104 protein-coding genes and 1 pseudogene are annotated in these 115343 nt (G+C 73.4%); 64 read left to right on the forward strand and 41 right to left on the reverse strand.

Features of this window, described 5'->3' with window-relative positions:
- Positions 1-186: 186 nt before the first annotated feature.
- Entirely contained in the window at positions 187-1839 is a 1653-nt protein-coding gene (locus ACRYR2_RS03190) for a glycoside hydrolase family 13 protein (RefSeq protein ID WP_432561382.1), read from the reverse strand.
- A 314-nt stretch (positions 1840-2153) separates the two neighbouring features.
- On the opposite strand from ACRYR2_RS03190, the gene ACRYR2_RS03195 reads away from it, so the two are divergent.
- The 15 genes from ACRYR2_RS03195 (at position 2154) to ACRYR2_RS03265 (ending at position 22097) form a co-directional block, all read left to right on the forward strand.
- Entirely contained in the window at positions 2154-3881 is a 1728-nt protein-coding gene (locus ACRYR2_RS03195; protein WP_432561383.1) for an endo alpha-1,4 polygalactosaminidase, read from the forward strand.
- A 170-nt stretch (positions 3882-4051) separates the two neighbouring features.
- Positions 4052-6133 carry a cell wall-binding repeat-containing protein gene (locus tag ACRYR2_RS03200; RefSeq protein ID WP_432561384.1) on the forward strand — a complete coding sequence of 694 codons (2082 nt, stop codon included), beginning with the start codon at positions 4052-4054 and terminating at the stop codon, positions 6131-6133.
- 107 nt (positions 6134-6240) lie between these two features.
- A complete protein-coding gene (locus ACRYR2_RS03205; RefSeq protein WP_432561385.1) occupies positions 6241-7185 on the forward strand; it encodes an ornithine cyclodeaminase family protein in 945 nt (314 codons plus the stop codon).
- Entirely contained in the window at positions 7182-7847 is a 666-nt protein-coding gene (locus ACRYR2_RS03210) for a GntR family transcriptional regulator (protein ID WP_432561386.1), read from the forward strand. Before ACRYR2_RS03205 ends, ACRYR2_RS03210 begins: the two co-directional genes overlap by 4 nt.
- 124 nt (positions 7848-7971) lie before the next feature.
- Positions 7972-9609: an ABC transporter substrate-binding protein gene (locus ACRYR2_RS03215; protein ID WP_432561387.1), complete on the forward strand. Its 1638-nt coding sequence runs from the start codon at positions 7972-7974 to the stop codon at positions 9607-9609.
- A 23-nt stretch (positions 9610-9632) separates the two neighbouring features.
- A complete protein-coding gene (locus ACRYR2_RS03220; RefSeq protein ID WP_432561388.1) occupies positions 9633-10523 on the forward strand; it encodes an ABC transporter permease in 891 nt (296 codons plus the stop codon).
- Complete coding sequence (locus ACRYR2_RS03225) at positions 10520-11539, forward strand: ABC transporter permease (RefSeq protein WP_432561389.1); 1020 nt, start codon at positions 10520-10522, stop codon at positions 11537-11539. Before ACRYR2_RS03220 ends, ACRYR2_RS03225 begins: the two co-directional genes overlap by 4 nt.
- Positions 11536-12552, forward strand: a complete 1017-nt coding sequence (locus ACRYR2_RS03230) for an ABC transporter ATP-binding protein (protein ID WP_432561390.1) — start codon at positions 11536-11538, stop codon at positions 12550-12552. The genes ACRYR2_RS03225 and ACRYR2_RS03230 overlap by 4 nt, the downstream gene beginning before the upstream one ends.
- On the forward strand, positions 12545-13576 hold the full coding sequence (locus ACRYR2_RS03235) for an oligopeptide/dipeptide ABC transporter ATP-binding protein (RefSeq protein WP_432561391.1): 1032 nt from the start codon (positions 12545-12547) through the stop codon (positions 13574-13576). Before ACRYR2_RS03230 ends, ACRYR2_RS03235 begins: the two co-directional genes overlap by 8 nt.
- 2 nt (positions 13577-13578) lie before the next feature.
- Positions 13579-14562, forward strand: a complete 984-nt coding sequence (locus tag ACRYR2_RS03240) for a dipeptidase (protein WP_432561608.1) — start codon at positions 13579-13581, stop codon at positions 14560-14562.
- Between the two features lie 12 nt (positions 14563-14574).
- Entirely contained in the window at positions 14575-15876 is a 1302-nt protein-coding gene (locus ACRYR2_RS03245; protein ID WP_432561392.1) for an NtaA/DmoA family FMN-dependent monooxygenase, read from the forward strand.
- A gap of 176 nt (positions 15877-16052) precedes the next feature.
- Positions 16053-17096, forward strand: a complete 1044-nt coding sequence (locus ACRYR2_RS03250; protein ID WP_432561393.1) for a sugar ABC transporter substrate-binding protein — start codon at positions 16053-16055, stop codon at positions 17094-17096.
- 6 nt (positions 17097-17102) lie between these two features.
- The gene (locus ACRYR2_RS03255) at positions 17103-19163 is read left to right on the forward strand and encodes a hydantoinase/oxoprolinase family protein (protein ID WP_432561394.1); all 2061 of its coding nucleotides are present in this window, start codon (positions 17103-17105) and stop codon (positions 19161-19163) included.
- Entirely contained in the window at positions 19160-20887 is a 1728-nt protein-coding gene (locus tag ACRYR2_RS03260; protein WP_432561395.1) for a hydantoinase B/oxoprolinase family protein, read from the forward strand. The genes ACRYR2_RS03255 and ACRYR2_RS03260 overlap by 4 nt, the downstream gene beginning before the upstream one ends.
- The gene (locus tag ACRYR2_RS03265; protein WP_432561396.1) at positions 20877-22097 is read left to right on the forward strand and encodes a metal-dependent hydrolase family protein; all 1221 of its coding nucleotides are present in this window, start codon (positions 20877-20879) and stop codon (positions 22095-22097) included. The genes ACRYR2_RS03260 and ACRYR2_RS03265 overlap by 11 nt, the downstream gene beginning before the upstream one ends.
- 101 nt (positions 22098-22198) lie before the next feature.
- On the opposite strand, the gene ACRYR2_RS03270 is transcribed toward ACRYR2_RS03265, so the two are convergent.
- The 7 genes and pseudogenes from ACRYR2_RS03270 to ACRYR2_RS03300 form a co-directional block, all read right to left on the reverse strand.
- A complete protein-coding gene (locus ACRYR2_RS03270; protein ID WP_432561397.1) occupies positions 22199-23026 on the reverse strand; it encodes a type IV toxin-antitoxin system AbiEi family antitoxin in 828 nt (275 codons plus the stop codon).
- A gap of 124 nt (positions 23027-23150) precedes the next feature.
- Positions 23151-24680 (reverse strand): annotated as a pseudogene (locus ACRYR2_RS03275) (aldehyde dehydrogenase (NADP(+))); the annotation flags it as partial.
- 28 nt (positions 24681-24708) lie between these two features.
- Complete coding sequence (locus tag ACRYR2_RS03280) at positions 24709-25710, reverse strand: proline racemase family protein (protein ID WP_432561398.1); 1002 nt, start codon at positions 25708-25710, stop codon at positions 24709-24711.
- Positions 25711-25713: 3 nt separating this feature from the next.
- A complete protein-coding gene (locus ACRYR2_RS03285) occupies positions 25714-26640 on the reverse strand; it encodes a dihydrodipicolinate synthase family protein (RefSeq protein ID WP_432561399.1) in 927 nt (308 codons plus the stop codon).
- 23 nt (positions 26641-26663) lie between these two features.
- Positions 26664-28085 carry an FAD-dependent oxidoreductase gene (locus ACRYR2_RS03290; protein WP_432561400.1) on the reverse strand — a complete coding sequence of 474 codons (1422 nt, stop codon included), beginning with the start codon at positions 28083-28085 and terminating at the stop codon, positions 26664-26666.
- Positions 28078-28392, reverse strand: a complete 315-nt coding sequence (locus ACRYR2_RS03295; RefSeq protein ID WP_432561609.1) for a (2Fe-2S)-binding protein — start codon at positions 28390-28392, stop codon at positions 28078-28080. Before ACRYR2_RS03295 ends, ACRYR2_RS03290 begins: the two co-directional genes overlap by 8 nt.
- An 11-nt stretch (positions 28393-28403) precedes the next feature.
- Positions 28404-29597 (reverse strand): NAD(P)/FAD-dependent oxidoreductase, encoded by a 1194-nt coding sequence (locus ACRYR2_RS03300; protein WP_432561401.1) that lies wholly within the window; start codon positions 29595-29597, stop codon positions 28404-28406.
- 262 nt (positions 29598-29859) lie between these two features.
- Between ACRYR2_RS03300 and ACRYR2_RS03305 the strand changes: the two genes are divergently transcribed.
- Positions 29860-30477: a GntR family transcriptional regulator gene (locus tag ACRYR2_RS03305; protein WP_432561402.1), complete on the forward strand. Its 618-nt coding sequence runs from the start codon at positions 29860-29862 to the stop codon at positions 30475-30477.
- Between the two features lie 60 nt (positions 30478-30537).
- Here ACRYR2_RS03305 and ACRYR2_RS03310 read toward each other — a convergent pair whose 3' ends face one another.
- Both ACRYR2_RS03310 and ACRYR2_RS03315 read right to left on the reverse strand, forming a co-directional pair.
- Positions 30538-31029, reverse strand: coding sequence for a flavin reductase family protein (locus ACRYR2_RS03310; RefSeq protein ID WP_432561610.1), 492 nt, complete (start codon positions 31027-31029; stop codon positions 30538-30540).
- Between the two features lie 61 nt (positions 31030-31090).
- Positions 31091-32392 (reverse strand): NtaA/DmoA family FMN-dependent monooxygenase, encoded by a 1302-nt coding sequence (locus ACRYR2_RS03315; RefSeq protein ID WP_432561403.1) that lies wholly within the window; start codon positions 32390-32392, stop codon positions 31091-31093.
- 276 nt (positions 32393-32668) lie between these two features.
- On the opposite strand from ACRYR2_RS03315, the gene ACRYR2_RS03320 reads away from it, so the two are divergent.
- The 6 genes from ACRYR2_RS03320 to ACRYR2_RS03345 are packed head-to-tail and all read left to right on the forward strand — an operon-like array spanning position 32669 to position 38024.
- On the forward strand, positions 32669-34192 hold the full coding sequence (locus tag ACRYR2_RS03320) for a sugar ABC transporter ATP-binding protein (RefSeq protein ID WP_432561404.1): 1524 nt from the start codon (positions 32669-32671) through the stop codon (positions 34190-34192).
- Positions 34182-35165 (forward strand): ABC transporter permease, encoded by a 984-nt coding sequence (locus tag ACRYR2_RS03325; RefSeq protein ID WP_432561405.1) that lies wholly within the window; start codon positions 34182-34184, stop codon positions 35163-35165. The genes ACRYR2_RS03320 and ACRYR2_RS03325 overlap by 11 nt, the downstream gene beginning before the upstream one ends.
- 44 nt (positions 35166-35209) lie before the next feature.
- On the forward strand, positions 35210-35581 hold the full coding sequence (locus tag ACRYR2_RS03330) for a RidA family protein (protein ID WP_432561406.1): 372 nt from the start codon (positions 35210-35212) through the stop codon (positions 35579-35581).
- Complete coding sequence (locus ACRYR2_RS03335) at positions 35578-36960, forward strand: leucyl aminopeptidase family protein (RefSeq protein WP_432561407.1); 1383 nt, start codon at positions 35578-35580, stop codon at positions 36958-36960. Before ACRYR2_RS03330 ends, ACRYR2_RS03335 begins: the two co-directional genes overlap by 4 nt.
- 18 nt (positions 36961-36978) lie before the next feature.
- Positions 36979-37140, forward strand: a complete 162-nt coding sequence (locus ACRYR2_RS03340; RefSeq protein WP_432561408.1) for a hypothetical protein — start codon at positions 36979-36981, stop codon at positions 37138-37140.
- Positions 37137-38024, forward strand: coding sequence for an LLM class flavin-dependent oxidoreductase (locus ACRYR2_RS03345; RefSeq protein ID WP_432561409.1), 888 nt, complete (start codon positions 37137-37139; stop codon positions 38022-38024). Before ACRYR2_RS03340 ends, ACRYR2_RS03345 begins: the two co-directional genes overlap by 4 nt.
- 69 nt (positions 38025-38093) lie before the next feature.
- Here ACRYR2_RS03345 and ACRYR2_RS03350 read toward each other — a convergent pair whose 3' ends face one another.
- From ACRYR2_RS03350 to ACRYR2_RS03380, 7 genes are all read right to left on the reverse strand, one after another.
- Positions 38094-39098: an NADP-dependent oxidoreductase gene (locus ACRYR2_RS03350; RefSeq protein ID WP_432561410.1), complete on the reverse strand. Its 1005-nt coding sequence runs from the start codon at positions 39096-39098 to the stop codon at positions 38094-38096.
- A 45-nt stretch (positions 39099-39143) separates the two neighbouring features.
- Positions 39144-41402 carry an EAL domain-containing protein gene (locus ACRYR2_RS03355; RefSeq protein ID WP_432561411.1) on the reverse strand — a complete coding sequence of 753 codons (2259 nt, stop codon included), beginning with the start codon at positions 41400-41402 and terminating at the stop codon, positions 39144-39146.
- Between the two features lie 109 nt (positions 41403-41511).
- A complete protein-coding gene (locus tag ACRYR2_RS03360) occupies positions 41512-41979 on the reverse strand; it encodes an SRPBCC family protein (protein ID WP_432561412.1) in 468 nt (155 codons plus the stop codon).
- Positions 41980-41982: 3 nt separating this feature from the next.
- On the reverse strand, positions 41983-42321 hold the full coding sequence (locus tag ACRYR2_RS03365) for an ArsR/SmtB family transcription factor (protein ID WP_432561413.1): 339 nt from the start codon (positions 42319-42321) through the stop codon (positions 41983-41985).
- 52 nt (positions 42322-42373) lie between these two features.
- Positions 42374-44197: a SpoIIE family protein phosphatase gene (locus tag ACRYR2_RS03370; RefSeq protein ID WP_432561414.1), complete on the reverse strand. Its 1824-nt coding sequence runs from the start codon at positions 44195-44197 to the stop codon at positions 42374-42376.
- 112 nt (positions 44198-44309) lie between these two features.
- Positions 44310-45299, reverse strand: coding sequence for a Gfo/Idh/MocA family protein (locus ACRYR2_RS03375; RefSeq protein WP_432561415.1), 990 nt, complete (start codon positions 45297-45299; stop codon positions 44310-44312).
- Entirely contained in the window at positions 45296-46294 is a 999-nt protein-coding gene (locus tag ACRYR2_RS03380) for a Gfo/Idh/MocA family protein (RefSeq protein ID WP_432561416.1), read from the reverse strand. Before ACRYR2_RS03380 ends, ACRYR2_RS03375 begins: the two co-directional genes overlap by 4 nt.
- Positions 46295-46416: 122 nt before the next feature.
- Here ACRYR2_RS03380 and ACRYR2_RS03385 point away from each other — a divergent pair, with 122 nt between their 5' ends.
- Positions 46417-47367, forward strand: coding sequence for an ROK family protein (locus tag ACRYR2_RS03385; protein WP_432561417.1), 951 nt, complete (start codon positions 46417-46419; stop codon positions 47365-47367).
- A 15-nt stretch (positions 47368-47382) separates the two neighbouring features.
- Here the strand turns inward: ACRYR2_RS03385 and ACRYR2_RS03390 are convergent, their stop codons facing one another.
- A complete protein-coding gene (locus tag ACRYR2_RS03390) occupies positions 47383-48591 on the reverse strand; it encodes a PP2C family protein-serine/threonine phosphatase (protein WP_432561418.1) in 1209 nt (402 codons plus the stop codon).
- Between the two features lie 10 nt (positions 48592-48601).
- The gene (locus ACRYR2_RS03395) at positions 48602-50002 is read right to left on the reverse strand and encodes a glycosyltransferase family 39 protein (protein WP_432561419.1); all 1401 of its coding nucleotides are present in this window, start codon (positions 50000-50002) and stop codon (positions 48602-48604) included.
- Between the two features lie 119 nt (positions 50003-50121).
- Here ACRYR2_RS03395 and ACRYR2_RS03400 point away from each other — a divergent pair, with 119 nt between their 5' ends.
- Positions 50122-51534 carry a DUF2079 domain-containing protein gene (locus tag ACRYR2_RS03400; RefSeq protein ID WP_432561420.1) on the forward strand — a complete coding sequence of 471 codons (1413 nt, stop codon included), beginning with the start codon at positions 50122-50124 and terminating at the stop codon, positions 51532-51534.
- On the opposite strand, the gene ACRYR2_RS03405 is transcribed toward ACRYR2_RS03400, so the two are convergent.
- Positions 51521-52444, reverse strand: a complete 924-nt coding sequence (locus tag ACRYR2_RS03405; RefSeq protein ID WP_432561421.1) for a hypothetical protein — start codon at positions 52442-52444, stop codon at positions 51521-51523. The genes ACRYR2_RS03400 and ACRYR2_RS03405 overlap by 14 nt on opposite strands.
- Positions 52445-52482: 38 nt before the next feature.
- Here ACRYR2_RS03405 and ACRYR2_RS03410 point away from each other — a divergent pair, with 38 nt between their 5' ends.
- Entirely contained in the window at positions 52483-53637 is a 1155-nt protein-coding gene (locus tag ACRYR2_RS03410) for a heparan-alpha-glucosaminide N-acetyltransferase domain-containing protein (RefSeq protein WP_432561422.1), read from the forward strand.
- Here ACRYR2_RS03410 and ACRYR2_RS03415 read toward each other — a convergent pair.
- The 3 genes from ACRYR2_RS03415 to ACRYR2_RS03425 form a co-directional block, all read right to left on the reverse strand.
- Complete coding sequence (locus ACRYR2_RS03415; protein WP_432561423.1) at positions 53622-54419, reverse strand: PI-PLC domain-containing protein; 798 nt, start codon at positions 54417-54419, stop codon at positions 53622-53624. The genes ACRYR2_RS03410 and ACRYR2_RS03415 overlap by 16 nt on opposite strands.
- A 69-nt stretch (positions 54420-54488) precedes the next feature.
- Positions 54489-55325 carry a hypothetical protein gene (locus tag ACRYR2_RS03420; protein WP_432561424.1) on the reverse strand — a complete coding sequence of 279 codons (837 nt, stop codon included), beginning with the start codon at positions 55323-55325 and terminating at the stop codon, positions 54489-54491.
- Between the two features lie 203 nt (positions 55326-55528).
- Complete coding sequence (locus ACRYR2_RS03425) at positions 55529-56131, reverse strand: tRNA-specific adenosine deaminase (protein ID WP_432561425.1); 603 nt, start codon at positions 56129-56131, stop codon at positions 55529-55531.
- A gap of 121 nt (positions 56132-56252) precedes the next feature.
- Between ACRYR2_RS03425 and ACRYR2_RS03430 the strand changes: the two genes are divergently transcribed.
- Entirely contained in the window at positions 56253-56612 is a 360-nt protein-coding gene (locus tag ACRYR2_RS03430; RefSeq protein ID WP_432561426.1) for a hypothetical protein, read from the forward strand.
- A 68-nt stretch (positions 56613-56680) separates the two neighbouring features.
- Positions 56681-57802 (forward strand): cation diffusion facilitator family transporter, encoded by a 1122-nt coding sequence (locus tag ACRYR2_RS03435; RefSeq protein ID WP_432561427.1) that lies wholly within the window; start codon positions 56681-56683, stop codon positions 57800-57802.
- Here the strand turns inward: ACRYR2_RS03435 and ACRYR2_RS03440 are convergent.
- Positions 57730-58404 carry a haloacid dehalogenase type II gene (locus ACRYR2_RS03440; RefSeq protein WP_432561428.1) on the reverse strand — a complete coding sequence of 225 codons (675 nt, stop codon included), beginning with the start codon at positions 58402-58404 and terminating at the stop codon, positions 57730-57732. The two genes, ACRYR2_RS03435 and ACRYR2_RS03440, sit on opposite strands and share 73 nt — an antisense overlap.
- Positions 58405-58520: 116 nt before the next feature.
- Between ACRYR2_RS03440 and ACRYR2_RS03445 the strand changes: the two genes are divergently transcribed.
- Genes ACRYR2_RS03445 through ACRYR2_RS03460 form a run of 4 tightly spaced genes read left to right on the forward strand, consistent with a single transcriptional unit; the run spans position 58521 to position 62147 of the window.
- Positions 58521-59597 (forward strand): GGDEF domain-containing protein, encoded by a 1077-nt coding sequence (locus ACRYR2_RS03445; protein ID WP_432561429.1) that lies wholly within the window; start codon positions 58521-58523, stop codon positions 59595-59597.
- A gap of 14 nt (positions 59598-59611) precedes the next feature.
- On the forward strand, positions 59612-60526 hold the full coding sequence (locus tag ACRYR2_RS03450; RefSeq protein WP_432561430.1) for a D-isomer specific 2-hydroxyacid dehydrogenase family protein: 915 nt from the start codon (positions 59612-59614) through the stop codon (positions 60524-60526).
- Between the two features lie 48 nt (positions 60527-60574).
- Positions 60575-61468: an MSMEG_6728 family protein gene (locus ACRYR2_RS03455; RefSeq protein ID WP_432561431.1), complete on the forward strand. Its 894-nt coding sequence runs from the start codon at positions 60575-60577 to the stop codon at positions 61466-61468.
- A 16-nt stretch (positions 61469-61484) separates the two neighbouring features.
- Entirely contained in the window at positions 61485-62147 is a 663-nt protein-coding gene (locus tag ACRYR2_RS03460; RefSeq protein WP_432561432.1) for an HAD family hydrolase, read from the forward strand.
- A gap of 14 nt (positions 62148-62161) precedes the next feature.
- Here the strand turns inward: ACRYR2_RS03460 and ACRYR2_RS03465 are convergent, their stop codons facing one another.
- Positions 62162-63385 (reverse strand): S8 family serine peptidase, encoded by a 1224-nt coding sequence (locus tag ACRYR2_RS03465; protein ID WP_432561433.1) that lies wholly within the window; start codon positions 63383-63385, stop codon positions 62162-62164.
- A gap of 172 nt (positions 63386-63557) precedes the next feature.
- On the opposite strand from ACRYR2_RS03465, the gene ACRYR2_RS03470 reads away from it, so the two are divergent.
- From ACRYR2_RS03470 to ACRYR2_RS03530, 13 genes are all read left to right on the forward strand, one after another.
- A complete protein-coding gene (locus tag ACRYR2_RS03470; RefSeq protein ID WP_432561434.1) occupies positions 63558-64592 on the forward strand; it encodes a LacI family DNA-binding transcriptional regulator in 1035 nt (344 codons plus the stop codon).
- 64 nt (positions 64593-64656) lie between these two features.
- Entirely contained in the window at positions 64657-65901 is a 1245-nt protein-coding gene (locus tag ACRYR2_RS03475) for a sugar ABC transporter substrate-binding protein (protein ID WP_432561435.1), read from the forward strand.
- Positions 65894-66850 carry a carbohydrate ABC transporter permease gene (locus tag ACRYR2_RS03480; protein ID WP_432561436.1) on the forward strand — a complete coding sequence of 319 codons (957 nt, stop codon included), beginning with the start codon at positions 65894-65896 and terminating at the stop codon, positions 66848-66850. Before ACRYR2_RS03475 ends, ACRYR2_RS03480 begins: the two co-directional genes overlap by 8 nt.
- Entirely contained in the window at positions 66847-67719 is an 873-nt protein-coding gene (locus tag ACRYR2_RS03485; RefSeq protein ID WP_432561437.1) for a carbohydrate ABC transporter permease, read from the forward strand. The genes ACRYR2_RS03480 and ACRYR2_RS03485 overlap by 4 nt, the downstream gene beginning before the upstream one ends.
- A gap of 11 nt (positions 67720-67730) precedes the next feature.
- A complete protein-coding gene (locus ACRYR2_RS03490; RefSeq protein WP_432561438.1) occupies positions 67731-68510 on the forward strand; it encodes a ThuA domain-containing protein in 780 nt (259 codons plus the stop codon).
- Positions 68507-69577 carry a Gfo/Idh/MocA family protein gene (locus ACRYR2_RS03495; RefSeq protein ID WP_432561439.1) on the forward strand — a complete coding sequence of 357 codons (1071 nt, stop codon included), beginning with the start codon at positions 68507-68509 and terminating at the stop codon, positions 69575-69577. The genes ACRYR2_RS03490 and ACRYR2_RS03495 overlap by 4 nt, the downstream gene beginning before the upstream one ends.
- Before the next feature lie 106 nt (positions 69578-69683).
- A complete protein-coding gene (locus tag ACRYR2_RS03500; protein WP_432561440.1) occupies positions 69684-70133 on the forward strand; it encodes an ester cyclase in 450 nt (149 codons plus the stop codon).
- Positions 70134-70358: 225 nt separating this feature from the next.
- Positions 70359-71330: a LacI family DNA-binding transcriptional regulator gene (locus ACRYR2_RS03505; RefSeq protein WP_432561441.1), complete on the forward strand. Its 972-nt coding sequence runs from the start codon at positions 70359-70361 to the stop codon at positions 71328-71330.
- A gap of 71 nt (positions 71331-71401) precedes the next feature.
- Entirely contained in the window at positions 71402-72631 is a 1230-nt protein-coding gene (locus ACRYR2_RS03510) for a sugar ABC transporter substrate-binding protein (RefSeq protein WP_432561442.1), read from the forward strand.
- Positions 72628-73569 (forward strand): carbohydrate ABC transporter permease, encoded by a 942-nt coding sequence (locus ACRYR2_RS03515; protein WP_432561443.1) that lies wholly within the window; start codon positions 72628-72630, stop codon positions 73567-73569. The genes ACRYR2_RS03510 and ACRYR2_RS03515 overlap by 4 nt, the downstream gene beginning before the upstream one ends.
- Positions 73570-73578: 9 nt before the next feature.
- On the forward strand, positions 73579-74391 hold the full coding sequence (locus ACRYR2_RS03520) for a carbohydrate ABC transporter permease (protein WP_432561444.1): 813 nt from the start codon (positions 73579-73581) through the stop codon (positions 74389-74391).
- A gap of 18 nt (positions 74392-74409) precedes the next feature.
- Positions 74410-75183: a ThuA domain-containing protein gene (locus ACRYR2_RS03525; protein WP_432561445.1), complete on the forward strand. Its 774-nt coding sequence runs from the start codon at positions 74410-74412 to the stop codon at positions 75181-75183.
- Positions 75180-76277 carry a Gfo/Idh/MocA family protein gene (locus ACRYR2_RS03530; RefSeq protein WP_432561446.1) on the forward strand — a complete coding sequence of 366 codons (1098 nt, stop codon included), beginning with the start codon at positions 75180-75182 and terminating at the stop codon, positions 76275-76277. Before ACRYR2_RS03525 ends, ACRYR2_RS03530 begins: the two co-directional genes overlap by 4 nt.
- A 25-nt stretch (positions 76278-76302) precedes the next feature.
- On the opposite strand, the gene ACRYR2_RS03535 is transcribed toward ACRYR2_RS03530, so the two are convergent.
- From ACRYR2_RS03535 to ACRYR2_RS03545, 3 genes are all read right to left on the reverse strand, one after another.
- Positions 76303-77634, reverse strand: coding sequence for an MFS transporter (locus ACRYR2_RS03535; protein ID WP_432561447.1), 1332 nt, complete (start codon positions 77632-77634; stop codon positions 76303-76305).
- 83 nt (positions 77635-77717) lie between these two features.
- Positions 77718-78716, reverse strand: a complete 999-nt coding sequence (locus ACRYR2_RS03540) for a VOC family protein (RefSeq protein ID WP_432561448.1) — start codon at positions 78714-78716, stop codon at positions 77718-77720.
- Positions 78717-78931: 215 nt separating this feature from the next.
- A complete protein-coding gene (locus ACRYR2_RS03545; RefSeq protein ID WP_432561449.1) occupies positions 78932-79423 on the reverse strand; it encodes a MarR family winged helix-turn-helix transcriptional regulator in 492 nt (163 codons plus the stop codon).
- Positions 79424-79650: 227 nt separating this feature from the next.
- On the opposite strand from ACRYR2_RS03545, the gene ACRYR2_RS03550 reads away from it, so the two are divergent.
- The 5 genes from ACRYR2_RS03550 to ACRYR2_RS03570 all read left to right on the forward strand — a co-directional run bounded on the left by ACRYR2_RS03550 (position 79651) and on the right by ACRYR2_RS03570 (position 86127).
- A complete protein-coding gene (locus tag ACRYR2_RS03550) occupies positions 79651-80835 on the forward strand; it encodes a Gfo/Idh/MocA family protein (protein ID WP_432561450.1) in 1185 nt (394 codons plus the stop codon).
- An 11-nt stretch (positions 80836-80846) separates the two neighbouring features.
- Positions 80847-81872 carry a sugar phosphate isomerase/epimerase family protein gene (locus tag ACRYR2_RS03555; RefSeq protein ID WP_432561451.1) on the forward strand — a complete coding sequence of 342 codons (1026 nt, stop codon included), beginning with the start codon at positions 80847-80849 and terminating at the stop codon, positions 81870-81872.
- 90 nt (positions 81873-81962) lie between these two features.
- Positions 81963-84632: a diguanylate cyclase domain-containing protein gene (locus tag ACRYR2_RS03560; RefSeq protein ID WP_432561452.1), complete on the forward strand. Its 2670-nt coding sequence runs from the start codon at positions 81963-81965 to the stop codon at positions 84630-84632.
- A 93-nt stretch (positions 84633-84725) separates the two neighbouring features.
- Positions 84726-85235, forward strand: a complete 510-nt coding sequence (locus tag ACRYR2_RS03565; RefSeq protein ID WP_432561453.1) for a CAP domain-containing protein — start codon at positions 84726-84728, stop codon at positions 85233-85235.
- A gap of 142 nt (positions 85236-85377) precedes the next feature.
- The gene (locus ACRYR2_RS03570) at positions 85378-86127 is read left to right on the forward strand and encodes a hypothetical protein (protein WP_432561454.1); all 750 of its coding nucleotides are present in this window, start codon (positions 85378-85380) and stop codon (positions 86125-86127) included.
- A gap of 2 nt (positions 86128-86129) precedes the next feature.
- Here ACRYR2_RS03570 and ppk2 read toward each other — a convergent pair whose 3' ends face one another.
- Positions 86130-87110, reverse strand: coding sequence for a polyphosphate kinase 2 (ppk2, locus tag ACRYR2_RS03575; protein WP_432561455.1), 981 nt, complete (start codon positions 87108-87110; stop codon positions 86130-86132).
- A 113-nt stretch (positions 87111-87223) separates the two neighbouring features.
- Between ppk2 and glsA the strand changes: the two genes are divergently transcribed.
- A complete protein-coding gene (gene glsA / locus ACRYR2_RS03580) occupies positions 87224-88159 on the forward strand; it encodes a glutaminase A (protein ID WP_432561456.1) in 936 nt (311 codons plus the stop codon).
- Positions 88160-88230: 71 nt separating this feature from the next.
- Here the strand turns inward: glsA and ACRYR2_RS03585 are convergent, their stop codons facing one another.
- The 3 genes from ACRYR2_RS03585 to ACRYR2_RS03595 are packed head-to-tail and all read right to left on the reverse strand — an operon-like array spanning position 88231 to position 91735.
- Positions 88231-90408: a YhgE/Pip family protein gene (locus tag ACRYR2_RS03585; protein WP_432561457.1), complete on the reverse strand. Its 2178-nt coding sequence runs from the start codon at positions 90406-90408 to the stop codon at positions 88231-88233.
- Positions 90405-91109 (reverse strand): ABC transporter ATP-binding protein, encoded by a 705-nt coding sequence (locus ACRYR2_RS03590; protein ID WP_432561458.1) that lies wholly within the window; start codon positions 91107-91109, stop codon positions 90405-90407. The genes ACRYR2_RS03585 and ACRYR2_RS03590 overlap by 4 nt, the downstream gene beginning before the upstream one ends.
- Positions 91106-91735 carry a TetR/AcrR family transcriptional regulator gene (locus ACRYR2_RS03595; protein WP_432561459.1) on the reverse strand — a complete coding sequence of 210 codons (630 nt, stop codon included), beginning with the start codon at positions 91733-91735 and terminating at the stop codon, positions 91106-91108. The genes ACRYR2_RS03590 and ACRYR2_RS03595 overlap by 4 nt, the downstream gene beginning before the upstream one ends.
- Before the next feature lie 175 nt (positions 91736-91910).
- Here ACRYR2_RS03595 and ACRYR2_RS03600 point away from each other — a divergent pair, with 175 nt between their 5' ends.
- A complete protein-coding gene (locus ACRYR2_RS03600) occupies positions 91911-93737 on the forward strand; it encodes a VanW family protein (protein ID WP_432561460.1) in 1827 nt (608 codons plus the stop codon).
- Positions 93738-93740: 3 nt separating this feature from the next.
- On the opposite strand, the gene ACRYR2_RS03605 is transcribed toward ACRYR2_RS03600, so the two are convergent.
- Positions 93741-94517 carry an AfsR/SARP family transcriptional regulator gene (locus tag ACRYR2_RS03605; RefSeq protein ID WP_432561461.1) on the reverse strand — a complete coding sequence of 259 codons (777 nt, stop codon included), beginning with the start codon at positions 94515-94517 and terminating at the stop codon, positions 93741-93743.
- A gap of 159 nt (positions 94518-94676) precedes the next feature.
- Between ACRYR2_RS03605 and ACRYR2_RS03610 the strand changes: the two genes are divergently transcribed.
- Positions 94677-96080: an FAD-binding oxidoreductase gene (locus tag ACRYR2_RS03610; RefSeq protein ID WP_432561462.1), complete on the forward strand. Its 1404-nt coding sequence runs from the start codon at positions 94677-94679 to the stop codon at positions 96078-96080.
- Between the two features lie 150 nt (positions 96081-96230).
- Here the strand turns inward: ACRYR2_RS03610 and ACRYR2_RS03615 are convergent, their stop codons facing one another.
- Positions 96231-96542 (reverse strand): hypothetical protein, encoded by a 312-nt coding sequence (locus ACRYR2_RS03615; RefSeq protein ID WP_432561463.1) that lies wholly within the window; start codon positions 96540-96542, stop codon positions 96231-96233.
- Between the two features lie 341 nt (positions 96543-96883).
- Here ACRYR2_RS03615 and ACRYR2_RS03620 point away from each other — a divergent pair, with 341 nt between their 5' ends.
- From ACRYR2_RS03620 to ACRYR2_RS03660, 9 genes are all read left to right on the forward strand, one after another.
- Positions 96884-97630, forward strand: a complete 747-nt coding sequence (locus tag ACRYR2_RS03620) for a YceI family protein (RefSeq protein WP_432561464.1) — start codon at positions 96884-96886, stop codon at positions 97628-97630.
- A 48-nt stretch (positions 97631-97678) separates the two neighbouring features.
- Positions 97679-99313: a PP2C family protein-serine/threonine phosphatase gene (locus ACRYR2_RS03625; protein WP_432561465.1), complete on the forward strand. Its 1635-nt coding sequence runs from the start codon at positions 97679-97681 to the stop codon at positions 99311-99313.
- Positions 99314-99329: 16 nt separating this feature from the next.
- Entirely contained in the window at positions 99330-99899 is a 570-nt protein-coding gene (gene def, locus ACRYR2_RS03630) for a peptide deformylase (protein ID WP_432561466.1), read from the forward strand.
- Complete coding sequence (gene tsaD / locus ACRYR2_RS03635) at positions 99896-100939, forward strand: tRNA (adenosine(37)-N6)-threonylcarbamoyltransferase complex transferase subunit TsaD (RefSeq protein ID WP_432561467.1); 1044 nt, start codon at positions 99896-99898, stop codon at positions 100937-100939. Before def ends, tsaD begins: the two co-directional genes overlap by 4 nt.
- A gap of 67 nt (positions 100940-101006) precedes the next feature.
- Positions 101007-101708 carry a TerD family protein gene (locus tag ACRYR2_RS03640; protein ID WP_432561468.1) on the forward strand — a complete coding sequence of 234 codons (702 nt, stop codon included), beginning with the start codon at positions 101007-101009 and terminating at the stop codon, positions 101706-101708.
- Positions 101709-101843: 135 nt separating this feature from the next.
- Entirely contained in the window at positions 101844-103799 is a 1956-nt protein-coding gene (gene acs / locus ACRYR2_RS03645) for an acetate--CoA ligase (RefSeq protein WP_432561469.1), read from the forward strand.
- Between the two features lie 72 nt (positions 103800-103871).
- On the forward strand, positions 103872-104891 hold the full coding sequence (locus ACRYR2_RS03650; RefSeq protein ID WP_432561470.1) for an endonuclease/exonuclease/phosphatase family protein: 1020 nt from the start codon (positions 103872-103874) through the stop codon (positions 104889-104891).
- A 266-nt stretch (positions 104892-105157) separates the two neighbouring features.
- Positions 105158-105637: a phage holin family protein gene (locus tag ACRYR2_RS03655; RefSeq protein ID WP_432561471.1), complete on the forward strand. Its 480-nt coding sequence runs from the start codon at positions 105158-105160 to the stop codon at positions 105635-105637.
- 122 nt (positions 105638-105759) lie between these two features.
- Positions 105760-106554 (forward strand): alpha/beta fold hydrolase, encoded by a 795-nt coding sequence (locus ACRYR2_RS03660; protein ID WP_432561611.1) that lies wholly within the window; start codon positions 105760-105762, stop codon positions 106552-106554.
- A 22-nt stretch (positions 106555-106576) separates the two neighbouring features.
- On the opposite strand, the gene ACRYR2_RS03665 is transcribed toward ACRYR2_RS03660, so the two are convergent.
- Genes ACRYR2_RS03665 through nth form a run of 3 tightly spaced genes read right to left on the reverse strand, consistent with a single transcriptional unit; the run spans position 106577 to position 109174 of the window.
- Positions 106577-107788 (reverse strand): MarP family serine protease, encoded by a 1212-nt coding sequence (locus ACRYR2_RS03665; RefSeq protein ID WP_432561472.1) that lies wholly within the window; start codon positions 107786-107788, stop codon positions 106577-106579.
- Positions 107789-107804: 16 nt separating this feature from the next.
- Positions 107805-108473, reverse strand: coding sequence for an NUDIX hydrolase (locus ACRYR2_RS03670; protein WP_432561473.1), 669 nt, complete (start codon positions 108471-108473; stop codon positions 107805-107807).
- Positions 108470-109174: an endonuclease III gene (gene nth / locus ACRYR2_RS03675; RefSeq protein ID WP_432561474.1), complete on the reverse strand. Its 705-nt coding sequence runs from the start codon at positions 109172-109174 to the stop codon at positions 108470-108472. Before nth ends, ACRYR2_RS03670 begins: the two co-directional genes overlap by 4 nt.
- A gap of 115 nt (positions 109175-109289) precedes the next feature.
- Here nth and ACRYR2_RS03680 point away from each other — a divergent pair, with 115 nt between their 5' ends.
- Positions 109290-109874, forward strand: a complete 585-nt coding sequence (locus tag ACRYR2_RS03680; protein ID WP_432561475.1) for a hypothetical protein — start codon at positions 109290-109292, stop codon at positions 109872-109874.
- A 200-nt stretch (positions 109875-110074) separates the two neighbouring features.
- Positions 110075-110761: a Crp/Fnr family transcriptional regulator gene (locus ACRYR2_RS03685; protein WP_432561612.1), complete on the forward strand. Its 687-nt coding sequence runs from the start codon at positions 110075-110077 to the stop codon at positions 110759-110761.
- Positions 110762-110800: 39 nt separating this feature from the next.
- Here the strand turns inward: ACRYR2_RS03685 and ACRYR2_RS03690 are convergent, their stop codons facing one another.
- From ACRYR2_RS03690 to ACRYR2_RS03705, 4 genes are all read right to left on the reverse strand, one after another.
- Positions 110801-111541 carry an MBL fold metallo-hydrolase gene (locus ACRYR2_RS03690; RefSeq protein WP_432561476.1) on the reverse strand — a complete coding sequence of 247 codons (741 nt, stop codon included), beginning with the start codon at positions 111539-111541 and terminating at the stop codon, positions 110801-110803.
- Complete coding sequence (locus tag ACRYR2_RS03695; protein ID WP_432561477.1) at positions 111528-111989, reverse strand: RidA family protein; 462 nt, start codon at positions 111987-111989, stop codon at positions 111528-111530. Before ACRYR2_RS03695 ends, ACRYR2_RS03690 begins: the two co-directional genes overlap by 14 nt.
- Entirely contained in the window at positions 111986-112141 is a 156-nt protein-coding gene (locus tag ACRYR2_RS03700; protein WP_366169643.1) for a DUF4177 domain-containing protein, read from the reverse strand. Before ACRYR2_RS03700 ends, ACRYR2_RS03695 begins: the two co-directional genes overlap by 4 nt.
- Before the next feature lie 66 nt (positions 112142-112207).
- Positions 112208-112558 carry a WhiB family transcriptional regulator gene (locus ACRYR2_RS03705; protein WP_432561478.1) on the reverse strand — a complete coding sequence of 117 codons (351 nt, stop codon included), beginning with the start codon at positions 112556-112558 and terminating at the stop codon, positions 112208-112210.
- Between the two features lie 282 nt (positions 112559-112840).
- Here ACRYR2_RS03705 and ACRYR2_RS03710 point away from each other — a divergent pair, with 282 nt between their 5' ends.
- Complete coding sequence (locus ACRYR2_RS03710) at positions 112841-115339, forward strand: penicillin-binding protein (RefSeq protein ID WP_432561479.1); 2499 nt, start codon at positions 112841-112843, stop codon at positions 115337-115339.
- Positions 115340-115343: the final 4 nt, after the last annotated feature.

A 115343-nucleotide genomic window follows, 5' to 3' on the forward strand; every position in this document is an offset into this window, starting at 1 on the left:
CCCCGCGCCCCCCGGGGCCGCGCCCCCCCGCCGCCCCGCCGCGCCCGCCCCCCCCCCCCCCCCCCCCCCCCCCCCCCCCCCCCCCCCCCCCCCCCCCCCGCCCCCCCCCCCCCCCCCCGGCCCCCCCCCCCCCCCCCCCCCCCCCCCCCCCCCCGACGCGGCTCCCCGCGACGGCTCCGGGGACCGTCAGCCGGCCGGGACGTCCCGCCCGGGCCCGAACCAGACGGCGGTGTCGACCGCCAGCACCCCTTCCGCCCCCGCAGCGGACCGCAGCAGCACCTCCGCACCGGGCGGCAGGGCCACGTCGTGCGGCCCGAAGTTCACCCAGACCGAGGTGGTGCCGCGGTCGAAGGCCAGGACGCCGTCGGGCGCCTCGCGCCAGACCAGCGGCCCGGCGCCGGCCAGCAGTTCGCGCCGACCGGCCAGCGCGGCGCGGTACAGGTTCAGCGTGGAGTCGGGATCGTCGTCCTGCGCCGCGTACGTCAGCGCCGCCCACGCCGCCGGCTGCGGCAGCCACGGTTCCGGGGCACCGGGCGGGGAGAAACCGAACGGCGGCCGCTCACCGGACCAGGGCAGCGGCACGCGGGAACCGTCCCGGCCCGGATCGACGCCGCCGGAACGGTGGTGGATCGGATCCAGCCTGCGCTCGGCCGGGATGTCCTCGACCTCCTCCAGACCCAGTTCCTCGCCGTTGAAGACGTACACCAGGCCGGGCAGCGCGGCCGTGAGCAGGAACGCCGCGCGGGCGCGGCGGCGGCCCAGGGCGTAGTCGGGAACCTCACTGCCCCAGCGGGCCCGTTCGCTCACGTTGGAACCGTGCTCGGGCGGCTGGGACCGGGCGTAGCGGGTCACCTGCCGCACCACGTCGTGGTTGGTCAGCGCCCACGCGCTCGGCGCGCCGGTGAGTTCGGCGACGGCCAGGCCCCGTTCGACGACCCGTCGCCACGGACCCTCCCGCCAGGCCACGTGCAGCGGGTCGAACTCGAACGCCATGTGCAGTTCGTCGGGCCGCAGGTACATCGGCAGCCGTTCACGGCGGGCCACCCACGCCTCGGCGACGAACACGCGCGGCGGGTCGTAGGAATCGGCCACCTGCCGCCACTGCCGGTACACCTCGTGCACCTCGTCCTGGTCCCAGCCCGGGTGCTCCTCGGTGCGCCGGTCACGGCCCAGGGCGTCGGGCAGGCCGTCCTGCTTCACCAGCCCGTGCGCGACGTCGACGCGGAAACCGTCGACGCCGCGGTCGAACCAGAACCGCAGGACCTCCACGAACTCCTCGCGCACCTCGGGGTTGCGCCAGTCCAGGTCCGGCTGTCCCGGGGCGAAGGAGTGCAGGTACCACGGCCCGGGCGTCCCGTCGGGGTTCGTGGTGCGCGTCCACGAGGGCCCGCCGAAGCAGCTCTCCCAGTCGTTCGGCGGCAGTTCACCGTCCCGCCCGCGGCCGGGGCGGAACAGGTAGCGCGCCCGGGCCCGCTCGTCCCCGGCCAGCGCGGCGCGGAACCAGGCGTGGTCGTCGGCGGTGTGGTTCGGCACGATGTCCAGCAGGACCTTCAAGCCCAGCCCGCGCGCCTCCCGCAGGAACTCCTCGGCCGCGGGCAGGCCGCCCAGGGCGGCGTCGACGTCGCGGAAGTCGGTGACGTCGTAGCCGTTGTCCACCAGCGGCGAGGGGTACCAGGGGTTGATCCACACCGCGTCGACGCCGAGCGCGGCCAGCGACGGCAGCCGCGCCCGCAGCCCCGCGAGGTCGCCGACCCCGTCACCGTCGCCGTCGGCGAAGCTGCGGGGCAGGACCTGGTAGATGGCGGCGCTGCGCCACCAGGGAACCGGGGAAGCGGTCATCTCAGCCGGTCCGCCGGTTCCGGGACAGGGTCGTCACGGGGCCACTGTGCCTGCCCGACCGCACGGGCACCACCGCCCCCGCGGGTCCGCTCGGTGCGGCGCTCGCCCACCTGGTGCCGGCGCCGTCCCTGCGGCGGCTGCTGCGCCGCCGTGCGGCGCACGTGCGGCTCCTCGCCGCCTCCCGCGCCGCCTGGACCCACTACGATCCGACGACGATCCACGGGTCAGCGCGGGGCACGGAAGCGCCGCCGTCGAGCGCGACGACCCACGCCACGAGGGTTCCTCCTGCTCGACGACGAACGAACGGTCCTCCCATGCGTCCTCCCCGCCGGCTCGCCGCGGCCGCCGTGCTGACTCCCCTCCTGGCGGTTCTCGGGGTGCCGGACACCGTTCCGTCCGCGCAGGCGGCCACCGTCCAGCGGTTCGCCGGCGCCGACCGGTACGCGACCGCCGTCGCGGCGAGTTCGGCCACGTTCACCTCGGCCGGGACCGTGGTCCTGGCGGCGGGAACCTCGACCGTCGACGCGCTCGCCAGCTCCTACGTCGCCGCAGCGTTCGACGGTCCGGTGCTGCTGACGGGCCGCGACGAGGTTCCGGCCGCGACGATGGCCGAGATCGAACGGCTCGGTGCCGACACGGTCGTCCTGGCCGGCGGGCCGGCCGCGATCGGTCCGGCGGTGCAGGCCCAGCTCGGGGAGTTCACCGTCCGCCGCGCTGCGGGCGCCGACCGGTACGAGACGTCGGCACGGCTCGTCGGGCTCGTGGCCGGGGCCGACCCGGACACGATCTTCCTCGCGAGCGGTCCGGCCGACGCGGCCGCCGTCGGCCCGGTCGCCGCCGCGCTGGGTGCACCGGTGCTGCTGATCTCCCCGGACGCGCCGTCGCCCGCGTCCCTGGGGGTGGTGCAGCGGTTCCCGAACGCCGACGTCGTCGTCCTCGGTGGCCAGCGGGCGGTTCCGGAGGCGGTCGCGTCGGTGTTCGGCGCCGACGACAGGATCGCCGGCGCGGACCGGTACGAGACCGCCGTCCGGATCGCCGACCACGCGATCGACCAGCTCGGGATGCCCGCCAACGGTTTCGGGCTGGCGAACGGTTCCGGCGACCTCGCGGACGCCCTGGCCTCCGGACCGGTCCTGGGGCGGGTGGGCGCACCGCTGCTGCTCACGAGCACGCTGCTCGGACCGCACGTGGCGGGTTTCCTCGCCGACCGCGCCGCCACGATCCCGGACGCCGGGCTGGTGTTCGGGGGAGCCGCTGCAGTACCGCCGGCGGTCGTGGAGGCGGCCACGACGGGCGTGGGCGATCCGCCGACCGCCGCGCCGCCGCCGGCCGGCGCCGTCGTCGACTACCAGCTCGGCGGCGCCTACGTCCCCGACCCTGCCGTCCGGGTCGTCATCCGCGACCGGGAGACCGAACCCGCCGCGGGCCGGTACTCGATCTGCTACGTCAACGCCTTCCAGACCCAGCCGGGGGAGGCGGACTTCTGGCTCACCCAGCACCCGGACCTGCTGCTGCGGGCGGGCGGCCAACCCGTCGAGGACCCGGCCTGGCCGGGGGAGTACCTGCTGGACACCACCTCCACCGCGAACCGGGCTGCGCTCGCCGAGATCGTGGGTGGGTGGATCGACGGGTGCGCCGCGGCGGGTTTCCAGGCCGTCGAACCCGACAACCTCGACACCTGGACGCGTTCAGGCGGGCTGCTCACGCGTCAGGGGAACCTCGAGTTCGTGCGGTTGCTGGCCGCGCGCGCCCACCGCGACGGGTTGGCCATCGCGCAGAAGAACGCCGCGGAACTCACCGCCGCCGAGGTGGCCGCGGCGGGTTTCGACTTCGTGGTGACCGAGAGCTGCCAGGTCTACGACGAGTGCGCCGCCTACACCGACCTGTACGGCGACCACGTCGTCGAGATCGAGTACACCGACGACGGCGAGGAGTTCTTCACCGCCGCCTGCGCGGTCCGGGGCGGTCGGGTGTCGGTGCTGCTGCGGGACCGGGACGTGGTCCCGCGGGGGGAGGCGGGGTACCGCTACGAGTGGTGCTGAGGCAGGGCCTGCCTGGAGCGCCCCCGGTCTGAGGCCGGCAGGACCGGGTCCGGCCGTGCCGTCAGCCGCCGCCGGCTCCTGAGCGTCGAGCCGGCGAACTTCCCGAACAGCCACCGCGAGCCGCCCGTCTCCACTAGGTTCTCGGCGAAGCCTGGGGGAGGCACAGTTCCATGACGAGAACGCTCGACAACCGTCGCCCGCGCACCGCCGCTGCGGGGATCGCCGCCGTCGTCGCCGCCGGAGTCGCCGCGTGCGTGTGGGGTGCGCCGGCAGCCGTCGCGGCCGTCTCGGAGGAGGGGCCCGTCGCCTCGTCCATGACGTACGTGCGGGGCGCGGACCGCTACGACACCGCGGCGTTGCTCGCCACGACGGCCTACGCGACGAGCCCGACGGTGGTGCTCGCGTCCGGGACGTCGTACCCCGACGCCCTCGCCGCCTCGGCGCTGGCCGGTGACCTGGACGCCCCGATCCTGCTGGCCGACGGCGACACCGTGTCCGCCGCGACCGCCGAGGCGTACGCGAGGCTGCGGCCGTCGGCGGTCGTCGTCGTGGGCGGGACGAACCGGATCTCCGACACCGCCGTCGCCCGCCTCACGGGTGGGGGCGCCACGGTGTCGCGCGTCGCCGGCGCCGACCGCTACGGCACGGCGGCCGAGGTGGCGCGGGAGCTGAGCGCCGTCGGCGAGGTCGAGGGCCGCCGGACGGCGTTCCTGGCCACCGGCGCGGGTTTCGCCGACGCCGTCGCGGCGGGCCCGGCCGCCTACGCCGGGGGCCTGCCGGTCCTGCTGTCCGAACGCGACCGCTTGCCCGACGCCACCCGGGACGCGCTCGTCGCGCTGGGCATCACCCACGTCGTGGTGCTCGGCGGCGAGAACGCCGTGAACTCGGCGGTCTCCGAGGGCCTCGGTGCGCTCGGCATCACCACCGAGCGCCTGCTGGGACCGGACCGGTTCGCGACCGCCACGGCCGTCGCCGACTGGTCGATCGCGCGGGGTTTCCTCGACGACGAGGGGGTGGTGGTCGCCTCCGGTGCGGACGCCGGGGGCGGCGCGGACGCGCTGGCCGTGGCCCCCGTCGCGGCGCTGCAGCGTCAGGTCGTGCTGCTCACCGCGGCCCCCGACGACCCCTCGGTCCCCAGCGCGACGTGGATGCTGAACCACGCGCCGCGGACGGTGTCGATGCTCGTCGTGGGCGGCGAGCGGTCGGTCGGGACGGCCGCGTTCGTGCTGCAGGACAGGCGGTCCAGCAGTTCCGACCAGTGCGCCGAGGGCTGCGCGGTCGTGCAGTGGCCGAACCCCGAGGTGCCGACGCGCGAACCGCGACCGAAGGACGTCACCGACGTCGTGCAGGTCGAGGCCGGCGGCGGGAACGTGCTGGCCCGGCGCGCCGACGGCAGCGTCTGGGGGTGGGGGCGCGGGGTCGACGGGTCGCTCTGGAGCGAGCAGCCGGTGGCCGTCGCGGGGCTGAGCGGCATCGTCGACGTCGCGGTCTCGCCGACGACCGCCCTCGCCCTCGACGGCGCGGGGCGGGTGTGGCAGTTCGGGTGGGTGCCCGGGACGGCGCCCGGGACCGTCGTCGCCACCACGCCCCAGCAGGTCGTCCTGCCGGCCCCGGCGCTCGACGTGTCCGCCGAACTCGACCAGGGCGTCGCCGTCGTGCGCGGCGGGGCGGTGTTCACCTGGGGCGCCGACCTCGTGGCCACCCCGGTGCCCGGCCTCACCGACGCCCTCGAGGTGGCGTCCAGCGACCACCAGACCACCGTCCTGCGGGTGAACGGCAGCGTGTGGGCCTTCGGGTGGGACTTCACCACCGAACCCGACACGTCGCTGACCCCCGACCGGCCGGCGCGCGACCTCGGCTGGCGCGCCGTGCGGCAGGTCGAGGGGTCCGAGCACGCCACCTACGCCGTCGGCATCGACGGAACCCTGTCGGCCTGGGGGTGGAACGGCCTGGCCGAACTGGGCACCGGCACCGCCTCGCCCGTCGGGGCCGACGGCCGCACCGACCCGCTGTTCCTGCCGCGCGCCACGAGCGGGATCGCGCAGGTCTCGGCGGGCGGCTCCCACGTCGTCGCGACCCGCACCGACGGCCCCGTCCGGGTGGCGTGGGGGGCGAACTTCACCGGCGAGACCGACCCGGCCTCGCCGGCGACGGTCGTGCCGCACGCCGTTCCGGTGACCGTGGTGCCGGACAACGCGGTGGTCGTGGCGGGGAACGGGTTCAACGTGGGGCTGATCCGCCCCGCGGGCTGACGAAGCGGTCCCGGACGGCGGCCCCGTCGGCCGAGAATCTTCCACGCACTCCCGAACCAGTGGTCGAGCGGATAACGTGTAACGCTCTACCCCCGAGGAGGCTCCGCGTGGACCTGCCGCTGTTGACGGCCGACGAGGTGACCGCCGCACTGTCCCCTGCTGCCGCGGTCGCCGCCCTCCAGCAGGCGCTGCGGGCCGGGTTCGATCCCGCGACCGATGGGGAGCGACTGGTCCTGGGCTGGGGCGAGGGGGGCCAGTTGCTGGTGATGCCCGCGCACACCGGTGACCGGTCGGGCGTCAAGATCCTCACGGTCGCGCCGGAGACGGTCCCGGTGGGCACACCCCGCATCCAGGGGATCTACCTGGTCGTCGACCCGGTCACGTGCGCCCCGGCGGCGCTGCTGGACGGGCCGGCCGTCACGTCCCTGCGGACACCGGCGGTGTCCTGGACGGCCGTCCACTCCCGCCTCGCGGGCCGTGCGGGCCTGCGCGTGGTGGTGTTCGGCGCCGGTCCCCAGGCCGTCGCCCACGCCGCCTCACTGGAGGACGTGCTCGGACCGGAAGCGTTGCGGGACATGATCTTCGTCCACCGCAACAGCAAGCCCGACACAGCCGGCCTGCGCACCCCGAGCAGCCTCGTCGCGGCCGGGAGCCGGGACCAGGCGAGCGCGGTGCGGGAGGCGGACGTCGTCGTGTGCGCCACGACGGCGGCCACGCCGTTGTTCGCGGCAGGGGACGTGCGGCCCGACGCCGTCGTCGTGGCGGTCGGCTCCCACGAGCCGGACCGGCGGGAACTGCCCGCCGGTCTGCTCGCGCGGGCGCAGGTCGTGGTCGAGGACCGGGCGACGGCGTTGCGCGAGGCGGGGGACGTCGTCCTCGCTGTCGCGGAGGGAGCCGTGGCTCCCGCGGACCTCGTGCCGCTCGTGGACGTCGTGACCGGGCGCACGGCCCTGGCGACCGACCGCCCGGTCGTCTTCAAGAGCACGGGCATGTCCTGGGAGGATCTGGTCGTGGCAGACGCGGTCCTGCAGGCGCACCGGAGCGGTCGATGACGGCCGAGCCGCTGGTCGGCGGCCTGCGGGGAGTCGTGAGCCTGCGCGACCAGGCGCTGGAGGTCCTGCGGCAGCGCCTCGTCTCCGGCGAGCTGCGCCCGGGCGAGATCTACTCGGTGACGGCGCTCGCCGACGAGCTGGGCGTCTCCAACTCCCCGGTGCGCGAGGCGATGCTCGACCTGCAGCACGCCGGGCTGGTGGAAGCGGTGCGCAACAGGGGGTTCCGGGTCGTCCAGCTGAGCGAACGCGAGCGCCTGGACGTCCTGGAGGTGCGCCTCATGCTCGAGGTCCCGGCCATGGCCCGCCTCACCGGCGACCACCGGCTGCGGGCCGAGAAGGCCCGGTTCGAGGCCATCGCGGCGGAGATCACCGCCGCGGCCGAAGCGGGCTCGATGGTGGAGTTCCTGCAGGCCGACCGGCGCTTCCACCTGGGTCTGCTGGGGCTGCTCGGCAACGACGAGCTCGTCTCCGTCGTGGCGGGTCTGCGGGACCGCACGCGGTTGCTGGCCGACCCGGCGGCCGTCCTGCGTTCCGCCCAGGAGCACGTCGCCCTCCTCGAGGCGCTCGCTGCCGCCGACCCGCAGGTGTCCGCGCGGCTCATGCGCGAGCACCTGCAGCACGTGCGCGAGGACTGGAGCGAGAGCCCGCTCGACGCCGGCTGAGGCTCGGACCGGCGTTTCGGCTGTGTTACGAATCCGGAAACCTCTGGTCCTCTGCGGTGGTACGTAATACGTTACCCACCACCTGCTCGGGGTCTGCCGGGCACAGGCTGTTCGTGGAGGACACATGAGCGTTCCTCGTCGGTTCCGGCGGACCCTCGCCCGGCGACGCTGGGCGGCCGCGGCCGCGGTCACCGGAGCCCTGGTGGTGGCCGGCTGCACGGCGCAGGCCCCGCCCGAGGGACAGGCCTCCGGCGCCTCCTCGCAGACGCTGAACGTGGCCATGTCGGTGGCTCCCACGACCCTGGACCCGGCGAGCGGGTGCACCATCGACGACAGCCGGCTGACCCGTCAGCTCTACGTGCAGCTGCTGGACTACGGCACGACCACGGGCGAGGACGGCCGCGAGGAGGTCGACCCCACGGTCACCGAGCCCTACCTGGCCAAGAGCTTCGACGTGAGCGAGGACGGGCTCACCTACACCTTCCACCTCAACGAGGGGTGGACGTTCTCCAGCGGTACGGCCGTCGACGCCGAGGCCGTCAAGTACTCCATCGACCGCGTCCTGGCCGTCAACGGGTGCGGCGCCTCGATCGTCAACGACCTGTTCCAGGACCCGGACCTCATCTCCGAGATCACCGTCGTCGACCCGCTGACCGTCGAGTTCTCGCTCTCGCGCACCGACCCCGACTTCCCGCTGGCGCTGGCCACCGACGCGGCCTCGATCGTCGACCCCTCGCTCGTCGAGGCCAACGGCGGCGTCGTCGCGGACACCCCGAACGACTGGATGGCCTCGCACGACGCCGGTTCCGGCCCCTTCCGGCTGACCTCCTACGAACCCGGCACCAAGGCCGTGCTGACCCGCGACGAGAACTTCAAGGGCGAGGCCGCCGCCTCCCCGGAGATCGTCGTGACCTGGGTCAAGTCCGACGCGGCGCTGCTGCTGCAGGCCCAGAACGGCAGCACCGACGTCACCCTCGGGCTGAGCAAGAACTCCGCCGCGTCGGTCGACGGCCAGGACGGCCTCGAGGTCGTCGACGACGTCGCGACGCAGAACATGCAGATCCTGCTGCCCAACGACAAGGCGCCGTGGACGAACCCGACCCTGCGGGAGGCCGTCACGTACGCGATCCCCTACCAGGACCTGCTCGACAACGTCCTGAAGGGTTACGGCGAGCTGTACTACGGGCCGATCCCGCCGACCATGACCGGTTTCAGCGAGGCCGACTCCGCCGCGCGCACCTACGACGTCGCCAAGGCCAAGGAACTCGTCGCGCAGGCCGGTGTCACCACGCCGCTGGACGTGACCCTCGACGTCATCTCCGGTGACCCGACCCAGACGTCGATCGCGACGATCGTCCAGAGCTCGCTCAAGGAGATCGGCATCGAGGTGACCGTCAACCCGCTGAGCGAGAGCGCCTGGGGTGACGCGGTCTACAACGGCACGACGCAGATGGCGCTGCGCCTCGACGGTCCGGCCGTCTACAGCGCGGGGTACTACCTGCAGTACGACGAGGCCTGCTCCAGCGCCTACAACACCGGCAAGGTGTGCGTTCCGGGCAACGAGGAGCTCCTCGACCAGGCCCGCAGCGCGACCGACCCGGCCGTCCAGGGACAGGCGCTGGCGCAGCTGACGAAGAACTGGGTCGCCGCCTCGCCCAAGGTGGTCCTCTACCTCGACGGGAACGCCGCCGTGGTGCGCGAGGGCACCACCTACTACTGGGACCAGGCCACCGACATGCGCCGCTGGGCCAAGGCCAGCTGAGGCGCGGGTAGGAGCAGCACGTGGTGAGCATCGCGACCAGCGCGAGTGCCGCGCCCCGCAGGGCGCGACGGGCAGGGTGGTGGAACGACGGCCAGCTCGTCGTCGGTCTCGCGCTGGTGGCGGTGTTCGTCGTCCTGGCGGTGGTCGGTCTCGTCCTGCGGGACGAGGCCAACCGCGTCGACGTGGCGAACACCCTGCTGGCGCCCGGGAGCGGGCACTGGTTCGGCACCGACAACCAGGGCCGTGACGTCTTCGCCCGCGTCGCCGTCGGCACCGGGATCGCGGTCGCCTGCGGGACGATCGCCGTCGTCGTCGGCGGCGCGGTCGGCCTGGCCCTGGCGCTGGTGTGCGGACTCGGACCCCGTTGGGTCGACGGCGTCGTCGTCCGCGTCCTGGACGCCGTCATGGCGTTCCCGTCGTTCCTGCTCGCGCTGGCCATCACCATGGCCTTCGGGACGGGACTGGAGACCGCGGTGCTGGGCATCGTCGTCACGGTCGTCCCGGTGTTCGCGCGCACCCTGCGCGCCGAGGCGCGGCGCAGCACGGCCGAACCCTTCGTCGAGGCCGCCCGCACCATCGGGTTGTCGACGCCGCGCATCGCCGTGCGGCACGTCGTGCCCTACCTCTCGACGACGCTGACCGTCCAGGTCGCCGCCAACTTCGGCAACGTGATCCTCACGCTGTCCGGGCTGAGCTTCATCGGCATGGGCGCCCAGCCCCCGACCCCGGAGTGGGGAGCGATGATCACCGAGGGACTGCAGAACGCGCTCACCGGGCAGTGGTGGGTCGGGGTGTTCCCCGGGCTGGCGCTGCTGCTCATGGTGGTCGCGGTGAACCTGCTGGCCGACCGCCTGCCCGTCCACCTGGCCGCCCGCCGGAACGCGGGTCGCGGAGCGGGGAGGAGGTCGAAGTGACCGGTCGCATCGCCCGTCAGGTGCTGGGGGTGCTGCAGACGCTGCTGCTGGCCTCGATCGTCTCCTTCGTGATCCTGCGCGCCGTGCCCGGTGACGCCGCACGCCTCATCGCCGGCCCGCTCGCCGCACCGGAGGCGGTCGCCAGCATCCGGGCCCAGCTCGGCCTCGACGATCCGCTGCCCGTGCAGTACCTGAACTACGTCAGCGACTTCGTGCGCCTCGACTGGGGCTTCTCCTACTCCAACGGCGCCGACGTCTCCGCCGTCATCGGCGCGCGCCTGCCGGCGACGATCGAACTGTCGCTGTACGCGTTCGTGTTCGCGATCGTCGGGGCGCTGTTCCTCGCGACCGTCGCCAGCTACCGCGGGGGTCCGATCGGGATGGTCTCCAAGGTCCTGTCCCTCGTCGGCCTGGGCACCCCGCAGTTCTGGGTCGCGCTGGTGCTCGTCCTGGTGTTCGCCTCGGGCCTGGGGGTCCTGCCCGGCTCGGAGGGACGGTTGACCGGTTTCCTGCAGCCCCCGCCGCACGTGACCGGGTTGTACACCGTGGACGCGCTGCTGGCCGGGCAGGTCGTCGTGTTCTCCGACGCCCTGGCGCACCTGGTCCTGCCGGCCGTCAGCCTGGCCATCGTCCCCGGCGCGTTCCTGACCCGGCTGCTGACCGCCAACCAGGCCGACGTGTCCCGCGCCTCGTTCGTCACGGTCGTGCGCAGCAAGGGGATCTCGCGCTGGACGACCCACCGCCGTCACGTCCTGCACAACGCGCTGCTGCCGACCATCGGCTCCAGCGGGATGGTCCTGGCCTCGATGATCACCGGGAGCGTCCTCGTGGAATCCGTCTTCAACTGGCCGGGGATCGGGCAGGTGCTGGTGCAGGGGATCCAGCGGCAGGACTTCGCCGTCGTCCAGACGTTCATCCTGCTCAGCGCCGTCCTGTACGTCCTGGCGAACCTGCTGGCCGACGTCGTGATGGCGATCGCCGACCCGCGGTTGCGCACGGCGGGAGGCCGCGCGTGAACGCCCCGGTGCTCGCGGCCCGCGACCTGCACGTGGCCTACGGTGACGTCGACGTCGTGCGCGGCGTCGACCTGGTCGTGCGTCCGGGCGAGAAGGTCGGGATCGTCGGGGAGTCCGGTTCGGGCAAGTCCACGCTGGCCCTGGCCGTCATGGGGTTGCTCGCCGGTGGCGGCCGCATCGCCTCCGGCACGGTCGAGCTGCTCGGTTCCCCGGTGGACCACGGGAACGAGAAGGCGATGGACGGGCTGCGCGGGAAGAGCATCGCCCTCGTCCCGCAGGACCCGCTGACCTCGCTGGACCCGGTCAAGACCATCGGGTCGCAGATCGCCGAGGCGCTGCGCCGGCACCAGCCGAAGCGTTCCCGCGCGCAGCTCACGGCCCGGGCCGCGGAACTGCTCACCTCCGTCGGCGTCCCGGACGCCACGGCGAAGCTGCGGCAGTACCCGCACGAGTTCTCCGGCGGCATGCGCCAGCGCGTGCTCATCGCCATCGCCATCGCGAACGACCCCGCCGTCCTGATCGCCGACGAACCCACCACGGCGCTCGACGTCACGACGCAGGCGCAGGTCGTGGAACTGCTCGACTCCCTCGTCGAGCGGCTCGGGATCGCCGTCGTGCTGGTCAGCCACGACATCGGGGTGGTCTCGGAGTTCTGCGACCGGGTGTTCGTGATGTACGCCGGTCGGCTCGTCGAGCAGGTGCCCGCCGGGAACCTGTTCGGTCAGGTGGCGCACCCGTACTCGCGGGCGCTGCTGGACAGCCTGCCCCTGCCGGGCCGCAGCCGGCACGAGGAGCTCGTCTGGATCCCGGGTGCGCCGCCGGCGATGACCGCGCTGCCGCCGGGGTGCTCGTTCGCCCCGCGGTGCCGGTTCGCCGACGAGACCTGCCGGACGGTCGCGCCGCCGCAGGTCGTCGTCGACCCGGCCCGCACGCACCTGGCCGAGTGCCACCACCTCGACCGTGTCGGGGCCGGCCGCCAGGACGTCGATCTCGAAGGGAGCAGGGGTGTCTGAGGCGACCGCCACGGTGGCGGGCAACACCGTCGACCGCACCGCCCCACCGGTGCTGTCGGTCCGCGACGTGAGCCGCTCGTACGCCACGGGCCGCAAGCGCTACGACGTCGTGCAGGGCGTGAGCTTCGACGTCTGGGCCGGCGAGACCCTGGGCGTCGTCGGCGAGTCCGGTTGCGGCAAGTCGACGCTGGCCCGTGCGGTCATGCGGATCGGCGAGACCACCTCGGGGAGCATCGAACTCGGCGGGACCGACCTGACCACGCTGCGCGGTGCCGCCCTGCGGCGCGAACGCCGGCGGCTGCAGATGGTGTTCCAGGACCCCTTCGGCTCGCTGGACCCGCGGATGAGCGTGCTCGCCCTGGTCGAGCAACCGCTGGCCGTGCACGGGACCGCGGCCGGCGAACGCCGCCGCCGGGCCACCGAGCTGCTCGCCGACGTCGGCCTGGGCGAGCAGTTCCTCGACCGCCGGCCCGGGGAGCTGTCCGGTGGGCAGTGTCAGCGGGTGGCCATCGCCCGGGCCCTGGTGCTGCAGCCCGAGCTCACCGTCCTGGACGAACCCATCTCGGCCCTCGACGTCTCGGTGCAGGCGCAGGTGCTCACGCTGCTGCGGCGCGAACAACGCCGGCTGGGGTTGACGTACCTGTTCATCGTCCACGACCTGGCCGCCGCGGAGTACTTCTGCGACCGGGTCCTGGTGCTCTACCTGGGGAAGGTCGTCGAGACCGGGACGTCGGAGGACCTCTTCCGCCGGCCGCTGCACCCGTACACCACCTCGTTGCTGTCGGCGGCGCCCGACCCGCGGCGCAGCGGGGCGAAGCAGCGCGTGCTGCTGCGTGGTGAACCCCAGTCCCGCCGCCCGGAGACGGGGTGCCCCTTCGCGGCCCGTTGCCCCGTCGGGTTCGACCGGCCGGTCTGCCGCGAGCGGGCACCGGAACTGCGCGCGCTCGACGGTGCGGACACCGCGACGGGAACCGCCCAGCAGGTCGCCTGCCACTTCCCGGGGGAGCTGGAGGCCGTGCGGTGAGCATGCGCTTCGCCGACTGCCACAACGACCTGCTCATGTGGGTGCAGGCCCGCCGCGAGGCCGGCGTCGAGGACCCGTTCGGCGACTACTGGCTGGGGCAGCTGCAGGCCGGGAACGTGCGGCTGCAGGTCCTGCCGATCTACACCGACGACGTGTTCGTGCAGGAGGCGGCGCTGCGACGGTGCCTGCTGATGATCGACGAGGCCCACCGGTTCGCCGGGAGGCACTCCGAGCACGTGGCGCTGGCGTTCTCCGGTCAGGAGGTCCTGGACGTCCAGGCCTCCGGGCGCACCGCACTGGTGCTGGCCGTCGAGGGGGCCGAACCCGTCGGCCGCGACCTGGGGATCCTGCGCACCCTGCACCGCGCGGGCGTCCGCATGCTCTCGCTGACCTGGAACCGGCGGACCATGATGGCCGACGGTGTGGGGGAGGAGGACACCGGCGGGCGGCTCACCGCGCTCGGCCGGGCCACGGTGGCCGAGATGGAGCAGCTCGGCATGCTGCTGGACGTCTCGCACCTGTCGCAGAACGGGTTCTGGGACGTCGCGCGGATCGCGCAGAGGCCCTTCGTCGCCTCGCACTCCTCGGTCAAGGCCGTGCACGACCACCCGCGCAACCTGTCCGACGAGCAGTTGGCGGTGTTCCGCGACACGTCGTCGCTGGTGTGCGCCAACGCGTTCGGCGACTTCGTCGGCGCACCGAGCACCATCGGGCACTACCTCGACCACGTCGCGCACCTGCTCGAGGCGGTCGGCCCGGACGGCGTCGGGCTCGGCATCGACTTCATCCTCGACGTCTACGACGTCACCGACGCGGCCAGCGACGACGCCGGCCGTCCCGACCACGGGCAGAACCTGCTCGACGGCCTCAAGCGGCCGGCCGACCTGCCGGCCCTGGGCACCGCGCTGCTGTCGCGGTTCGACCCTGCGACGGCCGCCGCGGTCGCCCACGACAACCTCGCCTCGTTCCTCGTCAAACACCTCTGATCGGAGACCCGCGTGTTCCACCTGGGCTGGTTCTACAACTACGGCTTCGGCGCGTACGCGCTGGACGGCCGGTGGTCGGGCAACGTGCGGCGCGACGTCGCCCGCCCGGAGCTGTTCATCCAGACCGCCCAGGCGCTGGAGACGGCCGGTTTCGACTACATCATGCTCGAGGACGCCCCGGTCCTGCCCGACGACCACGGCGGCGACTTCGCCCACGCCGTGCGCACCGGGGCGATCCGGCAGGACCCGTTCCCGCTCATCCCGCTCATCGCACGCGCCACCAGGCACATCGGTGTCGTCGGGACGATGTCGGCGTCGTTCTACCCGCCGTACATCGCGGCGCGACTGGCGAACACCATCGACCACCTCGCGGAGGGCCGCGCCGGCATCAACGTCGTCACCTCCTCCCCGCACGCCGCGGCGCGCAACTTCGGGTACGACCAGCACTTCGAGCACGACCTGCGCTACCGCATGGCCGACGAGTGGGTCCGCGCGGTCAAGGCGCTGTGGGACACGTGGGAGCCGGACGCCTTCGACCGGTCCGCGACCGGCGGCGACTTCGCCGACCCGGGCAAGGTCCACTACGCCGACTTCGAGGGCGAGTTCTTCAGGACGCGCGGCCCGCTGAACACCGTGCCCAGCCCGCAGCACCACCCGGTCATCTGCCAGGCCGGTGGCTCGGGCGCCGGCCGGGCGTTCGCGGCCGGTCACGCCGACACCATCATCGCCGCGGTGCACGGCGTCGCGGCGATGAAGGAGTACCGCGAGGACCTCACGCGGCTCCTCGTCGCGGCGGGCCGCAAACCCGACGCGGCCAAGCTGCTGCACCTCGTCTCGCCGGTCCTGGGCGACACCGACGAGCAGGCGCGCGAGATCCACGCGGCCAACCAGAAGGCGATGGCCGAGAACATCGACGACGCGCTGTCGGGTCTGAGCTACATGGCGGGCATCGACATGACGCAGTTCGACCTCGACGCCCCGCTGCCCGACCTGACCGACCGGGTCAACGGGCACCAGTCCAGCTACGCCGCCTACCAGAAGATCGCGGCGACCGGCAAGACGCTGCGCGAGGTGCTGCTGGCCCGCAGCGACCAGTCGTCGGTCGAGCTCGTCGGCACGGCCGACTCGGTCGCGGCCCAGATGGGCGAGGTCATGGACGAGGTCGGCGGCGACGGCTTCCTCGTCGCGCTTCCCGTCACCCGCCGCAACGTGGCCGAGATCGCCGACTCACTGGCCCCTGCGCTGCGTCGGCGGGGGCTGATCCGCGACGGGTACACCGGGACGACGCTGCGGGACCACCTGCAGGAGTTCTGAGCCCCCGGGGCGGTCAGGCGCTCCCCGGGGTGGTCGCCGCAGGGCCACCCCGGGGAGTTCGTGCGCCCGCTGGCGTTGCCGGGCTGTTACCACCTCGTGCGCGTGAGGTAACACATGTGAAACATCGAGTGTGACATTGTACTGAGCGACGCCCGTCCCGCTCAGGAGGTAGCTCGATGCACCGTCGCTCCGTCCCGTCCCCCACCCGCCGCCGGGGGCTCACCCTCGCTGCGGCCGTGTGCGCGGCCTCCCTCTCCCTGGCCGCCTGCGGCAGCGGGTCCGACGCGGCCGGCTCCGAGGACGGCACCTACCGCATCGCCGTCATGATCGCCTCGGCCGGCAACGGCTTCAACGCGGCCGTCCTCGAGGGGGCCGAGGCCGCGGCCGCCGAGCTCGGCAACGTCGAGATCAGCAGCTACGACGGCCAGTTCGACTCCGACGAGCAGTTCGCGCAGATCCAGAACATCGCGACCTCCGGCGACTTCGACGGCATCGTCGTCGTCCCCAACGACGGGGTCTCCCTCACCGGTGCGTTCCCGCTGGCCAGCCCGCTGCCGGTGGTCACCCTGCTGAACCCGGTCGGCCCGGACATCAGCGACATGGAGCCGCAGGTCGAGGAGGTCGTGCAGACGATCGCGCAGCCGCCCGCGGACCCGGCGACCAAGCAGGCCGAGGAGGTCGTCGACCACTGCGCCGACATCGACCCGTGCAAGGTCGCCATCATGGTCGGCCAGCTGAACACCGCGCTCGACGTCGAGCGCGCCGACGCCTACAACGCGGTCCTGGAAGGGCACGACAACATCCAGGTCGTCGCGACGGTCGAGGGCAAGTACGACCGCGACGCCTCGCTGACCGCCATGACCAACGTCCTGCAGGCCAACCCGGACCTCGACGCGGTGCTGTCGAACGCCGACCAGCAGACCTTCGGCGCCGAGGTGGCCTTCGAGAACGCCGGGATCGACCCGTCCACCGTGCACCTGTCCGGTGGCGGAGGCACCCAGGAGGCCGTGACGGCCGTCCGCGAAGGCCGGTGGAAGTGGGACTACCTGAACTTCCCCGTGAGCATGGGATCGCAGGGCGTCAAGTCGCTCGTCGAGCACCTCGACGGCACCGAGGTTCCGACCTACATCGACATGAACACCGTGAGCGACGTGGAGGCCTTCGCGACGAAGGAGACGCTCGACGCCAGCCCGGACTTCACCGGCGAGTGGAACGGCTGAGCCCGCGTGGACCACGGAACCCGCATCGCGATCGACGTCGGCGGAACCTTCACCGACGTCGTCCGACTCGACCTGGCCACCGGCGCCCTGCGCTTCGAGAAGGTCCCGACGACGACCCAGGCGCCCACCGAGGGCGTGCTCGCGGCCTTCGCGGCCGCCGGCGTCGAACCCGGCGCCGTCAGCATGTTCAACCACGGCACCACGCTGGGGCTCAACGCCCTGCTCACCCGCACCGGCGCCCGCGTGGCGATCGTGACCACCCGCGGGTTCCGCGACGTCTACCTGCTCGGCCGGACCGACCGCAACGTCAGCTACGACATCACCTACCGCAAGCCGCCGGCGCTGCTGGAACGGCGTGACACCTTCGAGGTCACCGAGCGCAGCTGGTTCGACGGGACGGTGGGCACCCCGCTGGACGTCGAGGACGCCCGGGCCGTCGCCACCCGGATCGCCGAGGGCGGCTACGACGCGGTGGCCGTGGCGTTCCTGCACGCCTACGCTAACCCGGCCAACGAGCTCGCCATGCGCGACGTGCTGGCCGAGGTCGCGCCCGGCGTGGCGGTCTCGCTCTCGCACGAGCTGTCGCGCGAGTACCGCGAGTACGAACGCACCAGCACCGCCGTGTTGGACGCCTACATCAAGCCGATCGTCCGCACCTACCTCGAGGTCCTCGAGGGCCGGCTGGCGCAGGACGGTTTCGCCGGCCGGTTCCTCGTCTCCCGCTCCGGCGGCGGGGCGATGACCGTGACGTCGGCGAAGGCCCAGCCCGCCAACCTCATCCTGTCCGGCCCGGCCGGCGGGGTCGTCGGCGCGACCGCGTTCTCCCGGCTCATCGGGGTTCCCGACCTCATCACCATCGACATGGGCGGCACCAGCCTGGACGCCTCGCTCGTGCTGGACCACCAGCCGCTCATGCACCAGGGCGCCCAGTTCGAGGGCATGCCGCTGAACATCAGCTCGCTGAACATCCAGACCATCGGCGCAGGCGGTGGTTCGCTGGCCTGGCTGGACGACGCGGGTGCCCTGCAGGTCGGCCCGGCCAGCGCCGGCGCCGTGCCCGGGCCCGCCGCGTACGGTCGCGGCGGGACGCAGCCGACGTTCACGGACGCGGCCGTGGTCGTGGGGCACCTCGGCGGGGACTCACCGCTGGGCGGAACCCTGCGGCTGGACGAGGAGCTCTCCCGCGGGGCTCTCAAACCGATCGCCGACGAGCTGAACATGGGACTGGAGGAACTCGCGCGCGGGATCCTGCAGATCTCGGTCAGCAAGATCACCGGTGCGGTCCGCGCCATCACCGTCGAGAACGGGCTGGACCCCAGCGGCTTCGCCCTGCTGTCGTTCGGCGGCGGCGGAGGACTGGTCGCCGTCGACGTCGCCCACGAACTGGGGATCCCCCGCGTCATCGTCCCCCCGGGACAGGGTGCGTTCTCGGCCCTCGGCATGCTGATGGCCGACGTCCAGCACGACTACGCCCGCACCGTCGTCACCCCGCTGGCCGAGTTCGGCGAGGACCGGCTGCGGCACGTCGAGGCGATCTTCGCCGGGATGGAGACCGAGGCCGGGCAGGCGCTGGCCGACGAGGGGTTCACGCCCGGGTCCTCGGCCCTGACCCGCTCGCTGGACGTGCGCTACTCCGGCCAGGAGCACGCGGTGTCGGTGCCCGCCCCCGCGGTCGGGCCCGGTTTCGTCGACGACGTCGCGAGGGTGTTCGCCGACCTGCACCTGCGTCAGTACGGACACGTCCAGGACGCACCCGTGGAGATCACCACGTTCCGGGTGCGGGCCGTGGGTCTCATCGAGGACCCCGAACTGCCGGTCGTCGCACGCAGGGGGAGTGGTGCGCCGCAGCCGTTCGGCCACCGTCCGGTGCACACCGCGACCGGACCGGTGGAGTACGCCCTGCACCTGCGTGAGGACCTGCTCGCCGGCGACGAGGTGACCGGGCCCGCCGTCGTGGTGGAGCACACGGCCACGACCGTCCTGCACGCCGGTGACGTCCTGACCGTCGGCCGGCTGGGCGAACTCGTGATCGACATCGCCACCACGTCAGAGGGAGAGCGCGCGTGAGCGGCCAGAACTCCGCCATCACCAACGAGGTCATCCGGCACGCGCTCCTGTTCGCGGCCGACGAGGTCGCCAAGAGCCTGAGCCGCACGGCGTACAACACCGTCGTCTACGAGATCCGCGACTACGGCATCGGCATCCACGACGCCGCCGGCGACGTGGTGGCCGACGCCCCCGGCGTCGCCCTGTTCACCCGCGGCAACGACTACGGCATCAAGAAGGCCGTCGAGTTCCTCGGCGGCCCGCAGGCCATGGGCGCGGGTGACGTGTTCATGCTGAACTACCCGTACTGGTCGTCCGCGCACGCGCTCGACGTCCTGGTGTTCGCCCCGATCCACGCCGGTGATCGCCTCATCGGGTACGCCTCCTGCCGCATCCACGTCCTGGACCTGCAGCAGAAGGACCCCGGGTACGTCCTGGACTCGCGCTCGATGTACGAGGAGGGGATCTTCTTCCCCGCCGTGCGGCTCTACACCGGTGGGCAGCAGAACACCGACATCTACAACATCATCCAGTTCAACAGCCGCATCCCGGACCGCACGATCGGCGACATCCAGGCTCAGGTGGCCGCCGTGTTCGCCGGTGTGCGGCGCACCCAGGCGATCGTCGAGCGGCACGGCGTCGACGCCGTCGTGGAGGCGATGGCGGCGATCAACGAGCACGGCGAGAAGCTGGCGCGGCTCGCCCTGGCGAAACTGCCGAAGGGCACCTGGTCGGCCGAGGACCTCGTCGACTCCGACGGCATCTCGCTCGACGTCCCCGTGACGCTGCGGGTCACCGTCACCGTCACCGACGACGAGTTCATCGTCGACTGGCGCGGCACCGACCGGGACGTCGAAGGGCCGATCAACGTCCCCTACGGCGGCACCGAAGCCATCAGCAGCCTCATCTTCAAGGCGCTGACGACGCCGGACACCCCGGTCGTCGCGGGCAACTTCGCCCCGCTGCGCACGATCACCGAACCCGGTTCGGTCGTGCACGCCGTCCCGCCCATGCCGACGTTCACGCTGTGGACGAACATCCTGGCCGGCGAGGTGGTCCTCAAGGCCCTCGCCGTCGGGATGCCCGACCGGATCCCGGCGTCGTCGGGTGGGGACGTGAGCTCGATGATGGGCCTGGGCGTGAACCCGCGCACCGGCGAGTCCTGGCTGGAGGCGACCAACGAGGCCGTCGGTTTCGGTGGCCACGCCGGCGGCGACGGCGAGGACGGCATCATGCACCTGTCCGAGCCGGGCTGCCGGAACAACCCCGTCGAGGTCCTGGAGACGAAGGCGCCGATGGTCATCGACCACTACGGCTACCGCCCCGACTCCGGTGGCGCCGGGCGCCACCGCGGCGGTGTCGGCGTCAGCCGCGTCTACCGGTTCCTCGCCGACTCCAGCGCGATCTGCCTGGTGTACAAGACGAAGTCGGCGCCGTACCCGCTCCAGGGCGGCATGCCCGGCACGAACAACCACATGGTGAGCAACCCGGGCACGGACCGGGCGCAGAACACCTCCGGCCGCTACGTCCACCTCGCGGCGGGTGAGGTGCTGGCGAACAACACCGGCGGCGGAGGCGGGTACGGCGACCCGTTCGAGCGTGACCCGGCGGCCGTCGCCCGCGACGTCCGCAACGAACTGGTCTCGGTCGGCGCCGCGGCTTCGCAGTACGGCGTCGTGGTGTCGGCGGACGGCACGGTGGACGAGCACGCGACGACGGAACTGAGGAGCGCCCGTGTCGGCTGAACCCGGCGGGGACCTCGTCGTCCGCGACGCCCTCGTGTTCGACGGCTGGTCGCCGGAACTGCTCGAGGCCGACGTGCGGATCGCCGGCGGGGTCGTCGCGGAGATCGGTCCCCGGCTGCGCGTCCCCGGCGGGGTGCGGGAGGTGGCGGCGGCCGGCTGCGTCGTCACGCCTGGCCTCATCGACGCGCACTTCCACGCCTACGCCGTGCACCTGCACACCGACGCCATCGAGCGGACCCCGCTCAGCTACGTCGCGCTGGCCGGTCAGCACCGGTTGTCGGCCGCGCTGCGCCGCGGTGTCACGACCGTGCGCGACGTCGCCGGCGGGGACGCGGGGATCGCCAAGGCCATCGCCGAGGGCCACCTGGCCTCGCCGCGGTACCTGTACACCGGGGCGGCGCTGAGCCAGTCCGGCGGGCACGGGGACTGGCGCTCGGTGGAGGACCCGGGGTGCGCGGCGTGCGGCGGGCACACCTGCGAGGTCGTCGACGGGGTGGAACCGTTGCGCCGCACCGTGCGGGAACGGTTCCGGCAGGGCGCGCACGCCATCAAGATCATGACCTCGGGTGGGGTGGTCTCCTACACCGACCCGATCCGGATCCCGCAGTACTCCCCGGAGGAGATCGCCGTCGTGGTGGCCGAGGCCACCCGGCGCGGCAGCTACGTCGCGGCCCACGCCTACTCGCCCGAGGCGATCGTGCACTCGGTCGGGAACGGGGTGCGCTCGATCGAGCACGGGAACCTCCTCGACGGGCCCACGGCGGCGGTCATGGCCGCCGCGGACGCGTTCCTGGTGCCGACGCTCGCCGCGTACGACGCCATGGACCGGCGAGGGGTCGAGGTCGGGCTCGCGCCGGTGTCGCGGGCGAAGAACGCCGAGGTCCTGCGCTCGGGGCAGGAGGCGGTCGAGATCGCCCGCGCCGCGGGCGTGCGGACCGGCTGGGGTTCGGACCTCATGGGCGAACTCGCCGACGAGCAGCTGACCGGGCTGCGGTTGCAGGCCGAGGTCCTCGGCCCGCTCGGCGCCCTGCGTGCCGCCACCCGCACCAACGCCGCGCTCCTGCAGCGCGACGACCTGGGCCGGGTCGAACCCGGTGCCCGCGGCGACCTCGTCCTGTGGAACGGGAACCCGCTGGAGGACCTCGCCGTGGTCTGGGACGAGAAGCACCCCCGGACCGTCGTCCAGGGCGGCACCGTCCTCACCCTCTGACACCCGCACCACAACGGCCCCGGGGAGCCGACCCACCCCCCGGGGCCCCCCACCCCTCCGTGATCAAGGATTCAGATCCGGCGATCAAGGAACCGGCGCCTTCACCACGACCGCCGCCGACCGTTCCACGGCAGCCCGAGCAACCCGGCGAGAGCGTGTTCGAAGTGCTGCGCGGTGCCGAGCACCTCGCCCTTGCCGACCACCAGGACCTCCCAGCCCTCACCGCGGAGGTAGGCGCGGCGGGCCTCGTCGTGCGCCCGCGCGGCGGCACCGTCGTGGTCCTCGACACCGTCGTACTCCACGGCCTTGCGCCGCTCCGGCCAGGCCATGTCGAGCCGGTACGGCCTGCGGCCCCCGGGGCGGGGTACCCGGACCTGCGTCTGCGGCGGGGGGAACCCACCGTCGACGATGCGCAACCGGCACATCGATTCGTACGGCGACTCGGCACCGGCGTCGGCCAGCCTGATCAGCTGTCGGGCCTGGGCGACGAACCGCTGCCCCTTCATCGTGGTCAATGCCTCCAGGAGTTCCTCGCGCTCCAGGGTGCCCGCTGCCGCCGCGCGGTCCAGGACGGCGAGGGCGATCGGCCGCGGTGCGAACCGGGCGATGTCCAGCAACGTCCGGCGCAGGGTGGTGACCGGTACGCCGTCGAGCACGGTGACGTCGTCGCGCAGGTCGCAGACGTGCGCCACGATTCCGCTGCGCGACAACGGTTCGGTGCCGATCTGGACGGCCACCTCGAGGGGGAGGGGAACGCCCCGCTCGTGCGGCATCCGCAGGTCGATCCCGTGCAGCCGCGCGGCGGTGCGTCGGCACAGGGCCGCCCCGGCGGGCAGGAAGGGGACCACGGCCCTCCGCCGCACCGCCTCGTCGAGCTCGAGGTTGGCCAGGTCGGCTCGGAGCAGTGGGTCCCTGGGGCCGGCGCGCATGCCGAGGAGGATCGCCGACGACGCAGAACGACGGATCGCGTCGTCCACAGGGCTGTGGACGACGCGACCCGTCGAATCCTTGATCGTCGGGGTTGAATCCTTGATCGCGGGGGGGAGAGAAGGGTCAGTGCGGGAGCTGGCCCCAGGTGCGGGAGCGGCCGGCGGGTTCGACGTGGCGGGGCAGACCCCAGGGGTTGTCGTCACGCAGGGCCGCCGGGAGCAGGTGCGCCGGGGCGTCCTGGTAGGTGACCGCCCGCTGGAAACGCTCGACGGCAGCCGTTCCCACCGAGGTCGTCGCCGCGTTGGTGCTGGCCGGGTAGGGACCGCCGTGGGTCATCGCCGGAGTCACCGCGACACCGGTGGGCCAGGCGTCGAACAGCAGCCGCCCGACGCGCGTGGTCAGCAGCTGCACGAGAGCGTGCAGTTCGGGGGAGTCCTCTCCCGGGCCCGTGTGCACGGTCGCCGTCAGCGATCCCGGGAAACCCTCGTCGAGGACGCGCAGCAGTTCCCCGGGCCGGGCCGGGTCGTACTCCACGACGACGGACAGCGGGCCGAACGCCTCGTCCAGCAACGCCTCGCCCTGCTCGAGGAGGACCTGCGGCGTCGTGCGCGCGAAGGTCGGGGAGGCGGAGGTGACGCCGTCGGACTCGAGCAGCTCTCCGGCGACGAGGGTGTCGACCGCCGGGGTGCTCAGGACCGCCGTGCGCCGGGCCGCGTATCCCGCGCTGATCCCCGGGTGCAGCAGCGGTTGCGGCTGCACCTCCTCCGCCGCCGCCACGAGGGCGTCCTCGAGCCCGTGCCCGGTGGGCACGAAGAGGAATCCGGGTTTGGTGCACAACTGGCCCGCCGAGCCGGTGACGCTGGTGACGTACCCGGCGGCGATCTCGGCGCCCCGGGCCGCCAGCGCGGCGGGGGTGACGACCACCGGGTTCACGCTGCCGAGTTCACCGTAGAACGGGATCGGGCGCGGGCGGTCGGCCGCGACGCGGGCCAGCGCGGTGCCGCCGGCGGTGGAGCCGGTGAAACCGGCGGCGCAGATGCGCGGGTCGGCCAGGGCGTCCAGCCCCGCCTGCTGACCGTGCACGACCTGCAGCGTCGCGGCGGGCAACCCGGCCGACTCCAGGGCCTGTGCGACGACGGCGCCGGTGCGCTGGGACAACCGGGGGTGCCCCGGGTGCGCCTTGAGGACGACCGGGCAGCCCGCCGCCAGCGCCGACGCGGTGTCGCCGCCGGCGACGGAGAAGGCGAACGGGAAGTTGCTGGCCCCGAACACCAGCACGGGCCCGATCGGGGCGCGGTAGCGACGCAGGTCCGGCCGCGGGCCGAGGACGAAGTCCGGGTCGGGTTCGTCGATGCGCACGTCGAGGAAGTCGCCGTCCAGGCACAGCTGGGCGAACAACCGCAGCTGGGTGGCGGTCCGCAGGAGCTCGCCGGACAGGCGGGGCGCCGGCAGGTGCGTCTCGGCGACGGCCAGGTCGACGAGCTCGGCGGCGTGCTCCTGCAGCGCGTCGGCCGCCTGCAGCAGCGCTGCGGCGCGGGTGCTCGGCGGGATCTGCGCGATCAGCGGCGCGGCGCCGGCGGCGGCCCGGAGGACCTCCTCCAGCTGCGCCGGCGACGTGTCCGCCGGGACGGGCGTGGTCGTCACGGTCATCGGGGAGGTCCTCCTGGGATCGCTGCGGGACTCAGAACGAGAAGCCCCGCGGGTACGGGTCGGTCGGGTCGAGCATGTACTGGCCGATGCCGGTCACCCAAGCCCGGCCGGTGATGGTGGGGACGACGGCGGGCTTCCCGCCGATCGTGGTCTCGCCGATCAGCCGGCCGGTGAACCTGCTGCCGATGAAGGACTCGTTGACGAAGTCCTCGTGCAGGCCGAGTTCACCGCGGGCGTGCAGCTCGGCCATCCGGGCCGACGTGCCCGTGCCGCAGGGGGAGCGGTCGAACCAGCCGGGGTGGATGGCCATGGCGTGCCGGGAGTGCTGCGCGGTCGAGCCGGGGGCGATGAACTCGACGTGGTGGCAGTGGTCGACGCCCTCGATCTCCGGGTGGTGCGGCGGGTCGCTCTCGTTGATCGCGTCCATGATCGCCAGGCCCGCGCGGACGATGTCGTCCTTGCGCGCCCGGTCGAACGGCAGACCGACGTCGTCGAGGTCGACCATGGCGTAGAAGTTCCCGCCGAAGGCGAGGCTGTAGGGGACCTCGCCCAGCCCCGGAACCTGCACCGTCGTGTCCAGCCGGTCGCAGTACGACGGGACGTTCTCCAGCGTCACGGCGTCCGCGTGCCCGTCGGAGACGTGCACCGAGGCGATGACCAGCCCGGCGGGGGTGTCGAGCCGGATCGTCGTCACCGGCTCGGTGACCGCGACCATCCCCGTCTCCACGAGCACGGTCGCGACGCCGATCGTCCCGTGCCCGCACATCGGCAGGCAGCCGGAGACCTCGATGTACAGGACGCCGAAGTCGGCGTCCGGCCGCGTGGGCGGCTGCAGGACGGCGCCGCTCATCGCGGAGTGACCACGAGGCTCGTTGACCAGCAACTGACGCAGGTCGTCCAGGTGCTCGATGAAGTGCAGGCGCCGCTCGTTCATCGTGGCACCCGGGATCACCCCGACCCCACCGGTGACCACCCGGGTGGGCATGCCCTCGGTGTGGGAGTCGACGGCGGAGAAGAGCCTCGTGGTCCGCACGGGTCAGACCGTCGCGCGGTTCGCGAGAGCCTTCATCGCGCGCTCCATGTCGGCGCGCACCTGGGCCTCGTGCTCGGCCGTCAGCGGTCCCCGCGGCGGGCGGCACACGCCGCCGAAGCGGCCGACCATGTCCATGCCGAGCTTGATCGCCTGGACGAACTCGGTGCGCGAGTCCCAGCGGAACACCGCGACGAGTTCGCGGTACAGGTCGCGTGCCTCGGCGTACCGGCCGGCGACCATGTGGTCGTAGATCTCGACGGACTCGGCCGGGAACACGTTCGGGAAACCGGCGAACCAGCCGACGGCCCCGTCCACCATGAGCTCGAACAGGACGTCGTCGGCGCCGGCGATGACGTCGATGTCGCACAGTTCGCTGATCTCGAAGGCGCGGCGGACGTCACCGCTGAACTCCTTGACCGCCACGACGTTCTCGAACTGGTTGATCTCGGCCACCAGGCTGGGCACCAGGTCGACCTTGGTGTCGATCGGGTTGTTGTAGGCCATGATCGGCAGGCCGACCTCGTCCAGGTGGCGGTAGTGCTCGACGACCTGCTCGCGGCTGGCGCGGTACATGGTGGGCGGCAGGGACAGCACACCGTCGGCGCCGTCCTCGGCGGCGAGCTCGGCCCAGTGCTTGGCCTGGTGCCAGCCCGGGCCGTGGACGCCGGCGATGACGATGCCGCGGCCGGCGACCGCCTCGACGGCGACCTGGATCACCTTGCGGCGTTCGTCGTCGGTCAGCGAGGAGTACTCGCCCAGCGAGCCGTTGGGGCCCACGCCGTGGCAGCCGTTCGAGACCAGCCAGTCGCAGTGCTCGGCGAACTTGTCGTAGTCGACGGCCAGGCCCGCGGGGGCCGAGGCGTCCTCCTTGTACGGCAGCGCGGTCGCGACGACGACGCCGCCGAGGTCGAACTTCTTCTTCTCGGCCATGGTCTTCTCCTGTCGGGTACGGGTCATTCAGGGGTGTCCGCCGTCGGACGGGTCGCGATGTCGCCGAGGCGCACCGGGACGGCGATGGGACGTTTGGGGAAGTGCGGCACCTCGCGCAGCGCGGGGTTGCCGGTGGCGGCGGCGAAGAACTCCTCGACGCTGCGGCCGCAGATGCGGCCCTGGCAGATGCCGAGCCCGGCGCGGCTGGTCAGCTTCAGCGACTTCAGGCCCTGGGCGCCGGTGACCTGCGCGCACCGGCGCATCTCACCGGCGGTGACCTCCTCGCAGCGGCACACCAGGGTGTCCTCGCGCAGCCAGTCCGTCCAGCCCGTGCCGATGCCGTGCGCCGCTTCCAGCCGGTCGGCGAACCGCCGGCCCGCGGTCCGCCTCCGGCGGTCGGCCGGGGACGGTTCGACCCCCGCGGCGACGGCCCCGGCGATCCGGCCCTCGACCAGGGACAGGTCCACGCCGCCGATGCCGGTGAGCTCACCCGCCGCCAGGACCCCGGGCACGGACGTGCGCTGGTCGTCGTCGACGACGACCCGACCGGCCGCGTCCAGCCGGCAGCCGGCGGAGGTGGCCAGCTCGGTGCGGCCGACGAAACCGTGGCTGACGCACAGGGCGTCCACCTCCACGGTCCGCTCGGTGCCCGGCACGGACCGCCAGTCGGCGTCGACGGCCGCGACCGTCACCGCCTCCACCCGGTCCTGGCCGTGGGCGGCCACGACGGTCGTACCGGCGCGGTAGGGGATGCGGTGCCGGGCGAGTTCGCGGACGTACTCGACGAGTTCACCGGCCTTGCCGGCGGCGGAGGCCAGTTCCCACGGGCGGGCGGCCCAACGGGTCAGCAGCCTGGGCCAGCTGCTGGCCTCGACGACCTCCACGACGTGCGACCCGGTGCGCAGCAGGCTGGCGGCGACGGGCAGCAGGAACGGTCCCGCGCCGGCTACCAGCACCCTGCGGCCGACCGCGATCCGCTCGCCCTTGGCCAGCGTCTGGGCGGCACCGCCGGAGTACACCCCGGGCAGGTCCCAGCCCGGGAAGGGCAGCGTGCGCTCGTGGGCACCGGTGGCCAGGACGAGCCGAGCGGGGTCGAACGTGCGGCGGACCCGGTCGGCGCCGTCGACCGGGCCGACGAGGACGTGCACGCGCGGCGGGCCGTCGGGGCGGCCGTCGACGGTCCAGACCTGGGCCTCGGTCACGACCTCGCAGCGCGGGTGGGCGCGCAGGGCGGCGGCCGTGCGGCGGAAGGTGCCCAGGCCGTGGTGCAGCCGGTCCTCGTGGGCGGCCGGGCGCTCGGGCGGCAGGTGCCGCCAGTACTGGCCGCCGAGGTCGTCGGAGGACTCCAGCAGCACGACGGTGGCGCCGTGCTCGACGGCCGCGAGGGCAGCGCTCATCCCGGCCGGGCCGCCGCCGACCACCAGGACGTCGGGGGTCTCAGTCACGGGGCAGCTCCTCGCGGCGTTCGTGCTGCAGCCCGACGACGTCGCCGTCGACCGCGCGGCGCTGGCAGGCGCGCACGTCGCGCAGCCCGTTGACGGTCACGAGGCAGTCGAAGCAGACGCCGATGCCGCAGAACACGCCGCGCGGACGGCCGGTGCGGCCGGCCGAACGCCACGAGGAGCGCCCGGCGGCCAGCAGGACGCCGGCGATCGTCTGACCGGCGACGCCCTGCAGTTCCTCACCGTCCACCTCGAGCGTCAGCGGCTGCGGTCCGGCCGGTTGCACGACGTCCTGCGACCGGGGGACCATCCGCGGACCGTTCACGAGAGGACCTCCTGGAGGTGGGGAGCCAGCGACGGGCGGGTCAGCGCGAACTCGTCCGCCAGCGCAACGCCCGTGCGGCCGTGGACGAGGCCTTCCACGATCTCGGCCGTGCCCAGGCACAGGCCGATGCCCGCCCCCTCGTGGCCCGTGGCGTGGAACAGGCCCGGTAGCCGCGGGTCCTCGCCGATGAGCGGCAGGTGGTCGGGGACGAAGGGCCGGAACCCCCCGTAGGCCCGCATGGCGTGCACGTCGGCCAGGAACGGGAACAGCGCGATCGCCTTGCGGGCGAGTTCGGCCAGCACGTGACCTTCGAACCGGTCGTCGAAACCCCGGCGCTCGCGCGAGGACCCGATGAGCACGGTGCCGGCGGGGGTGGACTCCACCACGCTGGAGGTCTGCAGCTCGGCCGAGCCCGACCCGACGGCGCCGACGTAGTCCGCGTCGTAGACCTTGTGGTGGATGCGTTGCGGCATGCGGGCCGTGACGAGCACCGTGCCGCGACGCGGCTTGACCGGGACGCGCACCCCCAGCCGGGCCGAGACCTCGGCCGACCAGGGACCGGCCGCGACCACGACGGCGTCGCCGTGGACGTCACCGGCGGCGGTGCGCACACCGGTGATCCGCCCGCCGGTCAGCAGCGGGGCGAGCACCTCGCGGTGCTGGTGGACGACCGCGCCGTGCACCCGCGCCGCCGCCAGCAGGGCCTCGGTCGCGACGACGGGCTGCACCTGGGCGTCGTCGGGGTAGTGGACGGCGAGTTCGACCTGCGGTGTCAGGTCCGGCTCGAGGTCGCGCAACACCTCGCCGGCGACGTCCTCGGCCCGGATGCCGACCGCGCGCTGGTCGGCGGCGAAGGCGGCCAGCCCGGCCGCGCCGGCGGGAGTCGTGGCGACCACGACACCACCCTTGGGATCGAACTCCAACGACGGGAAGCCGGTGGGGAGTTCGTCGCGCAGTTCCTCGTCCAGTCGCCGCCACAGTTCCAGCGAACGCAGCGACAGGTCGAGTTCGGCGCCCGGGCCCTTGTCCGACACCAGGAGGTTTCCCTCACCGCCCGAGGAGGTGCCGCCGGCCGAGGGGCCACGGTCGAGGACGACCACCTCGGCGCCCGCGCGGGCGAGGGCACGGGCGGTCGCGGCGCCGACGATGCCGGCCCCGACGACGACCACCCGGGCGCTGGAAGAGCTCACCTCAGTACTATGTCACACCTCGACTACCCGTCGGCTGTCCTTCGTGTTACGGCGCAGTTAAGTTCCTGCTCGGCGCCGTCGGCCGGGCGTTCAGGGCGGCTCGCCTCGCTGGACTCCCTCTGCGGCGTGAGTCAGAATGCGGAGCGCAGCACCTCACCTCGCGAGGCGCGCTTCGGTACACGGTTCAGGGAGACTCATGGCTGACGGTTCGGCCGCATCACCGGTCACACGGCTCGCGCCGACCACCAGCCTCCGCGAACGGGTGGAGAAGCAGCTCGCCGACCGGATCACCGCCGGGGAGATGGCGCCGGGGGAGGTCTTCTCCGCCCCCGCCCTCGCCGTCCAGTTCGGGGTTTCGGCCACCCCGGTCCGCGAGGCGATGCTGAACCTCGCCAAGCGCGGGCTCGTGGAGATCGTCCGGAACAAGGGTTTCCGCGTCACCGAGATGAGCCGGGCCGAACTCGAGGCGATCGTCGACGTCCGGCAGTTGCTGGAGGTTCCCGCGGTCGGCCGTCTCGCGGGCAAGCTGACCGCGCCCCAGGCGCGCAAGTTGCGGCGCCAGGGCCAGACCATCGTGACGGCGGCGGAGAAGGGGCAGCTCGGCCCCTACCTCGAGGCCGACCTCGAGTTCCACCTCGGCCTGCTCGACCTGGTGGGGAACCCGCGGCTCGTCGAACTCGTGCGCGACCTGCGCGCCCAGACCCGTTTGACGGGGCTGGCCACCATGCTGGGCAGCAGGACCCTGGAGATCTCCGCGCAGGAGCACCCGCGGCTCGTCGACCTGCTCGAGGCCGGGGACCGGCAGGGCGCGGAACGCCTGATGCACCAGCACATCGGTCACGTCCTCGGCTGGTGGTCGGGAGTCCCCGAGGGCGAGTGATGCCCCGACGCCACGAAGCCCGCCCCGGACGTTCCGGGGCGGGCTTCGTCGTCCGGTCGTTCAGACCTTGGGGGTCAGGGTGCGGAAGGCCGAGGAGTGCCACACCAGGGGTTCGGTGTCGGGGGCGGTGCCCATGGCGTGCACCTGCAGCAGGACCACGTCGTGGTCGCCGGCGGGAACCTCGGAGTAGATGGAGCACTCCATCCACACCGGCGCGCCGTGGATGAAGTTGGCGCCGGAGTCCAGCGTGGTGGTGGCGATGCCGGCGAAGCGGTCGGTGGCATGCAGGGCCTTGGAGGCCAGCTGGCGGGCGGCCAGGTCGTGGGCCTCGCCCAGGACCGAGACGCCGATGCGCGCGCCTGTCTTCAGCTTGGGCCAGCTGGAGGAGGTGTGCTGGACGGCGAAGAGCACCAGCGGGGGGTCCAGGGAGATGCCGACCTGGAAGGAGGAGGCGACCAGCACCACGGGCTCCTTGTCGTGCTCGCCCTCCACGACGGCGGACAGGGCCGCCACGCCGGAGGGGAACAGCGCGAACGTGGTCCGCAGCGCCATGGGGTCGTCGTCGAAGGCGACGAGGTCGAGTTCCGTGGTGAGCACGTCGGGTTCCTCCTGGTCAGTGGACGGGGGGCAGGCCGAGACGCTCACGGAACGTGGCGCCGGTGGGTTCGGGGTCGAAGACCCCGTTCTTGACCAGCAGCGGGACGACCTCGTCGAAGAAGGTCCACGCGCCGGTGGGGACCGGGATCGGCTGCAGGTTGAAACCGTCGACGGCCTTGCCGCGGTACCACTCGGTGATCTGGTCGGCGACCTGTTCGGGAGTGCCGATCATCTGCAGGTGGCCCGAGCGGCCGATCGTGGAGAAGTGCCGGCGCAGGTCGCCGACGGTCGTCCGGCCGGTGCGGCGGACGTCCTCGGCGATCATCCCCAGCCACGACGTCCCCTTGGCGTTCTCCTGGGTCACCAGGTCCTCGGCCGTGACGACGCGGTCGGCGTCTGCGGTGCTGATGTCGAAACCCAGGACGTCGGAGACGTCCTGGGCGTACTCGTCCTTGCCCGCGGCTTCCCGCACCTGCTGGTAGAGGCGCTGAGCCTCCTCCTCCGTCGATCCGACGACGGTGTTCAGCGCCGGGACGAACTTGAGGTGGTCGGGGTTGCGGCCCGCAGCCGTGGTCGCGTCCTTGATGCGGCGGTAGGTCTGCTGCGCGGTCGGCAGGTGGTTGACGACGCCGAACAGGACCTCGGCGTGCCGCGCCGCCACGGTCAGGCCGTTGGCCGACTGGCCGGCCTGGAACAGCACCGGGTAGCCCTGCGGGGGTCGCGGGGTGTCGAGGGGCCCGGCGACGTGGAAGAAGTCGCTGTGGTGGTCGACGGGGTGGATGCGGTCGGCCCGGGTCTGCAGGCCCGTGGCGCGGTCGACGACGATCGCATCGCGTTCCCAGGACAGGCAGAGGTCCTTGAAGACGCTGATGAAGGCGTCGGCACGCTCGTAGCGACGCGCGTGGTCGGGCAGTGCGCTGCCGAAGTTCGCGCCCGCGCGGGGGTCGGAGGTGGTGACGATGTTGATGCCGGCGCGGCCGCGGGAGAGGTGGTCGAGCGTGGCGAACTGCCGGGCGACGTTGTACGGCTCGCTGTAGGTCGTCGACAGCGTGGCGACCAGACCGATCCGGTCGGTGACGGCGGCCAGGGCGGAGAAGAGCGAGACCGGTTCGAGCGGGGAGAGCAGGTGGTCCCACTCCTCCGGAGGCAGGGCGAGCTTGTCGGCCTGGAAGAGGGCGTGGAAGCCGGCGGTCTCCGCGCGGCGGGCCAGTTCGGTGTACCAGGACAGGTCGGTGGCGCGTTCGACCTCGTTGCCGGGCAGGCGCCACGCGCCGCTCGCGTAGGTGCCGGGCTGGACCACCAGGGACAGGACGAGCACGGATCGGTTCCTTTCGGTGGGCCCTCGCGGGGCTCTGGCGGACCGGGCGATCGCGCCCGCCGGACCTGGCGGAGCGTGGTCGGAACGTGTTTCCCGTGGCGCCGGACACTACAATGTCACACAGCGTCAGCCAATGGCGGTGAGCGCGGATGCGGCGGGGGTTACACGAACGTAACACGCACGCAACAGCATGCGTGACATAGTACTGAGGCGGCACCGTTCCCCTGCGGAGGACGTCCGCGGATCCGTCGGACGAACGAGGAAGGAGCCGGTGGCATGACGCAGGTGGCTGCGCTGGCGGGAGTTTCCAAGCGGTTCGGCAACACCCAGGCGCTGCGATCGGCCGACCTCACGGTGACCGCCGGCACGGTGCACGCCGTCGTGGGGGAGAACGGTGCCGGGAAGTCGACCATCGGCAAGGTGCTGGCCGGGTTGTACACCCCCGACGAGGGGGAGATCACCGTCGACGGGCAGGCCGTCGGCCGGTGGAGCGTCAAACGCGCCCAGCAGCACGGCATCGTCATGATCGCCCAGGAGCTGTCGCTCGTCCCCGACCTGACGGTCGCCGAGAACGTCTTCCTCGGCCTCGAGCACCACACGGTGGGGTTGCTCACCCCCGACCTCGTGCAGCGCTACCGCGCGCTGGACGAGACGGCGGGTTTCGGGCTGGACCCCCGGGCGAAGGTCCGCAGCCTCAAGATCGCCGACCAGCAGAAGGTCGAGATCATGCGGGCGCTGGCGCGCGAGGCGCGGGTGCTCATCCTCGACGAGCCGACGTCCTCGCTGACCGGGCACGAGACCGAGCAGCTCCACCAGGTCATGCGCGACCTCACCGCGCAGGGCACGGCCGTCATCTACGTCTCGCACTTCCTCGACGCCGTGCTGTCCGTCAGCGATGTCATCACGGTCATGCGCAACGGCGAACCCGTCGCGACGGCCGGCATCGGCGAGTGGACCAAGCAGCGCATGGTCTCGGCCATGCTCGGCCGCGACCTCGAGTCGGCGTTCCCCGACCGTCCCGCCGCCCCCGCCGGCGTCGAACCCGTCCTGGTGGTCGACGGCATCGCCGGACCCGGTGTCCGCGAGGCCTCCTTCGTCGTCCGGCCCGGCGAGGTGGTCGGCCTGCTCGGCCTCGTCGGCAGCGGCCGCAGCGAGATCGCCCGGCTGGTCTTCGGTGCCGAGCAGACCACCGCGGGCACCATCAGCTGGCGGGGTGAGGTGTTGCCGCGCAGACGGTCCGTCGGTGACTCGGTGCGACGAGGCCTGTCGATGGTCCCCGAGGACAGGCACGGGCAGGGCCTGTTCCTCATGCGGTCCATCCGCGAGAACATCAGCCTGAACTCGCTGCGCTCGTTCTCGAAGCTGGGTTTCCTCAGCCGCCGCCGCGAGGCGCAGGCCGTCGCCGGGCTCGTCGAGCGCGTCGGCGTCCGCCCGAACGACCCCCGCCTCGAGGTCGAGGGACTGTCCGGCGGCAACCAGCAGAAGGTCCTGCTCGCCAAGTGGCTCATGAACCGCCCGGGCCTGGTGATCCTCGACGAGCCGACCCGCGGGGTCGACATCGGCTCGAAGTTCGCGATCTACCAGCTCGTCGCCGACCTGGCGGCGGCGGGAACCGCGGTCGTCCTCATCTCCTCCGAGCACGAGGAGATCCTCAACCTCGCCCACCGCGCGCACCTGGTCTCCGAGGGGCGGGTCCTCGACGAGGTGGACCCCGGCGCCGTCGAGCTCGAGGACGTGTTGCGCCGCCTGTTCGCCGCCCAAGAAGACCTGGAGTCCGAGGAGTTGTCCGATGTCGCCTGACCTTGCCGTCCGCCCCGAGAAGACCCAGCAGCCGCGGTTCGACGTCGTCTCCTTCCTGCGTGACTACGCCGTCCTGATCCTGCTCGTCGTCCTCGTCGTCGTCCTCAGCGCGATGTCGCCCGTGTTCTTCACGGCCCCCAACCTGCTGAACATCGTCACGCAGAACGCGCCGGTGGCGATCATCGCCATCGCCGGCACGTTCGTCATCATCTCCGGCAACTTCGACCTGTCGGTCGCCTCCATCTACGCCGTCGGGTCGGTCGTCGCGGCCTCGATCGCCGTGGCCACCGACGACGTCCTGCTCGGCCTGCTCGCCCCGCCGGTCCTGGGCATGGCCCTGGGCCTGGCCAACGGGTTCGCGGTCACGAAGCTGCACGTCCACTCCTTCCTCGCGACGCTCGCCTCGAGCATGGTGTTCGGGTCGCTGGCCGTGATGATCACCGGCGGTTCGCTCATCACGGTCACCGTCGACGGGTTCAGCGAACTGGGCCGCGGCCGCACGCTGGGCGTCTTCAACGCCGTGTGGGTGCTGCTGCTGCTGGTGGTCGTGGGCACCGTCCTGCTGACCCGCACCACCTTCGGCCGACACGTGTTCGCCGTCGGTGGGAACCCGGCCGCCGCGGAACTGTCCGGCCTGTCGGTCGACCGGATCCGGATCCTCGTGTTCGGGCTGAGCGGTCTGGCTGCAGGCATCGCCTCCGCGATCGGCGTCTCACGCATCTCCTCCGGGCAGCCACTGGCCGGTGCGGGTCTGGAACTGCAGGCCATCGCGGCCGTCGTCCTCGGCGGCACGAGCATCAACGGTGGCGCCGGCGCCGTCTGGCGGTCCATCGCCGGCGTCTTCCTCATCGCCCTGATCGGCAACGGGTTCGACCTGATGAACATCAACCCGCAGATGAAGGACCTCGTGACCGGTGTCATCATCCTCGTCGCCGTCGCCGTGGGCGTCATGGGCCGGCGACGCCGCCGCTGACCCCCTCCGACCACCCGAACGCGACAGAACGGAACGCAGCTCCCGTGGAAACCCAGCACATCGGCGCCACCCCCGGCGCGAACCTGTCCCAGGCCGTCGTCGCCGGGGACCTCGTGTTCACCGCCGGCCAGGTGGGCGTCGTCGACGGCGAGCTGCCCGACGACATCGCCGACGAGATCGCCGCCGCGTTCGACAACCTCGAGGCCGTCCTGGTCCAGGCCGGCAGCAGCACGGCCGACATCGTCTCGGCCACCTGCTACGTCGTCGACCTCGCCGACGTACCGGCGATGAACGCGGAGTACGTGCGGCGCATCCCCGAACCGCGCCCGGCCCGGGCGACGGTGCGGGCCGACCTCATCGCGCCCTACCGTTTCGAGATCCAGTGCACCGCCGTGCGCCGGGGCGGCACCGCGTGAGGCCGCTGGTCCTGCCGTTCTCCACCGACGACCTCGACGGGATCGACGAGTCCGTCGCCGGGCACCTGCGCATCGCGCAGTTCACCGGCGAGCTCGGCCAGGTCGTGACGGCCCCGAACTCGACCCGTCCGACCCTGCTCACCGGGTGCGGCGCGCGGGCCGACCTCGACGTGACGGCGCTGCGGCTGGCCGCGGCCGCGGCCGGCCGGGCGTGGTCGCACGTCGAGGCCGCCGAGGTCGACCTGTCGAGCATCGGCGCGGACCTGCTGCCCGCGCAGGACCGCGACCGGGCCTTCGCCGAGGGCCTCGTCCTCGGTGCCTACCGGTTCGACGCGCACCGCACCACCACGCCCCGGTGGACGCCGCCGGTCTGGACGCCGACGGTCGGCGGTCCTGGCTGGGACGCCGGCCTGGCCGTCGCCGCGGCGGTGTGCCGGGTGCGGGACGTCGTCAACGAACCGGCGAACGTCCTGACGCCCTCAGCGCTGGCCGCGCACTGCGTGCAGGTCGGCGCCGACACCGGGTTGACCGTCACAGTGCGGGACGAGGAGTGGTTGCAGGACAACGGGGCTGGGGGGATCCTCGCGATCGGCCGGGGTTCGGTCGAGCGGCCGCTCATGCTCGAGTTCGGGTTCGGTGACCCCACCCGCCCCGTGGACCTCTGCCTCGTCGGCAAGGGCGTGACCTTCGACACCGGTGGGCTCTCGCTCAAGGGTGCCGAGGAGATGATCACCATGCACTCCGACATGGCCGCCGTCCCCACGATCCTGCACGCCATGACGTTCCTCGCGCAGGTCGCCCCGAACCTGCACGTCCGGGCCTTCTGCCCGGTGGTGGAGAACATGCCGGGCCCGCACAGCACGCGGCCCGGGGACGTCGTCACCGCCCGCAACGGCAAGACCATCGAGGTGCTGAACCTCGACTTCGAGGGCCGCACGATCATGTCGGACGCGTTGTCCTTCGCAGGGGAACTCGAACCCGCCCTGATCGTGGACCTGGCCACCCTCACGTACGGCGCGCAACTGGCTCTGGGGCCGCGGATGGCGGCGCTGTTCGGCACCGACGACGCGACGACCGCGGTGACCGCAGCCGCCACCCGTGCGGGAGAGCCGGTGTGGCGGCTGCCGATCCAGGAGTACCTCATGCCGACCATCCGCTCGCGGGTGGCCGACGTCAAGAACTACCCCTACCAGCCGATGGTGCGGGCCACCACGGCGGCGATGTTCCTGCGGGAGTTCATCCCCGAGGACACCCCGTGGGCACACCTGGACATCGCCGGCCCGGCCTGGTCCACCGACGCGCACGAACTCACCACCGAGGGCGGCACCGGGTTCGGGATGCGGCTGCTGGTGGAGTTGTTCCGCTCGCTGGGCGACTGAACCGACGGAGGCTCCCTCGTGCACATCCCCTTCCCCCGGCCGGACCAGGACCCGGAGCGGCCTTCGTCGCGGTGGGTCGACGGGGCGGTGCGGACGTGGCTGCTGACCGCGGTCCTCACCGTTGCGGGGGGCCTCGCAGCCCTGGCGCTGGGCGACCTGCTGCGTGGGGTGGTCGAGTGAGCGACGTTCCGGCGTTGTCCTGCGTCGTCCTGCCGGACAACGCTCCCGCGCAGTTCCTGGCCGACGTGCGCGAGGCCGAGCAGGCCGGCGTCCGCACGGTGTGGACGTACGACCACCTGTCCTGGCGCTCGTTGCGCGGCGGCCCGTGGTTCGGGATGGTGCCCCTGCTGTCCGCCGCGGCCGTGACGACGTCGACCGTCCGCCTCGGGGTGCAGGTCGCCACCCCGAACTTCCGCCACCCCGTGCCCTTCGCGCAGGAGGTCATGACGCTGGACCACCTGTCCGGCGGGCGGTTCGACCTGGGGGTCGGCGCCGGTGCCCGCGACTCCGACGCGGTCGTGCTGGGTCAGCCGGAACTGTCGCTGCGGGAGCGGGCCGACCGCTTCGGGGAGTGGACGACCGTCCTGCGTGACGCCCTGGCGGGCGGGCGGACGTCGTTCACGGGGACGTACTACGACGTGCGCGAGGCCGTCACCGAACCCGGGTGCGTGCAGTCGCCCACCGTCCCGTTCACGGTCGCCGCGACCGGCCCGCGCGGGATGCGGCTCGCGGCGCGGATCGGCACCTCCTGGGTCACCTACGGACCGTTCGGGGTCGAGCAGTCCTCACCGCTGGACTGGGTCTCCCAGGTGGCGGCGCAGACCGAGGCGTTCGGCCGGGTCGAGGCGGAGGTCCGCCCCCGGCGCCGGATCCGCCGCATCGTGCAGATCGGCCTGGACCAGCGGGAGTTCTTCACCGACGCGGACACCTACGCCGAGGTGCTCGCCGGCCTGACGGCGGCGGGGTTCGACGAGGTGACCGTGCACTGGCCCCGGCCCGACGGACGCGGTGTCCCGCGCGGTGCGCTGGAGCGCGTGGTGGAGCTGCACGCCGCAGCTCGCTGATCACCGAAGTGCTTGATCACCAGAGGGCGGGGGTGCCCGTCGTGCGGTGGTCGTGCACGACGGAACTCCTCAGATCCGGACGAGCATCTTCCCCGTGTTGCCCCCGCGCATCATCGACAGGAACGCCTCGACCGCGTGGTCGATCCCGTCGACGACCGTCTCGTCGTAGGCGATCCTCCCCTCCGCGAACCACCCGGTCATCCGCTCACGGAACTCACCGGCCAGGTGGGCGTGGTCGCCGACGATGAAACCGCGCAGCGTCAGCTTCTTGCTCACCAGGTGCCACAGGTTGTCCGGGCCGGGCGGGCGCTCCGTGTCGTTGTAGCCCGAGATCGCCCCGCACAGGGCGGCGCGGCCGTGCGGGTTGAAGACGTCGATCGCGGCCTCGAGGTGGTCGCCGCCGACGTTGTCGAAGAACACGTCGATGCCCTCGGGCGCGGCCTGCGCCAGCTGCTCGCGGATCGGGGCGTCCTTGTAGTTCACGGCCCGGTCGTAGCCGTACTTGGAGGTGAGCAGTTCCACCTTCTCCGCCGACCCGGCCGACCCGACGACGGTCGAGGCGCCGAGCAGGCGGGCGATCTGGCCGACGGCCGTCCCGACGGCGCCGGCCGCGCCGGAGACGAACACCGTCTCGCCCTCGCGCAGCTGCGCGACGTCGACGAGGCCGACGTACGCGGTCAGCCCGGTCATGCCCAGCACGCCCAGGTGCAGGGAGTTCGGGCCGCCGGGGACCTCCTGGACCTTCCGGAACTCCTGCGCCGGTCCCTGGGCCACGTCGCGCCAGCCGAGGTTGTGCACGACCAGCGAACCCTCGGGCAGGTCGGCGCTCGTGGACGCGACGACGCGGCCGACGGCCCCGCCCGTCATCGTCTCGCCCAGGGCGTAGGGCGGGGTGTAGCTCTTGACGTCGTTCATCCGGCCCCGCATGTACGGGTCGACCGAGACGAACTCGTTCTCGACCCGCACCTCGTCCGCGCGCAGGTCCGGCAGCTCCACCTGGACGGTCCGGAAGTCCTCCTCGACGGGCCACCCCGAGGGACGGCTGACGAGCTGGATCTGGGTGCTGGCGACCATGCCCCGAGCCTAGGGGCGTGTCCGACGACCGCGACCGCAGGCGCGTCAGCCGACCGCGGTCCGCTCCTTCTTCACGCGGTACATCGCGTGGTCGGCGTGCTGCAGGAGCTGCTCGAAGGTCCGCCCGTGCTGCGGGGCCACCGCGACGCCGATGCTCACGCCGACGGACACCTCCACCCCGTCCAGCGCCCCGTCCAGCGGCACCGGGTCGGCCAGCCGGTACGTCAGGGACCGCGCGAGGCGGGTGGCGGCCTCGGCGGCCGCGTCGGGGTGCAACCCGGGCAGCGCCACGATGAACTCGTCACCCCCGAGCCGGGCCAGCATCCCCTCGGGCACCGAACGGCGCAGGCGGCGGGCCGTCGTCACGAGCAGGTCGTCACCGGCGGCGTGGCCGAACTCGTCGTTGACCGACTTGAAACCGTCGAGGTCGCAGAACAGCAGCGCGACGGTCGTGTGCGGGTCGCGCAGCGCCGGTTCCACGACGCCCTCGGCGTGGCGCCGGTTGGGCAGCCCGGTGAGCTGGTCGGTGAACGCGAGTTCCTCGATGCGCCGGACGTACGCGCGCGAGCGTTCCCGCTCCACCTCCAGCTGCTGCTGCGCCCGCACCCGCTCGGTGACGTCGTGCTGGACGCCGATGTACTGCACGACGCGCCCGGTCCCGTCGACGACGGGTGCCAGGTGCACCTCGTTCCACCACGGGATGCGCTGCGGCCCACGGTGGTTGAGCAGCACGCCGCGGTACTCCCGCCCCTGCGCGATGGCCGCGCGCATCGCGTCGACGACCGCGCGGTCGGTGTCGGGGCCCTGCAGGAGACGGCAGTTGCGCCCCAGCACCTCCTCGGCGCGCCACCCCGAGAGCGTCTCGAACGCGGAGTTCACGTAGATCAGCGGGTGGTCCGGGCGCAGCACGTCGGCGATCGCGACGCCGCTCGTGGTCGCGGACAGGGCGCGCTGCAGGATCGCCTCGGACGTGCTGGTGAGCCGGGCGGTGGCCGCCGCGGTGGCGATGGCGCTGGCAGGGGCGCTCGCCGGGCTAGGCGCGGGCAGGGCGGCGGGTGCTTCGGGAACCCGCGGCGCGACGCGGGACAGCAGCGAGTGCGCCGCCGCGGCGACCGTGGCCCGGTCGTAGGTCAGGGCGTAGTCGAACATCCGCTCGCGGTCGTGACCTTCGTCGCCGAGGTCCTTGGCCAGCAGCGCGGCCGCGAAGTGCGGGGCCAGCACGACGACGTCCCACTCGCCGCGGACGGGATCCTGCGGGTCGAACGGAGCGCCGCGCACCCCCTCGAGGACACCGGCGGGCAGGTCCTCACCGAGCGCGCAGACGAAACCGACCCGGTCGGCCAGGTCGCGGTAGCGGCTGCGGGTCGCGGGGGTGAAGTGGCGGGCCTCCTGGAACGTCGAGGCGACCACGCACGTCTCGCCCAGGCGCATCGCCTCGCGTTCGAGCTGCTTGCTGAGCTCCACCAGCAGCGCCTTGGGCGCGCGCCGCAGCGGGGTGCCGACGGGCAGCACCGCGAACGGCGACGTCGTCGAGGCGTCGGCGACGGGCACGACCGGCGGCAGCACCAGCTGACCGACCGTCAGCGCCGGGGGCGGCGGCGCGGCGGGCCGGCCGAACATCCAGCCCTGACCCAGGTGGGCGCCCAGCGCGCGGGCGGTGAGCAGGTGCCCCTCGTCCTCGATGCCCTCGGCCAGCACGAGCGCGCCGGACTCCTGGGCGTAGGCGTTGACGGCGTTCATGATCTGCGCGACGGCGGGCCCGGGCCGGTCCTGCACCAGGCGCAGGTCCAGCTTCACGACGTCGGGCCGCAGCAGCGGCATGAAGGCCAGCGACATGGCGTCCGCGCCGACGTCGTCCAGGGCGATGGCCCAGCCCAGTTCGCGGATGCGGGCGACCGTGCGCAGCAGCTCGGCCGGCCGGGCCGCCAGCGCGCGCTCGGTCATCTCCACGACCACCCGCAGCCCACCCGGGGCACCCTCGGCGAGCGCCATGAGCTCCGGCAGCGGGGCGGAGTCCAGGACCTCGGGTTCGACGTTGACGAAGAGCGTCAGCGGGGCGACCAGGGAGTGCTCGACGGCACCGCGCAGGGCCGCGGCCCGGCACGCCTGGTCCAGCTCCGCGAGCACCCCGGCGGCGCGGGCCGCGGCGAACAGCTGGTCCGGACGGTGCAACGGCCCCTGCGGTCCACGGGCCAGCGCCTCGTAGGCCACCACGGCGCCGGAGTCCAGGTCGACGATCGGCTGGAACTCGCTGTGCACCGCGCCCTCGCGCAGCACGTCGTGGATGGTGGGGTCCTTCGTCACCCTGGGTACTTCGGCAGGAGGGCGGCGGGACTGGAACGGCCGTCACCCGTCCGGCACCGCCGCGGGTGGACGGCGTCCGTGAGGTGGGTGACCCGGACACCGCGACGCTCTACGCGGTCGGCAGTCCCTCGGTGACGTGGGCGGCCAGGTGGTCCAGGGTCTGCCGGCCGCCCTCGATCGCGTGGTACTTCTCGACCGCCTCGTCGCGCGCCTGGGCGGTGGGGAAGACGGTGCGCATCCGGAGCAGGGTTCCCCTCCCGTCGGCGGTGAAGGCGAAGACCGACTCGAAGGCGTTGGGGTCGTCGCGGAACTCGCCGTGCCGCAACGAGATCGACACGGGCGGCGTGATCTCCGTCCAGGTGATCCACTCCGGGTAGTCCGTCCCGTCCGGCCCGTGCATGACGAACTCCCACTCACCGCCCACACGGAACTCGAAGGACCGCGTGGTGGTGGTGAAACCCTCCGGCCCCCACCAGCGCGACAGGTGCCGCACCTGCGTGAAGGCCTCGAAGACCCGTTCCGGTGGGGCGTCGATCACCCGGGTGATGGTGATCTCGCGGTCGGTCTGCGTGCTCATCAGCTACTCCTCCGTCGCATCCGGGAGTTCCTGCACGTACGCGTCCAGCCGGTCGAAGCCGGCGTTCCAGAACCGCTCGAAACCGCCGGTCCACTCGTGCACCGACCGCAGGCCCCGGGCGTCGAGGCCGTACAGGCGCTGCCTGCCGGCCTTGCGGTCCCGCACCAGCCCGACCTCGCGCAGCACGCGCAGGTGCTTGGAGACCCCCGGCTGGGGCATCCCCAGTTCCCGGGCCACCTCGGTCACCGGCAGCTCACCCGAGCGCAGCAGGGCCAGGATCTGCCGTCGCTGCGGCTCGGCGATCGCGTTGAAGACGTCCGAGGTCGTCGTTGCGCGGGCCACGGACGACAACATATACCCGTATGGGCATGTGTCAAGGTGACGACCCGGGTGGTCAGTCCTGCGGGTGCAGCCGTACCGCCAGCAGCGCCACGTCGTCCTCCGGCCGCTCGGGCAGCATCTGCTGCAGGACCGCGTCGCACAGGGCGTCGAGGGCGAGGTCCTGCGGGGCGAGCCTGCCCAGGCACCGCGTCAGGCGGGCGAGGCCGTCGTCCAGCGCCTCGCCGCGACGTTCGACGAGTCCGTCGGTGTGGAACAGGACGGTCGAGCCCGCCTCCAGCACGGCGACGCTCTCGCTGCGGGGTACCTCGGGAACCACCCCGAGGAGCAGTTCGGTGGCCCGGGCCTGCAGGAGGGAGACCTCTCCCCGGGGCGAGACGAGGACGGGTGGCGGGTGCCCGGCGTTGGACCACACCAGCCGCCGCACCCCCCGCTGCGCCTCCTGCTCGGTCTGCTCCAGCCGCGCCACCACCGCCGTCGCGGTGGTTCCCACGTCGAGGGTGACCATGGCCCGGTCCACGCCGGCCAGGACGGCGGCGGGCCCGGCGTCGCCGGCCACGGCGATCCCGCGCAGCAGCGACCGGACCTGGGCCATGGCCGCCGCCGCGTCGGTGTTGTGGCCCAGGACGTCACCGATGGTCAGGATCGTCGTGCCGCACGGCTGGACGAAGGAGTCGTACCAGTCCCCACCGACCTGCGCGGACTCCGCGGCCGGGGTGTAGCGCACCACGACCTCGAGGTGGTCCGGCTGCGCCGGCTCGGTGAGCAGCGACCGTTGCAGGGTCTCGGCGAGTTCGCGCTGCTGCCGGTACAGGCGGGCGTTGTCCAGGGCCAGCCCGGCCCGTCCGGCGATGTCGGTCGCGGTGGCGGTCTCCTCCGCGGTGATCGGGCTGCGGGCGGCGCCGTTGGCCAGCATGAGCACCCCCAGGGTCCGTCCGCGGGCGCGCAGCGGGAGGACGAGCAGGGACTCCGGGGCGAGTTCGGTGACGAGGTCGCGGGCCCGGCCCGGTGGCAGCACCGAGGTCAGGTACTCCAGCGCCCGCGAGGGCTGGACCTGTGGCCGGCCGGTGGACAGGGCCTGGTCCAGGAGCGAGCCGGGCCGCAGCACCTGCAGGCGGGTGGCGGCGTACTCGGCCACCACCGGGCGCATCGCCTCCTCGGCGTGCCAGCTGCCGACGTCGCGCAGAGACCGCGTCCCGCGCCGCTCGTCGGTGACCAGGCTGACGACGCACCAGTCCGCCAGCAGGGGCACCACCAGCGGAGCCAGGCGGCCGACGGCCTCCTCACCGTCCAGGGTGCTGGTCAGCTCGCTGGTGACGCCGGCCAGCAGCTCGGCGCGGGCGGTGGCCCGCCCCAGGTGGGCCACGAGCTGCTCCAGCTCGCGGGTGCGGGAGAACAGGTCGTGCTCGACGCGTTCGGCGCGTTCGCGCAGGCGTTCGCTCAGCTCGGCCGAGACCTGGGCCGCGTTCCGGGCGCGCACGTACTCGGTGATGTCGTCGGAACGGTGCAGCAGCAGCACGACCTCGCCGTGCTCGTCGAGGATCGGGACGTTGCGCGGGCTCCAGAACCGTTCCTCGTAGCTGCCGTCGGGCATCGGGATGTCGTACTTCTGCACGGCCATCGTCTGCGGGCGCCGGGTCTCGCGGGCCAGGCTCAGGGAGCGGCGGAGGTTCACCAGCCCGTCGGCGCCGGGATCGTCGGGGTTCATGGGGAAGACCTCGAACAGGCCGCGGCCGACGGTGGCCTCCAGCGTCGTGGCGGTGACCTCCAGCCGGGCCCGGTTGGCCCGCACGATGACGAAGTCCGGCGTCAGCAGCAGCAGCGGGGCGGGGGTCTCGTCGAAGACGCGCTGGAAGTCGGGTTCGGGCAGTGGCCTCACGCCGACTGGTTCCCCTCCGGTCGGGGACGCCCTCCTGAACGGGGTCCGCGTCCGCGGCAGCCTACGGCGGGAGCCGGCCGCGCACCCGTCGGCGTGCACGGCCGGTCCCCGGTCAGGCGAGCGTGACGGTCCGCCCCGTCCGCGCGGACTCCTGCGCGGCCAGCACGACCTTCAACGTCCGCAGCCCCACCTCCAGGTCGGGTTGGGGCTGGACGCCGGTCCGCACCGCGTCCAGGAACGCCGACAGCATCGCGGCGTCGAGGTCGGCGCCGTAGCGCAGGTCCAGCGGAGAACCCGACGCCTCGATCCCACGCACGGAGGCGCCGAAGAAGTCGACGTCGACGGTGCCCTCGGTACCGGCCACCGACAGTTGCAGACCGCCCCAGTTCGGGGCGGAGTCGGGCAGGCTCCACGAGCAGTCGATCGCGGCGACCACGCCGTTGGCGTAGGTGGTGGTCACCAGCCCCGAGGTCTCGGCCCGCGCCCGGTCGCCGTGCAGCACCTGGTTCGTCACCGCGGTGACCGAGGAGGCCTCGACGCCCAGCAGGGCGTCGAGCAGGTCGGCGAGGTGCACGACGTGGTCGGCCAGGGCCCCGCCGCCGGCCAGCCCGGGGTCGGTGAACCACGAGCGCGACGTCGGGAGCTTGCCGTTGTTGGCCCCGCGCACGGCGAACACCTCCCCGAGCCCGGCGGCGCGCAGTTGCGCGAACGCGCTGGAGAAGCGCACCGGGAACGCCATCATGAACAGGATCCCCGCGTCCTGGACGGCCTTGCGCATCGCCAGGGCGTCGTCGAGCGTCGTGGCGAGGGGTTTCTCGCACAGCACGTGCACCCCCGCGGCGGCGGCCACCTCCACCAGCTCGCGGTGCCGGGAGTTCTCGCTGGTGACGACGACGCAGTCCGGGCCCCAGGCGAAGAGCTCCTCGTAGGAGTCGACGTAGGGCGCGCCGAACTGTTCCGCGAACGCCTTCCCACGCAGTTCCGTGGGGTCCGACCACGGTGCGGGGTCGGCGGTCAGGACCTCGACGCCGGGTTCGGCCAGCAGCCGCGGGACGTAGCCGGCGGCGTGGACGTGGGCGAAGGACAGCACGCCGACCTTCATGCGGGGACCTCCATCGGGTGCAGGGTGACCGGCTGGCCGGTCCGCAGGGACTCCAGGGCCGCGTTGCCGATGCGGACCGCCGCGGCACCGTCGGCGGCGGTGACGCGAGCCGGCGGCCCGCCCGCCAGTGCGGTGAGGAACTCCGCGAGTTCCACGTAGTAAGGACTCTCCGCGGGATCGATGTCGGGGATGAGCGCCCCGGCCGCCGCGGTGACCGGCAGGTCGGTCGTGACGGCGCGCTCGGCGCGCGAGTCGTGGCTCAGCGTGCCGCCGGTCCCGGACACCGAGAAACCCGTCGTGAACGCCAGGTGCTGCGGACCCCACACCCCGCTGACCGAGCTGACCGCGCCTGAGTCGTGGGTCAGCAGGACGTGCGCGGCCTGCACGGGAGCCTCCGCCGTCCCCGCACACCGGCGGACCGCGGAGACCGTCCGCACCTCCCCGGCCAGCCAGCGCGCGATGTCGAGGTCGTGCACCATCTGGTCCAGCACTATCCCGCCGGACAGCTCGTCGTCGGCGAACCAGGCGGTGCGGACGGGGAACGCGCCGGAGCGGGAGAACCGCAGGACAGCCAGCTCGCCGAGCCGGCCGGCGGCCACCTCGCGCTGCAGCGCCGCGTACTCGGGGAAGAACCGGACGACCTGCCCGGGGTGGAGCGTGCGGCCCAGCTCGGCGGCCAGCGCGACCAGCCGGGCGGCGTCGGCGTCGGTGCGGGCCAGCGGTTTCTCGCAGACGACGTCCTTGCCGGCACGCAGGGCTGCCTCCACGTACCCGGCGTGGGTGGACGTCGGGGTGGCGACGTCGACGACGTCGACGCGCCCGAGCAGCTCCTCGAACGAGTCCACGACGGTGGCGCGCCCGCCGTGCGCCGCGACGAGTTCGGGCGCCCCGACGGCGGAGAACACCACGACCTCGCGGCCGAGGGCGAGCAGGGCGGGCATGTGGGCGTAGCTGATGGCGCCGGCTCCGACGAGCCCGATGCGCAGGTCGGTCACGGGGTCTCCTCGATCGTCGCCAGCGGACCGGGTCGTTCCCGACGACCCAACCGCCCACGCGTGGACGGGTCAAGGACCCGCGGCGGCGAACGGGCACGTCGGGGCCGACCTAGGGTTGTGCCGTGACCACGGATTCCGCAGTCGTGCTGGCCGTCGACGTCGGCGGAACGGGACTCAAGGGAGCCGTCGTCGACGCCCACGGCCGGTCGGTGGTGCTGCGGGAGGAGCCGTCGCGGGCCGCGGGACGGAACGTGGAGGAGAACCTGCTGGAACTGCTGGACGACCTCGCGCAGGACGCCGCGGCGCGGGGCGTGCAGCCCGTGGCGGTGGGCGTGGGCGCCCCCGGCACCGTCGAGGAGTCGTCCGGAACGATCGTCTACGCCTCCAACCTGGGCTGGCGCCGGTTCCCGCTGCGTGCGGTGCTGGAGGAGGCCACCGGGCTGCCGGTGGCCGTCGGGCACGACGCGCGGGCGGCCGGCCGCGCCGAGCACCTGGCCTCGGTGACCAGCGGGGGTACCGGCGGGAACTTCGTCTTCGTCCCCGTCGGCACCGGCATCGCGGCCGCGATCGTCGTGGGCGGCGTCGCGCTCGACGGGGCCCGCGGGGCGGCCGGTGAGTTCGGGCACGTGATCGTCCACCCCGGCGGTGAGCCGTGCCCGTGCGGCCAGCGCGGCTGCGTGGAGGCCTACGCCGCGGGGGCGGCGGTGCTGCGGCGCTACACCGCCCGCGGCGGGCGGGCGGCGTCCTCGACCGCCGAGGTCGTCGCCCGGCTCGGCGCCGACGCCCACGCCGACGCCGTGTGGGCCGACGCCGTGCGGGCGCTGGCCCTGGGGTTGCAGGGGCTGACGATGCTCCTCGACCCGGCCGAGATCGTCCTCGGCGGTGGGGTCTCGCGGGCGGGACGGGCGCTGCTGGACCCGCTCGCCGGCGAGCTCGGGCAGCTCCTGGCCTGGCGTGCGGCGCCCCCGCTGACCACCGCGCGCTGGGGGACCGGGGCCGGGCGGATCGGGGCCGCGTTGCTGGCCTTCGAACGCGCCGGGATCGTTCCGGAGTTCGTCCCCCCGACCCGGTGAGCCACCCGGGAGCCGTCAGCCGACCCGCCGCAGCACCATGAGGGTCAGGTCGTCGGTCGGGCCCTCGCCGACGTGCCGGGCCACCGCGGCCAGGACCGCGTCGGCGATCCCCTCCGCGTCCTGCGGTTCCCGTCCCGCGACGGCGGCGAGCAGCCCCTCCTCGCCGAGGAGTTCGCCGTCGGGCGACTGCGCCTCGGTGACCCCGTCGGTGTAGAGCACCAGCGCGTCGCCGGGTTCCAGGTCGACGGTCTCGTCGTGCAGGTCCACGTCGCCGAACGGTCCCAGGAGCATGCCCGGCCGACCGACGAAGCGCGGCGCGCCACCCGCGGGGAGCAGCAGCAGCTGCGGATGTCCCGCCAGCGCCACGGTGACCGGGGTGTTCGCCGGGGGCACCTTCACGGCGGCGACCGTCGCGAACCGGTCGTCGAGGGCGTCGTGCACGGCGTCGGCCACCAGACCCAGCAGCCGCGCGGGACTGCTGGTCGCCCCCGCCACCCCGCGCACCGCCCAGCGCAGGGCGGCCGTGGTCGCCGCCGCGCGCGGACCGCGACCGGACACGTCACCGATCACGGCGATCGCGTCCCCGCCCGGCAGCACCCGCAGGTCGTAGAAGTCACCGCTGACCTCCCCGCGCGAGCCGTCGGCCCGGGTCGCGGGGTGGTAGCGGACGGCGAGGTCCAGGCCGGGCACCGCGGGCAACCGCGCCGGCACCAGCTGACGCTGCAGCTGGTCGGCCAGGGCTGCGGCCTCCGCGTGCGCCGTGTCGCGCGCCCGCTGCGCCTGCACGCGCGTCGTCACGTCCCGCTGGACGGCGACGTAGTGGCGCACGCGGCCGAGGGGGTCGGTGAGCGGGGACAGCGACAGCTCGTTGAGGAAGACGGTGCCGTCCCGGCGGCGGTTGGGGATGACGACGGTTCCCGAACGGCGCTCGCGGACCAGCGCGCGGATCCGCGCGGCCGGACCGGCCACGTCGTACCCCGCCTCGGCCAGGTGGTCCTGCAGGAAGCGGCAGTTGCGGCCCACGGTCTCGCTCGCCAGGTACCCGGTCGTCAGCGTGAAGGCGTCGTTGACCCACACCACGGGCTCGTCGGGCAGTGTCACGTCCGCGATGCACACGGCCTGCTGGACCGCTCGCAGCGCGCGGACCAGGACGTCGTCGAGGTCCGTCACGTCCCGCAGCACCCGCAACTCGGACGTGCGGGTGGTACCTGCGGTGTCTTCCACCGGGTCATCCTCACCCTGCGCCTCCGGTCGCGGCGACCCGGGGGGCCGCGTTCTGAAGACGCACGGTGAACCGGTCGACCTCGACCGGCGGCGCCAGGTCGCACGCAGCCCACGCGGCGACGTCGGCGTCCGGCATCCGGTCGGCCACGGTCGGGTCGACGACCAGCGCGACGGCCGAGCAGTCCGGCACCGTCGTGCCGACCACCCGGTTCGGCAGGGACGCGGCGAAGGCCGGCACGTCGCCCCAGACGACGACCGTGCCGGGGCGGTCGGCCAGCAGCGCGGCGACGCGGGTGTAGCCGTCGGGTCCGGTGCGGGCCAGGGCGGCCAGGTGCGGGACGGCCACGACGAGCAGCGCGACCGCGGCCGCGGCGGCGACGATCCGCCCGGGCAGCCACCACCGGGCCAGTTGCGTCAGCCCCACGGCGGCCAGCACGACCAGGGGCGGCACCAGCACGTCGTGGTACTGCGGCAGCTTCAGCGGACTGGCGACGACGGCCACGGTGAAGCCCGCGAGCGCCACCACGACCGGGCGCACGGCCGGCCGCGACCAGCGGGTGGCGCCGAGCACGGCCAGCCCCCACAGCAGTGCGACACCGAGCCAGCCGAGGTAGCGCGACTGGAACCACCACGCGCTCCACCACGGCGGGAACCGGTACAGCGTGCCCGCGACCGACTGCACGGCACCGTCGTCGGCGTGCTGCAGCTGGAACTCCACGACGTAGCGCAGGGCGTCCGGCAGCACCGGACCGAACGGCAGGTAGGTCGCGACGAACACCAGCAGGGCGCTCACGGCGGCCAGCACCACGCCGGTGAGGCTGCGGCGCAACGGGAAGAGGACGGCCAGCGCGACGACCGCGACGACGGCGCCGGTCAGCTTGGACGCCGTCGCGGCCCCCACCGCCACCCCGAGCAGCACCCAGCGGCCGTCGCGCCGCGGGGCCTCGGCGACCCGTTGCGCGGCCAGCACCGCCAGCGCGGTGAACAGCAGCAGCGGCGCCTCCAGCGTCGCCCGCCGGTCCAGGTGGAACGGCACGACGCCGGGGGCCAGCGGCAGCGCGCACCACAGCCCCGCCGCCACGGCACCGGTCCAGAACCCGCCGCAGCGTCGCGCCACGGCGAACAGGACGGCCGCGGTGAGGACCCCGCAGACGGCCGCGGGCGCCCGGTCGTCGACCAGCGAGCCGTCGCCGAGGGAGTGCCCCAGCGCGATGAGCCACTTCGCCAGCGGCGGATGCTCCTGGTTCAGGGAGAAGTCGCCGCGCAGGTACGCCGCGGCCGCACCGCGGTAGACGAGTTCGTCACCCGTCGAGGTGGCGCGACCCAGCCGCCAGCCGAAGGCGAAGACGGCCAGGAGGAGGAGGCCGGTGAGGACCACCGCCCGGACTGCGTGCGTGCTGCGGACGGCCACGTCACGGGACCGTACCCGGTTGGTGACGTTACGTTGCAGCGACGTTCCGCCCGTACCGGTACGTCGCCCGGCGCGCAGCACCAGGCGGCGTGCCGGTTCCCGCCCCGCCACGAGGACCCGTGAAGACCAGACCCGCCACCCTGCTCGTCCCGCTCCTCGCCTTCCTCGCCCTGGCGTGGGTGGGGCTCGCACGCTGGAACGTGGGGCGGTCGGGAGCGTACGACCTCGGGGTCTTCAGCCAGGCCGCGCAGTCGTGGGCCGACGGGCGGTTGCCGTTCAGCGCGATCCGCGGCCTGCCGTTGCTGGGCGAGCACTTCAGCCCCGTCACCGTCCTGTGGGGCGCGGCGTGGTGGGTGTGGCCGGACCCGCGCTCGCTCGTCGTCGTGCAGGCCGCGGCGCTCGCGGTGGCCGCGGGCATCGTGCACCGCGCGGCCCGGCGCGTCCTGGGGCCCGGCCCGGCGCTCGTCGTGGCCGGGCTGTTCACGGTGTCGTACGGCGTCGTGAACGTCGCCCGCCTCGACGTGCACGAGGTGTGCTTCGCCACCCCGCTGGTGGCGGCGTCGTGCGCGGCGCTGCTGCAGCGGCGGTGGACGGCGGCGCTGGGCTGGTCGTTGCCGCTGCTGCTGGTCAAGGAGGACCAGGGACCGACGGTCGTCGCGGTCGCGTTCGTGGTGTTCCTGCTGGCGCGGGGCAGGTTCCGCTGGTTCGCCGCCGCCACCGCGGTGCTCGCGGTGCTGGGAACCGTCGCGGCGTTCGCGGTCATCGCCTGGCGCAACCCCGACCACGTCGTCCCGCTGTTCGAGATCCGCTTCGACGGTGCGCCCCCGGAGCCCTTCAGCTGGTCCGGTGACGTGCTGCCCCGGCTGGAGCTGCCGGCCGCGGTCCTGCTGACCGGCGGCGTGCTGTGGGTGGGGTCGCCGATCGCTCTCGTGGCGCTGCCGACGCTGGCGTGGCGGCTGCTGTCGCCCTACGAGAGCTACTGGTCGACGCGGTTCCACTACGACGCCGTGCTCATGCCGATGGTCTTCCTGGCCCTGGTGGACGTGCTGCGCAGACGTCGACGGTGGCTGCCGGTGGTCGTCGCGCTGAGCCTGGTGTGCGCCGGGTGGAGCTACCAGCGCGCGAACTTCGTCGCCAACCCCCTCGATGCCGACACCTGGCGCCCCTCGCAGGCCACCCGCGACCTGCTCGCCGTCTCGGCCGAGATCCCCGCCGGGTCGGTCGTCGCCGCCGACAACGGCGCCGGGCCCTACCTCGTCGCCGACCACACCGTGCGGGTGCTCGGGAACGGCGAGTCGGTCGAGGCCCGGTGGGTCGTCGTCGACACCCGCATCGACGGGGCCAGCGCCACCCGCGAGGGCAAGCTCGCCCTCGTGGAACAGCTGACCGGGCCGCAACGGTCCTCGGTCGGGCGGATCGTGCGGATCGGGTCGGTCGTCGCGGTCGAGATGCCCTGCGAAGGGCCGGTCTGGCTGCCCGAACCCGCCGGCAACCCACCGCTGCCGACGCCCGCCTGGATCAGTTGCAGGTGAACGTCTGCTCCTGGGCCATGACGAGCGGCTGCCCGTCGGCGTCGGGGACCGGCAGGTCGGTCGGCGTCCAGTACGAGCGCGGGAACGCCAGCCAGCCGTAGATCCGCTGGAAGGACCCGGTGCGCCGCACCGATTCGGGGTTCCCCGGTTCCACCTCCTCGCCCAGAGCCGTGAACTGCTCGTACGTCGCCTCGTCCACCCGCTCGTGGCGGGTCGCGGCCGGATCGGTCGGCCAGGTCGCCACGCAGGCCGGCTCGTCCAGGGCCAGCAGCGCGTCGCGCACGGCCCAGTGGTCGGGGTGGCGGTAGAGGGCGTAGGCGTCGTCGCCGCGGGCGGGCGGGTCGTTGGTGTAGGCGGCGCCGACGACCTGCCGCACGTCGGCGTCGGGAAGTGCGTCGCCGCGCAGGGCCAGGACGTCGGCGACCGCCCGCGTGACCACCTCCGGCGTCAGCTGCCCGTCGCCGCCGTCGACGGCGACGCGGGCCTGCGTGTCCGACCACCACAGCTGCGCGTCGTGGCCGGCGATCTCGGCCACCCGGGACTGCAGGCCGGTGATCCCGGTGGCCGCGTCGAGGAACGCGTTCCAGCTGCCGATGCGGGCCTGTGCGCACGACGGCGTCCCGGGACCCTGCGGCACGGGATCGGGTTCGTCCTCGCCCCAGGCCGTCTGGGTGTTGCGGGCGACCTCGGCGGGCGAGCAGTTCACGGTGGCCTCGCCGTGGGTCATGGTGAGGAAGACCGTGTACTGCTCGTCGTCGACGAGCGACCACGCCTCCAGCTCGTCGTCGGGGTGGGGGCTGACGACCAGGTCGATGCCCCGGTCGATGCCCCGGTCGGGCACCTCGGTGGCCGAGCAGCCGGCGAGGACGAGGACGGCGGTGAGCACCGCAACGCCCCGGACCCCTCGCACGCCCACATCCTCGCAGCCCGTGATGGCACAGTGACCGGGTGACCAGTTCGACCGACCCGGCGGCCGCGGTGCAGACCCCGGCCGCGCGCACCCCGTCGCGCCGGGTCACCAGCCTCGACGTCGTCCGCGGGCTCATGCTGTGCGTCAGCGTGGGCGTCAACAGCCTGCTCGCCACGCCTGCCTGGTTCGACCACGCCGGATGGGTCGGGGTGAACGGCCTGGACCTGGTGTTCCCGGTGTTCGTCACGCTCACCGGCTGCGGGCTGGGTTTCGCGATGCACCGGCGCACGAACGTGCGGACGCTGGCCCGCCGCGTCCTCGTCCTCGTCGCCGCCGGGCTGCTCTACAATGCCCTCACCACGAACGCGTGGGACCCCGGGACCTGGCGGTTCACCGGCGTCCTGCAGCTGTACGCCGGAGTGGTCGTGGTGATCGTGCTGGGGCACCTGCTGACCCGGTCGGCGCGCGGCTGGTTCGTCGTCACGACGGTTCTCGCGGTGACCTGGACGACGGTCCTGGCCTGGTTCGCCACCACGTGCGCGGGCGGGGAACTGACCCGGGAGTGCAACCCGTCCGGAGTCGTCGACCTCGCGGTGTTCGGGGCGCCGCACGTGTACTGGCAGGGTGCCGCCGGGCACGACCCGGAAGGTCTGCTCGCCACCCTCGGCGCCTGCGTGAGCGCCGCGGCCGGCGCCACCGTCGGGCACCTCGTGCTGTCCCGCCCCGGACCCCGCGCCTGCCTGCGCCCGGTGCTGCTCGTCGTGGCCGGGTTCCTGGCGCTCGCGGCCGCCACGACGTGGGTTCCCGAACTCCTCACGGGCCAGGCCGTCCCGCTGATGAAGCGGCTGTGGACCCCGCCGTTCGCCCTGCTGGTCGGCGCCGGGGTCTGCCTGGCGCTGCTGCTCGGCCACCTCCTCCTGGACCGGCCCTCGGCGCCGACCGGGCTGCGTCGTGTCGTGTGGCCGCTGGAGGCGCTGGGCCGCAACAGCTTGCTGGTCTACTTCGGATCGCACGTGGTCATGGCGCTGCTCGGTCACCACGCGGGTGCGGACGGCCGGAACCTCGCCCAGCGCGTGGCCGACACGGTGGCCGTGGCGGGTCACCCGCAACTGTCGTTCACCGTGCTGGCGTTGCTGGTGTGGGGCGCGATCGCGGCTGTCCTGCACCGGCGGAGGATCTACCTGCGGCCCTGACCGGTGAGGAACTGCGCCAGCCCGTCGAGGTCGTCGGTGTTCAGGCGGTCCACGCCCGCGGCCAGGAGTTCGGACCACACCGCCGTCCGGGCCGGGCCGGGCTCGTCCGGGGTCGCCCAGAACCGGAGCCTGCGGCCCGCGCGGTGGGTCGCGGCGACGAGTCCGTGCAGCGCGGCGCGTTCGCCGGCGGGCATCGGCCCCTCACCCCGCCACCGGTAGGTCGTCGACCAGTCCACGCCGATCTCCGGCATGAACTCGGCGGAGCACGGACCGGTGGCGTCCTGGGCGCGCCCCTCCACGGCGGCGGAGCGGACGGCCTGCCGGGCCATCGACTCGATCGCGCGGTTCCCGGTGACGACGACGGTGACCGCCCCGGGCGTGCGCGTTCCGTCCGCCGACCACGTGGTGAGGAGGTCGCCGCACCCCTGCAGGACGGAGTGCAGACGGGCCCAGCCCGGTTCGGCGCCGGTCTTGACGTCGACCAGCAGGTTCACCGGTGAGGGGTTGCGCCGCAACGGGTCCAGGTACAGCGACTGCAGCGTCCGGGCGCTGCGCAACTGCCAGGGTTCGTGCCCGACGAGCAGTTGGTCACCGACGACCCAGACGTCCGCCTCGATGCTCGTGAAACCCCGCTCGAGGGCGTCGAACAACGGCCGCGGATGTTCGAAGTCGTTGTGCGCGTGGGCGTTGGGCAACGCGCGCACGGCGGCCTGCGCGGGTGGGGACAGCAGCGGTGCGGCCACCGCCGAGACGGCGGCGGACAGCAGGACACGTCGGCGCATCGGAACCCCCCGGGTCGTGGTGCCCCCACCCTGTCGGGTGCGGACGGGTCCCGCAACGGACCGGAGGTGTCAGCAGTGCGGCGCGTCGGTGGCCAGTTCCTGCAGGACCGCCAGGTTCTCGGCGTCGGTGGCCGAGTCGCCGGCCGTCGCGGTCACCGGAACCGCGACCCCGGTGCGGACGAGTTCGGCGTTGACGTCCAGACCGTCGTCGGTGCGCAGCCAGCCGGCCCCCTCGACCTCGACCTGCTGGCCGACCGGCAGGAAGGACAGCAGGTCGTGCACGTACTGGTCCCGGCACCCCGGCGCGGGTTCGATCCCGGCCAGCGGGACCGGGTTCGTCCCGTCGATCCCGGCGATCACCGGCACCGGGCCGGCCGCGTACGCCACGACCGGCGACAGCAGCGCCGCGCGGGTCGACGGGGAGGCGGTGGGTGTCGCGGTGGGGGTGCCGGTCGAGGTGCCCGTGCCGCGGACGGCCTCCTGCAGCGCGCGCTGCACCACGATCGGGTTCGGTTCGGCGCGCCGGTGCTCCCAGGTGCCCAGGGCGCCGAGCACCGCCAGGGCCACCAGCCCACCGACGACGAGCTTGCGCCGCGAGGTGGGTGCGGTGACCTCGGCGGCGCCGGGGGAGATGAACTCGCGACGTGCCGGTTCGTCCTCCACCGTGTGCGCCGGGGCCCACGGCGTCTCCCAGCGGGCCAGTTCGCCGGAGCCGGCGATCTCGACGCGGATGGCCTGCCCGCGCGCGGAGTAGCGCACGTCGAGCGCGACGACGCGCCACGGCGGGCTCTGCTCGCGGTGGACCGCGACCACGACGGCCTTGCCGCCGTCGTGCAGCGGGTTGGAGCTGCCGCGGACCTTGATGAAGTCGCCCGGGCGCAGCTCCTGCAGGTCAGGTGCGCGCACGGGGACCCATCGGCCGCAGCGGCCCGTTGCTGAGCACGTCGGCGACCCGGGCCGGCCACCAGGCGCTGGGGCAGGACCTGGTCCCCGGCGGACCGGGGCACCTCGTCGCCGCGCGCCTCCCGAACGGTGCGCCGCTTCCGCGTCCACCCCGGGAGCGCGCTCGGAACGGCTCCTTCCGCTGACGGCCTGCGGACGACGCCCGGTCAGTTGCGGGCGTTGTAGACGACCGCGTCGGTCTGCGCGACGTGCGCGGCGTAGTCGCGGTAGACGTCCAGCGCCTCCTCGCGCAGGACGTCGGTGACGACCGCGATCCCGCGGGCCTCGAACTGCTCGGCCCAGTCGTCGCGGACGGGGCCCTCGTCGAAACCGGTGATCTCCTCCAGCTCCGGGCCGGAACCGGCGACGACCAGCGTGCGCACCCCCGACCACAGCGTCGCGCCGTAGCACTGGGCGCAGGGACGCCAGTTGACGACGAGCTCGCGGCGGGCACCACCGGCACCCAGGTCCCAGGAACCGGTGCGGGCCTGCGCCAGGCCGAGCGCGGTGACCTCGGCGTGGCCGGAGGAGATGCCGGTCGAGAGCACGACGTTGACGCCGACCGAGACGACCTGCCCGGAGTCGCTGTCGACGACGATCGCGGCGAAGGGGCCGCCGTTGCCCTCGCGGAAGTTGCGGGCGGCCAGGCGGTGCACCAGGGCCATCCGGTCCTCACGGCTGGGCAGCACGGTCGGCACGTCGGCGAGTTCGTCGTCGACCCAGGCGGGCAGGGCGATGGTGTAGCTGTGGCTCAGGGCCGAGGTGTCCATGACGAAAGGGTCGCAGGCGTCCGGACGGGTGGTGTGCCTCCAGCGGGACCGGGTACCGGTCGATGACTCAGGTCACACGGTCACCGCCAGGGCGACCGCCCTCGAACCACAGGGAGCAGTCATGTCCACCCTCGACGAGACGCCGGACGCCGCCGTCCAGCCCCGGTCGACGGGCGCGCAGACCGTCGCGCCCGTGCAGGCCTCCCAGCTGCTGTTCGCCGCGTCCATCCTCGGGGAGGCCAGCTACACCCCCGAGCAGGAGCTCAAGGGGACGCTGAACGCGACCCGCGCCCACGAACCCGCGCCGCAACCCGCCCCCGTCGCCGCCCCCGCCGCCGCCCCCGTCGCCGCGCCGCAGCCCGCCCCCGTCGCCGCGCCGCGTCCGTCGGTCGTCCCGCCCGCGCGGGTGGAGGAGCCGGTCGAACCGGTGAAGAAGGGGTTCTTCGCCCGCCTGGTCGACAAGCTCCTCGGCCGGGGCTGACCCCGCCGGGCCGGGCACCCGAACTGCTTCGACGGGCGAACCGGTCCGGAGGCGCGTAGACCGGGGACGTGGCGGAGGAGACCCGGGGCACCGTGCTGGTGGCCCTGCTGGCGAACGTCGGGGTCGGCGTCGCGAAGGGCGTGGGCGGTGCGGTCACGGGGTCCAGCGCCCTGCTGGCCGAGGCGGCGCACTCGGTGGCGGACACCCTCAACGAAGCGTTCCTGCTGCTCTCGCTCAGCCGCGCCGACCGGCCCGCGGACCGCACCCACCCCTTCGGGTACGGCAAGGAGCGGTTCTTCTGGTCGCTGCTGGCGGCCGTGGGGATCTTCCTGTCCGGGGCCGTGTTCTCCATCGCCGAGGGGATCTCGTCGCTGACGGGTGAGGCCGAGGAGACCTCGACGCGGCACTTCGTGGTGATCTACGCGATCCTCGGGCTGTCGATCCTGCTCGAGGGCGGATCGTTGCTGAAGGCGTTGCGGCAGGTCGTGCGGGAGGCCGCCACGGCGCGACGCCGGTTGCTGACCTACGTCGTGCGCAGCCCGGACCCGACGGTGAAGACCGTCGCCAGCGAGGACAGCATCGCCGTCCTCGGGGTCCTCGTGGCGGTCGCGGGCACGGTGCTGCACCAGGTGACGGGCTCGAACGTGTGGGACGCGCTGAGTTCCATCGTCATCGGCGCGCTGCTGGCGGTCGTCGCGGTGCTGCTGGGCCGGGACACCAAGGAACTGCTCATCGGCGAGGCGGCCGATCCGGCGGTGCGGGTCGAGGCCGTGCGCGTGCTGGGCGGGGAACCCGGGATCGTGCGCGTGCAGGAGGTCCTGACGATGCAGCTCGGCCCGAAGAACGTCCTGGTGGCCGGCCGCGTGCAGTTCGCCGCCGAACTCACCGCCGCGCAGGTCGAGGCGATCTGCACGCGCTGCGAGGAGGAGATGCGCCGGCGGGTGCCGACGATCACCCAGGTGTTCCTGGACCCCAGCCGGGTGTCGGAGTCGGCGGACGCCGCGGCGCGCGAACGCCTGCACCTGGCCGAACGGGAGGCCGAGGGGCTGCTCGACCCGGACCTGGCCGTTCCCGCGCAGGCGCAGGCCAGGACCCGTACGGGCCGGCGGCTGACGGGTCAGACCACGGCCGCCGCGAGGTCGTCCACGCCCCGCACCGTCAACGTCGGCGGGGTCGAGCGGCGCGGGTAGGCCGAACCCGCGCGGTCGATCCAGGCCGTGCGCATGCCGGTCGCGGCGGCGCCGTCGAGGTCCCACGGGTGGACGGCCACGAACAGCACGTCCCGGGCGTCGACCGAGCAGACGTCCAGCACGTGGCCGTAGGCGGCCTCGTGGGGTTTCCAGTACCCGACGTCCTCGACCGACAGGACGTGCGTGAACTGCTCACGGATCCCGGTGCGCTCCAGCAGGGACTCGCAGGTCGCGCGGGAGCCGTTCGTGAACGCGACCGTGACGAACCCGTTCTCCCGCAGCCGGCGCACCCCGTCGGGGACGTCGGGGTGGACACCGAACTCCTCGAACGCGCCGAGGACGAACTCCACGTCCTCGTCCAGGGCACGGTCGGCGTGTCCGCTCAGTTCGCTGCGCAGGACGTCACCGGCGATCTCGGCGAACGGCAGCGGGTCGTCGCGCAGCGTGCGCGCGAAACCGTCGCGCAGCACCGAGGGCAGGAACCTCGCGGCGCTCGCGGGAGCGGCGCCGACGGCCGACAGCCGGTCGGACAGCGCCGCCGTGTCGGACAGCGTCTCGTTGACGTCGAAGACCAGGACCTCGGGACGCGGGTTCAGGGACACGCGCGACCGTACGACCGGGCCGCGGTCACCGCACCCGGGAACCTGTCCCGCGACGGCGCGGACTCGTGGCAAGGTGTCGCGCAACGATCGTGGAACGTCGCGGGGTGGTGGGACAGGTGGCGCGGGCTCGGGACCCTCTCGGGGAGACGATCACCCGGTCGTGGTGGCGCCGCTGGGGCGGGCGGTTGCCGCAGCGGTGGCGCTCGGGCGGCCCGGCCGTCGTCGCCGGCCGCGGCCTCCTCCTGCTCACCGGTCTGCTCGTCGTCCTGACCGCTCCGCTGCTGGGGCTGCCGCCGGATGGCTGGCTGGTCCTGCTCGCCCTCGGTGCGGCCGGCCTCGGCCTGCTCGCCGCCGGCACGGCCGTGCCCTGGGCGAGGCTGCCGCCGCGCGCGCCCCTGGCCTTCCCGCTGCTGCAGATGATCGGGCTGGCGGTGCTGGGCGCCACGACCGAGGAGGCCGCCGGCGCCTACGTCCCGCTCTTCGTCCTCTCCTTCGTGTACTGCGGCGTCTTCTTGCCCCAGCGCACCGCGTACTGGCTGCTGCCCGCCGCGGTGCCGCTGTACCTGCTCACGTCCGAGCCCGTGACGCCGCAGGTCGCCGTCCGCACCGTCGTCGTCGCCTGCGTGTGGGTCCTCGTGAGCGAACTGCTGGCCGTCGGCGCCCGCCGCCAGCGCCTGGCGGCCGAGCTGCTGGTGCGCGACGCGCGCACCGACCCGCTGACGACCATCGGCAACCGGCGCGACCTCGAGGACCGGATGACGCTGCTGGCGCCCGGCGACACCGTCGTCGTGTGCGACCTGGACCACTTCAAGCAGGTCAACGACTCGCGCGGGCACGCCTTCGGCGACCAGGTCCTGCGCGAGTTCGGCGCCGTGCTGGCCGCGGGCCTGCGCCGCGGGGACTACGCGGCCCGGTTCGGCGGGGAGGAGTTCGTGCTGCTGCTGCACGGCAGCGGGAACGCGGTGGCCGTCGACGTCGTCGCCCGGCTGCGGCAGACCTGGGCCGAGCAGGGCGGGGCGACGACCTTCTCCGCCGGCTGCGCCACCCTGGACGAGGTGACCAGCGCCCACCAGGCCCTCGTCGCGGCCGACGCCGCCCTGTACGCGGCCAAGCACGCCGGACGCGACTGCACCCGCAGCGCCGAGAGCGCCGACGGGTGGGGGCCTAGGGTGGGGGCCACCGAGCAGAGCTGATCGAGGAGCGCGCCTTGCCCACCCCCGCCGTCCACGTCGGACCCCAGGAGAACCCGCAGCTGGTCGAGGCGGTGGAGCGTGGTGGCGGCAAGGTCGTCGCCCTCGCCGACGCCGAGGCCCTCGTCGTCGCCGGCGGCCACGGCGACCTGCCCGAGCTGCACGAGGGGATCCGCTGGGTGCAGCTGCCCTCGGCGGGCATCGAGAGCTGGGTCTCCTCCGGCGTCCTGGACGAGCAGCGCACGTGGACCTCGGCCACCGGCGCCTACTCGCACGCCGTCGCCGAAGGCGCCGTCGCCCTGCTGCTGGCCGGGGTGCGCGGCATCGGCCGCGCCGCCCGGCTGCAGACCTGGGACAACGCCACCCTCGACGGCGTGCAGGGGACCCTGCGCGGATCGACCATCGCGATCGTCGGCGCCGGGGGCATCGGCAAGGCGATGATCCCGGCCTTCCTGGGTCTGGGAGCCCGCGTCCTGGCCGTGACCCGGCGTGGGCTGCCCGTCGAGGGCGCCTACGAGACCTGGGCGGCCGACCGCGTCGCCGAGGTGTTCGAGGTCGCCGACCACGTCGTCCTCGCCGCGCCGGCGACGTCGCAGACGCAGGCCCTGGTGGGGGCCGACGAGCTGGCCGCGCTGGGGTCGGACGGCTGGCTGGTCAACATCGCCCGCGGCTCCCTGGTCGACACCGACGCCCTCGTGGCGGCGCTGGCCGACGGGACGATCGCCGGGGCCGCGCTCGACGTCACCGACCCCGAGCCGCTGCCGGACGGGCACCCGCTGTGGACCGAACCGCGCTGCATCATCACCCCGCACTCGACGAACCCGGCGGTCCTGCGGGTGGCGGCGCTGGCCGACCGCGTGGAGGAGAACGTCCGCCGCTTCGCCGCCGGGGAGGAACTGCTCGGCCTCGTGGACCTGTCCGCCGGGTACTGAGGTCGCTCTCGGGGTGCGGGCCGGGCGGGGTCGCGCGACGGTGAACGGGTGCAGACGTTCCTCCCGTACGCCGACTTCGCCCGGTCAGCGGCGGTCCTCGACGGCCCCCGGCTGGGCAAGCAGCGGGTCGAGACGCTGCAGGTCCTGCGGGCTCTGGAGCTGCCCGACTACGGCTGGGCCAACCACCCCGCGGTCCGCATGTGGCGCGGCTGCACACCCGCGCTGGTGTCCTACGGCCTGGCCTGCGTCGCGGAGTGGACGCGGACGGGACGTGCGGACTCGACCCGGCGGCTGATCTCCGAGTTCGCCCCCGAGGTCGTCGGCGTTCCCCAGCACGAGATCCCGATGCCGCCGTGGCTGGGCGACGAGGCGTTGCACCTGAGCCACCGGTCGGCGTTGCTGCGCAAGGACCCCGCGATCTACCGGCCGCTGTTCGGCGACGCCGAACCCGACGACCTGCCCTACGTGTGGCCCGACCCGCCGTCGCTGGAACCCCCGCAGCGGTCGGCGGGGCGGCTGGTCTGGGTGGTGCGCCCGGCCTCGGCCGAATCCCTGGGGGAGTTCCTCACCGACGGGATCGTGGGGCTGGGCACCGAGTCCGGGATCGACGTCGACGTGCGCGGGGCGGCCGAGGGGTCGACGCTGCGGCAGCTGCTCAAGGAGGTCGCGCCGGGCAGGCGGCCGGGCAAGGACCTGCGCGTCCTGGACACCTTCGTCCACGAACTCGCCCCCGGCGACGAGGTCGCCGTCCCGATCGAGCACGAGCGCGCGCTGCTGCTGGGGGAGGTGATGGGGGAGTACGAGTTCGAGACCCGCAAGGGGTTCACCGTGCGCCACCGCCGACGGGTGCGGTGGAACGGTCGCGCCGCGCGCGAGGACGTCCAGCCACCCGCCCTGCTGCAGGACCCCCGCAAGATGTTCTGCGTCGACATCGCCGCCTAGCCCTGGAGATCACACCGTGCCCGACACCGCGATCCTCGACGTCGACGGAACCCTCGTCGACACCAACTACCAGCACGCCCTCGCCTGGTACCGCGCGTTCCGCCGGTTCGACCTGACGCTGCCGGTGTGGCGGCTGCACCGGGCCATCGGGATGGGCGGGGACCAGCTGGTCCCGGCCGTCGCCGGGGAGGAGTTCGAGGCTGCGCACGGCGACGCGGCCCGCGACGCCTGGACCGAGGAGTTCGACCCGCTGCTGCCCGAGGTGCGGCCGTTCGACGGCGCGCGCGACCTGCTCGTCGAACTCGGCCGCCGCGGCTGGACGGTCGTGCTGGCCTCCTCCGGGCAGCCGCAGCACGTCGACGCGTTCCTCGACCTGCTCGACGCCCGCGACGTCGTCGCGGGGTGGACGACGTCGCAGGACGCCGAGTCCACCAAACCCGCCCCGGACCTGCTGCAGGCTGCGCTGCAACAGGTCTCGGGCCACGCGGGAGTCGTGCTGGGGGACTCGGCGTGGGACTGCGAGGCCGCGCAGAACGCGTCGATGCCCAGCGTCGCCGTGCGCACCGGGGGTTTCTCGGTGGAGGAACTCACCGGCGCGGGGGCGGGTTCGGTGTTCGACTCGCTGCGCGAACTGCTCGAGGGACTGGACGGGACGGAGTTCGCGCGGCCCTCGCGGTGACCGGTTCGGGCTGACTACTTCGCGCGGACGGTGCGCTTGCCCCGCTCGACGACCACCGGCGCGGGCGCGGGAACGGGGCTCGAGTTCGTGCTCTTCGCCGCGACGTCCACGGCGGCGGCGACGTCGAGCATCCCGGTGCCGTAACCGCTGCCCCACGACTGCGGGGTGGCCGTGCCCTTCAGCCAGGTCCCGACGGTGGCGACGTCGGCGGCGGGGGCGACCGCACGCACCAGCGCGGCCGCGCCCGCGACCTGCGGGGCGGAGAACGAGGTGCCGTAGACGCCGACGACCGCGTGGTCCTGCGAGGCCGGGGCCCCGGCCACGACCTTCTCGCCGGGGGCGCTCAGGTCCACCGCGTCGTTGTGCTGGGCCCAGGCCGCGGCGGTGCCCGTCGTCGTGGACGCCGACACGGAGATCACGCCGTCGAACCCGGCGGGGTACTCCACGGGGTTGCCCTTGTCGCCGGTGTTGCCGGCCGCGGCCACCACGACGACGCCCTGCGCGATCGCCCAGTCGACCGTGGCGGCCAGCGTCTTGTTGTAGGTGCTGCCGCCCAGGGACATGTTGATGACGTCGGCGCCCTGGTCGACGGCGGCCCTGATGCCCGCGACGATCGCGTCGCTGCCGCAGCCGTCGGTCTCGCAGACCTTGATCGCCAGGATCGTCGCCTCGGGCGCCACCCCGGCGGCGCCCACCCCGTTGCCGTACGCGGCGGCCAGGACGGTGGAGACCTCGGTGCCGTGCTCGCCGACCACGTAGGCGTCCTCGGTCGTGAAGTTGCCGCCCTGGACGACCCGGCCGGCCAGTTCGGGCTGGGTGGCGTCGACGCCGGAGTCGAGGACGGCGACGGTGACCCCGGCGCCCCGGGTGGTGGTCCAGGCGCCGTAGGCGTCGACCGAGGTCAGCTGGTAGGCCTGCCGCAGGAACGGGTCGGTCGTCAGCAGGCCACGGCCGGTCAGGGGCCGCGACTGCGTCGGGGTCAGCTGGTACCGGGTGCGGGTCTGGGCGGAGGTGACCTGCGGGTCGGCCTGCAGCGTGCGCAGCAGCCGGGTCGCGGCGGCGGTGCTCGTCGCGGTGCGGGTCTCCAGCTGCGGGGCGCCGTCGACCCAGCGCAGCGCGTCGACGTGGACGACGCCACCGGTGGGCGTGACCTCCACCGCGGAGGCGGCCGTGGCCGGTGCCAGGGTGAGCGCGAGCAGCGCGGCGACGCAGGCGGTGGTGCGGACGGGCTTCGGCACGGTGGCTCCCTGGTTCGGTCGAGACCAGGGCTGCATCGACGCACCGGCGGGTGAACTTGACGGACCCCTTGTGCGGTTCCACCCGTCGGGGCTAACTTCGCGATGCGCATCGACGATGCGCATCGACGGATCCGACGAGGGGTCCGGTGCGGCTCTCAGTGAGGAGGGTGGCGTGTCCAGGGTTCCGAGCAGGGTTCCGACGAGCAAGGACGTCGCGCGCGTCGCCGGCGTCTCCCAGAGCACCGTGTCGTACGTCATGAGCGGCAAGCGGCCCATCTCGGAGAAGACGAGGCGGCTCGTCGAGGACGCGATGGCGCAACTGCTGTACGAACCCAACGCCGGGGCCCGGGCGCTGGCCGGTCAGCGGACGAACATCATCGCGATCGTCCACCCCGTCCTGTCCAGCCTGGGCGTCGGCGGGATCATGGCGTTCATCGACGAGATCGCCACGCAGGCCCGTCGCCGCGACTACGACGTCCTGCTCGTGACGGCCGACGAGGGGTCGGCCGGGTTGCGCCGCGTGGCCGGGCGCGCGCTGTGCGACGCGATGGTCGTCATGGAGGTCCGCACGGTCGACGACCGCGCCGAGGTGTCCCGCGGACTGGCCCAGCCGAGCCTGTTCATCGGGTACCCCGACGAGGCCCTGGAACCGGGCAGCACGTTGCACTGCATCGACTTCGACTTCGGCGGGGGCGCCGAGCTGCTCGTCGGCGAACTCGTCGCGGCGGGGGCGGCGCAGATCGTGGCGATGGGCTGGGGAGATCCCGTGGTCGGCCGCGGGGTGAACTACGTCCCGCGGTTCCGCCGCGGCGCCGAGCAGGCGGCGGCCACGGCGGGGGTTCCGCTGCGCTGGCTCGAGGTCCCGCGCGACTCGGCCGCGATCAACGCCACCGTCGACGAGGTCCTCGCGGCGGGTTCCCCGCTGCCGGGGCTGCTCATCGCGGACAGCGTCCCGGAAACCCTGGGCGCCCTGCTGGACCGCGGGATCCGCCCCGGCCGGGACGTCGACGTCGTGGCCCTGTGCACCGACGCGGAGGCGGAGGCGCAGGCCGTCCCCGTCACCGCGGTCTCCCAGCAACCCCGGGACGTGTCCCGGCAGGCCGTCGAGTGGCTGTTCACGCTGCTCGAGGATCCCGCGGCGCCCGGCGAGGTCCGCCTGGTACCGCCCACCCTGACCCGCCGACGTTCGGTCCGCCCGGCGCGCTGACGCGCACCGGCCCACACCAGCACACACACGCTCACACCGCCGTGAGCACGAGGAGAGGAACGACATGGCTCGCACTGGAAGCACCGGACGGGTCCGCACCGCCGTCGCCGTCCTGGCCCTGCTGCCGCTGACCCTCGGGGCCTGCGGCGGTGGCAGCGGCGGTGGTGGTGGGGGTTCGGCCAACGCGGCGTCGGACACGCTGCGGGTGCTCGACTACTACAACTCCGACCCCAACGCCACGCTGTGGAACACCGCGATCGAGGAGTGCGGCACCGAGGTCGGCATGAAGATCGACCGCGAATCCGTCCCGGGCGACACCCTCATCCAGAAGGTCCTGCAGCAGAGCTCGTCGCGGACGCTGCCGGACGTCCTCATGCTCGACAACCCCGACGTCCAGCAGATCGCCGCCTCCGGTGCGCTGGCCCCGCTGGACGACCTGGGCATCGACTCCAGCGGTGTGGCCGAGGGGGTGCTGAAGGCGTCGACCTACGAGGGCAAGCTGTACGGCCTGCAGCCGGTCACCAACACGATCGCGCTGTTCTACAACAAGACGGTCCTCGACGCGGCCGGCGTCACCCCGCCGACGACGTGGGACGAGCTGAAGACCGCCGCGGCGACGCTGACGGTCGGCGACCAGTACGGGTTCGCGATGTCGAACGTCAACACCTACGAGGGCACCTGGCAGTTCCTGCCGTTCATGTGGTCCAACGGCGGGGACGAGAAGGACATCAACACCCCCGAGACCGCCGCGGCCCTGCAGCTGATCAAGGACCTGCTGGACTCCGGGTCGTTGTCGCAGTCGTCGGTGAACTGGTCGCAGGCCGACGTCGCCGACCAGTTCACGGCCGGCAACGCGGCCATGATGGTCAACGGGCCGTGGAACTTCGGCACCCTGGACGCCGTGGAGGGCCTGGAGTACGGCATCGTCCCGATCCCCGCACCGACGGCCGGCGGCACCGTCGTCTCGCCGTTCGGCGGGGAGGCGTGGACGGTCCCGAACACCGGCGACCAGGAGAAGCAGAAGAAGGCCGCCGAACTCGTCCAGTGCCTGAACAACGACGAGAACGAGGTCACCATCTCGCTGGGCACGGGCACCGTGCCCACCAAGCCCGAACTCGCCGGGCAGGTCACCTCGCAGAACCCGAACCTGCAGACGTTCGCCGACCAGGTGCCGGACCTGCGTGCCCGCACCGGTGAGCTCGGCCCGGAGTGGCCGGACGCCGCGACGAAGATCTACACCGCGGTGCAGAACGCGCTCGTCGGCGGCATGACGCCGCAGGACGCGCTGGCGCAGGCGCAGAATGGCTGAGCTGGCCACCCACGGCCCGGCGAAGACCTCCTCGTCGGCCGGTGCGCCGGCGAGGAGGGTCCCGCACCACCTGCGGACGCGGCTGGTGGAGGTCGCGTTCATCGTCCCCGCCGTGGTGTACCTGGTGCTGTTCTTCGGCTACCCCGTGGTCAAGAACGTCGTCATGGGTTTCCAGGAGTACACGACCCGGACGTTCTACACCGGTGAGGCGCCGTGGATCGGGCTGGAGAACTACCGCAACGTCCTCGGCAACGCCATCTTCGACCGGTCGCTGCTCAACACGCTGCTGTTCACCGCCGGGTCCATCGCCGGGCAGTTCGTCATCGGCCTGGCCATCGCCCTGTTCTTCCACAAGAGGTTCGCGCTCTCGGGGATCCTGCGTTCGCTGATCCTGCTGCCCTGGCTCATCCCGATGATCGCCGGGACGGCGGTGTGGCGGTGGATCCTGGACACCGACAACGGGGTGCTCAACCGCATCCTCTCGGCGGTCCCCGGGGTCGACGTCAGCCCGAACTGGCTCACGTCGACGTCACTGGCCCTCGTGGCGGTCATCGGGGTGAACATCTGGCTGGGCATCCCGTTCAACATGACCATCCTCTACGGCGGTCTGCAGGAGATCCCCGAGGAGCTGTACGAGGCGGGTTCGCTGGACGGGGCCACCGGCTGGCGGGCGTTCCGGCACATCACCTGGCCGCTGCTGCGGCCGGTGGTGACCGTCGTCCTCGTGCTCGGCGTCGTGTACACCGTCAAGGTCCTGGACGTGATCCTCGGGCTGACCAACGGCGGGCCGGCGAACTCGACCCAGACGATCTCGACGTTCGCGTACGACATGTCGTTCCGGCAGTTCGACTTCGGTGCCGGCGCGGCGCTGGGCAACATCCTGATCGTCATCTCCCTCGTCTTCGCCGTGGTCTACCTGCGGCTCAACCGGAAGGCGGTCGACGAATGAGCGCAGTCGTCCCCGCGCGCGTCGGTGCGGCGGCCGCCGAGGTGCGCCCGACGGGCAAGGCCCCGCGCCGCCCCGTGCACACCGTGATCGGCATCCTCATCCTGGCCTTCATGCTGTTCCCGCTGTACTGGATGATCAACGTCTCGCTGCAGCCGGCCGGCAACGCCGTCGCCACGCCCTGGCTGCCGTTCGACTTCACCCTGCGCGGCTACACCACGGCCATCGCCGACCAGGGCCGCAACCTGGTCACCTCGTTGCTGATCAGCCTCGGCGCCGTGGTGTTCAGCCTGGTGGTCGCCACCCCGGCCGCGTACGCGATGGCCCACTTCAAGTTCGGCCGCTGGGCCACCGTGATCCTGTTCGGCATCCTCATCACGCAGATGGTGCCGCCGATCGTCGTGACCAACGCGGTGTACAGCGTCTACAGCGACCTGGGGATGCTCAACACCCTCGGCGGGCTGATCCTGGCCGACTCCGCCGCCGGCATCCCGTTCTCCATCATCCTCATGCGGGCCTTCATGGGGTCCATCCCGGCCTCGATCGTCGAGGCGGCCTACGTCGACGGGGCCGGCCACGTGCGGGCGTTCTTCTCGATCGTCCTGCCGATGAGCCGCAACGCGCTCATCACCGCCGGGTTGTTCACGTTCCTGTTCGCCTGGGGCGACTTCCTCTTCGCCCTGACCCTCACCACGACCGAGGACCTGCGCCCGATCACCCTCGGTCTGTACACCTACGTCGGCAGCTTCGTCGCGGACTGGTCTCCGATCATGGCCACTGCCGTGCTGTCGTCCCTGCCCGCCATCGTCCTGCTCGTCCTGGCCCAGCGGTACGTCGCCGCCGGGGTCACGGGCGGCGCCGTGAAGTCCTAGGAGCCTTGCTCATGATTCGTGTGACCGTGTGGGGCGAGAACCGCCACGAGCAACTGGAACCCGAGGTGGCCAAGCGCTACCCGAACGGCATGCACGGCGCGATCGCCGAAGGCCTGGAGGCGAACCTCGGCGCGTCCGTCCAGGTGCGCACCGCCACCCTCGACGACCCCGAGCACGGGCTGACCGAGGAGGTGCTGGCGGGCACCGACGTGCTCACCTGGTGGGGTCACGCCGCGCACGCCGAGGTCTCCGACGAGGTCGTCGCGCGGGTGCACCGGCACGTCCTGGCCGGCATGGGCCTGATCGTCCTGCACTCGGGCCACTGGTCGAAGGTGTTCCAGTCGCTGATGGGCACCTCGTGCACGCTGCGCTGGCGGGCCGAGCACGACCGCGAACTGGTGTGGACGGTGGACCCGACGCACCCGATCGCCCAGGGGGTCCCGCACCCGCTGATCATCGAGGAGGACGAGATGTACGGGGAGTTCTTCGACATCCCCGCCCCCGACGAACTCGTCTTCATCTCGTCGTTCTCCGGCGGGGAGGTGTTCCGGTCCGGCTGCACGTTCAAGCGCGGGTACGGGAAGATCTTCTACTTCCGTCCGGGCGACCAGGAGTACCCGACGTACTTCCACGAGGGCGTGCGCAAGGTGATCTCCAACGCCGTGCAGTGGGCCGTCACCGTGCGTCCCGAGCGCACCGGCCCGGTGCTGCTGCGGTACGACACCGAGGACTTCTACAACGGTCACGGGTACCAGGGGGCTCTCGACCCCTCGAAGCAGGAGCAGCGGTGAGGGTCGTCCTCGTCGGGGCCGGCGGGATGGGCAAGGCGTGGCTGGGGACGATCCTGGCCGACCCCGACGTGGAACTGGCCGGCGTCGTCGACCTGGACCTGGCCGTCGCCACCGCCGCGCTGGAGGCGGCGGGGGTTCCCGACGTGCCGACCGGCCGCGACGTCGTGGAGGTGGCCCGGGCGACCGGGGCCGACGCCGTCGTCAACGTCACCGTCCCGCAGGCCCACCACCCGGTGACGACGGCGGCGCTGTTCGCCGGGTACCCCGTGCTGGGGGAGAAACCCGTCGCGCCGACCGTGGCGCAGGCGTTGTCCCTCGTCGCGGCGGCCGAGGCCAGCGGACAGCCGTTCGTCGTCTCCCAGTCGCGCCGGTACAACGCCCACGTGGAGTCCTTCCGCGAGCAGGTCCGGGCGCTGGGGGACGTCGGCTCGCTGTCGACGGAGTTCTTCAAGGCCCCGCACTTCGGCGGGTTCCGGGAGGAGATGGCCCAGCCCCTGCTGGTGGACATGGCGATCCACCAGTTCGACCTCGCGCGGTTCCTGCTGGGCGCCGAACCGGTGTCGGTCTACTGCGAGTCCTTCAACCCGTCGTGGTCCTGGTACGCCGGGGACGCCTCGGCCGCGGCGGTGTTCGCGATGTCGAACGGGGCGCGGTACACGTTCACCGGCAGCTGGTGCGCCCCCGGCCTGGAGACGTCCTGGAACGGTTCCTGGCGGGCCTCCGGTGCCGCCGGGTCGGCGGTGTGGAGCGGCGACGACGAACCGGTGCTCGAGGGGGCGCAGGCGGCCTCGGCGCCCGACCCCGGGGAGGGGATCGCCGGTTCGCTGGCGGCGTTCACCCGGTTCCTGCGGGAGGCCGCGCCGCTGTGGGGCGAGGTCCACGACAACGTGCTCAGCCTGGCGATGGTCGAGGCCGCGGTGTCCTCGGCGGCCTCGGGGGCCCGGGTGCTGCTGGACGACGTGCTCGACGAGGCCCACGCCCGGGCGCTGGCCGACGAGCAGCGCGACGACGTGGCCGCGGTGCTCAAGGGGTGGACGTCGGTGCGGGGTGCGCTGGCCGCTCGCTGACTCCTCCTTCCCCGGGCGCGCGTCGGGTTCGCGCGGGACCTTGTGCCCTGCTCGGCCCCGGCGCGGCGGGAAACGGTCGCCTCGACGTCGAGGATGGAGGGGACGCATGACCAGTCAGGCGCCGGCCGGTACGCAGGCGGCGGAGGAGTGGGCCCGGGAGTACGTGCAGGCGTGGGGTGCGCACGACCCGTCGGCGGTGACGGCGTACCTGGCCGAGGACGCGGTGGTCGAGGACGTGGCCCTGCGGGTGCGGTGCGAGAGCCGCGACGAGGTGGCGCAGTACGTGCAGAGCCTGCACGACACGACCTCCACCGACTACCGCATCGAGCTCACCAGCGCCTTCGGCGACGGTGACCACGTGGCGCTGGAGTGGATCGTGGAGGGCACCAACGACCGGGCCGATCCCGCACGCGGCCTGCCGGCCACCGGCCGGCGGTTCCGGACGCCGGGGGCCTCGCTCACCTGGCTGCGCGGAGGTCGCGTCGTGCGCGACCGGCACTACTACGACCTCGCCGGGTTCCTGCAGCAAGTGGGGTTGGTGCCGACGCCCAGGTGAGCGTCGCCGGGTGAACCAGCGCTGCCGCCGGCTCAGGACACGCCGTGCCGGGCCTTGCGGGACCGGCGTGTCGCCCGACGGCTGCAGCGCTGCTTCGCGTCTGGCCGCGTCACGTTCCCAGCTCCAGGACCGGGTTGTGCCCGCCGACGGGTGTGGGTTACGGTCGCGTCGATACGCATCGACGTCGAGCGGGAGGGAGGCGGTGTGGCCCGGGCGAGCAGGACCGTGACGAGCAAGGACGTGGCGCGCGTCGCCGGCGTCTCCCAGAGCACCGTCTCGTACGTCATGAGCGGCAAGCGGCCGATCTCGGAGAAGACCCGCCGGCTGGTCGAGGACGCGATCGCCGAGCTCACCTACCAGCCCAACGCCGGGGCGCGGGCGCTGGCCAGCCAGCGCACGCAGATCATCGCGGTGGTCATGCCCTTCGACAGCGCGCTCGGCGCGGCCGGGCTCATGGCGTTCATCGAGGAGATCACCCTCGCCGCCCGCCAGCACGACCACGACGTGCTGCTGGTCACGGCCGAGGAGGGGGTCGACGGGCTGCGCCGGGTGGCCGGCGGGGCGCTGTGCGACGCCGTCGTCCTCATGGAGGTCCGCACCGACGACCCGCGGGTGCAGATCGCCCGCGACCTGCGGGTACCGACGCTGTTCATCGGTGTCCCCGCCGACACGGCCGGCCTGCACTGCATCGACTTCGACTTCGAGACCGGCGCCCGGATGCTCGTCGGCGAACTCGCCGACGCCGGCCACCGGCAGGTCGCCGTGCTCGGGTGGGGGACCGCCGAACTGAACTACGTCCCCCGGTTCCGGGCCGCCGCCGAGGCGACCGCCGCCGCGCGCGGCGTCGTGCTGCAGTGGGTCCCGGTCGAGCGTGAGCGGGTCGAGGCGCAGGTCGCGCAGGTGCTGGCGACGGGGATGACCGGGATCGTCGCGGTCACCCAGCTCGCTCGGGTCGTGCACGCGCTGCAGGGCGGCGGGATGCGTCCCGGCGTCGACCTGGACCTGGTGGCGCTCGCCCCCGACGCCGACGCCACCGGTTTCCCGGTGCCCGTCACGGCCGTGTCGCAGCACCCGCGGGACGTGTCCCGCCAGGCCATGCAGTGGCTCTTCGAACTCCTCGACGGCAACCACCACGGACCCGAGGTGCGGCGGGTGCCGGCCTCGCTCGTCCGCCGCTCCTCCGTCCGCTCCCACTGATCCCGACCCCGGAAGAACACCGCAGTTCCACGACCGCAATCGATACGCATCGACGACGAAGGGATGCGCACGTGCACCACGCCGACCACCGGATCTCCCGGAGGGCGCTCACCGCAGCGGGACTCGCCGCCCCGTTCGCGCTGGCCGCCTGCGGGAACTCCGGGGTGAGTTCGGACCCGAACGTCCTGCGGGTGATGGACTCCTACTCCAACGACCCCGACAACGGCATCATCGGCGCGGCCCTCGACGCCGCGGCGCAGTCGGTCGGCGTCACCCTCGAGCGGGTCAGCGTCTCGGGCGGCTCGCTCATCCAGCGCGTCCTGCAGCAGGGCTCGTCCGGCACGCTGCCGGACATCCTCATGCTCGACAACCCCGACCTGCAGCAGATCGCCTCCACGACGGCGCTCACACCGCTCGGGCCGCTCGGGGTGCCGACGCAGGGGTACGCGCAGGGCGTCCTGGACGCCGGCACCTTCGAGGGCGAGGTCTACGGCCTGGCGCCCACGGTGAACACCATCGCGCTGTTCTACGACGTCAGGGCGCTCGACGCCGCCGGCCTCACCCCGCCGACGACGTGGGAGGAGCTGCGGGAGGCCGCGGCGACCCTCACGACGGGCGGCCGGTACGGGTTCTCGTTCTGCGCCAACGCCACCTACGAGAACACCTGGCAGTTCCTGCCCTTCTTCTGGACCAACGGCGGCACCGAGCGCAACCTCGACACGCCCGAGGCGGCGCAGGCCCTCGAACTGCTGACCGACCTGGTCGCCGACGGCACCGCGTCGCGCTCGGTCCTGAACTGGACGCAGGCCGACGTGAAGGACCAGTTCATCTCCGGCAAGGCGGCGATGATGGTCAACGGGCCGTGGCAGCTGCCGGAGATGGAGACCGTCGAAGGCCTGGAGTACGGCATCGTCACCCTGCCCGTGCGCGACCCGGCGACCCAGGTCTCCGTCGCCCCGCTGGGCGGGGAGGTGTGGACGATCCCGAACACGGGGAACGCGGAGAAGGAGGCCAAGGCCGCCGAGGTCCTCACGGCGTTCCTGTCCGACACCAGCTCGCTGTCGATGGGCGAGCAGCGCTACACCGTCCCGGGCAAGCCGTCGCTGGGCGCGGAGTACCTGCAGCGACGGCCGGACATGTCGACGTTCACCGATCTCATCACCGACGCCCGCGCCCGCACCGCCGAACTCGGTGAGGACTGGCCCGCCGCGGCGAAGTCGATCTACACGGCCGTGCAGCTCGCGCTGTCCGGTCAGGCCACGCCGGCCGAGGCGCTGGCGGAAGCGGAGGACTACCGATGACCACCACGACCGAACGCCCCGCGACGACCACGGCCGCGACCGCGAAGTCGGCGACGGGACGCGGCAACCGCTGGGTCACCGTGCTGTTCCTGGGGCCCGCGATCGCCTACCTGGCGCTGTTCTTCGGCTACCCCGTCGTCAAGAACGTCGTCATGGGGTTCCAGCAGTACGACATCGCGACGTTCTTCACCGGTGAGGCCCCGTGGGTCGGGTTCTCCAACTACGTCGAGGTCGTCGGCAGCGCGCTGTTCAGCAAGGCGCTGCTCAACACGTTCCTGTTCACCGTCGGCTCCATCCTCGGGCAGTTCGTGCTCGGCATGGCGCTGGCCGTGTTCTTCCGGCGGAAGTTCCCGCTGTCGGGTTTCCTGCGGTCGTTGATCCTGCTGCCGTGGCTCATCCCGCTCATCGTCTCCAGCGCCGTCTGGCGCTGGCTGCTGGACACCGACGGCGGTGCGCTGAACCGGTTCCTCACCGGTGTCGGTGTCGTCGACGCGGGCATCCCGTGGCTGACGAGCACGTCGCTGGCGCTGGTGTCGGTCATCGGCGTGAACATCTGGATCGGCATCCCGTTCAACGCCGTCATCCTGCACGGGGGGTTGCAGGGGATCCCCGACGAGCTGTACGAGGCGGGTGCCCTCGACGGGGCGACGGGGTGGCGGGCGTTCCGGCACATCACCTGGCCCATGCTGCGGCCGGTCGTGAGCGTCACGCTCGTCCTGGGCGTCGTCTACACGCTGAAGGTGCTCGACATCATCCTGGGCCTGACGAACGCCGGACCGGCGAACGCGACCCAGACGCTGACGACGCAGTCGTACCAGCTGTCGTTCCAGAGCTTCGACTTCGGGCAGGGCGCCGCGGTGAGCAACATCCTCATCGTCATCTCGCTCGTGTTCGCGGTCGTCTACCTGCGGGCGAACCGTCGCTCCGTCGAAGACTGAGGGGTTGAAGTGACCGACGTCCGCCGTCCCTGGCTCAACACCGCGTTCGGCCTGCTCATCGTGGCCGTCCTGCTGTTCCCGATCTACTGGATGCTCAACGCGTCCCTGCAACCCGGTGGCGCCACGCTGGACACCGGCTGGTTCCCGCTGGACCCCGACTTCGCCGGCTACCGCACGGCGATCGCCGAGCAGGGCCCGAACCTCGTCACCTCGCTGGTCGTGGCCCTGGGCAGCGTCGTGCTCAGCCTGGTCGTCGCGATCCCGGCCGCGTACGTGCTGGCCAAGTTCGACCTGCGCTGGACGAACGTCGTCCTGTTCGCCATCCTCATCAGCCAGATGGTCCCCGGCATCGTCATCGCCAACGCGCTCTACAGCGCCTACGCCGACCTGGGCCTGCTGAACTCGATCCCCGGGCTGATCCTGGCCGACTCCACCTCGGGCATCCCGTTCGCGATCCTCATCTGCCGCGCGCTCATGGAGTCGCTGCCGACGTCGATCGTCGAGGCCGCCCTCGTCGACGGCGCCGGCCCGGTGCGGGCGTTCTTCTCGATCGTCGTGCCGGTCAGCCGCAACGCGATCATCACCGCGGGGCTGTTCACGTTCCTGTTCACCTGGAGCGACTTCCTCTTCGCCCTGACCCTCACCACGACCGAGGACGTGCGGCCCGTGACGCTCGGCATCTACAACTACATCGGCGCCTACGTCAACGACTGGAGCTCGGTCATGGCCACGGCCGTCCTCGCGTCCGTCCCGGCGATCGTCCTGCTCGTCGCCGCCCAGAAGTACGTCGCCGCCGGGGCCACCGGCGGGGCGGTCAAGTAACCCGTCAAGGAGCATCGAATGATCAACGTCACCGTGTGGGGCGAGAACCGCCACGAGCAGCTCGAGCCGGCGGTCGCCCAGCGCTACCCCGACGGCATGCACGGCGCGATCGCGCAGGGCATCGAGGCCAACCTGGGCGAGAAGGCCGTCGTCCGCACCGCCACCCTCGACGACCCCGAGCACGGCCTCACCGAGGAGGTGCTGGCGGGCACCGACGTCCTGACCTGGTGGGGTCACGCCGCGCACGCCGAGGTCTCCGACGAGGTCGTGGACCGGGTCCAGCGGCACGTCCTGGCCGGCATGGGACTGATCGTCCTGCACTCGGGCCACTGGTCGAAGGTGTTCCAGCGGCTCATGGGCACCAGCTGCACGCTGCGCTGGCGCGGCGCCCACGACCGCGAACTCGTGTGGACGGTCGACCCGACGCACCCCATCGCGCAGGGGGTCCCGCACCCGATGATCATCGAGGAGGACGAGATGTACGGGGAGTTCTTCGACATCCCCGCCCCCGACGAGCTCGTCTTCATCTCCAGCTTCTCCGGCGGGGAGGTGTTCCGGTCCGGCTGCACCTTCAAGCGCGGTCACGGCAAGATCTTCTTCTTCAAGCCCGGCGACCAGGAGTACCCCGTGTACTTCCACGAGGGTGTGCGCAAGGTCATCTCGAACGCCGTCGAGTGGGCGGTGACGGTGCGTCCCGAGCGCACCGACCCGGTGCTGCTGCGGTACGACACCGAGGACTTCTACAACGGTCACGGGTACCAGGGCGCGCTGGACCCGGAGAAGCAGAAGTGAGCGCGCCCACCAGGCTCGTCCTCGTCGGGGCCGGCGGGATGGGCAAGGCCTGGCTCGCGACGATCCTCGGCAACCCGGACACCGAACTCGCCGGGATCGTGGACCTGGACCTCGACGCCGCGCGCAAGGCCGCGGCCGACGCCGGCGTCCCCGACGTCCCCGTCGGACCGGACGCCGTGGAACTGGCGCGGCGGACCGGTGCCGACGCCGTCGTCAACGTGACGATCCCCAGGGCCCACCACCCGGTGACGACCGCGGCGCTGTTCGCCGGGCTGCCGGTGCTGGGGGAGAAGCCCGTCGCCGAGAACGTCGCGCAGGGGCTGTCGCTGGTCGCGGCCGCCGAGGCCAGCGGACAGCTGTTCGTCGTCTCGCAGTCGCGGCGCTACAACCCGCACGTCTTCGCGTTCAAGGAGCAGGCCAAGGCCCTGGGCGAGCTGGGGACGCTGTCGACGGAGTTCTACAAGGCCCCCCACTTCGGCGGGTTCCGCGAGGAGATGGAGCACGTCCTGCTGGTGGACATGGCCATCCACCCGTTCGACACCGCCCGGTTCCTGCTCGACGCCGAACCCGTCTCGGTGTACTGCGAGGAGTACAACCCGTCGTGGTCCTGGTACGCCCACGACGCCGCCGCGGCCGCCGTCTTCGAGATGACCGGCGGGCTGCGGTACGTCTACCACGGCAGCTGGTGCGCGCCGGGTGCCGAGACGTCGTGGAACGGGTCCTGGCGGCTGTCGGCGGCCACCGGGACGGCGACGTGGAACGGTGACGACGCGCCCGTCCTGGACACCCCGGACGCCGACGTGGCTGCGGCCCCGTCGGCCGATCCGGGTGACGGCATCGCCGGTTCGCTGGCCACCTTCGTCGCCGCGGTGGGCGGCGGGCCGGTCCCGATGGGGGAGGTGCACGAGAACGTGCTCAGCCTCGTCATGGTGGAGGCGGCCGTGGAGTCCGCCGAGACCGGTGCCCGCGTCCGGGTGGACGACGTCCTGGACCGCGCCTACGCCCAGGCGCTGGCCGACGAGCGGCGCGACGACGTGCGCGCCGTCCTGGAGTCGTGGACCTCGGTCCGCGACGCCCTCACCCCGGCCCGCTGACGGGCGCGGCGGGCGGTGGTGCCCCTCACCGCCCGCCCCGCACCGTCCGCGGCACCAGCAGGGTGAGGACGCTCCCCACGAGGGCCAGCGCAGCCAGGACGAAGAAGGTGGAGTTCAGGGCGAGCCCGGCGCCGATGAGCAGACCACCCAGGAGCGGACCGCCGATGCCACCGAGGCGGCCGAACCCGGCGCACCACGCCACGGCGGCCCCGCGCACCGTGGTGCGGAAGTGGTTGGCCACGAACCCGTAGATGAGCGTCTGGGTGCCGCTGGTACCCACCCCGGCCACCGCGACGAAGAGCAGCAGCACACCGAGCGGAGCCTGCACGGTGAGCAGCCCGATCGCCACCGCCCCCAGCAGGAAGGCGGTCGCCACGACCGGTTTCGGACCGAAGCGGTCGGCCAGGCGGGAGCCGATCAGCTGCCCCACCACGGCACTGCCGTTGAGCACCAGGAGGAACGACAGGGAACCCTTCGTGGAGAACCCGGCCCGCCCCATGAGTTCGGGCAGCCACGTGTTCAGCGCGTAGACCAGCAGCAGGCAGCACACGCTGGTGAACCCCAGGAGCAGCGCCGGGGCGGCGTTCCCGCCCGAGAAGAGACCGGCGAAACCGCTCCGCCCGGTGCCGGTGGTCTCCTCCTGACCCGCTGCCGACGCCGCCTGGTCGTCCGTGAGGACGATGCCGGTGCGAGCGGCCAGCGCCTCGGCCTCCTCGTGCCGCCCGCGCGCCTGCAACCACGCCGCGGACTCGGGCAGCTTGACCACGGCCAGCGGGAACAACGTCACCAGGGGCAGGGCGCCGAGGAGGAACATCCCGCGCCACCCGATGCTGTCGAGCAGCAGGATGGCCAGGAGGGCCGAGAGGGTGCTGCCGAACGCGATGCCCGAGTACGTCAGGGCGTTGAACAGGTTCTTGCGTCCCGGCGGGGCGTACTCGGCGACCAGTGCGCCGGTGGTCGCCAGCAGGGCGCCGATGCCGAGCCCGGCGGCGAAACGCCCGATCCCGAGCGTCGTCGCGCTGCCGGCGAGGGCCGTGAAACCCATCGCCGCCGCGAACCAGGCGTAGGCGAGCAGCATCAGCCGGCGACGTCCGAGGACGTCGCTGACCGTGCCGGTGAGCAACGCGCCGACGAGGACGCCGACGAGGGCGTAGCTGCCGAGGACGCCGCCCTGCGCAGGGGTGAGGGGGCCGATCCGGCTGGGGTCGGACAGGAACCCGGGAAGGACGGTCCCGTAGACCACGAGGTCGTAACCGTCGAAGACGAGGCCGAAGAACCCCAGGGCGACGACCCAGGTGAGGTTCCGTCGCTTCCGGACGTGGAGCTCGTGCTGCTGGTCGGACGTCGTCGTCGTCATGGCATCTCCTTCGATGCGGTCGGTGCTCCAGGGGTGTGCGGTTCAGGACGCTCGCGGGTCGCCGGCCGCGTGGTGGCGGAACCTCACCGGACCCGGCTGTCCGCGAGGTCGCGGTCCACCGCGGCGGCCGCGGTGTCGGGAACGGGCGGGGTCCCGTGCGTGTGGAAGGACTCGATGGTCTTCAGCCCCCACGCCTGGCCCCTGGCACGCTCGGCCTCGGTCCAGTTCACCGGTTCCCAGTCCGGGGCGAGCACCAGGCGCGCCCCGGCGTTGCACAACTCGATGCGGTTGCCGCCGGGTTCGTAGACGTAGAGGAAGAACGTCTGCTGGATGGCGTGCTTGTGCGGGCCGGTCTCGATGAAGACGTCGTGGTCGAGGGCGAGGTCGGCTGCCCGCAGGATGTCCTCGCGGGTGTCGGTGGCGAACGCGATGTGGTGCAGGCGCCCGCTGGAACCGGTCCAGTCGCGCGTCCACACCGCGTCGTAGCCCTTGTTCGTGAAGGTCGTCCAGCTCCCGGCGACGTTCCCGTCGTCCAGGACGATCTGCTCGGTGACCAGCGCGCCCAGCGTGTCGCGGGCGTAGTCCCGGTTGGGGACCACCTCGGCTCCCAGGTAGTTGACGTGGTCCAGGCGGCGCACCGGGACGCCGTGCGCGGGACGGGCCTGCGCCTGGTTCTTCAGCGCGGGAACCAGCCCGGACGGCGGGACGTAGCGCTCGGACTCGTGGTAGACGCCCATCTCGTGGCCGTCCGGTTCGGTGAAGACGTAGGTGGGCCCGTAACCGGGGTCGCCGTCCCGCCAGCCCAGACCCCGGCCGGTGGCCTCGATCCGGGACACCAGCCGGTCCAGGGCTTCCGGGCCGGCGGCGCGCAGGTTGGTGCGGCCGATCCCCGAGGTGCTGTGCGCGGTGAGTTTGACGGTGGTCCGCTCGTAGTCGTCCCAGGCGTGCAGGAAGACCGAGTCGCCTTCGGCGCCGGTCCGGGTCAGTCCCAGGTAGCCGGTGAAGAACTCCAGGCTCTCCTCGGGCCGGGGGGTGAGGAGTTCCAGGTGCGAGAGGTGGGCGATCTCGTGCAGTGGGGGCATCGTCGTCTCCGGTGCTGAGAGGGTGGGACGGAGCCGGGCGGTCGGGTCGCCGTCGACGGTGCGAGCCTGTGCGCTCCACGGCGAGCTCGGACGACGCCGCGAGCCGTCGACCGTCCGTCGTCGCCGTGTGCAGCTGTCGCAAAACAATTTACCGGGTTAACCCTGAGGTGACAACCCTCCGGACGAGACCGCCGGGTGGCCCGGCCCGGCCGGGGTCAGCGGGACTCGCGCACCAGGCGACGCAGCACGCGCGTCAGGGTGCGCCGGTCCGCGGGGGAGAGGTGCTCCACGGCGGCGCGCTCGGCGGCGAAGAACCCGTCGAGCACGGCCTCGACGGTGTGCAGGCCGCTCGCGGTGAGGGCGATCAGCTGTCGCCGGGCGTCGGCCTCGTCGGCGGAGCGGGTGATGATGCCCCGTTCGAACAGCCCGTCCAGCCGCTTCTTCATGCCGGCCGGGGTGACCATCATCCGGTCGGCCAGCTCGGCCTGGGTGAGGCGCTGGTCGGCGCCGGAGCGGTACAGGGCGGCGAGCACGTCGAACTGACCGCGGGACAGGCCGTGGGAGGCGAGGAAGCGGTCCGGCTCGGCGGTGACGGCGGTCGCCGCCCGGCGCAGCAGCGTGATCAGCTCGACGAGTTCGGTGTCGCGGCCGCCGGCGGACCACTGCATCGCCAGGTCGTGGGCCGTCGGGTGCTCGTGTGCCTCCATCGTCGCTCACCGTACCGGCGGCCCCGCCTGACGCCCCGGCCCGTCCTGCCCCCGGACGTCGGCCGGCCGGTGAGCGGGACCGCTCCGCCGGGCACCCGGCGCGGCCGTCCGGCACCTGGTCCCGCACCCGTGGCCGCAGGCCCACCCGGGCACTTCTCCCGGCTGCCGCGGTCAGTAGCATCTCGCCGAACGCACGACGACGACGTCCCCCCGGGAGGAACACCCGCATGTCCACCGATCGACCGGAGTTCGGAGTCGCCGTCGTCGGCCACTCCTTCATGGGTGCGGTGCACTCGCACGCGTGGCGCAGCGTCGACCACGTCGGCAACCCCCGCTGGCGCACCAGGCGCGTCGCCCTCGCCGGCCGGGACGCCTCCCGCGCGCAGGCCGCGGCGACCCAGTTCGGCTGGGACGAGGGCGTCGACGACTGGCGCACGCTCATCGAGCGCGACGACGTCCAGATCGTCGACATCCTCACCCCGGGCGACTCGCACGCCGAGATCGCCATCGCGGCCCTGGAGGCCGGCAAGCACGTCATCTGCGAGAAGCCGCTGGCCAAGACGGTCGAGGAGGCGCAGCGGATGACCGAGGCGGCCCAGGCCGCCGCCGCCAGGGGCGTGCGGTCGATGGTGGCCTTCAACTACCGCCAGGTCCCCGCGCTGGGGCTGGCCAAGCAGCTCGTCGACGCCGGCCGCCTCGGGGAGGTCCGCCAGGTCCGCGCGGTCTACCTGCAGGACTGGATCGTCGACCCGAGCTTCCCGCTGACCTGGCGCCTGCAGAAGGACCGCTCCGGCGCCGGCGCGCTGGGCGACATCGGCTCGCACATCATCGACGCCGCGCAGTTCATCACCGGCCAGAGGCTGACCGGCGTCTCCGGCACCGTCGAGACGTTCGTCAAGAAGCGTCCGCTCGAGGCCGCCCGCACCGGCGCGAACACCGGCCTGGGCGCGGAAGCCTCGACCGAGTTCGGCGAGGTCACCGTCGACGACGCCGCGGTGTTCTTCGGCCGCGGCGACGGCGGGGCGCTCATGACGTTCGAGGCGACCCGCATGGCTCTGGGCCGCAAGAACGGCATGAGGATCGAGGTCAACGGCTCCAAGGGCTCGATCGCGTTCGACTTCGAGTCGATGAACGAGCTGCACTTCTTCGACGGCACGCTGCCGGACGCCGAGAACGGCTTCCGCCGCATCCTGGCCACCGAGCCGGAGCACCCCGGGGTGGCGAACTGGTGGCCGGCCGGGCACGGCCTGGGCTACGACCACCCGTTCGTCCACGAGCTGCAGGAGTTCCTGGGCGCCATCGTCGACGAGCGCGACCCCAGCCCGAGCTTCGCCGACGGCCTGCAGGTCCAGCAGGTCCTGGACGCGGTGCAGCGCAGCGCCGAGAACAACTCCGCCTACACCAGCATCTGAGGAGCGAGAACGTGGCTGAACCGCTGAAGACCCCCCGCCCGGTGACGCTGTTCACCGGCCAGTGGGCCGACCTGCCCTTCGAGGAGGTCTGCCGCCTCGCCTCGGAGTGGGGCTTCGACGGCCTGGAGATCGCGAGCTGGGGCGACCACATCGACTCCACCCGCGGCGCGAGGGACGACGACTACATCGCCGAGAAGAAGGCCGTCCTGGACAAGTACGGCCTGAAGGTGTGGACCATCTCGGCCCACCTGTCCGGCCAGGCCGTCTGCGACCTGATCGACCAGCGCCACCAGGACATCGTCTCGGTCGACGTGTGGGGCGACGGCGACCCCGAGGGGGTCCGTCAGCGCGCGGCGGAGTACGTCAAGGACACCGCCCGCACCGCGGCCAGGCTCGGCGTCAAGACCGTCACCGGGTTCACCGGCTCCTCCATCTGGCACACCGTCGCGATGTTCCCCCCCACCCCCGACTCGATGGTCGAGGCCGGGTACCAGGACTTCGCCGACCGCTGGAACCCGATCATGGACGTCTTCGACGAGGTCGGCGTGAAGTTCGCGCTCGAGGTGCACCCGTCCGAGATCGCCTACGACTACTGGACGACCAAGCGCACGATGGAGGCCATCGGCCACCGCGAGGCGTTCGGGCTGAACTTCGACCCCTCGCACTTCGTGTGGCAGGACCTGGACCCGGTGCCGTTCCTGCGCGACTTCGCCGACCGCATCTACCACGTGCACTGCAAGGACTCCCGCAAGCAGCTCGACGGCCGCAACGGCCGTCTCGGCTCGCACCTGCCCTGGGCGGACTCGCGGCGCGGCTGGGACTTCACCTCCGTCGGGCACGGCGACGTGCCGTGGGAGCTGATCTTCCGCGAGCTGAACAACATCGGCTACGCCGGTCCGACCAGCGTCGAGTGGGAGGACGCCGGCATCGACCGCCTGCGCGGCGCGCCCGACGCCCTGGCGTTCGTGCGGGGGCTCGGCGAGCTCTTCCAGCCGCCGGCCGCCGCGTTCGACGCGGCCTTCAGCTCGAAGGGCTGACCTCAAGGAGTTCACCCGCACGGCCGATGTGACCTGTGGTGCGTCCAGCTCCGGCGCACCCCAGGTCCGTCGTCGGGAGGGGTGTTCCAGGTGTTCTCCGGCCAGCCGTCCGAGCCGTCGCCCGACGGGCGGCGCCTCGTCGGGGCACCCGGCGAACCCGCGCTGCTGCGAGGCGCCTGGCGTCGCAGCCTGGTCCTCTGCCTGGTGTTCGCGGTCGCGACCCTCGTCGGCCGCAGTGCCCAGGCCGATGGCGCGCACCTGGCCATCCTCTGGCCGGCCTCGGCCGTCGGTCTGCTGTGGATCGCCGGCTCGCCGGGCCGGCGCGGTCGCCTGCTCGACGCTGTGCTGCTGTTCCTGGTGACCGCCGGCCTGCGCGTCGTCACGCAGATGTCCCTGGTCGAGTCCTGCCTGCTGGCCCTCGCCGCACTGACCCAGGCCTTCGCCGGGGCGTGGACGTACCGGGTGCTGCAGCCGTCCGGGTTCCGGCTCGCGCGCATCGCGCACGTCCGGTCGCTCGCACTGTCCTCGCTGGCCGGCGCCCTGGCGTCCACCCCCCTGGCGGCGGTGGCCTTCGCGGTGGTGGACGACGTCGCCACGGCGCTGGCGACCACCCAGTGGGCGCTGCGGACGACCGTGTCGACGTTCGTGGTGCTGGCGGTCGTCCTGCGTTCGGCCGAACGGCGCCCCGACGCACCGGGGAGCGCCTGCTCGCAGGCCGAGCGGATCGCCCTGTTCGCGACCTTCCTGGCCTCCTACGGCCTCGCCTTCTGGATCGTCGACGCCGCAGCCGTGGCCTTCCTCGTGCTCCCGGTGGCCGTGTGGGTCGCCCTGCGCCGCACGACGACGGCGGCCACGGTGCACGTCGTCCTGGCGGCCGCCGTCGTCGTGGCCGCCACCTGGGCCGGGCACGGACCGTGGACGCGGCTGGGCCCCGACCTGCAGGCCATGTGCGCCGAGGCGTTCATCGGCACCCTGGGCTTCCTCGCCCTGGTCCTGGCCCTGTACCGCGACGAGGGCGTCGACGGCGCGCGCGCCGCCGCCGAGCAGGCCGACCTGCTGAGCGCGGTCTTCGCGTCCATCTCCGACGCCGTCTGCGTCTTCGACCGCGACGGGAACTCGCTGCTGCGCAACCCCGCCGCCGACGCGCTGCTCGGCGGCCCGCGCGCCGAGCGCCGGGACTGGGACGTGGACATGGACTTCTCGCACCCCGACGGCACCCGTTTCGCCGGCGCCGAGCTGCCGGTCGTGCGGGCCCTCGCCGGGGAGCCGGTCGAAGGCGTCGACCTGCGGCTGCGCACGCCGAGCGTTCCCGACGGCGTGCTGGTCAACGTCAGCGCCCACCCGCTGCCGCGCGAGCGTGGCGCGGTGTGGAGCGGGGGTGCCGTCGCCGCCTTCCACGACGTCACCGAGGTCCGCGCGGCCAGCGCCCGTGTGGCGCAGGCGCACGAGCTGCTGAGCAACGTCCTGCACGGCGCGACCGAGCACTCGATCATCGCCGTCGACACCCGCGGCCGGATCACCGTCTTCAGCGAGGGTGCGCAGCGGATGCTGGGCTGGACGGCCGAGGAGGTCGTCGGCACCGACGGGATGCGCGTCCACGACCCGGCCGAGGTGCGGGCCCTGGCCGACGCGCTCGGCGTGGACGACCTGCGCGCGGTGTTCGCCGCGGCGGACACCGACGACCCCAGGACCGGCCGGTTCACCTACGTGCGCCGCGACGGCAGCACGCTGCCCGTCAGCCTGACCACCTCGCCCCTGCGCAGCGGGTCCGGTGAGCTCCTCGGCTGGATCGGCGTGGCCACCGACGTCTCGGAGCTGGAGAACTCCGAGGCGCTGTTCCGGGCCGCGCTGCAGACGGCGCCCGTCGGGATCGCGCTGGTGGCCACCACCGGTGCCGACGCCGGGCGGATGGTGCGGGTCAACCGGTCGCTGTGCCGCTTCACGGGGCGCTCGGAGCCGGAGCTGCTGGGAGCCGAGTTCACCACGCTGGCGTTGGGGGGCGAGCCGTTCGACGAGCTGTTCGCCGAGGTCCTCGGCGGGCGCCGTGAACAGCGCGTCGACCTGCAGTTCCGCGCCGCCGACGGCCGGACGGTGGACGCCGAGGTGACCGCGACGCTCGTGCGGCCCCACGGCGGCGACGTCAGCCTGCTGCTGCTGGTCGAGGACGTCACCGAACGCCGTGCGGCGCAGGCGGAACTGCAGCACCGGGCGCTGCACGACCCGCTGACCGGGCTGCCGAACCGCACGCTGTTCCTCGACCGGCTCGAGCACGCCGTCGCGGCGGCGCAGCGGGGGACCGGGCACGTCGGGCTGCTGTACGTCGACCTCGACGGGTTCAAGGCCGTCAACGACGTCGCCGGGCACGCCGCCGGCGACGACCTGCTGGTGCAGGTCGCCCGGATGCTGTCCGCCTGCGTGCGCCCGGGCGACACGGTGGCGCGGCTCGGGGGTGACGAGTTCGCCGTCGTGTGCCCCGGGACGTCGGGGGAGGCTGACCTCGTCGGCATCGGCGAGCGGGTGCTGGAGGCGCTGCGCGAGCCGATCGCCGTGCGCGGTCACCAGGCCGCCGTCGGTGCGAGCATCGGCGTCCGGTGGTGCGCCGGGGAGGCCCCGGCCGAGCAGCTGCTGCGCGACGCCGACGAGGCGATGTACGCGGCGAAGCGGGGCGGCAAGGGGCGGGTCGTCGTGCACGGCGGTCGTCCGGGTCGTCCGGGTCGACCGGGAACCGGAACGGTCGCCGTCGCGTCTCATCCTTCTTAGGGGGATCACTCCGTGTCACGGATCAGACACGGAAAGTGTGGTTCATCTCACACCTGGATCCGGTAACGCGTCCCGACTGGTTGAGTGCGGCCCATGACGACGCTCCCCCGGCGCCCCCTCCGGACGATCACCCTGGCCGCCTCGGCCACGGCGACGGCCGCGCTCACCGTGCTCGCCCTGGCCGGTCCCGCGGCCGCCGACGAGATCACCCCCACCTCCACCCCGCTCGAGCAGTTCGAGGCCGAGGTCCTGGACCGCACCAACGCCGCCCGCGCCGCCGCCGGCTGCGCGCCCCTGTTCCTGGACCCGGCGCTGACCGCGGCCGCCGACCGGCACACCCACGAGATGGCCGCCACCGGCCGGATGACCCACACCGGCGCCGACGGCAGCTCGCCGCGGACCCGGCTGGCCGCCGAGGGCGTCCACCCGGTGCGCACGGCCGAGAACATCGCCTACGGCTACGACGCCGGCTCCGTCGTCGACGCCTGGCTGGCCAGCCCCGGTCACCGGGCCAACATCCTCGACTGCCGGCTGCGGGCCATCGGCGTGGCCGAGGTCGCCAGCGCGTCCGGGCCCTTCGTGACCCAGGTCTTCGCCGGCTGACCGCCCCGCCCGCTCGCCGCGACCCGTGGAGTGGAACTGAGCGATGCTGGGACCAGCAGGCGGAACCCCGCCGGCGCGCCAGGCGTCGGAGGCTCCGCGGCTCGGGGTGCGAAGGCCGCACCGGCGGAGGCGGGAGGTCGAGGTGTCCGGAGCGCCGTGGTGGGGGTTCCGCGCGGACCCCGGGCACTCCGCGGGTTCCGCGGACGACCGGGCTGACACGGTCACCCGCACCGCCCGGCCCGCACCCCCGGTGGTGACCTCGCCACCTCGTCCGCTGCACGGGCTGCACGGACTGCACCTGACCGCGGCCGTCCTGGCCGCCGTCCTGCTCGTCCTGCTCGGGCTCCTCGCGGCCCGCACCATCGGCTCGTCCGGCGGTGCGGTGACCGGGGCGGCCACCGCGAACGGCCCCGGGACGACCGTCGTCGCGTCCGGGGCGGTCCCGGCGGCGGGTGGAGCGGCGGCGGGGGGCACCGCCGCGGCCGACGCCGCCGCCACGGCCGAGCTGGAGGCGCTGCGCCGGCAGGGTCTGGAGGCGCACCCGGTGGCCGGGCAGTGGGTGGCCCAGCTGGCCGCCAAGAGCGTGGGCACGACCGACCCGGTGCAGACGGCGGCCAACGGCAGCAGCACCTTCTACGCCACGGACATCCTGGCCCAGAGCCGGCAGATCGCCTCCGGCGTCGCGGGCGGCGACGTCTTCGTCCTGCGGACCACCGACTTCGGTGAGGGGCTGCTCGACGCCCGCGGCAACCCCTACTGGGTGACGCTGGCCGCCGGCCCGTTCGCCGACGCCGACGACGTCCACGCCTGGTGCGACAGCATGTTCGCCACCACCCCGGCGCAGGAGCGCGGGAACGTGTGCCTGCCCAAGCAGCTCACCCCCCGCGCCTGAGCTCAGGCGTCGGGCGACTTCTCGCGCAGCGACGGGAAGACGTGGCCCGGGTTCTCGCCCTGCTCGAACATCGGCGCCGCCGGACCCAGTCCGACGATCAGCGGGTCCGGGGTCCCGACGACGTCGGGATCCTTGTCGTCGTAGGGCAACTGGGAGAGCACGTGGCGCATCGCCTCGATGCGGGCCCGCTTCTTGTCGTTGCTGCGGATCGTCGTCCACGGGGCGTCGGCGGTGTCGGTGTAGAAGAACATCGCCTCCTTGGCCTCGGTGTAGTCGTCCCAGCGGTCCAGGGACTCCAGGTCCATGGGTGACAACTTCCAGCGGCGCACCGGGTCGCCCGCGCGCAGCGCGAACCGGGTCCGCTGCTCGGCGGCGGAGACCGAGAACCACATCTTCACCAGCCGGATGCCGCTGCGCACCCACATCCGCTCCAGGTCCGGGACCTGGCGCATGAACTCCAGGTACTCCAGCGGTGTGGCGAAACCCATGACGCGTTCGACGCCGGCGCGGTTGTACCAGGAGCGGTCGAACAGGACGATCTCACCGCCGCTGGGCAGGTGCTGCACGTAGCGCTGGAAGTACCACTGGCTCCGTTCGCGGTCGCTGGGCTTGTCCAGGGCGACGACCCGCGCGCCACGGGGGTTGAGGTTCTCGGTGAAGCGCTTGATGGTGCCGCCCTTGCCCGCGGCGTCGCGGCCCTCGAAGACCAGCAGCACCTTCTCGTCGTGCTGCTTCACCCAGTTCTGCATCTTCAGCAGTTCGACCTGCAGGCCCCGCTTGAGCCCCTCGTACTCCTTGCGGGTCATCTTGGTGTCGTAGGGGTACCCCTCGCGCCACGTCTGCGCGGCCTCCGCCCCGAGGCCGGCCAGCAGCGCGGGCGCCTCGGTCTCGGACGATCCGGGCGCCTCCTCGACGACGTCGTCGAGGTCCGGGGCCCGCTCGCCGTCACCATCGGCCCGGGCCTCGGACACGTCGCTGCTCATGCCCAGATCGTGCCCCGCGCGGGACCGTCCCACACCTCGGCCACCGGGTTCCCCACGTCGCGCCCGGTGTCTGCGGCCGCGCGGCGACGGGGTGGCGCTGACAGCATGCGCCCATGAGCGGCTCCACCGACGCCCACGTCCACGACCTCGACGACCTGCGGGGCCGTGTGCGGGCCGAGCGGGGTGGGAGCGTGGACGACAGCATCCCCCAGCTCGCGCAGGCCGATCCCGACCTGTGCGGGCTGGCGCTGGCGCTGGCCGACGGCACCGTGCGGACCAGCGCCCAGGCCGACGTGGCCGTCAGCGTGCAGTCGGCCGTCAAACCGTTCCTGTTCGCGTTGGCCCTGCTCGACACGGGCGGGGACGCGCTGGACCGGATCGGCATCGAGCCGACCGGGGAGGCCTTCGACGCGATCAAGCTCGAGACCGGCACCGGGCGCCCACCGAACCCCATGGTCAACGCCGGCGCGCTGCTCACGGCCTCCCTCGTCGAGGGAGACGACGTCGAGGGGCGCACCGAGCGCATCGTGGCCGGGTTGTCCGCCTTCGCCGCCCGGGACCTGGAGGTCGACGAGGACGTCGCCCACAGCGAGCACCTGCTCGGGGACCGCAACCACGCCCTGGCCCACCTCATGCGCGCCGAGGGGACGATGCACGTCGGTGCCGACGACGCCGTCGCGGTCTACGCCCGCGCGTGCGCGGTGCTGGTCGATGCACGGTCGCTCGCCGTGATGGGCGCGACCCTGGCGTGCGCGGGCCGCAACCCCGTCTCGGGTGAGCAGGTCGTGCCGCCGCGGGTGGCGCGCGACGTGGTGTCGGTCATGGCCACCTGCGGCGTGTACGACGGTTCGGGGCGGTGGATGCGCAGCGTGGGCGTTCCCGCGAAGTCCAGCGTGTCCGGGGGGATCGTGCTGTCGGCGCCGGGAGTGCTGGGCGCAGCGGTGATCAGCCCGCCCCTGGACGCGCAGGGCACCAGCGTGCGTGGACGCATCGCCTGCGAGGAGCTCAGCGCGGACCTCGGCCTGCACGTCTTCGCGGCGAAGCCCTGAGGCGGCCGGGAGTCGGGTCCTCGGTCGCCGGCTCGGAGGGACAGGTCGGAGGGACAGCTCGGAGGGACAGGTCAGAGGGACAGGGAGGGGTGCAGCCGGGTCAGGGTCCAGGTGCGGCCGCGGTGGCAGGCGAACACCGTGACGGCCAGGGCGAGCACCCCGAACCCGGCCAGCACCGCGGCGTCCGTGCCCACCGGTCCGGAGGCACCGGCGACGAGGTGGCGCAGGCCGTCGGCGGCGTAGGTCATCGGCAGGAACGGGTGGATGGCCTCGAAGAAGGCCGGTGACGTGCCGACGGGGTAGGTCCCGCCCGCGGAGGTCAGCTGCAGGACCAGCAGCACCAGGGCCACCAGCCGGCCGACCCCGCCCAGCAGGGCGTTCAGGCACTGGTGGACGGCGGTGAACACGACCGCGACGAGCGCCCCGAAGGCGACGGTGGCCACCGGGTTCGGCGACTCGATGCCGACGGCCAGCAGCAGGACCAGCCACAGCACCACGGCCTGGGCGATCCCGAGCAGGGCGCCGGGCACCCAGCCGGCGACCGCGACGCGCAGCGAGGAGGCCGTCGAGGCCAGCGCCCGCTGGGAGACCGCGCGCAGCACCATGTACGTCACCATGCCGCCGACCCACAGCGCGACGGGCACGAACAGCGGGGCCAGGCCGTCGCTGTAGCGGTCGACGGCGTTCTCCTTCACCCGTTCGGCGACGACGGGGGCCGCCGCGACGGCGGCCCGTTCGCCCGTGTCGTCGTAGTCGGGCACCTGCGACTGACCGTCGGCCAGCTGCGTCTGCAGCGAGCCGGCCCCCTGGCTCAGCTGCGCGGTGCCGTCGGCGAGCTGGGTAGCACCGTCGCGGGCCTGGGTCGTGCCGTTCAGCAGGGCGGTGGCGCCGTCGTCGACCTGCGCGGCACCGGTGGCCAGGGCGGCCGCGCCGTCGGCGGCGGCCTGCGAGCCGGTGGCCAGGTCGCGCGTGCCGGTGGCCAGGGCGTCGGCTCCGTCGGCGGCCTGGGCGACGCCCTGCTGCAGGGCGGGGGCGGCACCGGCCAGCTGCCGGGCACCGGCGGCGACGGCGTCGGCTCCCTCGGACAGCTGCCGGGCGCCGGTGGACAGCTCGTCGACCCGCTGCCGCACGGTCGCGGCGGCGGTGTCCAGCGTGCCGTCCGCCAGGGCCTGCTGGGCCTGCTCGAGGGTGCGGACCGCGGCGGCCAGGCTCTCGTCGTCGGGGTTCGCGGCGGCCAGGGCGCGGGCCTGGGTCAGCAGCTGCTCGACCAGCGGCGCCAGCCCCTGCGTCTCCGCCAGCGCCGGCAGGAGCTGGTCGGCGGCCCCGGTCAGGGCCCCGGCGCCGTCGGCCACCTGCCCCGCGCCGGCGGCGACGGCGTCCGCACCGGCCGACAGCTGGGCCGTCTGCCCCGGCAGACCGGCCGTCGCCGTCCGCAGCTGGTCCAGCCCCTGGGCCAGCGTCCCGGCCCCGGTGGCGGCGCTGCCGGCGCCGGTGGCCACCTGCCGGGTGCCCTCGGCCAGGTCGTCGGCGCCCGCGCGCAACGCACCGGTCCCGTCGACCAGCTGCGCCGCACCGGTCCCGAGGTCGCCCAGACCCAGGACGAGGGTGTCGGCGCCGTCGTCGGCCGCCCGGGCGCCCTCGGCCAGCTGCCCGGCCCCGTCGGCGGCCTCGCCGAGGGCGTCGTGGACGGAGGAGAACGCGACGTAGACGTTCTCCAGGTAGTTCGTCGTGGTGTCGGTGGCGACGTCGGTGCGGATCGTCGTGGCGATGGTGTTCGCGACCTGGCCGATGATGTAGTTGCGCGCGTCGTCGGTGGTGACGGTCAGCCGCGCCTGCTGCGGGTCGTCGCCGCCGGTGGAGGCCAGGGCCTGCGAAAAACCCTCCGGAACGGTCAGGACGGCGGAGAACTCCCCGTCGCGCAGACCGTCCGCGGCCTCCTGCGCACTGGCCGCGGTCCAGCTGAACCCCGCGTCGGCGTCGGGGCCGGTGAGCCGGTCGACGAGGTCGGAGCCGGCCGAGACCGTCTGCACCGAACCGTCGGGTGCGGTGACCTGCGCGGGGGAGTCGGAGTTCACCACGGCGGCCCGCAGGTTCGACAGCCGGCTCACCGGGTCGGTGTTCGACCACAGGTACAGGCCGCCGTAGATCAGCGGGACGAGCACGACGGTGAGGATCGCCAGCTTGGTGATCGTCGCCCGCCGGAACCGGGCCAGTTCCAGGCCGGGGAGGGAGAAGCGGGGGAGTTTCACGAGTTGTCCTGGTGGTCGGGGAGGTCGAGGAGGATGCGGCCGTCGTCGGTGCGCCAGTGCAGGTCGGAGGTGTCCGCGCAGCTGGCGACGATGGTCAGCGGGTGCGGCGAGGTCTGCTGCAGGGCAGCCAGCGCGTTCCAGGCCCGCCGCCGGTCCACGGTGCGGCGCAACGCGTCCACGTCGTCGACGACGAGCACCTCGGGTCGGCCGGTGAGGGCGAGCACGACCCCCAGCGCCATCCGCTCGAGCGGGTCGATGTCGCTGACGAACTCCTTCGGACGCAGCCGGGGGACGTCGGTGCCCGTCCGCTCCAGCGCCTCCTCCACACGCCGCAGCCGGGCCTGCACCTGCGCGTCGGAGACCCACGGGCGGTACCAGGGCTGGTGCAGGACGAGCCGTTCGGCGACGTGCTGCTCGACGGTGAGGGCGTCGTCGAGTTCGTTGACGCCGCGCACCTCGGCCAGCGCCACCCGCCGGCGCACCGCGGTGGCGCGCCCGGGCAGGTCCTCGCCGAGGACGCGCAGGGTCCCGGCGGTGGGCCGCATCCGGCCGGCCAGCGTCAGCAGCAGCGACGTCTTGCCGGCGCTGGCGTGGCCGCGCACGACGAGCGTCGAACCGGCCGCCACGTCGAGGTCGACGCCGGAGAACACGGTGCGCCCGCGGTCGCGCAGTTCCAGCCCGCGGGCCTGCAGGACGCTCACCGGGCGGCCTCCTCGGTGAACTGCTGGATGACCGCGGTCACGACCCGCGCCTCGAAGCCCTCGACGTCGCCGGTGTCGCCGAGCAGCCGCGGGGTGACCAGGCCCTCGTGCGCGGTGACGACGGCGCGGACGAGTTCGTCGGCCGGCACCGTCAGCCGGCGGCCGACCCGGGCGAGGGCCTGCTCGAGCACCGGGGCCAGCCGGCGGCGCAGGTCGGCGCGCTGCCGGGCCAGCGTCGCGGCGGCCTCGGGGTTGCGCAGCGCCTGCGCGGTGAACTCGGTGCGCACGGCGTGCCACTGCCGGTCGATGGGCAGGACCTGCAGGACGTGGGCCACCACCTGCTCGAGGTCGGCGCCGGGCAGGCCGTGGGCCAGCCGCTCCTCGACGTGGTCGACCAGCGCACCGGCCCGGTCGGTGTAGAGCGCGGCGACGACGTCGTCCATCGTCGCGAAGTTGGAGTAGAAGGCGCCGCGGGTGAAACCCGCGCGCTCGCAGACGCTCTCGACGCTGCTGCGGGCCAGGCCCTGCTCGCCGAGCACGTCGAGGGCGGCCGTGAGCAGCCGCGCGCGCGTCTGCTCCCGGCGCCGGGAGGTGCGCTCCCGGGCAGCGGTCGTCGTGGTGGTCACGGTGATCAGCGTACGCGCTCTCGATACGAAACGCATCCAGTGCAGATCGCATCCATGGACACGGCGCGGTGGTCCCGTGAAGGGCGCGTCTGGCCGTGTCCGAACTCTTAGGGTGGGTGCGCGGGCACGCTGCGTGCTGCGCACTCGGGGGAGTTTCGAAGCGGGGGAACGGCCAGTGGTCAACCAGCGGGCGCAACAGGAGACCGGGCGACCGACGGGAGGGCGCCGGCCGCGGCCCTGGACCAAGCGGCCCACCACCTGGATCGGCCTGGGCGCCGTCGTCGTGGCCGGCGGCTACTGCGCCGCGGCGCTGGCCGTCGGCGGACAGGCCCCGCGCGGCACGACCGTCCTGGGCGTCGACGTCGGCGGCCTGGACCGCACCGCCGTCGAGCAGGCCGTCGACCGGGCGGCCCAGGAGGTCCAGTCCCGCCCCGTCGCCCTGCAGGTCACCGGGGCCGGAGCCTCCACCACCGGGGAGGTCGTCCCCGACCAGGCCGGTCTGTCCGTCGACGCCGCCACCACCGCCGACGAGCTCGCCGGGCCGGCGTGGTCCCCGGCGGCGCTGTGGCGGCACCTGGCCGGCGGCGACACCGTCGACCCCGTCGTCACCCGCGACGACGCCGCGCTCCGCGGCGCGCTGCAGCCGCTGGCCGACTCCGTGGCCGTCGCCCCCGTCGAGGGCGCGGTCACCTTCGACGTCCGCGAGGACGGCAGCGTCGAACCCGCCGTGGCCGCCCCCTCCGACGGCCGCGACCTCGACGTCGCAGCCGCCGCGGACGCGGTGGCCGGCGGCTGGCTGGCCGGCGAGCCGGTCACCCTGCAGGCCGACGTCGCGCGGCCCACCGTGGACGCCGCCGGCATCGAGGCGAGCGTGGACGCCATCGCCCGGCCCGCGGTCGCCGGGGACCTCGTCGTCGCCGGCGGCGGCCGGGAGGCCACCCTGACCCCGGCCGCGTTCGCCCCGGCGCTCGCTGTCCGCCCGGTGGAGGGCGAGCCCGAACTGGTCGCCGACGGCGCCGGGTTGCGGACCGCGCTCGCCGCGGCCGACCCGCAGTTCGAGACCGCACCGCAGGACGCGCGCATCGAGATCGTCGGCGACGTGCCGCAGGTCGTGCCCGCCGTCGCCGGCCGCGCCACCCCCGACGCCGACCTGGCCGCCGCCGTCACCGGCGCGCTCACGGGTCAGGACCCCACCCGGCGCGCCGAGGTGGAACCGACCGAGTCGCAACCGGAACTGACCACCGACGAGCTGAACTCCCTCGGGATCGTCGAGCGGATCTCCACCTTCGCCACGACGCTGACGTCCGACGCGGACCGCACCGAGAACATCCGGATCGCCGCCGGGTACGTCGACGGCACGATCCTGCAGCCCGGCGAGGAGTTCTCGCTCAACGACACCGTCGGCGAGCGCACGCCCGAACGGGGTTTCAACAAGGCCCCCGTGATCTCCGGCGGACGCCTCGTCGACGACTACGGCGGCGGTGTCTCGCAGTTGTCGACCACGTTGTTCAACAACGTGTTCTTCGCCGGCCTCGACGAGCTGGAGCACAAACCCCACTCGCTCTACATCTCCCGCTACCCCGAGGGGCGCGAGGCGACGCTGGACTGGCGCAGCATCGACAACCGGTTCCGCAACGACTCCGGCCACGGCGTCTACATCCAGGCCGGGATCGTCGGCAACCAGGTCGTCGTGTCGTTCTACGGGACGAAGTTCATGGACGTGGAGTCGGTCACCTCGGGCCGGCGCAACGTCAAGACCCCGCGGACCGTCTACGACACCTCCGAGGGGTGCACGCCGAACTCGACACCGCACACCGGTTTCACCGTCGACGTCACGCGCATCATGACCCCCGTCGCGGGAGGCCCCGAACAGCGCGAGACGTGGACGACGGTGTACAACTCCGACAACCGCGTGGTCTGCGGCCCGGACCCGTCCGCCGCGAAGCCCACCCCCACCCCGCAGGCCTCCACACCCGCTCCGCAGACCACACCCGCCGGCTGACCCTCACCGCCCGCACCACGGGCACCGGCCCGGGCCGAGGGTTCCCCCGGCCACCGCACGTTCCAGTTCGTCCAGCGCCCCGGTGGCCGCCAGGCCGGCCTCCTCGGCCAGCCGGCGCCGGTAGTCGCGGGCCGTCTGCAGGGCGCTGGCGGCCCGGCCGGTCACGGCGAGCGTCTCGACCAGCAGCCGGACGCCGGGTTCGGCCAGCGGATCGGCCTCCACGGCCTCGGCGGCCAGGTCGGTCGTGCCGTCGACCTCGCCGGAGGCCAGCGCGGTGTGCACGAGCAGTTCGGTGATCTCCCAGCGCAACCGGTCCAGGCCGACCGTGGCGGCCGCCACCGCCGGCACGTCCTGCAGGTCGGCCAGCGCCGGACCCCGCCACAACGCCAGCGCCTCCCGCAGGTCCGAGACGGCGCCCCGCTGGTCGGCGCGGGCTCCGGCGCGGGCCCGGCGCAGCAGCCGCCGCGCACGGGCCGCGTCCAGCGCGTCCTCCTCCAGCGTCAGCCGGTAGGCGCCGTCGAGGGTCTGCAGGCGCCGGGCCGCGGGGCCGAGGTGCCCGCGCAGCCGGGAGACGTGGTTGTGCACGGCCGGGCGTCCCGAGCCCGGCCGCGCGCGGGGCCAGGCCACGTCCAGCAGGTGGTCCACGGTCACCGCCCGGCCCCGGGCCAGTGCGAGCACCGCCAGCACCGCCCGGCGACGGACTCCCGGGACGGGCACGGGCCGCCCACCGACGAGCAGCCGCACCGGTCCCAGCACCTCGACCTCGACGTCCTCGGCCACCGCGTCCTCCCCGACGCTCCGGTGTGCCCAGGATGCTCCGCCGTGACACGGCCGCGCGAGTCCCGTGCCAGGACGGTGCCAGGACGGTGCCAGGACGGTGCGAGGCCGCCGCGCCATCTTCGGCCTCCGTCGGAACCGGACGTCCTGGAGGTGGCGGGCATGGCGAGCGAGACGACGACGACCACGGACCGGCTCGGGGAGGAGGTGGGGGCGGCGCTGCGCGAGCGGATGCGCGGGGCCGTCCTGGGACGTGACGATCCGGGCTTCGAACCGGCCCGGCAGGTGTGGAACGGGTTCGTCGACCGTCACCCGGTGGTCTTCGCGCGGTGCGAGGGGGTGGCCGACGTCGTGGCGGCCGTGGAGGTCGCGCGCCGCTTCCGGCCCCCGGTGAGCATCCGCGGTGGCGGGCACCAGGTGGCCGGCGGTGCGTTGTGCGACGACGGGCTGGTGATCGACGTGGGCCCGATGCACGGGGTGCACGTGAACCCGGCCGAGCGCACCGTCCGCGTCGAGGCGGGAGCGCGGTGGGCCGACGTGGACCGGGCGACGCAGCTGTTCGGGCTGGTGGTTCCCGGAGGGGAGGTGTCCGTGACGGGTGTCGCCGGCTACACCCTCGGTGGCGGGCTGGGCCTGCTGCAGCGGAAGTTCGGGCTGGCGTGCGACAACCTGCGCTCGGTCGAGGTGGTCACCGCCGACGGTCTGGTGCGCACGGCGAGCGCCACCGAGAACCCCGACCTGTTCTGGGCCGCGCGCGGCGGGGGCCGCGGGATCGGGGTGGTGACGTCCTTCGAGTTCGACCTGCACCCGCTGGGACCGCAGGTGGTGCTCGCGACGGTCTTCTACTCCTACGACCAGGCGCGGGACGTGCTGCGCGCGTGGCGGGACTACACGGCGTCGGCCCCGCGGGAGGTGTCGCCGGAGTACGGGTTGTGGAGCGTGCCGCCCGCCCCGGCGATCCCTGCGGAGCTGCACGGGCAGAAGGTCGTCGTCGTGGGTGGGCTGTACGCGGGCGACCCCGCCGAGGCCGGCAAGGTGCTGGGCCCGCTGGCCGGGTTGGGTGGACCGCTCATCGACGCGACGGCGACCGCGCCGTACACGGCGGTGCAGGAACGGCTCGACCCCCTCTTCGCCGACGGCGAGCGCCGCTACTGGAAGTCGCACTTCCTCGACGCGCTGCCCGACGAGGCCGTGGAGGCGGTCGTCGCCCTCGACGCCGACCGGCCCACCCCGCAGTGCCTGACGATCCTGCGGACGCTGGGCGGGGCGATCGACGACGTCGCGCCCGCGGACAGCGCGTACCCGCACCGCGGGGCGCTGTACAACCTCAGCATCGACGGGAACTGGACCGACCCGGCGATGGACGCCCGGCTGGTGGGCTGGGTGCGGGCGGGCTGGGACTCGATGCGCCCGTACTCCACCGGTGGGGTGTACGTGAACTTCGCCGGGATGGACGCCGACGCCGGCGCCGAGGAGGTGTACGGCGGGGCGTCGGACCGGCTGGCGCAGGTGCGGCAGGCGTACGACCCCGACGGGTTGTTCGCCGACGCGGCGGGCCGTCACTGACGACGGCACCGGGCGGGGTCCGGGCGCACGGCGCGCGTGCCCGGGCTCCACCTGCCCCGGGACGTCACCGCCGCCGACCTGCTGGAGCGGCAGGTGCCGGTGGCCGGGGCCTGACCGGAAGTGCACGACCACGGTGATCGTGCACTGCGGTCACAGGGGCAGGACGTCGACGTCCACGGCCCGCACGGGCCACAGGTCGAGCTCGAACCGGATGCCCGGCAGGGCGTAGGTGAGCTCGGACTGCAGCCGGAACCCCTCGCTGGCGTACTGCGTGCACGACAGCGGCGAGTCCCAGCCGCACAGGTCCACGGGGTGGTGCTCGTCGAAGTAGGCCTGCCAGCCCAGCAGACCGGTGCGCAGCGTCTCGTCCAGCCCCAGGTCGTCCAGGTGCTCGGTGCTCAGGACGAAGCCGCCGAGGTCGGCGGGGGCCCACACCGGGGTCGGCGCCAGGTAGTCGCTCATCAAGCGGAGTCGCTCAAAAGGCACGCATCGAGGGTAGGCCCTCGGGGCGGGTGCTCCGGACCGCACCGTGACTGCGCTGCAACAGTTTGCAACGACGCAGTGTCGTAGTTGAAGGCGGGCGGAACGGTGTCCCGCCGCGCTGAGCAGGGGGTTCGAGCGCGCAGTCACCGCGTGCCCGGTGAACGCGCGCGAGGTCACCGCGCGCCCGCGCCGGCGCGGGATGTCAGGGCAGCGACAGCTGATCGACAGGGGGCCGCCGGCCGCCGCGGTGAACCCGGGGCGCGCGCAGTCCGTGATCGGGGCAGCAGGCCGCGTTCCCCAGCCACCAGAGGTGACCCGCCATGAGCAGCACGCGCACGACCGACCGCCCGCCGGCCCCCGGCCGCCCCCGCCGCCGTACGGGCCTGTGGATCACCCTTGGGGTGCTCGTCGTCCTGCTCGTCGTGGCCGCGTTCATCGGGCCGCGCATCTACGCGAGCATCGAGAACGAGGACGCGGCCGCGCCGCTGGTCACGGCCGCGGCGACCCCGTCGGCCACCGCGAGCCAGGCCGCCACCGACGCCTCCCTCGACGGCGCCTGGGCCATCGCCCCCGGCGCGACCGCCGGGTACCGCGTCGCGGAGGTCCTCAACGGTCAGGACGTCACCGTCACCGGGCGCACCGACCAGGTCACCGGAGGCCTGGCCGTCGCCGGCGGGGAGCTGACCGAGGGCACCGTCTCGGTCGACCTGGCCAGCGTCACCACCGACTCCGGCCGGCGCGACGACCAGTTCCGCGGCGAGGACATCATGGACGTCGAGCAGTTCCCGACGGCCGACTTCGCCCTCACCCGGCCCGTCCCGCTCGGCGGTCTCGACGTCGGCTCCACCATCGCCGTCCAGCTCGTCGGCACGCTGACGCTCAAGGGGACCACCCGGGACGTCACCGTCCCGGCGACGGTCGAGCGGACCGCGCAGGACGCCGTCACCGTCACCGGCGCGGCCGACGTGACCTGGTCCGACTACGGCGTCCAGGCCCCTGACCTGGGCTTCGTCTCCGTCGAGGACGCGGGCACGATCGAGTTCACCTTCGCCGCCACCCCGGCCTGACCTCCGGTTCCGCCTGCGGGCGACGTCACCGGTCCCTACCCTGGCGGCATGTCGTCCGCGGGAGCGGTGGACCCGCTGCTCCTGCGCGCGTGGCAAGAGGTCTCCGAGGGGATCATCGTGCTGGACGCCCACGAGTGGCGCGTCGACCACGTGAACGCCGCCGGCGCGGCGATGTACGGGCTGACCCCCGAGGACTTCCTCGGCCGGCCGCTGTCGGAGGTCTTCCCGGTCGCGGTGGGCTCGGCGTTCCACGACGAGCTGCGCCGCACCCGCGCCGAGGGCGCACTGGTCACCTGGACCGGCCCCGTCCCCGGGACCGACCGGTGGATCGCCGTGCGCGCCCAGCGCCTCGACGACCACGTGCTGTGCGCCTTCCGCGACGTCACCGCGGAGCACGCCCTGGAGGTCGAACGCGACGGGCTCACCGCGTCGCTGCGCGCCTCGCTGGAGCACACGACCCGGCTGCTGCGGCTGTCCGAGGCGCTGACCGCCACGCGCACCGTGACCGACGTGGCCCGCACCGTGGTCGACGCGGCCCGCGACGGGTTCGGGGCGGCCTACGCCGCGTTGTCCGTCGTCGACCACGAACGGCAGCTGCTGCGCACCCCGTTCACCGGCGAGTACGCCCCCGGCGCGCAGGAGCAGTGGCAGGACCTGCCGCTGGACGGTCCCGGCCCCGGCACGCTGGCGATGCGGCAGGGCTCGCCGCGCTTCGACGACGCCGCCAGCCTGCGCACGAACTTCCCGGAACTGGCGCACCGCTGGGACGTCGCCGACGTCCACTACCTGGCGACCGTCCCGCTGGTCGCCGCCGGGCGCACCGTCGGGCTGCTGACGATGGTCTGGCACGAGGACCTGGAACCGTCGCCGAACCGGCGGGCCATGCTCGTCGCGCTGGCCTCCTACACCACGCAGGCGCTGCAGCGGGCGCTGCTGCTCGCCGAGCGCACCGAGACCGCGCGCACCCTGCAGACCTCGATGCTCACCGCGGACCTGCCCCAGGTCGGTGACCTGGAGGTCGTCGCCCGCTACGTCCCCGCGCACGCCGGCGACCAGGTCGGCGGCGACTGGTACGACGCGCTCCTGCTGCCCGACGGCACGACGCTGCTGGTCATCGGCGACGTCACCGGCCACGACATCACCGCCGCGGCCGGGATGGGGCAGCTGCGGATCGCGCTGCGCGCCCTGGCCGTCGACCGCGACGACCCGCCCGCCGAGCTGCTGGGCCGGCTGGAGCAGGTCGTCGACTCCCTGCGCGGCGACCCGATCCTGGCCAGCTGCCTCGTCGCCCGCATCGAGCAGGACGCCGCGGCCCGGGCCGCCGGGACGCGGACCGTGCGGTGGGCCAACGCCGGGCACCCGCCGCCGGTGCTCGTGCGGGCCGACGGCACCGCCCACGTGCTGGACGCCACCCCCGACCTGATGCTGGGCGTCGGCCCGACCACCCGCTCGGACCACACCGTCGACGTCCCGGCCGGTTCGACCCTGCTGCTGTACACCGACGGCCTGGTCGAACGGCGCGACGACGACCTCGACAACGGCATCGAGCGGCTGCGCGTCGCGGCCGGCGGGCTGGCCGGCGGCGACCTGCCCGCGGGACTGGACGCCCTGCTCGCCGACGCCGGGGGACCGGGCGGGGACGACGTCGCGCTGCTCGCCGTCCGGTTCCACGCCCACCGCTGACCTACGATCGTCTGCTGTGAGTGACGAGAAGGACCCCGTCGTCTTCGAGGGGCGGACGGGGGTCGCGCACCCCATCACGCGCTACCACACACCGGTGCTGCACAGGCCGTGCACCCCGGTGACCTCCTTCGACGACGACCTCGTCCAGCTCGTGGCCGACATGTTCGCCTCGATGCGGGCCGCCGACGGCGTGGGACTGGCCGCCAACCAGATCGGCGTCGACGCGCGGGTCTTCGTCGTGGACTGCCCCGACGCGGACACCGAGACGACGGGGGAGAACGTCGTCGCGCACGTCGTGAACCCCGTCCTGCACCTGCCCACCGGCCGCAGGCGCCGCCTCGACCTCGACGGCGAGGGCTGCCTGTCGGTCCCCGGCGAGTACGCCGACCTGGCCCGCCCCGACAAGGCCGAGGTCACCGGCGTCGACGTGCACGGCAACCCCGTGAAGATCGTCGGGACCGGACTGCTGGCCCGCTGCCTGCAGCACGAGAGCGACCACCTCGAGGGCGTCGTCTACGTCGACCGGCTGCCGGCCGGCGAACGCGCCGAGATCCTCGCGGCCGCAGGCCTGGAGCCCCCGCAGTGATCGTCCTGGGAGTGGAGTCCAGCTGCGACGAGACCGGCGTCGGCCTCGTCAGCGAGGGCGTCCTGCTCGGCGACGCGCTCGCCTCGAGCATGGACGCGCACGCCCGCTTCGGCGGCGTCGTGCCCGAGGTCGCGGCCCGCGCCCACCTCGAATCGATCGTGCCGGTGCTGCACGAGGCGCTGGAGAAGGCCTCCATCGGGCTCGGCGAGGTCGACGCGATCGCCGTGACGGCCGGTCCCGGGCTCTCGACGGCCGTCCAGGTCGGGCTGGCCTCGGCCAAGGCGCTCGCCTTCGCCCTGGGCAAACCGCTGTACGGCGTGCACCACCTCGCCGGGCACGCGGCCGTCGACGTGCTCGAGCACGGGCCGCTGCCGGCGCGCTGCGTGGCGCTGGTCGTCTCCGGGGGGCACACGTCGCTGCTGCTGCTCGGCGACCTGGGCCGCGACCCGATCGTGCACCTCGGCGACACCATCGACGACGCCGCGGGGGAGGCCTTCGACAAGGTCGCGCGCGTCCTGGGGCTCGGCTACCCCGGCGGGCCGGTCGTCGACCGGGTCGCCCGCGAGGGGAACCCGCACGCCGTGGAGTTCCCCCGCGCGCTGTCGCGGCCCTCCGACCCCGCCTACGGGTTCTCCTTCTCCGGGGTGAAGACCGCCGTCGCGCGCTGGGTCGAGGCACGGGTCGACGCCGGTGGCGAGGTGCCCGTGGCCGACGTCGCGGCCAGCTTCCAGGAGGCCGTCGCGGACGTCCTGACCCGCAAGGCGCTGGCGGCCTGCCGCGAGCACGGCGTCGACACGCTGCTGCTGGTGGGCGGGGTGGCCGCGAACTCCCGGGTCCGGTCGCTGGCCGAGGAGCGCTGCGCGGCAGCGGGGATCGAGCTGCGGGTCCCGCCCATCCGGTTGTGCACCGACAACGGGGCGATGATCGCCGCCGTCGGTGACCTGCTGGTGCGCGCGGGTGCCCCGGCCTCCGGGCTGGACCTGGGATCGGACCCGTCGGCGCCGTTGACGGGGGCGTTGCTGGCCGGGCCCTGGACCTGACGGCACCTTCTGCGCCGGGCGTTCGTTGGGCCCACCGAGAGTTCCTCGAACGAAAGGCGTAGGTCCCGTGGCCATCGACTACTCGAAGAAGGCGAACAGCCCCGAGCCGCCGGCGGGCGGGGGTGCAGGCATCTCGCTGTCGAAGGTCACGCTGACCAAGGCCGCGCCGAAGGTCTCGCTGTCCAAGTCCGGCGGTACCGGCGGGACGATGCGCGTGCACCTGGCCTGGAACGCCCGCCCGGCCGGTGCCGCCCCGGCCTCCGGCGGCGGGTTCTTCTCCAAGCTCAAGGCCGCGGCCGCCCCGCAGACGGGCATCGACCTCGACCTCGGGGCGCTGTACGAGTTCTCCGACGGGTCCAAGGGCGTCGTGCAGGCGCTCGGCAACGCCTTCCGCGACCGCGGGGCGGGGGACCCGATCGTCTGGCTCGACGGGGACGACCGCACCGGCGGCGGCGGGGAGAACCTCTTCGTCGACCTGCGTGACGCCGCGAAGATCAAGCGGGTCCTGGTGTTCGCCTTCATCTACGAGGGCGTGCCGAACTGGGCCGCGGCCGACGGCGTCGTGACGCTGCACCCGGCCGGCGGCCCCGAGGTCGAGGTGCGCCTCGACGAGCACGACGACCGCTCGCCCATGTGCGCGATCGCCCAGATCGTCTCCGACGGCCGGGACGTCTCCGTGCAGCGCGAGGTGCGCTACGTGCAGGGCGGGCAGCAGGCGCTCGACGAGGCGTTCGGGTGGGGCATGCGCTGGCGGACCGGGCGCAAGTGACCCCTTCCCCGCGGTGATCCCGCAGGGGACTCCCTGCAAGATCACCGCGGGAGGGCGGGCCGCGACGCAGGCGCGACCGCGGGTCGCTAGCCTGCACGGCAGACCCATCGGAGCAGTCTGTCGAGGAGGACGACCGTGACCACGCAGCAGGAGCCCGCCGACGGCTCCGTGACCACCGTCGCACCGGACCCGGAGTTCGCGGAGCAGGCCCTGGCGCAGGCCGACCTGTACGAGCGCGCGGCCGCCGACCGGCTGGGGTTCTGGGCCGAGCAGGCCCGCGAGCACGTCACCTGGGACACCGACTTCACGCAGACCCTGGACTGGTCGAACGCCCCCTTCGCGAAGTGGTTCGTCGGCGGCAGGCTGAACGTCGCGGTGAACTGCGTCGACCGCCACGTCGCGGGCGGCCACGGTGACCGCGTCGCCTTCCACTTCGAGGGCGAACCCGGCGACACGCGGACCGTCACCTACGCCCAGCTGCACGAGCAGGTCCAGCGCGCCGCGAACGCGCTGGAGGCGCTCGGCGTGCAGGCCGGTGACCGGGTCGCGATCTACGTGCCGATGCTGGTGGAGTCGGTCGTGGCGATGCTGGCCTGCGCCCGGCTCGGCGCGGCGCACTCGGTGGTGTTCGGTGGTTTCTCCGCTGACGCGCTGAACTCCCGCATCAACGACGCGCAGGCCAAGATCGTCATCACCTGCGACGGTTCCTACCGGCGCGGCAAGCCCACCACGCTGAAACCCGCCGTCGACGCCGCCCTGGCCAAGGGCGCCCCCAGTGTGCAGAACGTCCTGGTCATCCAGCGCAACGGCGAACCCGTCGACTGGGTCGAAGGCCGCGACATCTGGTGGCACGAGGCGCTGGAATCCGCTGCGCCGCAGCACGAAGCGCAGGCGTTCGACGCCGAGAACCCGCTGTTCGTCCTGTACACCTCCGGCACCACCGGAAAACCCAAGGGGATCCTGCACACCTCCGGCGGGTACCTGGTGCAGAACGCGTTCACGACGAGGAACGTGTTCGACGTCCGGCCCGAACGCGACGTGTACTGGTGCACCGCCGACATCGGCTGGGTCACCGGGCACTCCTACGTCGTCTACGGACCGCTGGCCAACGGGCTGACCCAGGTCCTGTACGAGGGAACTCCCGACACCCCGGACAAGGACCGGTGGTGGTCGATCGTGGAGAAGTACGGCGTCACCGTCCTGTACACCGCGCCGACGGCGATCCGCACCTGCATGAAGTGGGGCGAGGAGTACCCCGCCCGGCACGACCTGTCCTCGCTGCGGGTCCTGGGCAGCGTGGGGGAGAACATCAACCCCGAGGCCTGGAACTGGTACCGCCGCGTCATCGGCTCCGGCCGCACCCCGATCGCCGACACCTGGTGGCAGACCGAGACCGGCGCGCACATGATCGCCCCGCTGCCGGGCGTCACCGCGCTCAAACCCGGCTCGGCGCAGGTCCCGGTCCCGGGCATCGTCGCCGAGGTCGTCGACGACGCCGGCGAGCCCGTCCCGCACGGCCAGGCCGGCTACCTCGTCCTGACCGAGCCGTGGCCGGCGATGCTGCGCGGCATCTGGGGCGACGAGCAGCGGTTCAAGGACACCTACTGGGCGCGGTTCCCGGGACGCTACTTCGCCGGTGACGGCGCCAAGCGCGACGACGACGGCGACATCTGGCTGCTGGGCCGGGTCGACGACGTCATGAACGTCTCCGGGCACCGGCTGTCCACCGCCGAGATCGAGTCCGCGCTCGTCAGCCACCCCGACGTGGCCGAGGCCGCCGTCGTCGGCGCCAGCGACGAGACGACCGGGCAGTCCGTCGTGGCGTTCGTCATCCTGCGGGGCGGGCACGAGCAGGGGCCGCAGACGGTGACCGACCTGCGCGACCACGTGGCCGGCCAGATCGGCCCGATCGCCAAGCCGAAGTCGATCATGGTGGTGGCCGAGCTGCCCAAGACCCGCTCGGGCAAGATCATGCGCCGGCTGCTGCGGGACGTCGCCGAGCACCGCGCGCCCGGGGACGTCACGACCCTGACGGACTCGTCGGTGATGGACGCCATCACGCACGGGATGAACGCCGCCCCGCAGGACTGATCACGTGATCTCCACCGCACCCCCTCCCTCCGCCCTGTCCGCGGGGGCAGGGGGTGCGGCAGGCTCGGGGCCGTGGAGTCCCGCACCTCCGGCGCTGCCCGCCGGCTCCAGTCCCCATCCGCCGCCGTCACCGGGACGGTGGTGGCCACGGGCGTGGTCGCGGCCGGGGCGGCCGTCGTGGGGGCGCCGGACTGGTTCGGGTTGTCCGGCGCCCGCCCCTTCGTCTGGACCGTCCCGTTCCGGGTGCCGGTCGGCCTGGGGCTGGCCGGTCTGGCGGTCGTCACCGGGCTGGCCGGCATCCGCTGGCGCCGGGCGCTGCCCGCAGCCGTGGCGCTGGCCCTGGCGGCCGCCGGATCGCTGGGGACGACACTCGCGCGCGGGGTCTCGGCCGGTGACCTGCCGCCGGCCCGCGACGGGGACGTCACGTTCCTGGCGGCCAACGTCCTGACCGCCCGGGCCGACGCCGACGCCGTGGTCCGCCTGGCCGTCGAGGGCGGGGCCGACGCGGTGTCGCTGCCGGAGTCGACCCAGGAGTACGCCGCCGACGTCGCCGCCCGGATCCAGGCGCGCACCGGCTCGGCGATGCAGGTCTTCCACCTGGACGACCCCGGGGTGCACTACGGGACGAGCCTGCTGGTCTCGGACCGGCTGGGGCGGTACCGGGCCACCGGTGAGCTCACGGACGGCACCAAGGCCACGGTGACCGCCGAGCCCGTCTCCGGGCAGGGACCGGTGCTGGCCGCCGTGCACACCGCCGCCCCGGTGCCGCAGCACCTGCACGAGTGGGCGGTGGAGGTGCAGGCCGTCGCCGACTGGTGCGCGGCCACCCCGGGAGCCCTGCTCGCGGGCGACTTCAACGCCACCCTGGACCACCCCGGGCTGCAGCTGGCGGGGTCCTGCGTCGACGCCGGCGAACAGACCGGCACCGGGGCCCGCGGCACCTGGCCGGCCCGCGTCCCGGCCCTCCTGGGCGCCACCATCGACCACGCGCTGGCCGACGGGAACCGTTGGCGCGCGGTGGGGACGCGCGTGCAGGACCTGCCCGGCAGCGACCACCGCGCCGTGCTGGCGCGGTGGCGACCCGTCAGCTGAGAGCAGCCCCGCTGGCCCGAGCGGGCGAATCACCCGCCCGCCGGGACGCAGTTGCGCCGAACCCCCGCGGAAAGAGGTTGAGAGCCGTAGTGTCGTCCACGTCGTCGCTCGTCCCCCTGTACGAGAGCGACTCCTGCGTCGCCGTCGGTCCCCCCGCCGACGGCGACGCGATCCCCCTCTGGTGCACGCGCGGGACGGAACTCCTAGGGTTCTCCCCGGCGCCCCGTCACCCGTGCGGGCCGCGTGACCGGCCCTAGGAGGACACGATGACCACCCTGAACGACCGTCCCGTCGGGGCTCCCGAGCGCACGATCGGTCAGCTCGTGGCCGACGCGACCAAGGACCTGGGCGAGCTGATCCGCTACGAGATCGCGCTCGCCAAGGCCGAACTGACCACCAGCGCCAAGAACGGCGCCATGGGCGGTGCGCTGTTCGCCGTCGCCGGCGTCTTCGGCTTCGTCGCCTTCGTCTTCCTCGGCGTGACCGTCGCCTACGCCCTGCACGAGGGAGCAGGCTGGCCGGTGTGGCTGAGCTTCCTGGTCGTCGCCGCCGCCATGCTGATCGTCGCCGGCATCGCCGCCGCCGTCGGCCTGGGCCGGGTCAAGCAGGTCCGCGCGCCCGAACGCGCCATCCGCACCTCCAAGGAGAGCGTGGCGTCGTTGAAGGCCGCCGCCACCGGCAAGCCCGCGCCCAAGACCATCACGGTCGGTTCGGGCTCCACCGCCGCCCGCAGCATCGGGCACTGACCGTCCTGGCCGCCACCGACGTCTCGGCCGTCCTGGTCGAGGGGCCGTGGCGGCACCGCCTGGTCGCCGCGCACGGGGCCCGGTTCCACGTCGCCGAGCTCGGTGAGGGACCGCTGGTCCTACTGCTGCACGACTTCCCGCAGTTCTGGTGGGCGTGGCGGGCCCAGCTGGTCGCGATCGCGGCGGCCGGGTACCGCACCGTCGCCATGGACCTGCGCGGCTACGGAGCGTCCGACAAGCCCCCGCGCGGGTACGACACCCCCACCTCGGCCGCCGACGTCGCGGCCGTGGTGCGGGCCCTGGGCGAACGCGACGCCGTCGTCGTGGGCCTGGGCATCAGCGGGCGGACGGCGTGGGCGCTGCCCTCGCTGCACCCCGAGCAGGTCCGCGGCATCGTCGTCGTCGGCGCCGGGCACCCCCTGCTGACCGGGCACGTCCTGCGCGACCGCCTCGGCGCCGGCGGCGGGCTCGCCGTGACCCGCACGGCCGCGGCGCGGCAGCTGCCGGCGCTGCCCGAACGCTCGCTCGTGCGCGGCGACGGCGTCGAACGCGTCCTGCGCGAACGGTCCGGTCCCGGCTGGCCCGGCCCCGACGACGTCGCCCGCTACACCGAGGCCGTCCGCGTCCCCTTCGTCGCCCACTCCGCGCTGGAGTACCACCGCTGGATCGCCCGGTCCGCGCTGCGCGCCGACGGCCGCCGGTTCGCCGCGGCCCTGCGCGGCGGTGTCGAGGTGCCCGTGCTGCAGGTGCGCGGCCGGCTCGACCCGACCGTGTCCACCGCCACCCTGGAGGCCGGTGCCCGCTACGCCCACGGCCCGCACCGCCTGGAGGAACTGCCGGAGGTGGGGCACTACGTGCCCGAGGAGGCCCCCGAGCGGACCGCCGCGCTGCTCACCGGGTGGCTCGCACGGTGGTGAGGGTCCCCGCCCCGGTCGCCACTCACTCGCTCGTGCAGGCCCCCGTCGGCACGGGGGTCGTGCTGGAGCCGGCGGCGGCCAGCACGGCGTCGAGCTCGTCGGGGGTCAGCGCGTAGCCGGTCTGCGCGTCCTCCAGCGACTTCGCGAACACCACCCCGACCACCTCGCCGTCCTCGGACAGCAGCGGACCACCGGAGTTGCCCGGCTGCACCTGCGCGTAGACCGAGTAGACCTCGCGCACCACGTCGACCGTGTCGTAGATGTCCCGGCCCTGGGCCAGCAGGACCTCGCGGACCCGCGCGGGCTCGAGGTCGTAGGGGCCGTCGAGCGGGAAGCCGGCCACGACGGCCGGCTCACCGCGGGTCAGCTCCCCGGCGCGGGGCAGCGCGGCCGCGTCCAGCCCGGGGACGTCGAGGACCGCGAGGTCGCGGGCGCTGTCGTAGGCGACGACGGTCGCGGAGTACTGCGGGCCCCGGCCGCCCGGCTGCACGAGCGGTTCCTCCACGCCGGCGACGACGTGGGCGTTGGTCACGACCCGCGCGGCGGATCCCGCCTGCGCGACCACGAAACCGCTGCCCTCCAGCCCGCGCCGGCAGCTGTCGGCCACCCCGGTGACCTTCACGACGCTGTCCGCGGCCGCCGTCAGGCCCGGGGTGCCGGCCACGTCGGAGGACGGGGGATCGATGGGGGTGATCGGTTCGGGGTCCAGCCCGGTGAACACCCGCGGGAACCCGCCGGCCTGCGCCGCGGCGGACCAGAACCCCGCCAGCAGGTCCCCGGTGCCCGCCGGCACGACCGTGTCGACGGCCGTCACGACGCGGGAGCCCGTGACGGCCTGCACGACGCGGGGGAGCGGGGCCTGCCGGGCGGCTCCGGCCACGACCCAGACCACCAGCAGCGTCGCCAGCGCGCCCGCCACGGCGCCGAGCACGGCGTCGACGAACCGCGCCGGCCGCCACCGCACGTGGGCCCGCAGCCGCGCGGCCAGCAGACCCAGCAGGATCCGCCCCACGACGGCCAGCGCCAGGGTCCCCAGCACCACCGCCAGCGTGCGGCCGGTCCCCGGCTGCCACTCGGTCACGACCTGCGGGATCAGCACGACCCCGAGCGCGGCGCCGCCCACCAGACCGACCAGCCCGGCCACGCCGACGAGCAGACCCTCGCGGTACCCGGCGACCAGCTGGGCCAGGACGAGGACGACCAGCGCGATGTCGAGGACGTCGGAGGCGGTCACGAGACCCCCTGCCCGCTCACGAGCGCCCCGCCCACGCCAGCGCCTCGTCCAGCGTCAGCGTCGCCACGTCCGCGGGAGCCGGTTCGGCCAGCCCGCCCAGCTCGAGCACCCGGACCAGCACCTCGGCCGTGAAACCCCACACCAGCAGCCCGCGCACCGCGAACGCCGGCCCGGTGTACCCGCCGGGCCCCCGCAGCCGCCGCACGGCCTCGTCGGCGAACAGCTCGCGCAGCGCGACGAGCTCGACGCGCGCGACCTCGGAGGAGTCCACCACCCCCACCGGTCCCGGTTCCCGCCAGAACCCCACCACGGGGGTGACCCGGTGGCCGGAGTGGGCCAGCGCCAGCGGCGGCAGCTCGCCGAGGACGTCGACGCCGGCCGGGTCCAGACCCGTCTCCTCGCGCGCTTCGCGCAGCGCCGTCGCGGCCGCGTCGGCGTCGCCGGGGTCCTGCCGGCCGCCGGGGAAGGCGACCTGCCCGGAGTGCTGGCGCAGCGTGCCGGACCGTTCGGTCAGCAGGACCGACGGCCCGGCCGGGCCGTCGGCGAACAGGACGAGCACGGAGGCCGGCCGGGCGGTGCCGAGGGAGCGACGGTCCTCGCGCCACCGCAGGTCGGCCGCCGTGACGTCGGGCAGGCGATCCGCCAGCGGCTGCAACCACGCGGGCGGACGCGGCGGGACGTTCACGGCAGCGCCGCCGCGGGACCCTGCTTGACCATCGCCGCGGCGCGGACGGGATCCACCTCGCCGATGCCCGCCGACGGGCACAACCGCTGCACGGGACAGGCGCCGCAGGCCGGTCGCCGGCTGTGGCAGGTGCGCCGGCCGTGGAAGATCATCCGGTGGTTGAACATCGTCCAGTCCTTGCGCTGGATGAGTTCGGCCAGGTCGGCCTCCACCTTCACCGGGTCCTCGTGCGTGGTGAAGCCGAGCCGGCGCGAGAGCCGGCCGACGTGGGTGTCGACCGTCAGCCCGGGCACGCCGAACGCGTCGCCCAGGACGACGTTGGCCGTCTTGCGGCCCACCCCGGCCAACCGGACCAGGTCGGCCTGCCGCCCCGGGACCTGCCCACCGTGCTCGGCCACGAGCTGCGCGGACATCTTCAGCAGGTTGTCCGCCTTGGCCCGGAAGAACCCCGTCGGCTGGATGAGCGCCTCGACCTCCTCGCGCTGCGCACCGGCGAGGTCGGTGGCGGTGGGGAAGCGCGCGAACAGGGCCGGTGTGACCTGGTTGACCCGCGCGTCGGTGCACTGCGCCGACAGGATCGTGGCGACCAGCAGCTCGAAGGGGTTGCGGAAGTCGAGCTCGCAGTGCGCGTCGGGGTAGCGCTCGGCCAGGAGCCGGTGGACGCGCCGGGCGCGGCGGGTGCGGGCCAGGGGCGTCTCCACCCCGGCGAGCCTACGTGCCGCGGCCGCGAGCGCCCTGCGGGCAGTCGGGTGACGGGGCACCACCGGGAGGGTGACGCCGGGTCAAGGGCCCCCGGCGGAGGGACGACGAGGAAGCATGCCCTCCTGCAACGGCGAACCGGTCGACCGCTCCGACGAGTGCCACGTCCTCGAGACGTCGCCGGGGCCGGTGCTGTCCGGCGTGCTGGAGCCCGCGGGGGCCGGGAACGCGCCGAGCGGCCGCGAGGCCGCCCTCGTCGAGCTGTTCGAGCTCCCGCTGCCGGCCCTGCGTCGTCGCCGCGCGCTGCTGCAGGAGGAGGCCCGGCGCGTGCAGCACTGGCGCCGGCTGGTCCGGGCCCGCCGCGACCTGCTGGTCGCCGTGGCGTGCGGGCCGGAGGACCTGCACGTCCCCGTCGAGGCCGCCAGTTCCGGTGGCCCGCTGGAGCTGCACCTCGGCGCCGGCCGCCGGGACTGGACCGACCCCCCCGCCGACCACGCCCTCGACCCGGCCCGGGGGCTGCGCGGCCTGCTGGTGCCCGACCGGCGCGCCGGGAACGGGGACCTGTCCGGGCAGCTGCACGAGCTGTCCGCGGCCGAGCGGCGACTGGCCGGGTACGGCGACGCGGTGCTCGACGAGCTCGCCGTCGCCACCGACGTGCTGACCGAGCGCTGCCGGGCGGTCCTGGGACCCGCCTCCGGCTGAATCGGACACCCGTCACGGACTGCCCGACCGGTCGAGGGCGTCGTGGGGCAGACTGTCCACGTACGCGCTCGAGGTGATGCGCGTCACGGGCAGCGTCACCACGCGGTACGGGAGGTCGGTCGGTGGAGCACGGGGTCGAGCACGCGAGGGACGCCGAACGGGTGCCCGACCGTGTCCCGGACCGCCTGGGTGGTGACAGGCTGGGGGACCGGCCCGGTGACGTCGTGCGGCGGGCGCCGCTGTTCGCCGCCCTGGACGACGCGGCCGCCGGTGAGCTGCTGGAGTCGATGGAGGCGGTCCACCTCGACCGCGGTCAGCAGCTGTTCGGCGAGGGCGAGCCGGGTGAGCGCGTCTACGTCGTGCGCACCGGCAAGATCAAGCTGGTCCGCAGCTGGCCCGACGGCCGCGAGAACCTGCTCGCCGTCCTGGGCCCGGGGGAGATGTTCGGCGAGCTGTCGCTGTTCGACCCCGGACCCCGCACCAGCTCGGCGCGCGCCGTGTCCGAGGCCGATCTCATCGCCCTCGGCCACGACGAGATGATGCGCTGGCTGGCCCGCCGTCCCGAGGTCGCCAAGCACCTGCTGCGCGCCCTGGCCCAGCGGTTGCGGCGCACCAACGTGGCGCTGGCCGACCTCGTCTTCACCGACGTCCCGGGCCGGGTGGCCAAGGCGCTGCTCGACCTGTCGCGACGTTTCGGCCGGCCCATCGCCGACGGCCTGCTCGTCGCCCACGACCTGACGCAGGAGGAGCTGGCCCAGCTCGTCGGCGCCTCGCGCGAGACCGTGAACAAGGCGCTCGCCGACTTCGCCTCCCGCGGCTGGCTGCGCCTGGAGGCGCGCGCGGTGGTCCTGCACGACGTCGACCGGCTGGCCCGCCGCGCCCGCTGAGCACCCCACCCCACGGTGATCGATCACCGGGGTGCTCGATCAGCGGAGGGGATGGCCCAGGTAGGCGAGCTGGGCGCGGATCGACTGCGTCGCAGCCCGTTCCAGGGTCGGTTCGAGGTCTCCGTGGACGGCCCGGACGACGTCGGCGACCGTGTCGGCGCCCGCCGCCAGGGCCGCGCGCACCTGCTCCAGCCGCTGCAGCCGGTGGTCCAGCTGGGTCCGCAGCGCGGTGCGGACGTCGGTGCGCGCCGGGCCGTGACCGGGCAGCGCGACGTCCGCGTCGAGGGAGAGCAGCAGGTCCAGGGAGTCCAGGTGGTCGCCGAGGTCGCCGTCGGCGGCGACGACGGTGCTGCCGCGGCCCAGCAGGGTGTCGCCGGTCAGCAGTTCCCCGGTGGCCAGCTGGATGCAGACCGAGTCGGCCGTGTGACCGGGGGTGGCCAGGACGTCGAACGACAGGCCCGCGACGTCGTGCGCCCCGGGTTCACGCACCACCGGCGCGGGGTGCTGGGCCAGGAAGTCGTCCAGCCCACCGACGTGGTCGCGGTGGTGGTGCGTCGCGACGACCAGGGCGACCCGCCGGCCGGCCAGCGCCGCCGTGGTCGCGGCCCGGTGCGCCGGGTCGTCCTCCCCGGGGTCCACGACGACGACCTCGGGAGCGCCGGGGGCCGCGAGCAGCCAGGTGTTCGTCCCCTCCAGCGTCATGGGGCCGGGGTTGGCCTGCAGGACGCAGGTGGCCCGGTCGGTGACCGGGCCACCCGTCCAGACGTCAGGAGCGGACACGCACCACGATCTCGACCTCGACGGGGGAGTCCAGCGGCAGCACCGCGACCCCGACCGCGCTGCGGGCGTGCTGACCGGCGTCGCCGAACACGTCGCGCAGCAGGTTCGACGCCCCGTTGACCACGCCGGGCTGGCCCGTGAAGGACGGGTCGCTGGAGACGAACCCGACGACCTTGACGACCCGCTCGATGTTCTCGATCCCGCCGGCGACGCTCGCGGCCGCGGCGATCGCGTTCAGCGCGCACGTGGCGGCCAGCTGCTGGGCGGTGTCGGGGTCGACGTCGGCGCCGACCTTGCCGGTCACGGCCAGCTCGCCGTCGACGAACGGCAGCTGGCCCGAGGTGTGGACCAGGTCGCCGTCGCGCACCGCGGGCACGTACGAGGCGACGGGCGGGGCCACCTCGGGCAGCCTCAGGCCGAGCTCGGACAGCCGCTCGGTCGCCGTCACGGCTTCGGCCGCTTCAGGTAGGCGACGAGGCCGTTGCCGTCGGGGCCGGTGACGACTTGCACCAGCTCCCAGCCGTCGCTGCCCCACTGGTCCAGGATCTGCTTCGTCGCGTGGACGATCAGCGGGACGGTGGCGTACTCCCAGGTGGTCATGGGCGTCACCGTAGTGCCACCCCGCGGTGACCTCGCCGGGAACACCGGCGAGGCCGCCGCGGGTGGTCAGACGGCGACGGTGACCTCGTCGAGGGCCGGGGGCACGGTGGTCCCGGAACCGGTGACCTCACCGGCCGCGGCACCGAGGTGCGCGTCACGGGCGGTCTCCAGCAGGCGGCGCCAGGACTGCACGTTGGGGCGGCGCTTGAGCAGCGCGCGCCGTTCCCGTTCGGTCATCCCGCCCCAGACGCCGAACTCCACCCGGCTGTCCAGCGCGTCGGCCAGGCACTCGGTGCGGACGGGGCACCCCCCGCAGATCTGCTTGGCACGGTTCTGCGCCGAACCCTGCACGAACAGGTCGTCCGCCGTGCTGGCCTTGCAGGCTCCACGACTGGCCCATTCCAACGTCCACGTCATCGACGGCCCCTCCCGTCAGTGCCCTCCCCGGCCGGTGCCCGCAGGCTCCGGTCCCCCCGGTTCGGGCGATCCCTGTGAATCCCCCTGAGTGCCCGCGAACGAGCACACCCGCAGCGTATGGTGGCTTTCGGGACCGACCTAGAGCACCTTGTGACGAACCTGAGTAGTCACTTCGGGCCATGCCCGACGGCTTGCGGCACCTGGTCTCGGCGAGGTCACGATCCTGCGGAGTGCTCGCGGACGACCGACGGTCCTCGCTCGTCGTCGGCTTACCCTTCTGGCATGGCTCCTCGCTCCCCGCAGCACCCACGGCGCCCGGTCTTCCGGCTGCTCGCGGCCTTCGCGGCCGTCAGCGCCGCGGGTGGTGTGCTCAGCGCCGGTCTCGTCGTCCCCGCCGTGGCGGCCACCGGCGGCCTCACCAGCGAGGGCGTCGACATCTTCAACGAGCTGCCGGGCGACCTGGGCGACCAGACGCTGTCCGAGGCGACGACCATCCTGTGGTCGGACAACACGGTGATGGCCAAGGTCTACGACCAGAACCGCACGGTCATCGGCTTCGACCAGATCGCTCCCGTCATGCGCGACGCGATCATCTCGATCGAGGACTCCCGCTTCTACGACCACGGCGCCGTGGACATGAAGGGCATCGTCCGCGCACTGGTCTCCAACGCCGGCGGTGGCAGCACCCAGGGCGCCTCGACGCTGACGCAGCAGTACGTCAAGAACGTCCTGATCCAGCAGGCCGTGGAGAACGAGGACGCCGAGGCGGCCGCGGCCGCGGTCGAGGCCGACGGGGTCGAGGGCTACGCGCGCAAGCTGCGCGAGATGAAGCTGGCCGTCGGCGTCGAGAAGGAGATGAGCAAGGACGAGATCCTCGCCGGTTACCTCAACGTCTCGTACTTCCAGAACAACGTGTACGGCATCGAGGCCGCCGCGCAGTACTACTTCTCCAAGTCCGCGGCGGACCTGACGCTGCCCGAGTCGGCGCTGCTGGCCGGCATGGTGCAGAACCCGGCGGCCTACAACCCGGTGAAGTACCCCGACGCCTCGGTGCAGCGGCGCAACGTCGTGCTGAACCGCATGCTCGAGCTCGGCAAGATCGACCAGGCCACGCACGACCAGGCCGTGGCGACGCCGCTGCAGCTGAACACCAACCCCTCGCGCCAGGGCTGCCTGTCGGCCGGTACGGCCGCGTACTTCTGCGACTACGTCGTGCACGTCGTGGAGAGCGACCCGGCGTTCGGGGCGACGGTCGAGGACCGCCGCAAGCTCCTGCGCAGCGGCGGGTTGCAGATCAGGACCACGCTCGACCCGACCGTGCAGAACATCACCCAGGCCTCGGTCAACGAGGGGGTCAACCCCGGTCAGGCCGTGCGGGCGGCGGCCTCGGTCGTCCAGCCGGGAACCGGCAACATCCTGGCGATGGCGCAGAACACGACCTACTCGCCGGACGACGAGCAGGTCGGCTACACGACGATGAACTACAACGTCGGCCGGGCCATGGGCGGTGGCGGCGGGTTCCAGCAGGGCTCGACGTTCAAGCCCTTCACGCTGGCGACCTGGCTGAAGTCGGGCAAGTCGCTGGACTCCGTCGTCGCCTCACCGAGCCAGGGCAACGACCCGTTCAGCGCGTTCACCGCGTGCGGGCAGAAGCTGAAGGGCGGGCGGTACCCGTACTTCAACTCCGAGAGCCGCAGCTCGGGCAGCATGACGGTGCGCCGGGCGACGGCGCAGTCGGTCAACACCGCCTACATGTCGATGGAGAAGCAGCTGGACCTGTGCGACATCGCGAACACCGCGCAGTCGCTGGGCGTCTACAAGGCCGCGCCGACACCGGCGGACACCATCAAGACCAACCCGGACACCTACGAGCTGGACAAGATCCCGTCGATGACGCTGGGGACGAACCTGGTGACACCGCTGGCGGTCGCCGGTGCGTACGCGGCGTTCGCGGCCGAGGGCAACTTCTGCAAGCCCACGGCCATCACCGAGGTCCTCGACTCCGAGGGCCAGCCGATGCCGATCCCGTCGGCGGACTGCCAGCAGGTCCTCGACGTCAACGTCGCCCGCAACGTCACCGAGGCTCTGCGCGAGGGCTGGACCAGCGGAACCGCCCGTGGCGTGGGCAAGGGAGTGCTCAACGGCCGGCAGGTCGCGAGCAAGACCGGGACGACCAACGACAGCACGGACACGTGGTTCGCCGCGTACACCCCGCAGATGTCGTCCGCCGTCTGGGTGGGCCACGAGTCGGTCGTGAAGTCGCTCAACCGTGAACGCATCAACGGTGTCCGCCGCGGTGGCCGCATCTACGGCGCGACGATCGCCGGACCGATCTGGGCCGGCATCGTCGGCCCGGCCTCCGACGCGCTGAACCTGCCGAAGGCGACGTTCACCGACGGCACCAACGACGGCCTGCGCACCACGACGGCCGACGGCCGGATCAAGGTCCCCAGCGTCGTCGGGCGCAGCGTCTCCTCGGCCACCGCGGCGCTGGAGGAGGCCGGGTTCGACGTGGCGGTCGCCAGCGGCCGGGTCGCCTCCGAGTCCGTCGACGAGGGCCTCGTCGCCGCGCAGAGCGCGCGGTCGGCCGCCCCCGGCGCGACCATCACCATCACCCGCAGCTCCGGGCCCGCCCCGAAGCCGAAGCCGACCCAGACGCAGACGCAGGAACCCGAGCCGGAGCCGGAGCCGTCGCAGACCTCCGACAGCCCCGGGCTGCAGCTGCCGACCGAGCTGCCGACCGAGCTGCCGACGGAACTGCCGTCGCTGGGCGGCAACTGACGCG

This window comes from Kineococcus deserti (assembly GCF_050871945.1).
Classification (GTDB): domain Bacteria; phylum Actinomycetota; class Actinomycetes; order Actinomycetales; family Kineococcaceae; genus Kineococcus.

Bases quoted from the DNA above. Each gene is read 5' to 3' on its own strand.
- ACRYR2_RS03705 (WP_432561478.1), bottom strand. From the start codon at position 112,558: ATGACGTGGACGTTGGAATGGGCCAGTCGTGGAGCCTGCAAGGCCAGC.
- ACRYR2_RS03430 (WP_432561426.1), top strand. From the start codon at position 56,253: ATGTCCACCCTCGACGAGACGCCGGACGCCGCCGTCCAGCCCCGGTCG.
- ACRYR2_RS03320 (WP_432561404.1), top strand. From the start codon at position 32,669: ATGACGCAGGTGGCTGCGCTGGCGGGAGTTTCCAAGCGGTTCGGCAAC.
- ACRYR2_RS03295 (WP_432561609.1), bottom strand. From the start codon at position 28,392: ATGGTCCCCCGGTCGCAGGACGTCGTGCAACCGGCCGGACCGCAGCCG.
- ACRYR2_RS03525 (WP_432561445.1), top strand. From the start codon at position 74,410: ATGATCAACGTCACCGTGTGGGGCGAGAACCGCCACGAGCAGCTCGAG.
- ACRYR2_RS03240 (WP_432561608.1), top strand. From the start codon at position 13,579: ATGCGCTTCGCCGACTGCCACAACGACCTGCTCATGTGGGTGCAGGCC.
- ACRYR2_RS03195 (WP_432561383.1), top strand. From the start codon at position 2,154: ATGCGTCCTCCCCGCCGGCTCGCCGCGGCCGCCGTGCTGACTCCCCTC.
- ACRYR2_RS03425 (WP_432561425.1), bottom strand. From the start codon at position 56,131: ATGGACACCTCGGCCCTGAGCCACAGCTACACCATCGCCCTGCCCGCC.
- ACRYR2_RS03515 (WP_432561443.1), top strand. From the start codon at position 72,628: ATGACCACCACGACCGAACGCCCCGCGACGACCACGGCCGCGACCGCG.
- ACRYR2_RS03615 (WP_432561463.1), bottom strand. From the start codon at position 96,542: ATGAGCGACTACCTGGCGCCGACCCCGGTGTGGGCCCCCGCCGACCTC.
- ACRYR2_RS03550 (WP_432561450.1), top strand. From the start codon at position 79,651: ATGTCCACCGATCGACCGGAGTTCGGAGTCGCCGTCGTCGGCCACTCC.
- ACRYR2_RS03485 (WP_432561437.1), top strand. From the start codon at position 66,847: ATGAGCGCAGTCGTCCCCGCGCGCGTCGGTGCGGCGGCCGCCGAGGTG.
- ACRYR2_RS03480 (WP_432561436.1), top strand. From the start codon at position 65,894: ATGGCTGAGCTGGCCACCCACGGCCCGGCGAAGACCTCCTCGTCGGCC.
- ACRYR2_RS03610 (WP_432561462.1), top strand. From the start codon at position 94,677: ATGGCGAGCGAGACGACGACGACCACGGACCGGCTCGGGGAGGAGGTG.
- ACRYR2_RS03190 (WP_432561382.1), bottom strand. From the start codon at position 1,839: ATGACCGCTTCCCCGGTTCCCTGGTGGCGCAGCGCCGCCATCTACCAG.
- ppk2 (WP_432561455.1), bottom strand. From the start codon at position 87,110: ATGAGCAGCGACGTGTCCGAGGCCCGGGCCGATGGTGACGGCGAGCGG.
- ACRYR2_RS03475 (WP_432561435.1), top strand. From the start codon at position 64,657: ATGGCTCGCACTGGAAGCACCGGACGGGTCCGCACCGCCGTCGCCGTC.
- ACRYR2_RS03655 (WP_432561471.1), top strand. From the start codon at position 105,158: ATGACCACCCTGAACGACCGTCCCGTCGGGGCTCCCGAGCGCACGATC.
- ACRYR2_RS03215 (WP_432561387.1), top strand. From the start codon at position 7,972: ATGAGCGTTCCTCGTCGGTTCCGGCGGACCCTCGCCCGGCGACGCTGG.
- ACRYR2_RS03700 (WP_366169643.1), bottom strand. From the start codon at position 112,141: ATGACCACCTGGGAGTACGCCACCGTCCCGCTGATCGTCCACGCGACG.
- ACRYR2_RS03500 (WP_432561440.1), top strand. From the start codon at position 69,684: ATGACCAGTCAGGCGCCGGCCGGTACGCAGGCGGCGGAGGAGTGGGCC.
- ACRYR2_RS03620 (WP_432561464.1), top strand. From the start codon at position 96,884: ATGAGCAGCACGCGCACGACCGACCGCCCGCCGGCCCCCGGCCGCCCC.
- ACRYR2_RS03325 (WP_432561405.1), top strand. From the start codon at position 34,182: ATGTCGCCTGACCTTGCCGTCCGCCCCGAGAAGACCCAGCAGCCGCGG.
- ACRYR2_RS03375 (WP_432561415.1), bottom strand. From the start codon at position 45,299: ATGAAGGTCGGCGTGCTGTCCTTCGCCCACGTCCACGCCGCCGGCTAC.
- ACRYR2_RS03625 (WP_432561465.1), top strand. From the start codon at position 97,679: ATGTCGTCCGCGGGAGCGGTGGACCCGCTGCTCCTGCGCGCGTGGCAA.
- ACRYR2_RS03310 (WP_432561610.1), bottom strand. From the start codon at position 31,029: ATGGCGCTGCGGACCACGTTCGCGCTGTTCCCCTCCGGCGTGGCGGCC.
- ACRYR2_RS03200 (WP_432561384.1), top strand. From the start codon at position 4,052: ATGACGAGAACGCTCGACAACCGTCGCCCGCGCACCGCCGCTGCGGGG.
- ACRYR2_RS03545 (WP_432561449.1), bottom strand. From the start codon at position 79,423: ATGGAGGCACACGAGCACCCGACGGCCCACGACCTGGCGATGCAGTGG.
- glsA (WP_432561456.1), top strand. From the start codon at position 87,224: ATGAGCGGCTCCACCGACGCCCACGTCCACGACCTCGACGACCTGCGG.
- ACRYR2_RS03490 (WP_432561438.1), top strand. From the start codon at position 67,731: ATGATTCGTGTGACCGTGTGGGGCGAGAACCGCCACGAGCAACTGGAA.
- ACRYR2_RS03535 (WP_432561447.1), bottom strand. From the start codon at position 77,634: ATGACGACGACGACGTCCGACCAGCAGCACGAGCTCCACGTCCGGAAG.
- ACRYR2_RS03210 (WP_432561386.1), top strand. From the start codon at position 7,182: ATGACGGCCGAGCCGCTGGTCGGCGGCCTGCGGGGAGTCGTGAGCCTG.
- ACRYR2_RS03415 (WP_432561423.1), bottom strand. From the start codon at position 54,419: ATGCGCCGACGTGTCCTGCTGTCCGCCGCCGTCTCGGCGGTGGCCGCA.
- ACRYR2_RS03680 (WP_432561475.1), top strand. From the start codon at position 109,290: ATGCCCTCCTGCAACGGCGAACCGGTCGACCGCTCCGACGAGTGCCAC.
- ACRYR2_RS03360 (WP_432561412.1), bottom strand. From the start codon at position 41,979: ATGAGCACGCAGACCGACCGCGAGATCACCATCACCCGGGTGATCGAC.
- ACRYR2_RS03270 (WP_432561397.1), bottom strand. From the start codon at position 23,026: ATGCGCGCCGGCCCCAGGGACCCACTGCTCCGAGCCGACCTGGCCAAC.
- ACRYR2_RS03285 (WP_432561399.1), bottom strand. From the start codon at position 26,640: ATGGCCGAGAAGAAGAAGTTCGACCTCGGCGGCGTCGTCGTCGCGACC.
- ACRYR2_RS03250 (WP_432561393.1), top strand. From the start codon at position 16,053: ATGCACCGTCGCTCCGTCCCGTCCCCCACCCGCCGCCGGGGGCTCACC.
- ACRYR2_RS03540 (WP_432561448.1), bottom strand. From the start codon at position 78,716: ATGCCCCCACTGCACGAGATCGCCCACCTCTCGCACCTGGAACTCCTC.
- ACRYR2_RS03565 (WP_432561453.1), top strand. From the start codon at position 84,726: ATGACGACGCTCCCCCGGCGCCCCCTCCGGACGATCACCCTGGCCGCC.
- ACRYR2_RS03710 (WP_432561479.1), top strand. From the start codon at position 112,841: ATGGCTCCTCGCTCCCCGCAGCACCCACGGCGCCCGGTCTTCCGGCTG.
- ACRYR2_RS03350 (WP_432561410.1), bottom strand. From the start codon at position 39,098: ATGGTCGCCAGCACCCAGATCCAGCTCGTCAGCCGTCCCTCGGGGTGG.